87 protein-coding genes, 2 tRNA genes, 2 other RNA genes and 5 pseudogenes are annotated in these 115,343 nt (G+C 37.1%); 57 read left to right on the top strand and 39 right to left on the bottom strand.

The genetic code is table 11. The features are described from left to right. A pseudogene (locus ACFIKD_RS03335) lies at positions 1–426 on the top strand (late control protein); the annotation flags it as partial. 343 nt (positions 427–769) lie between these two features. Here the strand turns inward: ACFIKD_RS03335 and ACFIKD_RS03340 are convergent. Further along, a tRNA-Met gene (locus ACFIKD_RS03340) sits at positions 770–846 on the bottom strand. Positions 847–1,026: 180 nt separating this feature from the next. Here ACFIKD_RS03340 and ACFIKD_RS03345 point away from each other — a divergent pair. Then, the gene (locus ACFIKD_RS03345; RefSeq protein WP_375647258.1) at positions 1,027–1,983 is read left to right on the top strand and encodes a Gfo/Idh/MocA family protein; all 957 of its coding nucleotides are present in this window, start codon (positions 1,027–1,029) and stop codon (positions 1,981–1,983) included. 49 nt (positions 1,984–2,032) lie between these two features. Continuing rightward, entirely contained in the window at positions 2,033–3,151 is a 1,119-nt protein-coding gene (locus ACFIKD_RS03350) for a DegT/DnrJ/EryC1/StrS family aminotransferase (RefSeq protein ID WP_375636130.1), read from the top strand. A 342-nt stretch (positions 3,152–3,493) separates the two neighbouring features. On the opposite strand, the pseudogene ACFIKD_RS03355 reads toward ACFIKD_RS03350, so the two are convergent. Together ACFIKD_RS03355 and ACFIKD_RS03360 are read right to left on the bottom strand one after the other, a co-directional pair. Then, positions 3,494–4,136, bottom strand: a pseudogene (locus ACFIKD_RS03355) (hypothetical protein). Positions 4,137–4,163: 27 nt separating this feature from the next. Continuing rightward, entirely contained in the window at positions 4,164–4,760 is a 597-nt protein-coding gene (locus tag ACFIKD_RS03360) for a DUF1134 domain-containing protein (RefSeq protein ID WP_375636131.1), read from the bottom strand. A gap of 216 nt (positions 4,761–4,976) precedes the next feature. Between ACFIKD_RS03360 and chpT the strand changes: the two genes are divergently transcribed. After that, complete coding sequence (gene chpT / locus ACFIKD_RS03365) at positions 4,977–5,615, top strand: histidine phosphotransferase ChpT (protein ID WP_375636132.1); 639 nt, start codon at positions 4,977–4,979, stop codon at positions 5,613–5,615. 223 nt (positions 5,616–5,838) lie between these two features. Here chpT and ctrA read toward each other — a convergent pair whose 3' ends face one another. Next, on the bottom strand, positions 5,839–6,540 hold the full coding sequence (gene ctrA / locus ACFIKD_RS03370) for a response regulator transcription factor CtrA (RefSeq protein ID WP_375647224.1): 702 nt from the start codon (positions 6,538–6,540) through the stop codon (positions 5,839–5,841). Positions 6,541–7,105: 565 nt separating this feature from the next. Here ctrA and ACFIKD_RS03375 point away from each other — a divergent pair. Continuing rightward, a complete protein-coding gene (locus tag ACFIKD_RS03375) occupies positions 7,106–7,492 on the top strand; it encodes a flagellar export protein FliJ (protein ID WP_375636133.1) in 387 nt (128 codons plus the stop codon). Positions 7,493–7,622: 130 nt separating this feature from the next. Here the strand turns inward: ACFIKD_RS03375 and ACFIKD_RS03380 are convergent, their stop codons facing one another. Beyond that, the gene (locus ACFIKD_RS03380) at positions 7,623–7,898 is read right to left on the bottom strand and encodes a DUF1153 domain-containing protein (protein ID WP_015856675.1); all 276 of its coding nucleotides are present in this window, start codon (positions 7,896–7,898) and stop codon (positions 7,623–7,625) included. Positions 7,899–7,943: 45 nt separating this feature from the next. Here ACFIKD_RS03380 and ACFIKD_RS03385 point away from each other — a divergent pair, with 45 nt between their 5' ends. Next, positions 7,944–8,147: a hypothetical protein gene (locus ACFIKD_RS03385; RefSeq protein WP_375644802.1), complete on the top strand. Its 204-nt coding sequence runs from the start codon at positions 7,944–7,946 to the stop codon at positions 8,145–8,147. A gap of 139 nt (positions 8,148–8,286) precedes the next feature. Then, positions 8,287–9,516 carry a tRNA 2-thiouridine(34) synthase MnmA gene (gene mnmA / locus ACFIKD_RS03390; RefSeq protein ID WP_375644801.1) on the top strand — a complete coding sequence of 410 codons (1,230 nt, stop codon included), beginning with the start codon at positions 8,287–8,289 and terminating at the stop codon, positions 9,514–9,516. A gap of 272 nt (positions 9,517–9,788) precedes the next feature. Here the strand turns inward: mnmA and ACFIKD_RS03395 are convergent, their stop codons facing one another. Next, entirely contained in the window at positions 9,789–10,598 is an 810-nt protein-coding gene (locus ACFIKD_RS03395; protein ID WP_375644800.1) for a TrmH family RNA methyltransferase, read from the bottom strand. Positions 10,599–11,362: 764 nt separating this feature from the next. On the opposite strand from ACFIKD_RS03395, the gene ACFIKD_RS03400 reads away from it, so the two are divergent. Continuing rightward, a complete protein-coding gene (locus ACFIKD_RS03400; protein WP_375636136.1) occupies positions 11,363–12,271 on the top strand; it encodes a cation diffusion facilitator family transporter in 909 nt (302 codons plus the stop codon). Positions 12,272–13,576: 1,305 nt separating this feature from the next. Here the strand turns inward: ACFIKD_RS03400 and ACFIKD_RS03405 are convergent. After that, a complete protein-coding gene (locus ACFIKD_RS03405; RefSeq protein WP_375636137.1) occupies positions 13,577–14,413 on the bottom strand; it encodes a DUF1460 domain-containing protein in 837 nt (278 codons plus the stop codon). A gap of 757 nt (positions 14,414–15,170) precedes the next feature. On the opposite strand from ACFIKD_RS03405, the gene ACFIKD_RS03410 reads away from it, so the two are divergent. Then, the gene (locus tag ACFIKD_RS03410) at positions 15,171–16,391 is read left to right on the top strand and encodes an MFS transporter (protein ID WP_375647225.1); all 1,221 of its coding nucleotides are present in this window, start codon (positions 15,171–15,173) and stop codon (positions 16,389–16,391) included. A 969-nt stretch (positions 16,392–17,360) separates the two neighbouring features. Here the strand turns inward: ACFIKD_RS03410 and carA are convergent. Continuing rightward, on the bottom strand, positions 17,361–18,557 hold the full coding sequence (gene carA, locus ACFIKD_RS03415) for a glutamine-hydrolyzing carbamoyl-phosphate synthase small subunit (protein ID WP_375636139.1): 1,197 nt from the start codon (positions 18,555–18,557) through the stop codon (positions 17,361–17,363). A 258-nt stretch (positions 18,558–18,815) separates the two neighbouring features. Between carA and ACFIKD_RS03420 the strand changes: the two genes are divergently transcribed. Continuing rightward, positions 18,816–19,268 carry a GatB/YqeY domain-containing protein gene (locus ACFIKD_RS03420; protein WP_015856668.1) on the top strand — a complete coding sequence of 151 codons (453 nt, stop codon included), beginning with the start codon at positions 18,816–18,818 and terminating at the stop codon, positions 19,266–19,268. A gap of 678 nt (positions 19,269–19,946) precedes the next feature. Here the strand turns inward: ACFIKD_RS03420 and ubiC are convergent. From ubiC to ACFIKD_RS03440, 4 genes are all read right to left on the bottom strand, one after another. Next, entirely contained in the window at positions 19,947–20,456 is a 510-nt protein-coding gene (gene ubiC, locus ACFIKD_RS03425) for a chorismate lyase (RefSeq protein ID WP_375636140.1), read from the bottom strand. A gap of 1,078 nt (positions 20,457–21,534) precedes the next feature. Further along, positions 21,535–21,786: a GlsB/YeaQ/YmgE family stress response membrane protein gene (locus ACFIKD_RS03430; protein WP_375636141.1), complete on the bottom strand. Its 252-nt coding sequence runs from the start codon at positions 21,784–21,786 to the stop codon at positions 21,535–21,537. 868 nt (positions 21,787–22,654) lie between these two features. Continuing rightward, entirely contained in the window at positions 22,655–24,346 is a 1,692-nt protein-coding gene (locus ACFIKD_RS03435) for a Na/Pi cotransporter family protein (RefSeq protein WP_375636142.1), read from the bottom strand. Between the two features lie 70 nt (positions 24,347–24,416). Beyond that, on the bottom strand, positions 24,417–25,634 hold the full coding sequence (locus ACFIKD_RS03440; protein WP_375636143.1) for a mechanosensitive ion channel family protein: 1,218 nt from the start codon (positions 25,632–25,634) through the stop codon (positions 24,417–24,419). A 135-nt stretch (positions 25,635–25,769) separates the two neighbouring features. On the opposite strand from ACFIKD_RS03440, the gene dnaG reads away from it, so the two are divergent. The 3 genes from dnaG to ACFIKD_RS03455 all read left to right on the top strand — a co-directional run bounded on the left by dnaG (position 25,770) and on the right by ACFIKD_RS03455 (position 31,171). Continuing rightward, the gene (gene dnaG / locus ACFIKD_RS03445) at positions 25,770–27,707 is read left to right on the top strand and encodes a DNA primase (RefSeq protein ID WP_375636144.1); all 1,938 of its coding nucleotides are present in this window, start codon (positions 25,770–25,772) and stop codon (positions 27,705–27,707) included. Positions 27,708–28,097: 390 nt separating this feature from the next. Continuing rightward, positions 28,098–30,113 (top strand): RNA polymerase sigma factor RpoD, encoded by a 2,016-nt coding sequence (rpoD, locus tag ACFIKD_RS03450; protein WP_273788086.1) that lies wholly within the window; start codon positions 28,098–28,100, stop codon positions 30,111–30,113. A gap of 596 nt (positions 30,114–30,709) precedes the next feature. Continuing rightward, positions 30,710–31,171 carry a YcgN family cysteine cluster protein gene (locus ACFIKD_RS03455; protein ID WP_375647226.1) on the top strand — a complete coding sequence of 154 codons (462 nt, stop codon included), beginning with the start codon at positions 30,710–30,712 and terminating at the stop codon, positions 31,169–31,171. Between the two features lie 28 nt (positions 31,172–31,199). Here ACFIKD_RS03455 and ACFIKD_RS03460 read toward each other — a convergent pair whose 3' ends face one another. Further along, entirely contained in the window at positions 31,200–31,943 is a 744-nt protein-coding gene (locus ACFIKD_RS03460) for an SIMPL domain-containing protein (protein ID WP_015856660.1), read from the bottom strand. 172 nt (positions 31,944–32,115) lie between these two features. Between ACFIKD_RS03460 and ACFIKD_RS03465 the strand changes: the two genes are divergently transcribed. Further along, positions 32,116–32,192 (top strand) — tRNA-Ile (locus ACFIKD_RS03465). 1,704 nt (positions 32,193–33,896) lie between these two features. Continuing rightward, on the top strand, positions 33,897–34,079 hold the full coding sequence (locus ACFIKD_RS03470; protein WP_015856659.1) for a hypothetical protein: 183 nt from the start codon (positions 33,897–33,899) through the stop codon (positions 34,077–34,079). On the opposite strand, the gene ACFIKD_RS03475 is transcribed toward ACFIKD_RS03470, so the two are convergent. Beyond that, a complete protein-coding gene (locus tag ACFIKD_RS03475; RefSeq protein ID WP_007347852.1) occupies positions 34,003–34,317 on the bottom strand; it encodes a helix-turn-helix domain-containing protein in 315 nt (104 codons plus the stop codon). The two genes, ACFIKD_RS03470 and ACFIKD_RS03475, sit on opposite strands and share 77 nt — an antisense overlap. Before the next feature lie 758 nt (positions 34,318–35,075). Here ACFIKD_RS03475 and ACFIKD_RS03480 point away from each other — a divergent pair. From ACFIKD_RS03480 to ACFIKD_RS03490, 3 genes are all read left to right on the top strand, one after another. Next, positions 35,076–35,324: a hypothetical protein gene (locus tag ACFIKD_RS03480; RefSeq protein WP_026500332.1), complete on the top strand. Its 249-nt coding sequence runs from the start codon at positions 35,076–35,078 to the stop codon at positions 35,322–35,324. Between the two features lie 307 nt (positions 35,325–35,631). Next, positions 35,632–35,943: a hypothetical protein gene (locus ACFIKD_RS03485; RefSeq protein ID WP_375636146.1), complete on the top strand. Its 312-nt coding sequence runs from the start codon at positions 35,632–35,634 to the stop codon at positions 35,941–35,943. 53 nt (positions 35,944–35,996) lie between these two features. Further along, a complete protein-coding gene (locus tag ACFIKD_RS03490) occupies positions 35,997–36,179 on the top strand; it encodes a hypothetical protein (RefSeq protein ID WP_375647227.1) in 183 nt (60 codons plus the stop codon). Positions 36,180–36,686: 507 nt separating this feature from the next. Here the strand turns inward: ACFIKD_RS03490 and ACFIKD_RS03495 are convergent. Continuing rightward, a complete protein-coding gene (locus tag ACFIKD_RS03495) occupies positions 36,687–36,866 on the bottom strand; it encodes a DUF1508 domain-containing protein (protein WP_015856658.1) in 180 nt (59 codons plus the stop codon). A gap of 392 nt (positions 36,867–37,258) precedes the next feature. After that, entirely contained in the window at positions 37,259–37,798 is a 540-nt protein-coding gene (locus tag ACFIKD_RS03500) for a helix-turn-helix domain-containing protein (protein WP_375644795.1), read from the bottom strand. Between the two features lie 361 nt (positions 37,799–38,159). Between ACFIKD_RS03500 and ACFIKD_RS03505 the strand changes: the two genes are divergently transcribed. Then, the gene (locus tag ACFIKD_RS03505) at positions 38,160–39,212 is read left to right on the top strand and encodes a DUF475 domain-containing protein (protein WP_375636148.1); all 1,053 of its coding nucleotides are present in this window, start codon (positions 38,160–38,162) and stop codon (positions 39,210–39,212) included. 460 nt (positions 39,213–39,672) lie between these two features. On the opposite strand, the gene pncA is transcribed toward ACFIKD_RS03505, so the two are convergent. Both pncA and ACFIKD_RS03515 read right to left on the bottom strand, forming a co-directional pair. Then, complete coding sequence (gene pncA / locus ACFIKD_RS03510) at positions 39,673–40,281, bottom strand: bifunctional nicotinamidase/pyrazinamidase (RefSeq protein ID WP_375636149.1); 609 nt, start codon at positions 40,279–40,281, stop codon at positions 39,673–39,675. Between the two features lie 46 nt (positions 40,282–40,327). Continuing rightward, entirely contained in the window at positions 40,328–40,864 is a 537-nt protein-coding gene (locus ACFIKD_RS03515; protein ID WP_375644793.1) for a hypothetical protein, read from the bottom strand. Positions 40,865–41,026: 162 nt separating this feature from the next. On the opposite strand from ACFIKD_RS03515, the gene ettA reads away from it, so the two are divergent. The 25 genes and pseudogenes from ettA (at position 41,027) to ligA (ending at position 74,283) form a co-directional block, all read left to right on the top strand. Then, positions 41,027–42,676, top strand: coding sequence for an energy-dependent translational throttle protein EttA (gene ettA / locus ACFIKD_RS03520; protein WP_375647228.1), 1,650 nt, complete (start codon positions 41,027–41,029; stop codon positions 42,674–42,676). Positions 42,677–43,347: 671 nt separating this feature from the next. Continuing rightward, a pseudogene (locus tag ACFIKD_RS03525) lies at positions 43,348–44,286 on the top strand (ArsR/SmtB family transcription factor). Between the two features lie 651 nt (positions 44,287–44,937). Further along, on the top strand, positions 44,938–45,198 hold the full coding sequence (locus ACFIKD_RS03530; RefSeq protein ID WP_375640432.1) for a hypothetical protein: 261 nt from the start codon (positions 44,938–44,940) through the stop codon (positions 45,196–45,198). A 1,574-nt stretch (positions 45,199–46,772) separates the two neighbouring features. Further along, on the top strand, positions 46,773–47,150 hold the full coding sequence (locus ACFIKD_RS03535) for a hypothetical protein (protein ID WP_375644792.1): 378 nt from the start codon (positions 46,773–46,775) through the stop codon (positions 47,148–47,150). 1,288 nt (positions 47,151–48,438) lie between these two features. Beyond that, the gene (locus tag ACFIKD_RS03540; protein ID WP_375647230.1) at positions 48,439–48,948 is read left to right on the top strand and encodes a lytic transglycosylase domain-containing protein; all 510 of its coding nucleotides are present in this window, start codon (positions 48,439–48,441) and stop codon (positions 48,946–48,948) included. Between the two features lie 83 nt (positions 48,949–49,031). Beyond that, positions 49,032–49,422, top strand: an RNA gene (gene rnpB / locus ACFIKD_RS03545) — RNase P RNA component class A. Between the two features lie 262 nt (positions 49,423–49,684). Then, entirely contained in the window at positions 49,685–50,683 is a 999-nt protein-coding gene (gene rsmH / locus ACFIKD_RS03550) for a 16S rRNA (cytosine(1402)-N(4))-methyltransferase RsmH (RefSeq protein WP_375644790.1), read from the top strand. Beyond that, positions 50,680–51,084, top strand: coding sequence for a hypothetical protein (locus tag ACFIKD_RS03555; protein WP_015856648.1), 405 nt, complete (start codon positions 50,680–50,682; stop codon positions 51,082–51,084). Before rsmH ends, ACFIKD_RS03555 begins: the two co-directional genes overlap by 4 nt. After that, positions 51,084–52,826: a peptidoglycan D,D-transpeptidase FtsI family protein gene (locus ACFIKD_RS03560; protein WP_375647231.1), complete on the top strand. Its 1,743-nt coding sequence runs from the start codon at positions 51,084–51,086 to the stop codon at positions 52,824–52,826. The genes ACFIKD_RS03555 and ACFIKD_RS03560 overlap by 1 nt, the downstream gene beginning before the upstream one ends. Positions 52,827–52,848: 22 nt before the next feature. Then, positions 52,849–54,300 carry a UDP-N-acetylmuramoyl-L-alanyl-D-glutamate--2,6-diaminopimelate ligase gene (locus ACFIKD_RS03565; RefSeq protein WP_375647232.1) on the top strand — a complete coding sequence of 484 codons (1,452 nt, stop codon included), beginning with the start codon at positions 52,849–52,851 and terminating at the stop codon, positions 54,298–54,300. Then, positions 54,297–55,718: a UDP-N-acetylmuramoyl-tripeptide--D-alanyl-D-alanine ligase gene (gene murF / locus ACFIKD_RS03570; protein ID WP_375647234.1), complete on the top strand. Its 1,422-nt coding sequence runs from the start codon at positions 54,297–54,299 to the stop codon at positions 55,716–55,718. Before ACFIKD_RS03565 ends, murF begins: the two co-directional genes overlap by 4 nt. Before the next feature lie 21 nt (positions 55,719–55,739). Further along, a complete protein-coding gene (gene mraY / locus ACFIKD_RS03575; protein ID WP_015856644.1) occupies positions 55,740–56,810 on the top strand; it encodes a phospho-N-acetylmuramoyl-pentapeptide-transferase in 1,071 nt (356 codons plus the stop codon). A 4-nt stretch (positions 56,811–56,814) separates the two neighbouring features. Further along, positions 56,815–58,209 carry a UDP-N-acetylmuramoyl-L-alanine--D-glutamate ligase gene (gene murD / locus ACFIKD_RS03580; RefSeq protein WP_375647235.1) on the top strand — a complete coding sequence of 465 codons (1,395 nt, stop codon included), beginning with the start codon at positions 56,815–56,817 and terminating at the stop codon, positions 58,207–58,209. 143 nt (positions 58,210–58,352) lie between these two features. Continuing rightward, positions 58,353–59,507: an FtsW/RodA/SpoVE family cell cycle protein gene (locus ACFIKD_RS03585; protein WP_015856642.1), complete on the top strand. Its 1,155-nt coding sequence runs from the start codon at positions 58,353–58,355 to the stop codon at positions 59,505–59,507. Then, positions 59,500–60,636: an undecaprenyldiphospho-muramoylpentapeptide beta-N-acetylglucosaminyltransferase gene (gene murG, locus ACFIKD_RS03590; RefSeq protein ID WP_375647236.1), complete on the top strand. Its 1,137-nt coding sequence runs from the start codon at positions 59,500–59,502 to the stop codon at positions 60,634–60,636. Before ACFIKD_RS03585 ends, murG begins: the two co-directional genes overlap by 8 nt. After that, positions 60,620–62,047, top strand: coding sequence for a UDP-N-acetylmuramate--L-alanine ligase (gene murC / locus ACFIKD_RS03595; protein ID WP_015856640.1), 1,428 nt, complete (start codon positions 60,620–60,622; stop codon positions 62,045–62,047). Before murG ends, murC begins: the two co-directional genes overlap by 17 nt. Next, positions 62,025–63,002, top strand: a complete 978-nt coding sequence (murB, locus tag ACFIKD_RS03600; RefSeq protein ID WP_375647238.1) for a UDP-N-acetylmuramate dehydrogenase — start codon at positions 62,025–62,027, stop codon at positions 63,000–63,002. Before murC ends, murB begins: the two co-directional genes overlap by 23 nt. 238 nt (positions 63,003–63,240) lie before the next feature. Then, positions 63,241–64,161: a D-alanine--D-alanine ligase gene (locus ACFIKD_RS03605; protein ID WP_375644782.1), complete on the top strand. Its 921-nt coding sequence runs from the start codon at positions 63,241–63,243 to the stop codon at positions 64,159–64,161. Beyond that, a complete protein-coding gene (locus ACFIKD_RS03610) occupies positions 64,149–65,060 on the top strand; it encodes a cell division protein FtsQ/DivIB (RefSeq protein ID WP_375644781.1) in 912 nt (303 codons plus the stop codon). The genes ACFIKD_RS03605 and ACFIKD_RS03610 overlap by 13 nt, the downstream gene beginning before the upstream one ends. Next, entirely contained in the window at positions 65,057–66,358 is a 1,302-nt protein-coding gene (gene ftsA / locus ACFIKD_RS03615; RefSeq protein ID WP_375647239.1) for a cell division protein FtsA, read from the top strand. The genes ACFIKD_RS03610 and ftsA overlap by 4 nt, the downstream gene beginning before the upstream one ends. A 63-nt stretch (positions 66,359–66,421) precedes the next feature. Further along, positions 66,422–68,194 carry a cell division protein FtsZ gene (ftsZ, locus tag ACFIKD_RS03620; RefSeq protein ID WP_375647240.1) on the top strand — a complete coding sequence of 591 codons (1,773 nt, stop codon included), beginning with the start codon at positions 66,422–66,424 and terminating at the stop codon, positions 68,192–68,194. Positions 68,195–68,405: 211 nt separating this feature from the next. Further along, entirely contained in the window at positions 68,406–69,290 is an 885-nt protein-coding gene (gene lpxC, locus ACFIKD_RS03625) for a UDP-3-O-acyl-N-acetylglucosamine deacetylase (protein ID WP_375647241.1), read from the top strand. Positions 69,291–69,448: 158 nt separating this feature from the next. Further along, complete coding sequence (locus tag ACFIKD_RS03630) at positions 69,449–70,342, top strand: outer membrane protein assembly factor BamD (RefSeq protein WP_015856633.1); 894 nt, start codon at positions 69,449–69,451, stop codon at positions 70,340–70,342. A gap of 6 nt (positions 70,343–70,348) precedes the next feature. Beyond that, a complete protein-coding gene (recN, locus tag ACFIKD_RS03635; protein WP_375636169.1) occupies positions 70,349–72,010 on the top strand; it encodes a DNA repair protein RecN in 1,662 nt (553 codons plus the stop codon). Between the two features lie 113 nt (positions 72,011–72,123). Beyond that, the gene (gene ligA, locus ACFIKD_RS03640) at positions 72,124–74,283 is read left to right on the top strand and encodes an NAD-dependent DNA ligase LigA (protein WP_375636170.1); all 2,160 of its coding nucleotides are present in this window, start codon (positions 72,124–72,126) and stop codon (positions 74,281–74,283) included. 605 nt (positions 74,284–74,888) lie between these two features. Here ligA and ACFIKD_RS03645 read toward each other — a convergent pair. From ACFIKD_RS03645 to ACFIKD_RS03655, 3 genes are read right to left on the bottom strand one after another with little or no spacing between them, the layout of a single operon-like run. Beyond that, positions 74,889–76,715: an aminopeptidase P family protein gene (locus ACFIKD_RS03645; protein WP_375647242.1), complete on the bottom strand. Its 1,827-nt coding sequence runs from the start codon at positions 76,713–76,715 to the stop codon at positions 74,889–74,891. Positions 76,716–76,737: 22 nt separating this feature from the next. After that, positions 76,738–77,607: a 50S ribosomal protein L11 methyltransferase gene (locus ACFIKD_RS03650; protein WP_375647244.1), complete on the bottom strand. Its 870-nt coding sequence runs from the start codon at positions 77,605–77,607 to the stop codon at positions 76,738–76,740. A 27-nt stretch (positions 77,608–77,634) separates the two neighbouring features. After that, positions 77,635–78,216, bottom strand: coding sequence for an SCO family protein (locus tag ACFIKD_RS03655; protein WP_375647245.1), 582 nt, complete (start codon positions 78,214–78,216; stop codon positions 77,635–77,637). A gap of 136 nt (positions 78,217–78,352) precedes the next feature. On the opposite strand from ACFIKD_RS03655, the gene ACFIKD_RS03660 reads away from it, so the two are divergent. Then, positions 78,353–78,982, top strand: a complete 630-nt coding sequence (locus ACFIKD_RS03660; protein WP_375636173.1) for a DapH/DapD/GlmU-related protein — start codon at positions 78,353–78,355, stop codon at positions 78,980–78,982. Positions 78,983–79,037: 55 nt separating this feature from the next. On the opposite strand, the gene ACFIKD_RS03665 is transcribed toward ACFIKD_RS03660, so the two are convergent. The 5 genes from ACFIKD_RS03665 to ssrA all read right to left on the bottom strand — a co-directional run bounded on the left by ACFIKD_RS03665 (position 79,038) and on the right by ssrA (position 83,034). Continuing rightward, positions 79,038–81,377, bottom strand: a complete 2,340-nt coding sequence (locus ACFIKD_RS03665) for an ATP-dependent helicase (protein ID WP_375647246.1) — start codon at positions 81,375–81,377, stop codon at positions 79,038–79,040. 120 nt (positions 81,378–81,497) lie between these two features. Beyond that, on the bottom strand, positions 81,498–81,749 hold the full coding sequence (locus ACFIKD_RS03670) for a ribbon-helix-helix domain-containing protein (RefSeq protein ID WP_273788067.1): 252 nt from the start codon (positions 81,747–81,749) through the stop codon (positions 81,498–81,500). 10 nt (positions 81,750–81,759) lie between these two features. Next, positions 81,760–81,942 carry a DUF4169 family protein gene (locus tag ACFIKD_RS03675; RefSeq protein WP_375647248.1) on the bottom strand — a complete coding sequence of 61 codons (183 nt, stop codon included), beginning with the start codon at positions 81,940–81,942 and terminating at the stop codon, positions 81,760–81,762. Between the two features lie 8 nt (positions 81,943–81,950). After that, positions 81,951–82,496, bottom strand: a complete 546-nt coding sequence (locus tag ACFIKD_RS03680) for an SspB family protein (protein ID WP_015856623.1) — start codon at positions 82,494–82,496, stop codon at positions 81,951–81,953. A gap of 181 nt (positions 82,497–82,677) precedes the next feature. Next, positions 82,678–83,034, bottom strand: a transfer-messenger RNA (tmRNA) gene (ssrA, locus tag ACFIKD_RS03685). Between the two features lie 98 nt (positions 83,035–83,132). Here ssrA and ACFIKD_RS03690 point away from each other — a divergent pair. Then, positions 83,133–83,438 (top strand): DUF2853 family protein, encoded by a 306-nt coding sequence (locus ACFIKD_RS03690; RefSeq protein ID WP_015856622.1) that lies wholly within the window; start codon positions 83,133–83,135, stop codon positions 83,436–83,438. 74 nt (positions 83,439–83,512) lie between these two features. On the opposite strand, the gene ACFIKD_RS03695 is transcribed toward ACFIKD_RS03690, so the two are convergent. From ACFIKD_RS03695 to ACFIKD_RS03705, 3 genes and pseudogenes are all read right to left on the bottom strand, one after another. Beyond that, on the bottom strand, positions 83,513–84,820 hold the full coding sequence (locus ACFIKD_RS03695) for an MFS family transporter (RefSeq protein WP_375647249.1): 1,308 nt from the start codon (positions 84,818–84,820) through the stop codon (positions 83,513–83,515). A gap of 532 nt (positions 84,821–85,352) precedes the next feature. After that, a pseudogene (locus tag ACFIKD_RS03700) lies at positions 85,353–86,688 on the bottom strand (MFS family transporter). 606 nt (positions 86,689–87,294) lie between these two features. Next, positions 87,295–88,602 carry an MFS family transporter gene (locus ACFIKD_RS03705; protein WP_375636179.1) on the bottom strand — a complete coding sequence of 436 codons (1,308 nt, stop codon included), beginning with the start codon at positions 88,600–88,602 and terminating at the stop codon, positions 87,295–87,297. A gap of 194 nt (positions 88,603–88,796) precedes the next feature. Between ACFIKD_RS03705 and ACFIKD_RS03710 the strand changes: the two genes are divergently transcribed. From ACFIKD_RS03710 to ACFIKD_RS03740, 7 genes are all read left to right on the top strand, one after another. Beyond that, positions 88,797–89,591, top strand: a complete 795-nt coding sequence (locus tag ACFIKD_RS03710) for a thymidylate synthase (protein ID WP_015856618.1) — start codon at positions 88,797–88,799, stop codon at positions 89,589–89,591. Then, a complete protein-coding gene (locus ACFIKD_RS03715) occupies positions 89,588–90,097 on the top strand; it encodes a dihydrofolate reductase (protein WP_375636180.1) in 510 nt (169 codons plus the stop codon). The genes ACFIKD_RS03710 and ACFIKD_RS03715 overlap by 4 nt, the downstream gene beginning before the upstream one ends. Positions 90,098–90,209: 112 nt before the next feature. After that, positions 90,210–91,355 carry an FtsH protease activity modulator HflK gene (hflK, locus tag ACFIKD_RS03720; protein WP_375647250.1) on the top strand — a complete coding sequence of 382 codons (1,146 nt, stop codon included), beginning with the start codon at positions 90,210–90,212 and terminating at the stop codon, positions 91,353–91,355. A gap of 2 nt (positions 91,356–91,357) precedes the next feature. Further along, positions 91,358–92,293, top strand: coding sequence for a protease modulator HflC (gene hflC / locus ACFIKD_RS03725; RefSeq protein WP_375636182.1), 936 nt, complete (start codon positions 91,358–91,360; stop codon positions 92,291–92,293). 133 nt (positions 92,294–92,426) lie between these two features. Further along, on the top strand, positions 92,427–93,953 hold the full coding sequence (locus tag ACFIKD_RS03730; protein ID WP_375636183.1) for a Do family serine endopeptidase: 1,527 nt from the start codon (positions 92,427–92,429) through the stop codon (positions 93,951–93,953). A gap of 937 nt (positions 93,954–94,890) precedes the next feature. Next, positions 94,891–95,763: a tRNA (adenosine(37)-N6)-dimethylallyltransferase MiaA gene (gene miaA / locus ACFIKD_RS03735; protein WP_375636184.1), complete on the top strand. Its 873-nt coding sequence runs from the start codon at positions 94,891–94,893 to the stop codon at positions 95,761–95,763. A gap of 268 nt (positions 95,764–96,031) precedes the next feature. Then, positions 96,032–97,831, top strand: coding sequence for an acetolactate synthase 3 large subunit (locus ACFIKD_RS03740; RefSeq protein WP_375636185.1), 1,800 nt, complete (start codon positions 96,032–96,034; stop codon positions 97,829–97,831). Between the two features lie 628 nt (positions 97,832–98,459). Here the strand turns inward: ACFIKD_RS03740 and ACFIKD_RS03745 are convergent. From ACFIKD_RS03745 to ACFIKD_RS03760, 4 genes are all read right to left on the bottom strand, one after another. Next, complete coding sequence (locus tag ACFIKD_RS03745; RefSeq protein ID WP_375636186.1) at positions 98,460–98,792, bottom strand: hypothetical protein; 333 nt, start codon at positions 98,790–98,792, stop codon at positions 98,460–98,462. Between the two features lies 1 nt (position 98,793). Further along, positions 98,794–99,156, bottom strand: a complete 363-nt coding sequence (locus tag ACFIKD_RS03750) for a hypothetical protein (RefSeq protein WP_375636187.1) — start codon at positions 99,154–99,156, stop codon at positions 98,794–98,796. A 326-nt stretch (positions 99,157–99,482) separates the two neighbouring features. After that, positions 99,483–100,691 (bottom strand): MFS transporter, encoded by a 1,209-nt coding sequence (locus tag ACFIKD_RS03755; protein WP_375636189.1) that lies wholly within the window; start codon positions 100,689–100,691, stop codon positions 99,483–99,485. A 234-nt stretch (positions 100,692–100,925) separates the two neighbouring features. Next, positions 100,926–101,852 carry a D-2-hydroxyacid dehydrogenase family protein gene (locus tag ACFIKD_RS03760; RefSeq protein WP_375636190.1) on the bottom strand — a complete coding sequence of 309 codons (927 nt, stop codon included), beginning with the start codon at positions 101,850–101,852 and terminating at the stop codon, positions 100,926–100,928. A gap of 1,037 nt (positions 101,853–102,889) precedes the next feature. Here ACFIKD_RS03760 and ACFIKD_RS03765 point away from each other — a divergent pair. The 3 genes from ACFIKD_RS03765 to ilvC all read left to right on the top strand — a co-directional run bounded on the left by ACFIKD_RS03765 (position 102,890) and on the right by ilvC (position 107,003). Continuing rightward, positions 102,890–104,011: an ATP-dependent RecD-like DNA helicase gene (locus ACFIKD_RS03765; protein WP_375644771.1), complete on the top strand. Its 1,122-nt coding sequence runs from the start codon at positions 102,890–102,892 to the stop codon at positions 104,009–104,011. Between the two features lie 84 nt (positions 104,012–104,095). Further along, positions 104,096–104,830 (top strand): pyridoxine 5'-phosphate synthase, encoded by a 735-nt coding sequence (locus tag ACFIKD_RS03770; protein ID WP_375636194.1) that lies wholly within the window; start codon positions 104,096–104,098, stop codon positions 104,828–104,830. Between the two features lie 1,153 nt (positions 104,831–105,983). After that, positions 105,984–107,003, top strand: a complete 1,020-nt coding sequence (ilvC, locus tag ACFIKD_RS03775; RefSeq protein ID WP_375636196.1) for a ketol-acid reductoisomerase — start codon at positions 105,984–105,986, stop codon at positions 107,001–107,003. A 114-nt stretch (positions 107,004–107,117) separates the two neighbouring features. Here the strand turns inward: ilvC and ACFIKD_RS03780 are convergent, their stop codons facing one another. The 4 genes from ACFIKD_RS03780 to ACFIKD_RS03795 form a co-directional block, all read right to left on the bottom strand. Then, complete coding sequence (locus tag ACFIKD_RS03780; RefSeq protein ID WP_375636198.1) at positions 107,118–108,509, bottom strand: amino acid permease; 1,392 nt, start codon at positions 108,507–108,509, stop codon at positions 107,118–107,120. A 1,011-nt stretch (positions 108,510–109,520) separates the two neighbouring features. Then, positions 109,521–110,921 carry an amino acid permease gene (locus tag ACFIKD_RS03785; RefSeq protein WP_375636200.1) on the bottom strand — a complete coding sequence of 467 codons (1,401 nt, stop codon included), beginning with the start codon at positions 110,919–110,921 and terminating at the stop codon, positions 109,521–109,523. A gap of 666 nt (positions 110,922–111,587) precedes the next feature. Then, positions 111,588–112,088 (bottom strand): LysE family translocator, encoded by a 501-nt coding sequence (locus ACFIKD_RS03790; protein ID WP_375636202.1) that lies wholly within the window; start codon positions 112,086–112,088, stop codon positions 111,588–111,590. A 149-nt stretch (positions 112,089–112,237) separates the two neighbouring features. Further along, positions 112,238–112,846 carry a fumarylacetoacetate hydrolase family protein gene (locus tag ACFIKD_RS03795; protein ID WP_026500535.1) on the bottom strand — a complete coding sequence of 203 codons (609 nt, stop codon included), beginning with the start codon at positions 112,844–112,846 and terminating at the stop codon, positions 112,238–112,240. A gap of 455 nt (positions 112,847–113,301) precedes the next feature. Here ACFIKD_RS03795 and ACFIKD_RS03800 point away from each other — a divergent pair. Then, positions 113,302–114,427: pseudogene (locus ACFIKD_RS03800) on the top strand (helicase-related protein); the annotation flags it as partial. 87 nt (positions 114,428–114,514) lie between these two features. On the opposite strand, the gene ssb reads toward ACFIKD_RS03800, so the two are convergent. Continuing rightward, positions 114,515–114,967 carry a single-stranded DNA-binding protein gene (gene ssb, locus ACFIKD_RS03805; RefSeq protein ID WP_375636206.1) on the bottom strand — a complete coding sequence of 151 codons (453 nt, stop codon included), beginning with the start codon at positions 114,965–114,967 and terminating at the stop codon, positions 114,515–114,517. 162 nt (positions 114,968–115,129) lie between these two features. Continuing rightward, positions 115,130–115,255 (bottom strand): hypothetical protein, encoded by a 126-nt coding sequence (locus ACFIKD_RS03810; protein WP_375647252.1) that lies wholly within the window; start codon positions 115,253–115,255, stop codon positions 115,130–115,132. Positions 115,256–115,343: the final 88 nt, after the last annotated feature.

Here is a 115,343-nt window from a genome sequence, read left to right on the forward strand (position 1 = left end):
ACCATTGAAGCTTCTTATTTTGATCGCTCAAAAGGGCAGCAATGCCAAGTCAAGCATCAGACAGGGGTTAGCGGTCCTGTGCGGCGTCTTCGCACTTGTTACACCAGCAAGGAAGAGGCTTTGGCTGCTGCTGCTTCCGAGTCGGACAGGTTGTGTCGTGCTGTGGGCAGTGGTTCTTTGACTCTTGCGGGGCGACCAGAAATCATGGCGGATCAACCTCTAGTGTTGCAAGGGTTTCGTATGCAAATCAATGGTCCATGGAAAGCTTCCACTGTCACCCACTGCTATGAGAAACAAAGCGGATACACCACAGAAATTACACTCGAAGCGCCAGACAAGGGAAAAAAACAAGAGAAAAGGAAAACTCTGAGTGACAAAAAATCAAAGGGACAACTTGACCCTTTGATCGGTCGTGATGAGGAATAGGTGCAACTTGCACCAATTGCATGAGTACAGCAATAAGGTAATGTCTACTCAATTCCTTAAACGCTTCTCTTTTTAATAATGTCCTGAATAATGTGCTTAGGATACAGAAAAATCATCAGTCAATTTGATTGATCATCTCAAATTGCGATTTTGAGCAGAAAAGAAAAAGAGGCTTTAAATGATCTTTGAAAGGTCTTTGAAGATCCTTTGAGAACCACTTTAAAACTCTTTGAGAAAAAATAAATTGGTACAAAACCTAGTGGCAAAATATACAAAACCCGCTGGCAAGCTACATACATACATACACCAATGACAAGCTAAAACTACACAACAAAAAAAGTAATGGTAGCGGAGGAGGGATTTGAACCCCCGACACAAGGATTATGATTCCTCTGCTCTAACCTACTGAGCTACTCCGCCAAAATAAGCAATCATACAAAATAAGCAATCATAATTGTAAAGAATTACATCTTTTGCGGATATAAGGGGTAGAATAGTAAGATGTCAAGCATCGTTTTTAAGCTTTTCTCTTGTCATTCTATTTTATCCTCGATATGTAAAAGTGTAATTTTATATGATAAAGTAGGGTAAGGCATGAAAATGGTGCCACGTGTAGCGGTTTTAGGATGCGGTCATTGGGGTGAAAATCATATACGGACACTCCATTCTCTCGGGGCTTTGGCAGCAGTCTCTGATATTGATAATGATCGTGCTGCTAGTTTTGCAACGATGTATGGTGTAGAGCTTGTTACACCAGATGATCTTTTTACGCATCGAGATATTGATGCGCTGGTATTAGCTCTGCCGCCACAATTGCATACGCAAAATGTGCTCCGTGCTGTTAAAAATGGTAAAGATGTTTTGGTGGAAAAACCAATAGCCTTGAATGTTTCTGATGCTAAACGCCAAGTTCAGGAGGCTGAGGCTTATGAGCGAGTTTTTATGGTGGGCCATATTTTACGTTTTCATCCGGCTTTTGAAAAAATGTGTGAATTGGTGAAAAACGGAGAAGTGGGAGATGTGCGATATATTTATTCTCATAGATTAGGCTTTGGAAAATTTCACACACACAGCGATGCTTTATGGGATCTTGCGCCTCATGATCTCTCAATGATTTTGGCGTTGACAGGGTGTGAACCTTCCGAAATTCGCGGTGAGGGGGCTGCTGTCGTTGATCAGATTTCTGATTTTTCTCATATTCATATGACTTTTCCAAATGGTGTGCGTAGTCATCTTTTTACTTCACGCTTGAGTTCTTATCGTGAGAGACGTTTAACTGTTGTTGGAACAAAAGCTATGCTCGTTTTTGATGATATGGAACCGTGGAGCCGTAAATTGGCAATGCACCATTTTGCCGTTTGGAAAGAAAATCAAGAGTGGGCTTTTAGCATGAATGAGCTGAATTATATTGATGTTTGTGAAGATTTGCCGCTTACTTGCGAATTACGGCACTTTCTTCATTGTATTGAAACGCGTCAATCACCTTGTACAAATGGTGATGATGCTATTGCGGTTTTACGGATTTTAACAGCTGCTGGTGTCAATTATGATAGATAAAAGAGATAGGTAGCGCTTTTGCATTCTTGTGATGATCAATGGAGTTAATATGCAATTCATCGACCTTGGGGCGCAGCGTGCGCGTATTGAAGATAAAATTAATTCTGCAATTGCACATGTGGTCGCTAGTGGTAAGTATATTTTGGGACCAGAAGTAACAGAATTTGAAGAGAAATTGGCAGAATATCTTGGCGTTAAACATGTGATTGCATGTGCTAATGGAACAGATGCTTTGAAGATGCCTCTTATGGCTAAAAATATTGGTCCAGGGGATGCTGTGTTTTGTCCTAGTTTTACATTTTCAGCAACGGCTGAAGTGGTTGCTTTAGTGGGGGCTAAGCCTGTTTTTGTTGATGTTTTACCTGATACATTCAATATTGATGTTGAAAAACTTTCTTACGCTATCGAAATGGTAAAAAAAGAGGGACGTTTAAAGCCAAAGGCTATTATTGCTGTTGATTTATTTGGGCTTTCTGCTGACTATGTGCAAATTGCTCAAGTGGCTGCAAAGGAAAATCTTTTTGTAATTGAAGATGCTGCTCAATCTATGGGTGGAAGAAGCGGTAATACTATGTGCGGTGCTTTTGGTGATGTGGCTGCTACAAGTTTTTATCCTGCAAAACCATTAGGATGTTATGGCGATGGAGGCGCTATGATGACCAATGATGATCATTTTGCAGAACTTTTACGCTCTATTTTGTTTCATGGTAAAGGTGAAACGCAATATGACAATGTACGTATTGGCATGAATTCGCGCTTAGATAGCATTCAGGCTGCAATTTTACTAGAAAAGTTTGCGATCTTTGAAGATGAAATGGAAAAGCGTGTAGAAATTGCTCAATGCTATTCCAATGGCTTAAGAGATATTGTTACAGTTCCAGAAATAGGAGAAAATATTCGTTCTGCTTATGCACAATATACGATTAAGGTAAAAGAACGTGATAAATTAAAAGATTTTTTACAAAAAAAATCTATCCCTACAATGATTTATTATAAAACTCCGTTACATCAACAGCCAGCTTATAAACACTTTCCTTATGTAAAAGATTCCCTTTCTGTTTCAGAGTCTTTAGGAGAGTGTGTTTTAAGTTTACCAATGCATCCTTACTTGACACAAACGGATCAGGATATGATTATCCAAAAAATAAGAGATTTTTATCACTCTTGAGAGCGTGTTTTATCCTTAAAATTATCGTAAGAGCTCTATTGGTGACCCATCTTAGAAGGTATTTTTGTTAGAGCGTGTGACCAATGTTTTTGGTATTATTTGCTTTCTAGGACCTATGAAATGTTGTCCTTTAGGGCGGTGATATGATTAGCAAGTGGAATCTGCTAGACAAGAAGATGCTTTTTAACAGAAAGATGCTTTTTAACAGAACGGTATGGGTTAAGAAACTTTGTCGTTTAGCTTAGCAAGAAAGTCACGTTTAATAAAAAGGATTTGGGTTATGAAAGTTACAATGAACCTTTGTTGGTTTTACTCTTCATTCAAGGTGTTTTAAAAGATAACTTATTTAACAGAGCTTTTGGAGAGACAAGTGATTTTTTTGCGAATACGTGATGCGAGGTCATTTTTGTTTTTTGATTTTTGAATCAATGTATTGATGGGTGATGTATTCCCCTCTTGTAGCGCTATTTGAGCTGCCAATGTTGCTGCAAGTTCTTTTGTTTCTTCACGGAGTTCTTCCAGCAATTGGTGGTTAGCAGTCGTGTCAAGCTCATGAGTTTGGATTTTTTGTAAACGTTGCTGATAGTGTGCGATTTTTTCACGCATCATTTTTCTTTCCTTTGAAAGTGTGTATTGTGGCGATATTTTGTTTGATTGCTATCGCTTCTTTGGTGAGAGTGTCTTGTATGGGGAGGCATAGCCGATAAAATTGTTCTGTTATTTGGCTCAGTTGTATTTTTTGTTGGGCGTATTTTTTTTGCAAAAACTCGTACTTTTGTTGGTTTTTTGCTAATTCTACAGCATGTTGTGCACGAAGAAAATCGTGATTTGCTTCTATTTCCGCGAGTGATAATGGCATTTGCGCACAAACATCTTTATACGCAAAATGAACGGCTTTACGCCAAATAAAAGGAGACAAAAGCACCAGTACCCAAGAAGTGAAAGCAACTCCAAGAATAAAAAAAAGAAACGATTGAATAAGCATAATACCCCTTTTCAAATAAGAATACGTTTAAAACGGATTCCATGTCGGTCTAGGTGTTAATTTTAAATATCCTATATTGATACCAAGGCGTGCGCCGATTCCTGTACGTATTGGGATTAACAAGGTATTATGGTATTTGAGGACATGAAAACCAACACCTGCAATTAAATAGGCCGAACCTGAAATACCGCCATAGCGTTTCCATAAATTATTTATGCTATTAAGGTTGTAAACTAAGATCATTAAACGGGAGCCTTGGCCGCCAAAGTCCCATCCTACTGAGGGACCTTGCCAAAAAACTTTATGTTGACCATAGCTTTTGGTAAAAACCTTTCCTTCGCCATAGGTTAATCCAGCAAAAAAGGCACCAGAAGCTTCTTCTCCTAAAATATAGGCATTGGGATAACCGTATTGTGAAAAAATATTTTGAATTGCAACAGCCAGACCACTAGCTGTTTTTCCAAAAAAAAGATGACCAGAATCAATAATTTCTTGGAGTGAATAATGGGGTTCATTTTGCTCTATTGGTTGTAGTTGAGCATCTGCAGTGTTTATGGTGATGAATAAAAGGAGGATTAAAGATATAATATTTTTGTACCAGTATTTGAGCAGAGAGAGAGCCATGGAGTTTTCTCCTTTTATTAGTGATAAACAAAAAGATAATATTAGAATTTTCATTCTATTCAAATAAAAAATAAGATATAAGGTTATTTAAATTCTTGAATTTATTTCTGAAATTTTTTTAGCATGATTGTTAATGTTTCCTACTATGCATCAGATATTAAGAGTTTTTCTTTAAAATAAAGTTTGTTTTTTTGAATCTAGGAGTTTTCAATCATTATGAAGTTAGATATTTCTTTGAAGCCTATGGATCTTGCTGCTTTGCTTTGTAGTCGCATTTGCCATGATTTGATTTCACCTGTGGGGGCTATTCAAAATGCAATGGAGCTTTATGATGAAGGAGGAGCTGAAGAAGATGCTTTACAATTGGTGCGTTTATCCGTTGCGAGTGCTGCTGCACGTCTACAATTTGCGCGATTGGCTTTTGGTTTTGCTGGTGCAAGTGGAGGACAAATAGATACACGGGCTGCAGAGCAGGTTGCTCAACAATATATGAAAGAAGAAAAAGCAACTTTAAAATGGCAAGCTTCTTCTTTATTGTTACCAAAAGATGAAGTTAAACTTTTGCTTAATTTATTATTGATTGCAAACGCAACAGTTTCTCGTGGTGGTGAAATTGTTGTTATGATTTTGCAAGAAGAAAATAAACGTTCTTTTCGATTTGAGGTTTTCGGTAAAACTCTCCGTATACCCCCTCATTTTCTTGCGTTATTTCGTGGAGAAGTTCAAGAAGAGCTTATTGATGCACATGTCATCCAATTTTATTACACAATGTTACTTTCTCAGATGACAGAGATGAAAATAAATATTGATGAAAGTGATCATTGTATTGTTTTAGAAAGTGTAAAAAAGCTTTGAATAAGAGAGAAGCGCTTAAGCCGTGTTGGGAAAAGTGGCTTCGATTGAACTTATGAGCAATAGGGTTATATGTGTAAATTCTGTGTGGTTACTTCTTAAGCTTTAAGCGCTTTCTATATGAGATTCTTGGTGTGCGAGTTTTCTACTTTTAACAGAGAACAGATCTCGGGAAAAAATCTCGGCCCGCTACACTCCGAGATTTTACAAAGTGCATTTTCACTGCTTAAGCGGTTTTTCGTACGTTCTCTTCAACTGGATCACGTAATACATAACCACGTCCCCAAACTGTATCAATGTAATTTACACTAGAAGAGATTGCTTCCAATTTTTTCCGCAATTTACAGATAAAAACATCGATAATCTTTAGTTCTGGTTCATCCATTCCACCATAGAGATGATTGAGAAACATTTCCTTAGTAAGGGTGGTACCTTTACGTAAAGAGAGAAGCTCTAGCATTTGATACTCTTTTCCGGTTAAATGAACGGGGCGCCCTGCAACTTCGACGGTTTTTGCATCAAGGTTAACAGTGAGATCACCGGTAACAATAACCGATTGTGCATGCCCTTTAGAACGACGAACAACTGCATGGATACGTGCAATGAGTTCATCCTTATGAAAAGGCTTCGTCATATAGTCGTCAGCTCCAAAGCCAAAACCACGGACCTTGTCTTCAATGGCATTCATACCAGAAAGGATTAGGACAGGAGTTTTTATTTTTGCCAACCTTAGAGTCCGCAAGACATCATATCCTGACATGTCGGGCAAATTCAGATCAAGCAAAATGATATCATAATCATAGAGTTTTCCTAAATCGATACCTTCTTCACCCAGATCAGTGATATAAACATTAAAGTTAGCTGACTTTAACATTAACTCAATGCTTTGAGTAACTGCTCTATCATCTTCAATTAATAATACGCGCATTTTAGATCCCTCACTTCGCTCCTTCACGAATCATAAGGAGCATTTCTATTTTATAATCAGTTAGCAAAGCCACTGTTATAAAAACAATTCATGAAATCAAACACTTATAACAAAGTGTTTATGTATATTTCAGTAGTACGCGTAACAATCACTACTAAATTCCCCACTATCCATGATAGTGGTTAACAAAATATTTTTATTTTTGAAAGAGGCTACAAAATTATTTTAGAAAAATCGCATATTTTTTAACATAATAAAAAAAGAACGGCTTTTTCTATAAACTTTAACTTAAAAAAATTTGTAAAAGAGCATTATAAATTACTTTTTTACAATTTCAGTGTTTATTTACTGAGCTTTAAACCTCTTCATTTTATAATGGAGGGAAAAGTAAAGAAATAGTTATTGCTCTTTAAAGCAGATTGTATTTTCAGATGCTTTAATGAAAGGCGAAAATTATTATAATTTCAAGTCAATAGACTGTTTTTGTCGGATAGACATATAACTAAAAGATATTTATTGGGTGTGAATGCGAGTTTTGAGTTGGCGCAATCAAGGAGTAGTGAGTATGAAGCCGCGAGAAAATATGGTGCGATTGAGGATGTTTCAAGTGCGTGGAAAACGCCGTGAAATTGCACAGCTTGAGATGATGATCGCAGAATTTGAACGAATGGTGTTAGAGCTGGAAGCACAGATTACTAATGAAGAACGTAAATCTGGAAACAATGATGTTCACCATTTCGCTTATTCTGCTTTTGCGCGTGCAGCGCGGCAAAGACGTGATAATCTGATCAATTCAATTCGTGATTTACAGCTTCAAAAAACAAACGCTGAAATTGCTCTCCATGAAGCTAATACAGAGCTGCAACGTGCACAGCTTTTGGAAGCACGAGAAAAGAAGATTGCTGCGGATGATGAGGATATTTTGATTCAATCTAATTCAATGGTTGGATGATAAAAGCAATTATTGAAAAATCCATTCTTTCAGATTTATCTTTTGGGTATAGTATAAAACAGCCAAATTTTTATCAAATTTGGCTGTTTTATAAGTTTTTTTATGTTATCGAATCGTAATTAATGGCAACTTAATGCCTGTAGTTTTGAATCTTGGTCGTTCGTAATCCCGCTAAACCGTGTTCATCGATCAAACTTTGCCATGAAAGAAATTCTTCTACAGTCAAAGTATAACGTTGGCACGCTTCGTCAAGACTTAACAATCCACCTCTGACAGCCGCAACAACTTCAGCTTTGCGACGAATCACCCAGCGTCGTGTTGTTTGCGGCGGTAGGTCGGCAATTGTAAGCGGACTTCCATCTGGCCCAATAACATATTTCATTTGTGTTTTTATCAAATTGGTCATTCGTATCCTCTACCTTTAGTCAAGGACTTGATTCGTTTATAGAGCATGAAATTTAAAAAAGAGCTAAACACGCTGAAAGAAAAAATTAATAAAGTGATTGAGCACGTAAAAAGAAGTTTAAGTGAAGTGTGTAGAAGAGCTTCTTGTAATATTTTTCAGATTTTAAAAAGAGCAAAAAAGGTTTTCTCCCAAACGATTGCCATTATGCCTTATTTCTATCATTCTTTTTTTGTTTGCAGCAGCCTTTAAGAAAGTAATGCCTATGGTTGTGGAAAAGATAAAAAAACAATATAAAGACAATCAATCGTGTAAAAGTGCTGAAGAGCGTACATCAAAATGTTAACATATGGGTAGCCATTAAACAGAGCATTAAATAGAGAATGAATACATGTTTTTAAACAGTCTTGATTTACCAGGACAACCTGAGGATTCTCGCATTGTTGTTGCAATGTCGGGGGGGGTTGATTCATCGGTTGTTGCAGGTCTTTTGAAAAAGGAAGGGTATAATGTTATTGGCATTACGTTGCAGCTTTATGATCATGGGGCAGCAACGCATCGGGTGGGGGCATGTTGTGCAGGACAAGATATTGAGGATGCTCGCCGCGTTGCAGAAACATTAGGAATACCGCATTATGTTCTTGATTATGAAAAGCGTTTTCGCGAAGCTGTTATTGACCCTTTTGCAGAAAGCTATGCTCATGGAGAGACACCAGTACCATGTATTGCATGTAATCAAACGGTTAAGTTTGCTGATTTATTAGCAACAGCACGTGAATTGGGGGCAGATGCTTTGGCTACGGGACATTATATTCGTTCGCGTTCCCACGGAGCGCATCGAGCACTCTTTCGTCCTCTCGATAATGATCGTGATCAGAGTTATTTTCTCTTTGCAACGACACAAGAACAGATTGATTATTTGCGTTTTCCACTTGGTGATCTTCCAAAAGCCCGCGTTCGTGAAATGGCAGCAGAAATGGGATTTGTGGTTGCCAATAAGCATGATAGTCAGGATATTTGTTTTGTTCCACAAGGAAAATATTCAGATGTTATCGCAAAACTGCGTCCAGAAGCCGCTAATCCTGGCGTTATTGTCCATATTGATGGAAAGATTTTAGGTAAACATTCGGGAATTGTTAATTATACGGTTGGTCAACGTCGTGGTATTGGGGTGTCAACGGGTGAAGCGCTTTATGTAGTTTATCTCGATGTGGAAAATGCACGTGTTATTGTTGGACCGCGTGAAATGTTAGAAACGCATAAGCTTTTTTTACGTGATGTGAATTGGCTTGGTGATGAGTCGTTAGATAAATTTCCTTCTCAAGGTATTGAGGTAGCTGTAAAGGTGCGTTCAACGCGTCCTCCTCACCTTGCGCGCTTACATTATAAAGAAGGTATTTTTTCCGTTGATTTATTGGAATGTGAAAATGGTGTGGCACCAGGGCAAGCTTGCGTTCTTTATGATGGAAATGGTCATGAGGCACGTATTCTTGGGGGAGGATTTGTAACACATTCAGAACGTGCGGCCGATACTGAAATGATGTTAAAGCGCGTTTTATGCAATCTCGAAACAAAAGATTCTGTTTCCTCTGAACTAAAACAACAGCTTCGTAAAACATAGTCAATTGATTTATAACGATAATTTTTAACCTTAAACTTGAATGAGAGACTTCCAGAAGGTTCTCTCATTGAGAGTTTGTTTTATGATTGGATCCATCAAAATTATGTCTTTTGCACGTCATGAGCGGGGTTAGGGTGTGGAAAGCATTGATAAGAAAAATATAAAATGCTTTTTAATCAATGCTTTCAAATGCTAGGGAACAGCAACATTATTGGGACTGATGAATAACATACAACATTGGATATGTTTTACAACTTAAAGTGTTATCATTTTTAGTGGTCAAAGTTGGTAAAATGGGCAAGTGCAATACCTGAGGCTGTGGCAACATTAAGGCTGTCAAAACCGTTAGTCATGGGAATACGTAAGGTTTTTGATTGTTGTAGTATATGGGGCGGTAAGCCATCGCCTTCTGTTCCAAAAATAAGTGCCATTCTTTTAGTTTTGTTGGCTTGCTTGAGAGTGTGTGAAGCAGAAGGGGAGAGTGCATAAAGATGAAATCTTTTATCCTTTAGAGCAGCTATAATGTCATTTATATCAGCGTTTTGCGTATAGGGTACTTTTAAAGCAGCGCCGGCAGAAACTCTTATTGATTTACGATAAAGTGGATCGCATGAGGTTTTGTCGACAATAATGCCATTACTGGCAAAGGCTGCTGCATTACGAAAAATTGATCCCATATTATCGTGATTCGAGATACCACATAAAACAAGAATCAAAGCTTTTTCTGGAAGATGTTGTAGAAAACTTTGTAAGGATGGCAGTGTTTTGCGTTTACCAATACCCAAGACACCACGATGAACATGGAAGCCGGTGATATTATCCATGACTTTTTGTGGAACACAATAAATGGGACATAGAGGCTGTGTTTTTTCTAAAAGCGGTAGAAGTCCAGAGAGACGGTTTGCTACGGTGAGCAGTGAGATGGCAGAAAACTCTTTCGAGTGCAGTAATGCGGACAAGGTTACTTTGCCTTCAGCAATAAATTGATGTTGCCGTCCAACAAGATCTTTTTCACGGATATTATGATAGGCTTTTAGGCGTGGATCATCTGTTTCATTGATTGTTATGATATTCAAATGCATGCGAGATTTTTAGTGCTTTTTTCTTATGATTTCCAGATGTTAGAATTTATTTTATTTAAAAAAAAGAGATAAAAAAACATTATTTTAAAACTTATGGTAGAATTTATGTTGACAATATACAACCATAGGTATAGTATAAAAACACTGGTACGGAATCATATATTTTTCTCGTATCGGGTGCAGTGTCTTGGGTCCCCGCTATTTCCCAAGTTCTGTATGCCCTTAATTTCTAAGGGAAAAGAATCTGGGTCCCCAATGCCCAGATTCTTTTTTTGAGGGTATCACTGTTCTTCTTTTTTATATCTCAATTTTTTAGTAAATCATATTTTAAAATCCAGTTGATCTGTAAGGTTACAGTAGAGCGCTAAGATATTTTTCTAAGGTGCAAAGATGGCTTATAGATGGGTTATAATGCACATCATAAGACTGAAAAATAACGCATGATCATGATACATTTGAGCAAAAACAAGTTTTTTGTTTATGAGATGTGAAATGGCTTTAAGTTATTCAGAAAACGATTAATAATGAAGATGATGTGTTTGATTGCTCTTGGGAAAGCTCTTTGTTTATTATTTTCCTTTCTTCTTCCTTTATTGGTGCTGTTCGTGTAACTGAGCAGTTTTTACGATAATAATGGTGAGCTGGGGCGTTTATTGTATGATGAAGCTTCTGTAATATTGAGGAAATATCGTCGATATGCCAAAAGTATAATGATATGGTTGAAAATATTAATTCCCTATTTCGTGAAGAAAAGGATGAGGCTCATGGATGTAAAAATCAATATACAAAGCTTAACTTTATACTCTATTTTTATTGCGTGTATTGTTTTTGCTTTGAAATATTGGGCATATCACATCACAGGTTCGGTTGCACTTTATTCTGATGCATTGGAATCAATAGTTAATATCCTTGCGTCATCGGCAGCATGGTGGGCTGTTAAAGTGAGTATGAAGCCAGCGGATCAGGATCATCCCTTTGGGCATCATAAAGCGGAATATTTTTCCGCAATTCTTGAAGGGATACTCATTATTATTGCGGCAATTGTTATTTTAAGAGAAGCATGGATAGCTCTTTCTACCGTTCAATTATTGCAGAAGCCTGGAATATGGCTTGTTATTCATCTTATTGCAACTGTCATAAATTGTATGTGGGGAATGGTCCTTATTTGGCAGGGAAAACATCATCGCTCACCGGCTCTTAAAGCTGATGGAGTCCATTTTATAACAGATGTTTTTACTTCGCTTGCAATTTTAATTGGTCTGATTGCTGGTTTTGTAGGAGGATGGGGAGTTTTAGATCCAATTTTAGCGATAATCGTTGCCGTTAATATTCTCTTACAGGGCTGGAAGGTGATTAGAAATGCTATTCAGGGATTAATGGATGTCGGCGTTGAATTGAATGAAAGCATGCGGATTCGGGAGCTGATTTCTGCAAATGCATCTGGTGCGCTTGAGGTTCATGATTTACGGACGCGTGTTGCTGGGAGGGTTACTTTTATAGAGTTTCATTTGGTTGTGCCTGCTGTAATGCAGGTAGGAGAAGCACATAAGATTTGTGATAAAATCGAAGGTGTTCTTCAAAAAGAATTTGATAATGTGCGTATTTCTATTCATGTCGAGCCTGAAGATGAGGCAAAATTGCCTCCCGGTACAACGGTGATACCTTTTATATAAAAAGATTTTTTTCAAATTGCCTGTCATGTTATGGAGATTGTTTTTTTATGATGGGGCGATTCATACCTCTCGAAAATACAATGAATCTCTTTCGTTGATTTAATTTTTGCATCAATCAATTATAAAAGGTTAAACAGAGTATTTAAGCAAGATTTATTCTATTTCGTTAAAACACTGTCATTTAAGGTGTGGTGAGATAAGGCATATAAAATTTGATCTTTTAAGTGTTTTTAGAGTGTGGAGTAAATATTCAAAATAGGGCTTGCCGGTGTATTCTTGTGTAAGTGAATCTCATGAAATGGTTAGCAGCTTAAATTCACTTAAGAGAACGGATTGTTTACAGACTGTCGGGAGTAGATGTTTCGTTTCTTAGGGCGAAGAGGAATGAAGCTTTCGTAATAAGTTTAATGAGATTTAATTATAAACTTTATATAAAAGTTATGAATAGAATTTTAAAGTTTGTGATCATAGATTAATCATCATTATTGTTGCTAATAAATGTGTTGTTTTATCGATAAAATGTGTTTTGTTTTAAGTGTTCTTTATTGCATGAATAATGGGGGACTCATTAAAGAATGAAAAAAACAAAAAATAATGTTCATATCTCTATTCTTTAAAGGATATTATTGTCGTTGCTTTAGAAAATCGCAAAGTTGAACTAAAGAATGATGCTAAAGATAGAAACTGGTTTTTAATTGATGCCTTCATATTTTCATTCCAATCTGACATCAAAAATTTTACAATGACTCGTACAGTATTGGTGCATCCTAATCATAAATATGCTGCTACATCAGGGCTATTTTAATGTATAGACAACAAGAAAAAGCAAAGACTTTATGAGGAAAACAATGCTATAAAGTCAAAAATTTATACGCAATAAATTAGAGAGATAGATCGAATTTTTATAAAATACTTTATGAGACAACAACCAAACATATCTGGCTTTACTTTTACTTATTTTTACAAACGTTCGTCTATGTCTTTTGCGTTATATTCGTAAAGATCAGATTAGCGGTAATCTATAGATAACTCTTGGTTGAGAATATGAAAGGAAAGCGTGATACTATAGTAGAGTTTTGCCTGTCTTTATGGTTCAACCAGTAAAAGTGATTACAAATCCGTGATTTCGTCACAAGTGATTTTATCATACCTATAAACAAAGTTAGATCAAAACGAATTTTTTCTCTAAAAACTGTAAACAAATATATTGTATCCGTATAGCTTGAACGAAGTTAGATGTTTACCTAAATAACTATGGTATATATTTTAAGAATAGAGAAGATATTTCATATCATTATAATGTTATTAAAGAGCTCTTAAAACAATGATTCCTGGTGTTTTTGCAACATAATCCATAAAAGGAGAATCAACGACTTTTTCGTTTGCTTTTCGTGAAGAAGCATTTCTTAATATTGGACCTTTATCTGTCATGATAAAGAAGCCCACATGTGTTACATCCAATCCAGCAAGTTTCGTATAAATACCAATGAAATCACCAGACTGTAAACGACCTATAACCTCCTCATTAATAAAGTTGCTTGGAATATATGTTATCGTGCGTTTCACAACTGGCAACCCAGGTAGATAGCTTTCACCATCAGCTTTTTTGTTGAGATATTTTTCTATTTTTACCGCATGGGGACTTATTTCAGCGGTAATATCAGTGGCGAGTTTATATTCTCTATAAGCCCAGTCTGTAAAAAAATGTTTGCGATTTAAAAAATGAACATTACCGTTAATATAACGCGTTTTTATGACGTTATTTATGAATTCTGGTTGGGATGTTGATTTGCGCAATGCTTCAACATAATCCAGATAAGTGAAGCAATCTAAGCCTCTAAAATCAATAATCAGTTTTTCTGGTGTATTTTCTGAGCCATGTAACATATTTGCTTGGTAAGGTGTCCCTAAAAAAGCTTCAGAAAGAAAGCCAATTAGTGCCCCTTTTTCCTGATAATTTGTTTCTGAACGTTTTTTGAGAAGAGCATTTAATTTATTTAGAGTATAAGGATCTAAGTTTACGTTGGTTGTTTGTTGTGTTTTTATTTTATTTCCTAAAATACTCTCTTGTGAATCAGAATCCTGAACATCACATCCTGTTACCAATATTAAAATGAGAACTAATAGGGATATTTTTCGCATTCTATACACCATTTTTGCATTAACAATTCATGACTAACTGTTTCTAAAAGTGCTATTTTTAAAATGCGTATCATGATTATCATTAGATTTAACGGTAGCATATAATCATTAAGAGCATCAATGAATATAAAGATATAATCATGTTTTTTAAGGTTACACAAATTGCAAGCAATATGAATAGTTTCTAAGATTATAGAATCAAAGAATATTTCTCTATAATATACTTATTTTTTAAATAAAATGATTGTCAAATGAATATTTTTAAAAAATATGATGAGCTTTTTACGTTGTTAAGCTATTCGGGTGATGCTGCTTTAATCTTATAGCACATTCTGAGGGTAAGAAAATTTTTTAAGAGCTTATCTTTTAAAAGGTTTCAATTGCTAGAGGATATCTAACGTATCAAGTGGAATTGAGATTCCTGAAAACGTTGGTATGAGAAGGGGAAATGATGTCTGATAAAATCTATCATAATGTCTCTAAAATTATTGGAAATGCTCTGTGTTTCATGAAATTTTGTTTATGAGTTGGTCGCACAAATATTTTGTTCGTATAATGCAAAAAAATATTTTTTATGCTTTGACAAAGATATACCAATTAAAATGTAATTTTATATTTTTATCTTGACTCTTACTTAAATTTTTACTTTGTTATTATTTTATATGTGACAAGTATATGGTATAGAATACTTTTAAAAGGAAAAGGGAGTAAAAAGATAGCGGGGGAGTAATTGTATGCGTAAAATAGTGTGTATGTTATGCAAGACCAAATGCTTAACCCGAATTTTGTTCAGCGTGGGCTCGTTTTAGTGTTCATCACTTTATTGTTAGATATTCTTGGCATTGCGATTATTTGTCCTGTTTTGCCTGAATATTTTTCTCAATTAACTGGAAAAGATATCAGTACATCTTTTGTAGAAAGAGGAAAATTACTTGCAGCTTATTCAGTGATGCAGTTTTTGTTTGCTCCTTTTATTGGCAATCTTTCTGATCGTTATGGTCGTCGTCCTATTTTGCTTCTCTCTATTATCTGCTTTGCTCTTGATAACCTCATATGTGCTATAGCATGGAGTTATTCTATGTTATTTATCGGGCGTCTTTTGTCAGGGATGAGTGGTGCTAGTTTTGCAACTTGTACAGCTTATCTTGCGGATATATCCGATGATAAAACCCGTACACGCAATTTTGGTCTGTTAGGCGTTGCATCCGCATTGGGGTTTATTTTAGGATCGTTTATTGGTGGTTTTTTAGGTCAGTTTGGTCCGCGTATTCCGTTTTATTTTGCTGCTGGTTTTTCACTCATTAATTTTATTTTTTCTTGGGTTATGCTTCCAGAAACTCTTTCTCTATGGAATAGGCGCTTTTTTGATATTAAGCGGGCAAATCCCTTAGGTGCTTTTTGGCACCTGAAACAATATCCGATGGTTCTTTGGGTGTTATTGGTCTTTTTTCTTTATTGGTTTGCGGAATCTGTATGGTTAAGCATTTGGGCTTTCATTGCAAAAGAACGCTATGATTGGAGTTCTTTTTCTATTGGGCTCTCCTATAGTGTTTTTGGGATAGGCCAATTTATTGTAGTCGCTCTCATTTTGCCTTATTTTTCTAAACGATGGAGTGATTGGCATATTGTTATAGTGGGGCTTCTGTTTGCCTCCGTTGCTATGCTGGGCTATACATTTGCGACGCAGGGGTGGATGGTTTATATGGTTTGTGCGTGTACAATGCTTGAATATCTTGTTCATGCACCTATACGTGCTATTGCTTCAGCGCAGGTACCAACAAATGTACAAGGAGAACTGCAAGGAGCGATGACATCTGTTATTTCGTTAAGTTTAATATTTGGTTCTGTTTTTTATGTGTTTCTTTTTGAATGTTTTACAGATAAAAATGCACAGTTTTATTTTTCTGGTGCTCCTTTTGTTGGAGGCTTTTTTCTTCTTGTCGTTGCGACAGTTATTTTTGTCTTGCGGGTACGTTAATTTGTTGAGGAGAGCTGGTACGTACTATTTTGCTAGAGAATGCACAAGATAAACAAAATGCATCATTTTATAGGTAAAAAGTTTTTTGTGATATTGTTTGTATAGTAGAGTCCGTATTTTTTCTGTTGCTTGCAAATTAATATTCAGTGCTAATGCAGCAGCATATTGAAAACAAAGATTAAAACGTATCTGCGTTAGATGTATTAGTACTGTGCGAACAATTCCAAATTTTATATGGCAAATTGGAAGTAAAATATTGCGTATATTTGTTTGCATCACTTCTAGAATCGAAAAAAACTCATTTTGGAAGAATATAAAGTTGTAAAATTGAAAAACCGTTTCCTGTTTTGCCATCACTTTTTTATTCGGCTTTACAGCTTTCAAAACCATCTATGGTAATATCTTTTTAAAAGTAGAGATTTGTTGCATGGTCTCACACTTTAGTTTTTTATTCTTTAATAGGAATTATGCTTCTCATGCAAAATATAATGCTTAAAATTGTATTGTGAATCCAATACTTATTTGAAGGAATAGCTTTCAATGTGTTTGCGCCAATTTCATGATAGTGCCAATAAAGAATATAAGGTAAAAGTCACTGTCAATGGTATAAGATCTGCCGTACACTACTCACTTTACGTATATAAAAGATGCAGCACCAATCATTCACTTTGCCAGTTTCCAATGTTCCGATAGCTCTGAGCTTTTGGTACGGTTAGGTACTTTACTCTTTTTAAAAATGGTTTTTATTGACACACTTATTTTGCTTAGGGGAAGCCAATGATTTTGATGAATACAATTCTAAGAGGAGAGTCATGAGAAAAATTCAAGCTATTCAGTGCTCTCATTTTAGTTGCAAAATGATAAATAATAACACTTATTCAATAAGTTGTAGGTATAAAAATAATATAGTTGTGTATGGGAAGATGATATAATTTAAAGGAGAGAAGCTAGAAGGTGAGATATTTTATTTTAAGATATTTTTTTATAATTCATAATGAGATCACAGAAATGCTGAAAGAGGTAGTGGCTATCTTGTGGTCCAGGAGAAGCTTCGGGGTGATATTGAACAGAAAAAACTGGTTTTCCAATGATTCGAATACCACAGTTTGAACCATCAAAGAGAGAAATATGTGTTTCTTGAACATGTTGTGGTAAAGAGGCAGAATCTACGGCGAAACCGTGATTCATCGATACAATCTCAACTTTTCCAGTGTTGAGGTCTTTAACTGGGTGGTTGGCACCATGATGTCCTTGGTGCATTTTCATGGTTTTTGCACCAACCGTAAGAGCGAGAAGTTGGTGACCAAGACATATTCCAAAAATTGGTAAATTATGATCAATTAACGTTTTGATCGTTGGAACGGCATATTGAGCCGTAGCTGCGGGGTCCCCTGGTCCATTAGAAAGAAAAACGCCATCAGGGTTCATTGCTAGAATTTCTTTTGCAGTTGTGTGGGCAGGTACAACAGTAATGCGTGCTTTTTGTGTTGCCATAAGGCGAAGAATATTGCGTTTAATACCATAGTCAATTGCAATGATATGAAGATTGTGCACATTATTTGTACCGTATCCTTTATTCCAGCTCCATGGTTTTTCATCCCATTGCATTGATGATTGAGATGTCACGTCTTTCGTAAGGTCAAGATTGACGAGACCGTGCCATTTTTGCGCACGTTTCTTTAATGAAGGAATATCAAAATTTCCATTAGAATCATGTGCAATGACAGCATTTTGCGCACCTTTTTCACGAATAAGAATTGTGAGCGCACGTGTATCAATACCACAAAGTGCAATAATTTTACGCGTTTTAAGCCATTGATGAAGATTTTCATTGGCACGATAATTTGAGGGGTGTGTAATGTCTGCCTTGAAAATAGCGCCAACAGCACCATGACAATTGAGAGGAGTGAGAGCTTCAATATCTTCACTATTTGCCCCTACATTTCCTATATGAGGAAAAGTAAAATTAACGATTTGTTGTGTGTATGACGGGTCTGTGAGGATTTCTTCATAGCCTGTGATGGCGGTGTTAAAACACACTTCAGCTTCAGCAATACCTGTAGCACCTGCTCCTTTACCTTCAATAACGGTTCCATCAGCTAAGACTAAGAGGGCTGTAGGTTTTTTGATACTCCAAGGGCTGCTGGGTGAAGTCGTTTGTATCATAGTATGTATCCACAATTTATTCTCTGAAAGGTATAATGATCAACTTTACACAAAAATCATACCTTTAACAGATGCTGTGTATATTATTCTGGTAATGTTTCGCTTGAAATAGGCAGTATAAGTACATTCCATGAAGAGGTAAAGTCTTGTTTTAGCTTTTCGAAGATCGAGTCCTTAATTATTTTTTTATCCTCCATTGCAAGATGGATAAAGATTGGTTAAAAGGCACTTTTTTCTTGAACAAAATTGGATAAATTTATGTTGCGTAACCAGATTGATGGGGCACTTAGGGCTGCTTTGAAAGCGCAAGATAGTGCGCGTCTTGCTACACTTCGTTTAATGAATGCTGCAGTTAGGGATCGTGATATTCTTTATTATGATCAAGGGAAGTTAGAAGTGGATGATCAGCAGATACAGTCTGTTTTCACTAAAATGCTTCAACAGCGTGAAGAATTGATGCGAGTCTATAAAGAGTCTGGTTGCTTGGAATTGGCAGAGAGAGGACAAGCAGAAATAGAAGTTATTCGTGAGTTTCTTCCCTATCAACTTAAGGAGATGGAAGTAGAACAGGTTCTTTGTGAAGCTTTGGCACAAACAAAAGCTGAAAAATTACGCGATATCGGCAAGGTGATGGCATGGCTTAAGGAACGGTATGCGGGGCAAATGAATTTTTCTAAAGTGTGCAATAGTCTTCGTAAAAAACTGCAATAGATCTTATTAATTCAAGGGGATTGGAAAATATTTTTTATTGTGCGTCGCTTTTGTAAGTCAGTAGGATGTTGATAAATGTCATTTATCTTGTACATACATATTATTATCAAAAAAATATTTTTTGAAATAAACGAACCTTTTTTGGAGCTCATAGAGCAATAAAAACATCTTTTATGTATTAAATTTTTCTGTTCTTCAAAGCTGTTAGATCATTAACAAAACAAAAAAATTATAGAGTTTCTACTTTTTAAAAAAGATCTATTGTCTGCACTGTTAAAAATTTTAAAATAGGATGATTAGCTAATTGATACAGATTTCCAATTTTGGGGAGTGTATTGTTGTCTTTTTTGCTGTTTCAAAGCATTTTTTTGATAAAGAGTTGCCGTATTTTTAGAGTGGTGATTATTCGGCAAGAAATTTAAATGTAGATGATATTTATCAATATGGTGTGTATCTTCTTAATTCAAGCGCTGGTTTTAATGATAAGAAAATCAGAACTTTAAAACGTTTTTTCTATAGAAGACATTTTTAAGCTGAGTTGATGAAATGAAAAGATATTTTTAAAATAAGTCTTTGTTTGTAATGTGTTTTGAGCTGATTTTGAAATTCTTTTCTCTGATTAAATCCCTTATAAGCTATATAAAATCTATAAATTATGCAGAATAAAATGAGTAATCTCTATTTGTGGGGATACAGTGGTGAATCTGTTAAAAATAGTTCAGTTAGCAACAATGGTTTACCCGTTAACCGTAAACGGGAACGGCGTGCCCATAGCACACCTTGTTGACCAATATGAATGTAATCGCGGGTTAATTTGTCATGGTTAAATAAATAATGTCCTAGAGGTACAGTTCCCAAATGCATCAAGGCTTGATTGTGTAGGAGGGTTTCTTGTGGAATTACAGTGCGTCCAAAAAGCCAAGGTTTATTATCTCCCATCAATATGATTTCGCGTAGCCAATAACGCGCACTTTCGGGGAGATGCTCTGCTTCGTCTGTTAATTGATCTCGCGTAATAAAACATTCGCGTTGTGGTTGAACTTGGAGGCAGGTACAATATTTCTTTAATCGAAGCGTCATTGAACCCGATTCCATGAGCCAATCGCGAATATTTTCTGGTATTGGAGGATTTTGATCAGAGAGCCACTTTAGAGGTGGTAAGATGGAATCTTCAAGATCAGACATCATTTTACTCCACATTTAAAGTCTTATTCCATATGTTATGTTGGGCGAACTAAAATAAATAGCTCTATTGTAATACAAGGAGTATAAAAGCAGCAAGATTTTAACAGGAAGATATCAAAGGTCTTTAAAAGAAGATATGCGGAAAATACATATTATAGGATCATTTTCATTAAAAAAGCAAAATAAGTATTATGTTTTATCCAAGATGCTTTCACACAATGCATTACGGAAATTTCTTTATCGCATGAGAGCAATGGGAAAAATGTTTTGTGCTTTAAAATTCGTTTGTAACGCATATAAAAAATCATCTATGTAAGATGATATAAAGAGGAAACTGTAAGAGAAATAAAACTTTATTTTATACTTTGGAAAGTGAAGAGATATTCAAACCTTTTGAATTGAGATGTAAAGAAGATCGTATTCTTTATAATAAATAATTTTATAGTAATACATATATTTTTGAAAACTTTAAAATATATTATATTATTTAAATTGTAATAAATTACTTCATATTACAGAATGTGTAGTCATTTTATAATAAAGTTATATTCATATGTATTTATAGTATATCTACTTTAGATATTCTTTTATTTCACAGATTAGAAAAAAATTCTTTATCATTTTTTGCTTACCTTCTCTCTTTACTTCTTAAGAATGCAAAAGAGCTCCTCGATTTTTTCGGTAAAAAGGGTATTGTTGATGAAGTGTATAGGCGTTAAGTGCTATGCGGTAGAGTCTTTAATCATCGTTAGTGATTTTTGTAACCTTATGGATTGTTATTACAGTAAGATGAGCTAGATTTGCGCGCACTGTACAAAAATAGGTTCGTATTGCGTTAAAATAACGCAACATATCTCTCCTGATATGCGTAAGTTTATATAGGTATGAAATGGGTGCGTTATAAAGGTCTTTACTGCATTTCGTTTTAAAATATGGTGATGGTGTATGCCCAAAATCGCAGCTTAAGCACCTCACCATCATATCAAAACTGGTAACAACGAGTTACTGGGAAATATTTCAAATTTTTCTAGTTGTTTCCCAGTTTTTTATTGAATCCCAAAAGGTATAAAAAATAAATGCTCTAGGATCGAATTTTTTGTACTATCCATATAAGAATACAGGCTCCTATAAAACCTGAAATAAGATAGCCAAGCCAACCAGCAAAATTTACACCTAAAAGACTAAAAAGAAAGCTTGCTAGCGCAGCGCCAATAATCCCTAAGATAATATTTAATAATATTCCTGTTTGGCTTTTCATAATATACTGTGCAGCCCAACCTGCAATCCCGCCGATAATAATAGCAGCAATCCAACCGATGTTTGCATTTTCCATGATACTCTCCTTTGCCTGAATTTAAATTGTAACTAGAGTAAACTTTTTAAAAATCAAGATTTATCCCCTTTTTATCCAGTGAAAAGGATATTTCTGTTAGAAATTTTACTTATTATTTTCCTTTATATTAAAATAATATTTACATTGATATCATAATAATACTTAATAAGTATAAACATATAACACATTTTAATTTATTTATAAATTAATTAATTGAGAAATATGAATAAAAGAAGAAAATATTAGTGAAAATGTTTTAAAAAGTCATAAAGTTTATTTATAAGCTTTTTTAATCTCTCTCTTAAGTTTAAAAAAACAATTGTGATTTGTGATTAAAGCAATAAGTAAAATAGATATTTAAAAGTTTGGAGCTTGCCAATTGATATCAATGATGTTTGAAATGAAATTAAAACTGTTTTGTTGACACGTTATAGAATGGCTGTATAGGTTGAGTCTCTACCAATCTTGATATAAATGTTGCATTTTTGTGGGGTTTTGCATTCCTTATAGAGTATTTCTGTTTTTGCTGCTACTGTGGGGCAATTCCTTTTTACAAGGAGAGTTTAGGTTGGAACCATTATACTCTTGACTTTCTCTTTATGTGTTTAACAGTCTTGGCTTTGAGATGATTAGGCATTTTTACGTCTTTCTTCAAGAGTTCTATTCTACATGCTGCTTTGTTTATAATGTGTAAGCAAATGACTTTGAGTAATTCATCATGAATAGATTTTAAATGAAAGAAATTTACGATGCAGAAAGCTCATTTAAATTGTCAAATAATAAAATATTTTGATTAAATCAGTATCTTGACCATATTCAAAATCGAGTAATCGATGTGATGTATTTCTTATTCAAGTTATTTAAAAGTTTAAGGTTTTTCTGTTTGTTCTTCAGCAGGGTTGCGTAGGCGAGAACTTTGAAGAAGTCCCTGTTCTTCTAAAATGGGGTAGATCATTGAGGTCAAAAGAGAGTTGATTTGTTTGAGGTCGCGGACAGTGTCGAGATGAAGACTGGATGATTCTACATTTTTGAGATCCCCTTCACGCAAACGTTTAAAATGTTTTAAACTCATCTCCTTTTCTAAGTTTCGTAGTTGATCTTTTTTTTGTACCAATAGGTGTGCAGTGTGTGTATCACGTGAGACAAGAACGTTAAATGCTATATGCGCGTTGGCTAGTACAATGGCGTGGAAACGAAGGAGATCATTCCAGCCCTCGCTGCTGAACTGTAAACCTTTTTGTTGTTTCTTTTTAACCAGCATCAGCATATTATGAATAATGATATCGCCTGCTTGGTCTAATTTTATACAGGCGCCTAGAAGTTCTTGCGTTTGAAGAGCTTCTTCGTCAGATAATTTTTGTCCCGCTAATCGTGCAAGATAAAGTTTGATGGCGATATGTTTTTTGTCCAATATGGTGTTGAGTTGGTTGAGTTCACGAATAATATTGGGATCAGGATTTTCATAAAGTCCCATGATTTTTTCTAGCATGATGTCTACAAGATCACAAATATGAATGACTTCACGCATGACATTCGAGAGAGCGAGAGAGGGGCGTTCAAGCACACTGTCATCAAGAGCTGTTTGATCCGATAAATTGAGCGTTTTGTCGGCTTGCGTTTTTTTTGCACTTATATGAACAATTTGAGTGGTTAATTTTAAAACCCATTTTGAAAGCGGTATTCCAGCAAGGAGAATGAAAACATTAAAAATAATGTGGGCGTTGATCACTTGAGTAGGGGCGTTATTGCCAAGCCATGTGATGGGAGGGCGGAAGGAGAGAAATAAGATAAGTACAAGGATTGAACCGGCCCCACGCATGAGTAAATTTCCTAAGGGAACGAGGCGGGTATTAGGAGAGGCGTTGCGCGTTAAAAGTGGTGCTATAAGAGAAGAGCCAAAGTTGACACCAAGAACCATGACAACACAGAGTTGCGTATGGATAAGATCGTAGTTGGCAAAATTGACCAGCAAAATGATTCCTGCAATAGATGAATGTAAGAGGTAGGTTAAGCCAGCAGCCAACAAAAAAGTGGAAACAGGATCGGTTGAAAGATAACGAATGATGCTAGGCAAAATTTCGCTTTCACGTAAAGGTTCTGTCGCTGTACTTATCATCTCTAAAGATAAAATTAACAGACCAATACCGATGACAATACGTCCTATTTGACGCCACTCACGTTTTTCTGTTGTCATGAAGATACAAGTGCCAATTAAAAGACAAAGGGGCACAACAAGTGTGAGATCATAGGTGAGAATTTTAACAACGATTGCTGATCCTAATTCTCCTCCGCGTACAGCCATAAGTCCCGCTACTCCAGAGACAAAACCAGATTCAACGAAAGAACCAACAAGGAGCGTTATTGCTGTAGAGCTTTGTAAAATCATTGCTGTAAAAAGCCCAAAACTTACCGCAAACAATGGTTTTGAAATGACGTGGCACATTTTATATTTAAGTCTGTCACCATAGGCGCGTTCAATTCCTGTGCGCACCATGCGTGTGGCCCAGAGAAGTAAAGAAATAGCGCCGGCAAGATGAAGGAGTACCAATGAACCATTCATGATACTTTATTCTTTCTCTGTTGTTATGAGTATGTTTGCCTCAAAATTGATAAATTAAAGTTTATCGTTTTTATTTCGTTTTTGCTTTTAATACTTGATTAAAATCATAACCGCTTGGATTTTGAAAAACCTTTAGACCAAAACAGGGAAGAATGGAATAAAGGTGATCAAAAATATCACCTTGAATTTGTTCGTAGTCTATCCAAACGGTGGTGTTCGTAAAGCAATAAATTTCCAATGGTAAACCATTTTCTGTAGGAGGTAATTGCCGTGCCATAAAGGTCATATTAGGGTTGATGTTTATATGTTGTTGTAGATAAGCAAAAACATAAGCACGAAAAGTTCCAATGTTGGTTAAACGGCGCGTATTGGCTAAGACATCATGATTTTTATCTAATTGAGCATTCCATTGGTCAATTTCTGCTAATTTTTGCGTGAAATAATTTTCTAATAAATTAAATCGGGAAAGATATTTTTGTTCTTCTTCTGTGAGAAAATGGATACTTGATTGATCAATAAAAAGGGAGCGTTTGATGCGTCTTCCACCCGATTCTTGCATTCCACGCCAATTTTTAAAAGGGTCGGTCACAAGTTTACGGATAGGAACTGAGGTGATGGTGTTGTCGAAATTTTGAACTTTAACAGTATGCAGGGCAATTTCAATAACATCACCATCGGCACCGAGATTAGGGATTTCAATCCAATCACCAACGCGAACCATATCAGTGGATGAAATTTGAATACCGGCAACGAGAGAAAGAAGCGTATCTTGAAAAATTAACATGAGAACCGCGGCCATTGCACCAAGACCGGAGAAAAGAATAAGAGGGGAGCGGTCAATCAATGTAGCGACCATTAAAACTGTCGCAACAGCAAAAAGTGCAATTTTAGCAATTTGAATATAACCTTTTATTGGTTTTAACCGTGCTGTTGGTCGTTGTTCGTAGAGGATGTTAATGACATTCAGACAGGCAGAAATTGTCAGAACAACAAAAAAGATAATGAAGGCGTTAGCAACATTACCGATGATAGTACTGAATGCATTGGGCAATGTTGGTATAAAATTAACACCAACCGAAATAATAAAGGCTGAAATGATATCCGCTATGTATTGAATAGCATTATTAATATCGATCGTTGTATTTTTGGGGAGAAAAGAAGAGAGTTTTTTGGCTCCGTGAATAAGTAATTTTCGTCCTAGAAAGTTGACTAAAAGGGCAAATATAGTAAGAATAATAAGCCAAGAAATAGCCTCTAACCACGGATATTGAACAATAAATTCGATCACTTTTCCACTCTCCATTTCTAAAGTTATATGCAGTTAAGAGTTTAAAATTTTACAACTACTTAAGAGGAAGTATTGGAATTATGCTCTAAAGTCGTTAAATATGCAAAAAAGAATTTTCAAACTCTGTGAGAGATAATGCGTTTCCCGCCCGATTTCCTTAATGAACTGCGTACTAGACTCCCAATTTCAACAGTGATTGGTCAACGGGTGGATTTTGATCCTCGAAAAAGTAAGCCTTCACGGGGAGACTTTTGGTGTTGTTGTCCATTTCATGGTGAAAAAACGCCAAGTTTTCATTGTGATGATCATAAAGGGCGCTATTATTGTTTTGGTTGTGGTGTAAGTGGAGATATTTTTACCTTTTTGTGTGAGCTTGATGGATTGCACTTTTCAGAAAGTGTAGAGCGTTTGGCTGATTTTGCGGGAATGAAACTCCCTATTTTGGATTCACAAAGTCATAAACGTCAACTGGAAAAAGCTGAGCTTTATGATGTAATGAAAATTGCTACAGATTTTTTTCAATATAATTTACGCGATAAAGGAGGTGTGCAAGCACGTCGTTATTTGGATGCACGTGGTGTGACACCAGAGCTCGTAGAGCGTTTCCGCATTGGTTTTGCACCGGTAAGGCGTACAGCTTTGAAAGAAGCTTTGAGTGCACGGGGCATTTCAATAAAGCAAATGGAAGAATGTGGACTTCTCACAGTGCGTGAGGGGAGTGCGGATTCTTATGACCGATTTAGAAATCGCATTATGTTTCCTATCGAAGATTTGCGCGGACGTGTGGTGGCTTTCGGAGGGCGTGCATTAGAGAAAGAGACACGAGCAAAATATCTCAATAGCCCTGAAACAGTGCTGTTTCATAAAGGAAATATACTTTATAACGCGGTAGCAGCTCGCAAAAACAGTCGCTTTGTTGGCGATGAAAAAAATCATTCACTCCTTGTTGTTGAGGGGTATATGGATGTCATTGCATTGACTAAAGCTGGTTTTGAAGGAGTTGTAGCGCCCTTGGGGACAGCATTAACGGAAGCGCAAATTGAGCTTTTATGGCAGATGGGGAAGGAGCCCATTTTGTGTTTTGATGGTGATGATGCTGGTTTAAACGCTGCTTTTCGTGTTGCTGATCGTGTGTTGCCTCTTTTAAAGGCTGGGGTTTGTGTACGCTTTGTTTTGTTGCCACAAGGAAAAGATCCTGATGAAATTGTTTGTGCTGGTGGAGCACAACTTTTTTCTTCTTTTTTGCAAAAAGCAATTCCTTTGAGTGAGCTTTTATGGTGGCGAGCTACCTATGGAAAGCATTTTGAAACTCCAGAGACACGAGCAGCGCTAGAAAAACAACTAAAACAACAAATTTTTACGATTAAGGATGAAGATGTCCGTCGTTATTATTTGCAAGATGTAAAAAAACGCCTTTTTGATTTTTTTCGTCCCTCTTTTTCGAAAAAAAAGGGAGAAGGGCGATATGATCAATCTTCATCAAATAGGATCTTTAAAGATCAATCCTTTTCTCTGTTAGCAAATTCTGAAATAGTACGAAATTCTTCGCAATCTATTCCTTTGCGAGAAGCAGTGATTTTACTCACTTTAGCTTACTATCCTGAGTTGTGGTATGAAAATTTTGAAATTCTTTCTGAGTTAGAATTAAAAAATACTCAATTGATGTGCTTTCATCAAGCTATGTTGGAAATTCTTGGGAATCAACAGCTTCATGATGAGGAGACGATGGTTGCGCTCTTAGAAAAAAGAGGGCAAAAGGCTCTGTTAGAGCGTATGAAACATCTTGTGCAAAATATTGGTATGCGTATTATCTTTGGTAGAGCTTCTATAGAGGATGCACGTGCGATATTAAAACAAGCTGTCTACTTGCATCTTCAAGAACACCACCTACATAAGAGATTACAGGATATTAAAGAGCAACTTGTAGAAAATCCTAGGAGTGAGGTTTTTGATCTGCTTCGTGAGGTAAAAAATGAGCTGGAGCAGATGCAGGCAACAGAAGCGTTAATTGAAGGGTTTGGAAGTTGGTTGGATGAAAAAATAGACGGGAATACACAAGATACGATAAAATGATTCGCTTTTTTAATGCGAATCAGTCACTTAAATTTTAGACGAGGAAGTTTATGGGAGTGACATTTTCATAAAGATGGCAATTAAATTTTAGGAAAAGCGGGTAAATTTTAGGAAAAGCGGGAAATTGGTTCTTACGATAGGGTACAGAGATTATCTCAGAAGGGCTGAGAGGTGTCGGGGAAACTTCTGGAGTTTTCCCGCGTTTTTGTCTGGATGTCAAGTTCGTCTGGATGTTAAGGCGTATACAAAATGTATTCTTTCCAATAGTAATCTCTTAAAAGGAAGTATATATGAGAAATTATTGGTAGATTTTAGTGAGAGCAAAAAAAACTGGTCACATGGAAACTATGGTTACATGGAAACTGTGAAGTGGTCGAGTGGAGTTATGGTATGGCAACAAAGGTTAAACAGAAAGATAATGCAGAAGTAACAAGCCAAGCGAGTTTGGATGGTCCTCTTCTTGATTTTTCTGATGATGCCATCAAGAAAATGATTAAGCTTGCCAAAAAAAATGGTTATGTAACAATGGATGAACTCAATGCTGTTCTTCCTTCTGATGAGGTTACATCCGAACAAATTGAAGATATCTTGGCGATGTTCTCTGAGATGGGGGTTAATGTTGTGGATGATGAGGATGAAGTTGAGTCTGAAAATTATGAAGAAGAAGTTACAGTAGAGGGTGGTGATTTAGTAGAAGCCTCTAGCCACGCAATTGCAACGACAACGAATAAACGCGAAGTAACAGATCGTACGGATGATCCGGTGCGTATGTATTTGCGTGAAATGGGAGCTGTTGAGCTTCTTTCACGGGAAGGTGAAATTGCCATTGCTAAGCGTATTGAAGCAGGGCGTGAGACAATGATTGCGGGACTTTGTGAGAGTCCTTTAACTTTTCAGGCTCTTATTATATGGCGTGACGAGTTAAAAGAACAGCGTATTCTTCTTCGTGAAATTATTGATCTTGAAACGACTTATGCTGGTCCAGAAGCAAAGCAGGCTCCTGTTATTGAGCGAAGTGAAGTGAATAAGACAGAAGAAGAAAAAATGTCTTCTGGTATACGTAATATGGGGGAGAGCGCAGGAGAGAGAAACATTGAAGACGACGATGAAGAAGACGATGACGATGTTAACTTATCGCTTGCTGCAATGGAAAATGAACTTTGTCCTCAAGTTATGGAAACATTGGATTTTATTGCTCAAACCTATGTGAAATTACGAAAATTACAAGATCAGCATGTTGAAAGCAGTTTGGCAGAGCGTAAAGAGGGGGCCCTTACATCTTCTCAGAAGAAAAAATATATTCAATTAAAGGGTGAGTTGATTCAAGCAGTAAAATCTCTTTCTTTAAACCAAAATCGTATCGAAGCTTTGGTTGAACAGCTTTATGACATCAATAAGAGATTGATTCATAATGAAGGTAAGCTGAAACGGATTGCCAACAGCTATGGCATTGGCCACGAGGATTTTTTAAAAGAATACCAAGGGCGTGAATTGGACGCAGATTGGATGAATTATATTGCTGCTTTGCCTACACCTGGTTGGAAAGAATTTTCGATGCGTGAAGCAAAAGAAATCCAAAAACTGCGAAGTGAGATACAAAATCTTGCGCAAGAAACGGCTATTTCGATTGGTGAATTTCGTCGGATTGTTATGCAGGTGCAGAAAGGTGAACGCGAATCAACAATTGCGAAAAAAGAGATGGTAGAATCTAATTTGCGTCTTGTCATTTCAATTGCAAAAAAATATACTAATCGTGGTTTGCAGTTTCTTGATCTTATTCAAGAGGGTAATATCGGTTTGATGAAGGCTGTGGATAAGTTTGAATATCGGCGCGGCTACAAGTTTTCAACTTATGCAACATGGTGGATTCGTCAGGCTATTACACGTTCAATTGCTGATCAGGCGCGTACTATTCGTATCCCTGTTCATATGATTGAAACAATTAATAAAATCGTTCGTACATCGCGTCAGATTCTCCATGAAATTGGACGAGAACCAACACCAGAAGAATTATCTAGCAAGCTTTCTATGCCGTTGGAAAAAGTACGAAAAGTTCTTAAAATTGCAAAAGAACCCATTTCACTCGAAACGCCTGTTGGTGATGAAGATGATTCCCATTTAGGTGATTTTATTGAGGATAGGAATGCGTTATTACCAATTGATGCAGCTATCCAAGCTAATCTGCGAGATACGACAACACGCGTTCTTGCTTCATTAACACCGCGGGAAGAACGTGTTTTGCGGATGCGTTTTGGAATAGGGATGAATACAGATCACACGTTGGAAGAAGTAGGACAACAATTTTCAGTTACAAGAGAGCGTATTCGTCAGATTGAAGCAAAGGCACTTCGTAAATTAAAACATCCTAGCCGTTCACGAAAATTGCGCAGTTTTCTCGATTCTTAAATAAAGAAATTCTTGTGCGTTTTAATAAATCCTTCTTTCTTCTTAATGAAGGGGGAGGTGTGTCACATTGTACTTGGATGCTTTTTTTGAGAAAAATATGGGAAGAATTTGAATAATCTAGAAAGTTTACGATGTTTAATGTTTTTTTTTAGCTTTTGAATTTTGTATTTCTCTTTCTGAAAATAACAGATGTAGGGTAAATACTGGTGTGGTAGTCATTTGAAAAAATGAACGAAAAACATTATCTTGCGTGTAGCGGCTCGTTTCTTAAGAAATAGGATCTATTAAGAATAAACTTATATTGCAACATACGGACTTTTTGATGAGAAATGTGTATTCGTTGCGGAATTTTTTTATCATTTTAGGTGACGCATTTTATTCTTCGTCAGTTTATAAAGGAATGTTTCAATAGATTATGTTCATTTATATGCGCTATTTTTTGAATATTCTCTTTTTATTCAGATAGATTTTAAGAAAACGGTTTAAAGCATACATTGAGTTGAATCTTTTTAAGAGACAGAAATAGATGAAATTATAGAAATTAAACGTTTCATTTTTTATAGATCGTCTTAATTAAAAAAGGTGTGTCTGAGTTTATGAGTGGAGAGCTTCCCTTTTGGAAAGTAAAAAAATTAGAAGAGATTTCCATTTCTGAGTGGGAGAGCCTTTGTGATGGCTGTGGTCGTTGTTGTCTCCATAAAGTTGAGGACGATGATACGGGTGACCTTTATGCAACCAGTATTGCTTGTCGTCTTTTGGATGGGAAAACTTGTAGGTGTCGAGATTATGCTCATCGTAAATCAATTGTACCAGATTGTATATCGCTAGACATTACGACAGTTAAAACAGCGCGTTGGCTTCCAGAAAGTTGTGCTTATAGATTAATTTATGAGGGAAAAGATCTTCATTGGTGGCATCCATTGGTATCAGGAGATTGCCAGACGGTACATACAGCGCATATTTCTGCACGCGGACAGATAGAGGTTTACGAAGACGAATTATTATCTGAGGAAGATTATCTTCATCACATTACTGGTCTTCTATGTAAAGGCCAGTAATATGATTTTTTATACAACAGTTGGCGACTTAATCGATCGCAAAGACGACAGTGACGCTCACATTATAAGTTAATTCACCACCTGCAAAATTTGTATTTTCGTAGCTTGCATCTGCTGCTCTACTCATGAGACGTGGTGTTGGGTGGTAGTAATCATCCCTTTCATTGATTTCAATAATTTTTCCTAATTTTAAATCGGCTGCTTGCGCTATCGTTTGCGCTTTTTCAATGGCTTCAGTAATGGCTTTTTTACGTGCTTCTTGATAAAACGGCTTTGTATCTGCGTTGGTAAAAGTAATGCCGTTAACTGAATTAACACCTAGAGTCATCGCTTGATCAAAGATTTTACCAGCATTATTAAGATCACGAATGCGCACGGTTAAAGAATTTGAAACATGATAGAGTTTTTCATTATTCTTTTTTTCGTGGTGTTTATCAGAAGTCGACTGATAAATGGATAAACCTGATGTTTGCAAATCATTTGCTTGGATGCCATCGTTTTTAAAAGCTTTTATAATATCATTGATGGATTGATTATTGGAAGCTAATGCCTTTTGGGCAGTTTTGTCATAGGTGACAACGGCTAGATTAATAATTGCCATATCCGGTGCAGCTTGACTTTCTCCGATTGCAGTCACTGTAATAGTTGCATTTTTCATTTTATTTTCTTCAGCATAAGCACGTACAGTCAACGATGTGGCTAAGAGTGTAAATGCTAATATAACTGCTTTAACCAGAGAACCCTTCAGTGGTTGAATTTTCTTTTCTATCATATCTATACCTTTATATTTGTCAGTTAACTATTCTCTCATTTTTAAGAGTTCTTGTAAAGAAATTAGGGCACTGAAAAAAAAACCAATAGAAAAGAGAAAAAGATGGGTTATAATCTTCGTCAGCTCTTGTATCATAGGGCATTTTAGTTTAGAGAGAAACAACCTATATATGGGGCCTGTAGCTCAATTGGTTAGAGCCAGCGGCTCATAACCGCTTGGTTGGGGGTTCGAGTCCCTCCGGGCCCACCAATAGGGAAATGGCCAATAGAAAAATGGGTAGCTTATATAAAAATTTTGGGATTCTACCTTTTTCGTTTTTTATTTATTTTTCTGTTTGTTCTAAAATCCTTTGTCATTGTTTGTTGCTGTTTTTTTCTATCAGTCGCTTTAATATAAAGTGATAGTATGTTTTTTAGTCTCATTAAAGAAGTGCTCTCATTTGAAACATTGTAGCATTTGGATTAACTGATATGTGGCGCTATTTACTTTCTTAATTCATATACTGTTTTGTATTTTTTCTGTATGATGTTCTTCATAAAATAGAAGACTAAAAGCTTCATTGGATAAGTTTATTTATGCTTGTTCTATAAATAAACAGATCCCAATAAAACCAATTTTAAAGATTGTATCTGTTTAGAACAAATGGCTCAAAAAACATTTAGTGTAAATTTGCTTTTTTCTGAGTGATGTTAATGTCTTTTAGACGTTCGAATAGCATTATCGTGATGAAAGGTTGTATATAAGAGGATGTAATCCATAGGTGCTCATATGTATCATGGGGTCAACGATAATAACATTTGTTGATATTTTCTTTTTCCCAAGAGAGGAGTTCTATTTGATTTTTGAGAAATATTGTTCATAGTGACGTTGGCGTGTTCTCTGAAAAGAATCTCATCAATTGTTCTTTGAAAAGTCAATTGAGTGGTTTTTTCTATCGCTTTGCATCATCCAGATTTTATTGTAATAAGCATTTTATTTATTCTGTAAAAAATGTTTTCTATGATATTGGAAAATTCGTTAAAATGCCATTTTCTGTTTTTGTGTATTTTTCGCTTAATGCTCAAATTATAGAGTTTTCATGTAAGCCAAATTATTATTGAAGAGCAGAAGTCTTTTTTGATTTTACTCTCATAGGGGATTGGCAATATTTAGGTCAACCTAGCACTTTTGGGTATTGCTAACATTTTTCTCGTATTGATTGTGTAGAGAGTTTTATCTTTGTTGTGAGTTTTCTCTCTTATGAAAAATTATTGGCAGAGAGGGTAATTTTTTTTGGAAAAGTATACTTTTCTTCAAAATCATACTTTGAAAATATAATTCTTCATTTACATAAGGGAATTTCTCTCTTGTTGTAAATCTGCAATACAATTTACGTACAAGGATTATGCGTGGTGATTCGTTTTATTTTTTAATAGTATCATTTTTGCTTATGATAGAGACTTATATTAGTATTTACAAGGTGCGTTTAGAGGGGAGGTTACCTATAAACGTGTTACAGAGTTTTAGGTAGTGTGGCTCTGTTTATAAGAATTTATTCCTATAACATTGTTATATTCTTGCTTTGCAATATTGTTAAAAAAACATAGACGGTGCTATGTAGAATAAAATTGTGATATATTTTTTTTCAAAAAAGCTTTTTCGTGTTCTCTTATATAGAGTTCAGGAGTGTCTTCAGGGATATTTTCACATTAGTTTGTTACTGGTCCGAATCACAAGATATGCGTAACATTATTCGCATTTTTGATAGATTATACCAATTTTCATAAGAAGATCTGGATCGTGTGATGCTTTCTGTTTCACCATGGTACATGACTAATAGAACTTCATCTGATTTTGTAAAATAAGTTTGTACACAATTGCTTCCATACTGCCTATTGCAAATATTTTTTTCTAAGGTATGAGATATATTTAAACGCTTTAGCGTTATATAGTTTGACTACATGGAGTATGACTATGAAGAATGATAAAAAATTTGAAACAACTTTATCTGATATTATTGTAAAATGGGAGTCTTTATCGACGTCTCAAAAGCAAGCGATATTGGATAGAGTAGAAAATTCTACAGATTCTGCTCATTCAACAGAACATTTAAGGCTTCAATCTTCTTTTTATCTCCAGACGAAATCAAAGTTATGAGTTTTAAGTCTTCATCGGAGATGTTGAAACCAGTTATTACATATATGGCACTAGCATTTCCCAGTGTGTTCAAAATAGCCATGAGTTTATCTACTGAAGGCCTCTTTCCTCCATTTATCATTTGTTGGACGTAATTTTGTCCACAGCCTGCAGCTCTGCTTATTTCAATCATTGTTCGTCCGTCACTTTTAATCAATTCAACTAAGCGTTGGAACCAATCTTTTTCAGTCTTTGTCATTTTTAGACCTTTACATATTTACGCTATAGCGTTAATATTGCGTTGCGAATCCAGAATATATGATACAAGGAGCGTGAAAATATCCATGTGTAGCTCTTCGCTAATGAAGCATATAGAGTTGTTTTTAACTAATAACAAAATGTCCCCATACACTTTCAGATTCGAATCAATAAAAAATGGTTGCTTAGTTCCACGGTTGTGAAAAAATAAACGTGTATACCAGAAATGGCGATACACACTCGTATGTTTATGAGATTTCACTGTGATAGTATACGTAGCAGCATTATAAATCAAGATATACCCCAACATCAGAATTTGTAAAAAAATTCTGTGTTGAGACGGTGTGTGAGTATAACGAAGCTTTAGAGCCTTAAGAGATAGGATAATGGCTGTAGAAAAAATGTAAATTCATAGGCAAAGAATACTGATTTCTCCTTTATTGTAATAAATTAGATCACTATCAGATGGTATATCGTATATATGCGTTAAAAAATTTGGAAAATATCAAAAAAGTGATCTTGGATATTTTATTAAACAGGAAGGTAATCTGAGTCACATAGGTGGTTGTTTGGTAGGGTGTATACATTCGATCAATGCCCTTACGGGGATGAGTGTGCTTTAAGGCAGCTGCAGTTTATAATGAAGTCTGTATTTACAATGATATTGTTATTTATAACAATGCATTAACATATGGTTGTGTAGTCGTTCGTAAGAGTTTGCATGTTTATGAAAGATAAGAACTTTATAGTTATTCGAATATGAGTGGAGATGCATATGTTTACGCTAATGCGGTCTTTTTTGATCAAGTTTTGAATGCTCAATGTATTGAATTTTATGGTGATACTCGTGATTATAGAAAGGCTCGAGTTTATAGTGATGCTTTAATTTATGGTGATGTAAAGATTTTTGGGAAGGCAAAATTTTACAGAAATGCTGTGCTTTGTGACACTGATGATTTTTGTAATAATGAAAAACTTTCATATATAGCCGCATTCCCCATGGCGTAAAAAGGAAGATAGGAACGATTTGGGCAAGGCTTGTACGATTGCGTTGCGTCGTTAGTTTTATTTGACGTTCTTTATTTTTGTTTTTTGTGTCAATAAATGTGTCGCAAATAATTGGTGTAAGCGTGTAGATTTAGCTGCTTTCAGAGATTTTTTTGCGTCATTTATCAATGACTTTAATGGAGAAAATAAGAATGCCGAGAGTGATTGTTCACACTTGGAACATGCGGTTTATTGCATTCTTTTTTTGATTGAGGATGAAACAAATTGGTCAAGATGATCACTTGAGCGACAATTAAGGGAGATCCAAATGAGTGTAAACGAAATTTTATTGGGAGCAATGGTTGTTGTTTTGTTGTGCAGCGGGGTTATATTTCGGTTTTCTTTATATTATCGCAGTCAAGTGAAAGTTTTAAAAGATGAATCTAGAAGAATAAAGCATGAGTTTTTAAGAGATTCTATGAAGATGACTGAAGAACGAGATAGAGCTATTAGAGAGCAAAGTATGGTGATTAAAAGACGAGACCAAGCAATTGAAAAACTGAAAAAACAAATTAAACAATATGAAAAAAATGAAAAGAAATATCAAAAAATGCTTAAATCTGAAGATGATAAAGAGTGATATGTATTCATATTTTGCATTAAAGGGCTTGGAAACGTGTTAGGAAGATTGGAATGACGAGAGAGATAAACCTTAATGAAGCCAATTATGGTGCTGATGGAGAGATTGTATTGAAAGAGAATATTCAAGTTTACTCTGATTTTATGAAAACATTTAAGTTTATAAGACAGAGCGTCTTTGATTATAAAATAAGAAGTTATGGTGATAAACCAGTTTATAGGTATGCTGGTTATTAAAAAGCGCGTCTATACAATCCAGTATGCTGGAAACAATTTTGCACGTTCCTTTTAGATATAAGGTATAAATGCTACGATAGTTTCAGCTAATATGTCTAAAAAATTGCATGATAATAGAAAGAAAGAGATATTTGCTTTTTATGAAGATGAAATGGGTAAGTCAGTTATGATTATCAAATGCAGAAGAGGAATATGAGCATAAAAGATATTAATATCTTGTAAAGTAATTATATTCTCATTGATAAATTATCTTTTCTTTATGTGTGTTTATTTTTTATGAAAAATACAAGACTTAAGAGACTTTCTTTTTGATAAATGCTATAGAGACTTAAGTATGATTGAAAACAAACATAATAAACTGCAAGAATGTGATTGTTATTTGTGAGTATCAGAAATAATACAAAAACCTCCTCCCGCTGAGGGAAAAACGATCACTTTTTATTTGTCACAAAAGCAACTCACCATACCATTACACAAAATAAACGTTTGTTTTAATGGTAAAGAACGTCAGGACTGTAGTTCTCTAATAAGAGCCTTATGTGTAATTTCTTTGATTTGTTCAATATTGACTAGGATATCTTGTTTTGTTGGATAACCTTTACTAGAAAAAGCAATTTTTTGTGCATCTCCTGAGATTAAACGCCAGTACCATTGATTGTGAACTCCTTGAAACACCTCAAAATACATGCTTCCCACCTCATAAAATAGCTGATAATTTTCAGGATAAATATTTAACTAATCCGTCTGTGAACACTAATGTATGTCTCTATAGGAAGTCGTCAATATATTCCCCTTAAATTTTCTGACCTTAAAAAATAATTTCTATGAGAGCTATTATTCTTTTAACAAGAAAAAAATTCTTGTCAATAAGATATGAATGAGAATTTTATACTATAAAATTATTTTTTTTAATTTAAAGACACTATACTTTCATTTAAAATGCGAATATTTTTATTGTCAGTACAGAAATAAATTTTATAAATTATACAAAATTTCACCAGCATGGATAAAGTAAAAAATACTCTTCTCCATACTGGTAGAGTTTTATCATTTCTTGCTTTTTCTTTTGAAACAGACGTTTATTGATTGGCTATAACCTCTTTTTGGGATACGCTTCGAATGAGTAAATCAATGAATAAGCTAAGAGTATAAGAATTGGCCATTTTAGCTTTCATATCGATCAGAGAGGTTGTAGTCTTGGGGTTAAGTCCATTTGATAAACCTTGTCTTGACAAATATTGCTGCAATTTTTCATAAGAACTGTCGATTTTTTCTTGATTCGGTTTTTCATCACGATCACTATTGGCAAGTGTTTCTTCCAGTCCTTCGATTTTTTTAATAAAATAATTCCAGTCAAAATCACCTTTTGTATATTCGGTGTCAAACATTTTTCCTTGTCCAGTTAAAAGCCAATTAATATTGACGCCATATAACGTGCGGTATGTTTGTAAGACACTAAGATTGGGTTCTCTCTCTCCACGCTCATAAAAAGCAATGGAATTTTTTGTCATGCTAAAATTTTTAGCTAAGGTTTCACGTGATGGATCGCCTAAAGCAAGACGTACATAACGTAAACGTTTTCCAAATATGGTTTTTGATTCAGTTTCAGGACGTGCCACGAATTATCTCCCTCAGTAAATCATCATGGTATAAATCATTAAATAATAAAAGCACACTATGTATTAATATTCTATGATATAATGTCAATATTTATAGCTTTAATTTCTTTTTATTTTTTTATTTTCGTGGATAGAAAGAAATCTTTCGCTTGTTGTATTGACAATTGATATTCATTTCAAAACAAAATTCTCTGTTTGCTACATTTGTCTCTTGCTTTTTTTGAGAGAATTTTCATGTAACTTTACCATATATATTCTATACACTTCTGCATCAATAGATGCAACTTTAAAGAGATGCAAACTTTGAATTTGGACTGGGTGTGTTTTAGATGAATGAGAAAATAAACTTTGAGGAATGATCATGGCCCTATTACGCTATTTTGGGTTTGCTTTTTTTTTCACGATTATTGGTGTCTTTTTAGGAGGGGTTATTGGTTGGTTTGAAACGGAAAGTATTATTGGTTTTCTTAAATATTTTTTTATTTGCTTTGTTTTAGGAGTTTTGGAAATTTCTTTATCTTTTGATAATTCTATTATCAATGCTCGTGTTCTTAGTAGAATGGATCCGTTGTGGCGTCGTCGTTTTCTTATATGGGGCATTTTGATAGCTGTATTTGGGATGCGAATTGTTTTTCCATTATTGGTGGTTGTCGTTGCTGTTGGGATTAATCCAATTGCGGCAGTCAAATTAGCGATATGGGAACCACACCGATATGCGGAAGTTTTAACCGATGCACATATGGGGATTGCTGCTTTTGGAGGCACTTTCCTTATGATGGTTGGCTTAAAATATTTTTTTGATTCTGAAAAAGAGGTACATTGGCTTAATGTTATAGAGAGACCTGCTCAAAAGTTTGGGGCGCTTGTTGGGATTGATATTGCAATTGTTTTGATTTTGATCTTATTTGTTTCAGGTCAGATTGACACAGAAGATAAAATAACTTTTTTATTGGCAGCCCTTTATGGACTTTTGACCTTTATCGGTGTTGAAGTTGTCGGTCATCTCTTGGATACCCCTCAAAAGACTTTAACAACAGTAACTCACGGGGGAGTAGGGGCGTTTCTTTATTTAGAAGTTCTTGATGCTAGTTTTTCTTTCGATGGTGTGGTTGGTGCTTTTGCCTTTTCACACAACCTTTTTATTATTGCGATAGGTCTTGGTATCGGTGCATTTTACGTTCGTTCTATGACAATTATGTTGGTTGAATCAGGAACATTATTGCATTATCGTTATTTGGAACATGGTGCTTTTTATGCAATTTTAGTTCTTGCAGTGATTATGTATCTGCAGACGATTATATCGGTTCCTGAAGTCTTAACAGGACTTGTGGGAGTCTGTATTATTGGAATGGCATTATATTCTTCGATTCGTTTTAAGCATCGTCAGGTGGATAAACATGTTGTGTCTAAGTAATGGAGATTTCTTATTTTCTTACGCTTTTGTTTATCGCATATCTTTGAATAGAAAGAGGTCTTTTATGCAAAATAAAATACTATTCTATTTTATTGCTTATTTGCGTTTTTGTTTTAAAGTTGAGTCCATTGCATGATACTACTCATGAAGGGAATAGTGTACAATCTCTAAGGTGCTTTTTGACCTAAATTTAAGACAGAAAGCTGATGCTATACTTTTTACTAGCTTTCAATATTATGACAAGCTCTTGCATCTAATGGTTCATAAGAAGTGTTTTTACTGTTTTTTTGAATGATTTTTATTCATACATTGATTCTCTTTGTAACGTGTAGGAGAATGGTTTTGAAACAGGTTTGAAATGAGAGAATTTACGATATTCTAGACTCTCACTTAAATATATAAAAAATAATTTATCCTTTATAAATCAGTATATTATAGTAGTAGATTAGAGAAGAATATTTTAAGAGACCATTAAAAGCTCTATACCAGCTTCGTTCATAGTTTTAAGCATAGTGTTTAGTGATCCATTTACATCAATACCAGCACAGGCATTTAATGAAACACTGACTTTAAAACCGCATTGTATAGCGTGAAGAGCAGAAAATCCGACACAAAAATCAGTTGCTAAGCCACACATAATGAGCTTGGTAAAACCATGTTCTTTGAGATAAACTTGTAAACCTGTTGGTGTTTTTTGATCATTTTCAAGAAAAGCAGAATAGCTATCCATTTTTTGATTATAGCCTTTTCTAAGGATAAGTTGTGCCTTTTCCACTCTAAGAGATGGATGAAATTCTGCTCCTTGTGTTCCTCGTATGCAATGATCAGGCCAGAGTATTTGAGGACCATAGTCAAGAATGATGGTATCATAGGGCTTTTTTTCAGGATAGCAGGAAGCAAAGCTGCAATGGTTTTTTGGGTGCCAGTCTTGGGTTAAGATAACGTGGTCAAAATGATTTATGAGATTATTGATGGCGGGTAAAATAGCATCACCTTGTGGTACGGCAAGTGCTCCACCTAGTAAGAAGTCATTTTGAACATCAATGACGATTAAGGCTTTTTTTTCCATAAATATATTCCTATATGAGATGATCTTTTATCGTATTTTTAAAAAGCTATATTTCGTCTTGAAGTTTTGAAATGATTTGCTGAATATTGATATTATTTTTATAATTATCAAGCCAAAAGAGGGGGATGGATAAGTTTTTACAATTGGTTTTATAGTTTTTTACGAATTGTAACCACGTACCAATGGGAAGTGCACTGTAGTCATTTGTTGCTACGTGTTGATGCAAAGCTTTCATGATCATTGGGCTTGGGACGTCAGATCCCATAAGGCGGCGATCATTTTGTAAACGTAATTTAAGCCATATCAAGGCAAGGGGGGAAGACCATTGTTTTCCGTAGCAAAAAATCGATGAAAAAAGGGAAGGATTTTTTACTGCGTAATATAAAGCCCATAAAGCGAAAAAAGAAGGTGCATAGAGAATTGCTTTTCTTTTTGGTACTATATTACATTGATAAGTTGGTTTAATACGATAAAAATACAATGTTATATCTGGTATGGAAAAGAGAGGCAATGTTTGATAACAGGTTTCAGGTACAGCTAAAAAGATTTGCTTTTTGCTTTTTTTGGGGATGTTTTTTTGCATTCAGGACCATACTGGGGCTTGTGAGATTAGAAAAAATATACCAATATAAAGCGAAAAGCTTTTGATACGATGTAAGTGCTATTTACTGTACAGTTTCAAAAAGCAAAAGCAGTTTTTTTCAAAATCCTAATCTTTAATATCGCACAATATAAAGAGAAATTTATGGCACGTCAATTTATCTATCATATGGCTGGGCTTAATAAGTCTTACGGCAATAAAAAAGTTCTAGAAAATATTCATTTGTCTTTTTATCCAGATGCGAAGATCGGTATTTTAGGGCCGAATGGTGCAGGGAAGTCAACTATTTTACGTATTATGGCTGGGCTAGATAAGGAATATACGGGAGAAGCATGGATTTCTGAAGGAGCACGCTGTGGCTATCTACCACAAGAACCTTTGCTTGATGCGAGCAAAGATGTGCGTGGCAATGTGATGGAAGGTGTTGCAGATAAACAAGAAATTCTTGAGCGTTATAACGAATTGATGATGAATTATAGCGAGGAAACGGCTGATGAAAGTGCACGGCTTCAGGACATTATTGATAGTCAGAATCTTTGGGATTTAGAAAGTCAAGTGGAAATGGCTATGGTTGCTCTTGGTTGTCCGCCAGCCGATGGGGATGTAACAAAACTTTCGGGTGGTGAGAAGCGGCGTGTTGCACTTTGTAAATTGCTTTTGTCAAAACCTGATTTGTTACTTTTGGATGAACCGACAAACCATTTAGATGCTGAAACGACGGCTTGGCTTGAAAGGCATCTACGTGAATATCCTGGGGCTGTGCTTTTGATAACCCATGATCGTTATTTTCTCGACAATGTAACGGGTTGGATTTTAGAGTTAGATCGCGGGAGAGGTATTCCTTATGAGGGGAACTATTCTGCTTATTTGGGGGCTAAAGCCAAGCGTTTGGCTCAAGAAGGACGTGAAGAGGCAGCGCGTCAACGTGCTTTATCACGTGAGCAAGAATGGATCGCTTCTAGTCCAAAAGGGCGACAAGCAAAGTCAAAAGCTCGGATTAAGGCTTATGATGAGTTGGTTCAAGCAGCACGTGAGCGTCGTCCTGGAGAGGCGCAAATTATTATCCCTATTGGAGAAAGATTAGGACAGGTTGTTATTGAAGTTGATAATCTCTCTAAAGCTTATGGTGAGCGTGTATTGATTGATTCTCTTTCTTTTAAACTTCCTGCTGGTGGTATTGTCGGCGTTATTGGGGCCAATGGTATGGGAAAGTCGACTTTGTTTAAAATGTTGACGGGACAGGAACAGCCCGATTCAGGTCAAATACGTATCGGTGAAACAGTTCACATGAGTTATGTGGATCAGAGTCGCGATTCCTTGGTGGGGAATAAAGCTGTTTGGGAGGAAATTTCTGGTGGAAATGACATTATTAAATTAGGCAAATATGAGATGAATAGTCGCGCTTATTGCGGGGCTTTTAATTTCAAGGGGGCAGATCAACAGCAGAAGGTGGCAAATTTATCAGGAGGGCAGCGCAATCGCGTACATTTGGCGAAACTTCTAAAAGAGGGGGGGAATGTGCTTCTTCTTGATGAACCGACAAATGATCTTGATACTGAAACATTGGGTGCATTGGAAGATGCATTGGAAAATTTCGCTGGTTGTGCAGTTATCATATCGCATGACCGTATGTTTCTTGATCGATTGGCAACACATATTTTAGCCTTTGAAGGTGATGGTCATGTAGAATGGTTTGAAGGTAATTTTGCTGAATATGAGGCTGATAAAGTTCGTCGTCTTGGGGCGGAATCTCTTAATCCTAAGCATGCAAATTATAAACCTCTTACACGCTAGAGTTTTTTATCTTATCTCAACGTTTTTGAAAAAATGGTGTATTTTATTGCATTTGTTATTTCATAAATAAAGTGTGTATGTACTCTGTGGAAGTTTTTATTCATTGAAAATAGTAAGAGATACTTTATGAAATTACGACCTAGATAGGGTTATTCTACTCATGATATATAACCGACTATTGCTTGTAAAATTGCAATGAAAAGGAGGGGATGAAGAGTATAGCACTATTTCTACAAATGCTCTGGTCATTGAGCATTATCATTTTTACTTAATAAAAATGCAAGCTGGCACCATCATGTTATTTATTTTCTCTCAATAGTGTGCAGTTCTTGTTTTGAGATGACCATAAAAGGTATTTTTATCCATATGTCTCCTCTGTTTATGAGCTGTAAGAGAATAATTTGGATTGATTTATCATGAATAGGTTTGAAATGAGAAAAATTTACGGTACTCCGATGTTTTATTCAAGTTGAAAATGATGAATTGTTATTATAAATCAATGCATTATCATTATAACGAGAAGCAGGGGGATAATCTGTTCGTTTTTTACAGTAGCCTATTTTTTTCATAGTATAATAAAATAGAGAGAACAAAATAGATGAGAATATGCGTTTTATGCTTGACTTTTTTTTCTGTAAACAAATGTTTATAGGAATGTTTAAGGGATAATTATGAAAAAAAGTGCAAGTTTAGATGCAATGATTGTGCTGCTAAAAGCGGTCGCAGAAATAAACCATTTACGTGTTCTTACGCTCTTGCGTCATGAAGATTTAACAATTTCTGATTTTATTTTTATTCTTGATCAGTCGCAAGCGTGTATATCACGATATTTACGTTTGTTGTAAGAAGCACGATTGATTGAGCGTTATCAGAAGGGAGATAGCCTTTATTTTAAGCTTTGTCATGATTTTTTGGGTAAAGACATTGTGATGGGTGTTCTTTCGGCTTTGCCAAAGCATGATATGTTGTTAGCGCATGATTTAGAACGTTTGAAGGATGTTAAAAAGCAGCGTCAAAAAACGAGGAAGAAGCATTTTTTACAAAATACGTTGCAATGGGATGTATTACGGTCATCCTATATGGCAGATCATGGTGTGGAAAACGCTTTACTTGAAATCATTGGCGATAAGCCATTTCAAACGATGCTGAATATTGGAATAGGTGGAGACTCTGTCTTAAAATTGTTTTCTAATCTTTATACGCATGCGGTTGAAGTTGTGCTTGATAGCAATGTTTTTCACTTGTCTGTTGGAGATACAACTTTTGATTTAGTTATTCTTCATTGGGTTTTACATTTTCTTGAAAATCCTGAAATGTTTCTTCATGAGATATCAAGTGTTTTGCGTCCTCATGGACGTTTATTGATTGTGGATTTTGGTTATCATGAAATTGAGTCTTCATATTCTGATCAAGCACATATACGTTTTGGATTTTCGGCTTTACAAATAGAACAATGGCTTAAAAATACGGGACTTGTTCTAGAACAAACGGTTTGTCTTACTCCTATACAAAATGAAAACAGTGAGAAGGGTATGGTTACGCTTTGGCTTGCTCGTGATCCGCGTTTATTAGTTGACGATATCAAAGATAAACAAGTCGATTTTGCATAAATCGCATTTGTTGACCTGCTTTATTCTCTGATTTTTCTTAAGGAATAGCGTAGAGATAAACCTTTATTCAATCATTGATAATCTATTGTTTTTTACATGTGTATTATGTTTTTATATGAGAGTATTGGTGTTTTACAGGGGCTTGGTGGCTGTGTACAGTGTAATGAAAGCACCTTCTATAGAGATAAGCCTATGAGGATCGTTATTTAAGGTGTCTTGATATCATATTTGTTTTATTAGCCAATATATTGATTTTTTAGACTTCAATGAGAGGCTCGAATATAGGAATATTTTTTCATTTCAAATTTCCTGTTTCAGAATCCAAAAGAGTCTGTTTGTTTGTTACAAGAGAAGATATTTATCTAAATAATACCGTTTGTAAAAGGAAATACATATTTCTAAATATGAGAGCGGCGGCGATATGATGTAACAGCGCACAATACAATATAGTGATGGCTCATACCTTCATAAATGTCAAAAATGGTGGTACCCAATAGATCTTACGATGTCTCTTTAAAACAGGTGCTTAGATAAGAAGTACCTTGGAATTTTTAGTGAGGGGTGCAAAAAGATGCTCTAAAAAGACGAAGGGGTAAAAGGGTAAGACAATGCATGATTTTCATTATTTAAAACACAGCGTTATGAGCGTGTTTGAAAGTCGTAAAGGCAAATGAAAGGGATGGTAAAGATGGCAATAGGTTTTTATCTTTGGGCTTTTATGTTTCGTTCAAAATAAATGATGGCTTTTTTAAGATTACTCAAACAGACGTAAATATTTTTACTCTAATTGGGCATATAAAAGCTGGGACTGTTTACATGGTTCTCATTTGCTCTAGTCTTTATCTCAAGCATATTGCCATGTTAGGAGCAGGTGTTGATTTACAAGTAATAGCAAACGTAAAAGCTTGGTAGATGACGCCATAAAATTACTCATAAATTAGTAATGGATTGGAGTGATATTCTGAATTTTAAAAACATTTTGTACAACAATGGTTATAATAGCGTATCTGACTTTACGTTTATTTCTTCTTACAAGCTTCATATATGGCGTTCGTCTATGTGTTTTTTATTATATTCATAAAAATAAGATTGACGATAATCTATGGATAGTCCGTGGCTGAAAGTAGAAAAGAAAAGCGTGATATTACACTAAAGTTTCGTATCTCTTTATCATGAGAAGTATGAAGGTTATTAAAAAGGTTATTAAATAAGTCCATTTTTCTTGCCAAAAGTGATTTTTTCTTTTTATGCTTACTGCTCATTTTATGACGCAGCCCGTTAGTATAGCGTAAAATTGATAGGGCATCATCGTTTTATGTTTTTTATCCATATGCTTTTTCTTGTTTGTGATGTGCCATAGTATGGCTATTCATTGATTCAATAGACGAAGATTTAAAATAAGGGAATCTTACGTTCTTGAGATCTCTCATGTAAGTTGTAAAATGATGAGTTATGATTGTAAATCAATGCATTATTTATGGTAGAAGAACAGACTATAACAATTTTTGAGCATAGAAACTACTGTGTGTATTATTTTACGGGATCATTTAAATGATAGAGATTAAGAGAAACTGTCTGCATTGATCTCGGTTTGTTATGTTAAAATGCGTTAGAGCCTGTTGGTTATTGTAAAATAGTTTATCGTTATTTGGAATGATTATAGGACGTGATTCGAAACAAATACCTTCAGAGTTCTCATTTTTTCATAAAATTAAGCTGTTTAAATTCTTCATTGATTGTTACATGAGAGATGCGACGATATTTTAATGATCATTTACAGAATTTTTTATGAAGATGGATAAGATTTTAAAAATCTACATTTTTATTTTTGTGGTGATTGCTGTTGGAAAAGTGATTCTACTTTTACATGGTTTGATTTTTATAGGGTGGATACGTAGAAATTACGTTTTTTTAATTATGATCATCAGAGTTATGAAAGAAACTATTTAAAAGTTATAATGATCGTAGATTCTAATTGATGCTTCTTGAAATAAAATTGCTTCAAATTGGGTCATTTTAAACTTTTTTTGCCTAAATTTAAACATTTTTAAACAATTTATAACTCTTTTATGTTTTTTTGCGTAGAAGATGATAAGAATTTCTTGTTGTTTAAAGAATTTTATTCCATAGCAAGAATATTGCATCGGCTATCTTAGTGGTTGATGTGAGAGGACGATCGGGGAACCTCCTCCCCCCCCCCGCGTGGATCCCCTAGATTGTCTGGCCTGACTGAGGATTTCCTCAGTCAGGCTTTTTGTAATTGTTTTTGGGGGTGTTGTAGCGTGTTATTAGGGGGAAGTGTAAGATCTGTTATTGTTTCGCCTATACTACCTAAAACATAGAGGGGCGGTTCTTATTGGGCGGATAGTGTTAGCGTATTCATTTTCAATAATTTGATTTTTCTTTATTGAGACATTGTTGAATGTTATAAGGGGAATCATAAAAGGAATCTATGTTTGTGTTCTGTGATCTTTAGGTAAGAGATAATGGAATCTTTTTCGCATCGTATTGTTTTTATTTTATTTATGTTTTTTATTTTTGGCGCTGTCTTTTTTGCTTCTCGAAGCGGTGCTGTTTATCAGTTTTTTTCCGGCCGCTCTTCTTTTTCTTCTCAGAAGCTTGATGTAACAGAGGAGGAGTTGTTAGAGAGATTGTCTGTATCTTTTCCAGATATTATCAAGCATCTTTCTAAGATGAGTCCTCAACAGCAAGAGTTGTTTATTGCGCAGCTGCGTCGTGATGTCATTGCGCTTGCTTTTAAAAGTGGTCAGAGTCGTGAGCAGGCTCACAAATCTGGTGAAACTGTTGCTATGGCTCTTTCAAAAGCGATTTCTCGTCCTTCCATTGCTAATGCTTATTTTTAGCTGTTTTTTTAATCGCGCTTTTGGGTTTTATTTTGAGGAGAAAGAGCTTTTTGTGAATTTTTGAAAAGTGCGAGGAGATAATCAATTTGTAAGATAGTTAGCAAAATTTATCTTACTCAAAAGGTAAGCAATCGAAGTATAGGGATAATGGTGCAATCATTACAGGAGTGATAGAAAGTCTATCAAGGGTGTTGGTCAAGTTAATTGCATTATCAATCGCTACAATGACAAAAGCAGTATTGACTATAATAAAACACGTTAATCGCATTTTATATGCCAGTTGTTTTTTATTTGATATGGGCAAATAAAAAAATTTTAAAGGATTTAGGCTTCCTTTGTTCTACGGATTTTAGGATATTTATTCACTTGTATGATTTCTGAAAATGGGGTGCAAGGCTGATAAGATGATAGTCTGTGGCAAAGAAAAAAATATTTGAATGAAGATGAGAAGTCTATTTTTATTTAAAAAGGCTTTGGGGGTATTGAGTTTTCTAACATTTTCAAAAAACAGACAAAAGTAATTGTTAAGCTTTGTTGTAGGGACAAAGACGGATATAACTTTTTTAGCATATTGTTTTATAATGAGAATTTGTCATTTTCATATTGAGTGAGAATCTTAGGAATTGTAAAATTCTCTCGTTTTAAATTTATTCATGGTGAAAAAATCAAAATCAGCTTCTTGTGCACTACAAGTGAGAGGCTTGTGTGAATAGAGGCTCTTAAAAAAAAGAAGTAAAAAGCTTATTTGAGGAATCTTGAGAGCTAAAAGCCTGTTGCAATATTTTGAATTGGTAAAGAGTATGATGGTTTTAGTATATTTATGAATTTTTTATTGCGCAATGATGGGGGTAGGGATTTGTTTTGTGATTTGTTGAGGTTTTATCGGACATAAAGAGTGCTGTGGGTGTTTATTAACCAGAGAGAAGCGTTGATAACGGTTTATATTTTTTGTGAAATTTTTTTGATATTGAGGATCTTCGGTAAAAAGATGCTATTTTTTTAATATAAAAATTGAGTGATACAATAGTGATAGCAGAAATTTGTAGGTTATATCATTTTATTTAATACGCTATAAGATTAATTATATTCTCTTTATTTTTTTTATTTTATGATATAGAGAAATCTATAATTTGTGCATAAAGAGATTTTCTTTTGTTGCAGAATTTTATCTTGAAATTGTCTTACTCTTTCCTTTTTCAAGCCGTTCTTTTGCTTTCTTTTTTTGTACAATACATTTGCAAATTATTTGCAGCTAGAATTTGAGAATGTTTGAGTGAAGAGAAAGAAAATGCAATTTTTGAAAATCTTGTTAAGTACAGCGTGTGCTGTATTTTTTGTATTTGATATAAGTTGGACTCATAGTGTCTTGAATGTTGCGGAATCAGGAGAAGCTTCAGTAATTGTTGCTTCTAAGATTCCTGATCGTCCTTATGAGTTTCTTATTCAGAAACTTGCGAATAAATATAATGTTCCCGTTAATTTAGCACATGCTGTTGTAAAAGTTGAAAGTAATTATAAGGCAGGTATAAAGGGGGCTGCTGGCGAAATAGGTTTGATGCAAATTAAACCCTCTACGGCACGAGGGTTGGGCTTTAGTGGTTCTGTACAGGATTTGTACGATCCTGCGACCAACCTTGAATATGGTATGCGTTATTTGGCACGGGCGTATAAACTCAGTGGTGGAAGTACGTGTGGTACAATCCTTAAATATAACGCAGGTCATGCTGCAAAAAAAATGAATTCCATTTCGGCGAAATATTGCGCAAAAGTGAAAACTTATCTGGCTTCATTAAAATAAAAACATCTTTTTAGACAGGTTTGTTGTAAAATATTTTAAGATGCTATTTTCACGGAGCTGAAAATGTTTTATAAATTAATGCGTCAGTCGGCTGGGCAGCCGCGCTTGTCTAATGCTAAAATGCGGCAGGTGAGGAAAGTCCGGGCTCCATGGAAAGACGGTGCCGGGTAACACCCGGCGGGGGTGACCCTAGGGAAAGTGCCACAGAAAGTAAACCGCCTATTTTTATAGGTAAGGGTGAAAGGGTGGAGTAAGAGCCCACCGCGCATTCAGTAATGAATGTGGCAAGGTAAACCCCACCGGGAGCAAGACCAAATAGAAATGACGTGCAAAATTTAATTTGCAGCCGATTTCCGGGCGAGTCATTCGGGTAGGTTGCACGAGGCGGATGGTAACATCCGTCCCAGATGAATGGTTGCCATGTAAAGTGTAAGCTTTACTCTACAGAACCCGGCTTATAGGCCGACTGATATTTCATGATGATACGCGATATTTTATAAGATCGATTATATGATCTTTTATGGAGTCTATGTGTTTGAAATGGACACTTGAGAAAAGAGTATTTTAAAAAATTATAACATTTCTTTAAGTATAATGCGTTAGGATCTGTCTTGGGATAACTTTAGTTTTTTCGTTCATTGTGATTAATATGAAAGTTGAAGGCTAGGTTACTCTAAAATCAGTTGCTATGAGAGAGCTGTTGATTTGAGACAGCATAACTTCAAGACGGATTATTTTGATAAAGCAGGATCAAAGAGCTGAACGCCATATTCCAGTGTTGTTGCAGCCAGTTTTGGCTGGGCTTATGCCATTGGTTGGAGCAAAAGTGATTGATGGCACCTTTGGTGCTGGTGGTTACACGTGCGCTTTGTTAAAGGCAGGGGCGGAGGTGATCGCTCTTGATCGTGATCCTCATGCTATTAGTGCGGGACAATCGCTTGTTGAAGAATTTTTTCCACGACTTCGTTTGGTGCAAATGGAATTTTCACAGTTGGATCGCGTTGTTGAAGAGAAGGTAGACGCTGTTATTTTGGATATTGGTGTCTCTTCAATGCAGCTTGATGAAGCTGAAAGGGGATTTTCTTTTCAAAAAGATGGTCCATTAGATATGCGAATGGCTCAGACTGGTTTTACTGCTGGCGATGTTGTAAATCACTTAAAAGCAAGGGATTTGGCACGTATCTTTAAGATATTAGGAGAAGAGCGTTATGCGGGGCGAATTGCACGGATGATTGAAAAGCGTCGTGTTGTTCAGCCTTTTTTGCGTACAGGTGATTTGGCGTATGCTATCGAAGCGTTGATAGGACGTAAGCCGGGAGATCGCATTCATCCTGCAACACGTGTATTTCAGGCTCTTCGCATTTATGTTAATGATGAAATTGGTGAACTTGCACGTGGCTTATTTGCTGCTGAACGCATTTTGAAACCGGGTGGTCGTTTGGGTGTTGTCAGTTTTCATTCTCTTGAAGATCGTATGGTCAAAAGATTTTTTTCTTTTCGTTCTGGAGAGTGTATGAGATCACGCTATCTTCCTGAAATAAAAACGGCTCCAGCAACATTTTTCCCTTTGTTTAAAGGGGGGATAACTGCAAGTGAAGAGGAGTTACAGCAAAATCCTCGTTCACGTTCTGCGCGGTTGCGTATTGGTGTACGAACTGAAGCAGAGGCTCTTGCAGCAGATATGAAATCATTTGGTTTAGCAGAGATTGCCAGTTTTGAAGGCGGCAAGAAATGACAGTTTTTCGTACATTTGATATGATCTTAGTGATGATTATGATTTGTATGGCAGGTCTTACTTATAAAGTAAAATATGATGTTCAAAAACGAATGAACGAAGTTCGTCATCTTGAGCATGAAATTGCTGCAGCAAAAAATACGGTAAGTTTGCTTCGTGCTGAGTGGGCTGTGATGATAAGGCCTTCACGCATGCAAAAACTTGCAAAACGTTATCAAAAAGAACTTGAGTTAGAGGTTATACAGCCGCGTCAAATCGTGGCGTTTAAAGATATTCCGGTACGGATACATGATCAAATTGAAGAAGTGATTAAACAAAATATCTTGGAAGATAATCAGGATATTTTGACAAATAATCGGGCTTCTCAGATAAATGGTGTTGTCCAAAAAGGCGCGCAGTAATGAAATCGACTTTTTTATTCTCACAGAAGAAAAAGCGCTTAAAGAATTCGTTGAATAATCATAATGTTTCTGTTCGTCGTCCCTATTCTAGTCGTCCACGTTTGCTTTTTTCGTTGTTCTGCTTTTTAATTTTATATGGCATCATGGGGGCTTGCCTTATTTCTTATGGGTTGGAAGGTGGACAGATTGAAGAAGCAAAGGGGCCAGGAGTTCTTCAATTGATGGCACGGCCTGATATTGTTGATCGTAATGGTCGTTTATTGGCAACAGATATTAAAACGTATTCACTTTTTGCTGAGCCACGACGTATTATTGATGTGGATGAAACAATTGAATTGCTCTCAACAGTTTTGCCTGATCTTAATTGGCAGGAAACCTATAAGCGTTTAAAAAGAAAATCTGGTTTTTCTTGGATACAACGTGGGTTAACACCAATGCAGAAGACGCAAATTATGGCTCTTGGTATACCAGGAATTGGTTTTCGGACTGAAATTCGTCGTTTTTATCCTGATGGACCTGTAACTTCCCATATTCTCGGTATGGTGAATGTTGATAATCAGGGCATTGCAGGTATGGAAAAATATATTGATGATGCGGGGTTGAGTGCTTTGCGTGCCGCTGGTCTTGCCATGGAAGAATCATTAAAACAAGTTCAGCTTTCGATTGATGTGCGTGTTCAGGCAATTGTTCATGATGAACTTATTCAGGCTATGAAACGTTATAGGGCAATTGCTGCAGGAGCTGTTATTTTAAATATACATACAGGGGAAGTTTTGGCTTTGGCATCACTACCAGATTTTGATCCTGGAAATCCTATTGAAGCTTTAAAAAGTGATCGTCTCAATAGGATAACGGCAGGAGCTTTTGAAATGGGATCAATCATTAAAAGTTTTACGACCGCCATGGCTCTTGATTCCGATATTTTTCATTTAAACAGTATTATTGATGCTTCAAAGCCAATAAAAGCAAGTAGTGGGTATACTATTCATGATTTTCACGGAAAAAATCGTCCCTTAACGTTATGGGAGGTTTTTATTTATTCCTCCAATATTGGTTCTGCTAAAGAGGCATTGGCGATAGGGATTGATAAACATCGTGGTTTTTTGCAAAAACTTGGGTTACTGGATCGTCTCACAACAGAGTTGCCTGAAGTTGCCCATCCTATTGTGCCACATCATTGGAAGGATATCCATTCTATGACGATTTCTTTTGGGCATGGTATGGCAACAACACCCTTGCAAACAGCTGTCGGGGCTGCTGCTTTAATGAATGGTGGTCGGTTAATTGCTCCGACATTTTTAAAACGTACAAAAGGACAAACTTTGCACCATGCAAAACGGGTTTTGCAGGCTAAAACAAGTCAAAATATGCGTTACCTTTATAAATTAAATAGTGATATTGGTTCTGGACGTAATGCAAAAGTGGAAGGTTATCGGGTTGGTGGTAAGACAGGAACAGCTGAAAAAGTTGAAAATGGAAAATATTCTAAAACAAAAAATTTCAATAGTTTTCTTGCTGCTTTTCCTATTGATGATCCTGTTTACGTTGTTTTAACAATTATTGATGAACCAAAGCCTGCAGAAGGACAGCGTTCAGCAACAGCGGGGATGAATGCTGGACCAATGCTTGCTAATATTGTTCGTCGCACAGCTAGTTTTCTTGGTGTAAAACCCGATTTTAAAAAAGAATATGAGCCTCTTTTAACTAAAAAGAGCAATTCAAGTTTCGTTAAACAACGGTAAAATGAATAAAAGGTGTATCGTTATGTTGTTTGGAACAGTTTTTACAGAATGTCTTGAAGATCAGAATCTTTCTTCAATGGAAATAACAGGAATCAGTGCAGATTCTCGACAAGTCTTGCCAGGCTATGTTTTTGTCGTTGTTCAAGGAAAAAAAAGTGATGGAAGACACTATATAGATGATGCGATAAAGCGTGGCGCACGAGCAATTGTTACAGATTGTTATGCTGTTCTTGAGGATTTACCTGTTCCCATTTTACGTGTTTCTAATGTTCGTCATAGTTTAGCGTTGGCAGCTGCACGTTTTTACGGTTCTCAGCCTGAAACGGTCGTTGCTGTGACTGGTACAAGTGGTAAAACATCTGTTGTCTCTTTTATTCGGCAAATTTGGACTCATGTTGGATTTTGTGCTGCGAGTATAGGAACGGTTGGTGTTGTTTCTCCTAAACGGAATGTTTATGGTTCTCTCACAACACCTGATCCGGTTGCCTTGCACCGTCTTCTTTGTGAAATTTCTCATGAAGGTGTGACTCATGCAGCTCTTGAAGCTTCTTCACATGGGCTTGATCAAGGACGACTTGATGGAGTTCGTTTAACGGCTGGTGCCTTTACCAATTTAGGGCGAGATCACATGGATTATCACACGGGGGTAGAGGATTATTTGCGAGCTAAAATGAGGTTGTTTGATACACTTTTGCCTGTATCTGCTCCTGCTTTGATTTTTGCTGATGATGTCTATTCACAAAAGGTTATTGATGTTGTTACACAAGCGCGCCGCCGTGTCTTGACAATTGGCCGTAAGGGGAAATTTATCACGATTAATCGTGTTGAACATCAACGCTCAAAACAGTGTATTGAGTGTCGTGTGGAAAATAATATTTATACATTTGATTTGCCTTTGGCTGGAGATTTTCAGGTAGCCAATGCGCTTATGGCAGCGGGGTTAGCAATTGCAACGGGTGTTTCACCTCGTAAGGTTTTTTCTGCGCTTGAAACTTTGCAGGGGGCACCTGGGCGGTTAGAATTTGTCGGAAAGACAGAAAATAATGCGCCTGTTTATATTGATTATGCCCATAAACCAGAAGCTTTGGAGCAGGTTTTGCTTTCTGTTCGTCCCTTTACACAAGGGCGTTTGATCGTTGTTTTTGGTTGTGGAGGAGATCGTGATCAAGGAAAAAGACCTTTGATGGGAAAAATTGCGGCGGATAAAGCGGATATTGTTATTGTAACGGATGATAATCCTCGCACAGAAATGCCAGAAAAAATACGCAAGGATATTTTACAGGCAGTGCCAACAGCAATAGAGATAGCAGATCGTGATGAGGCTATTTCTTACGCGGTGGAGCTTTTGAAAGCTGGTGATACATTAATCATTGCTGGAAAAGGTCATGAGGATGGCCAAATTATAGGGCAGACAACTTATCCTTTTTCAGATCGTCTGAAAGCGATAGAAGCTCTAGAGAACCGAAAGAAATGACAGCTTTATGGGATAAGAAAGCACTTGTTGCTGCAATTAATGGTGTTGTAATGGGAAGCATGCCAGAAACTTTTTCTGGGGTTTCCATTGATAGCCGTACTCTTGCGGAAGGTGATATTTTTTTCTGCATTAAGGGGCATCATCTTGATGGTCATGATTTTGCTGCGCAAGCTTATGAACGAGGTGCAGGCGTTCTTATCGTTGCGGAACACCGTTTGAGGGATATGAAAAAAATATCTGCTCCACTTATTGTTGTTCCTGATGTTTTGCAAGCCCTAGAAAAACTTGCACAAGCTGCACGCAAACGTTCAAGAGCTAAGATTATTGCGATAACAGGATCGGTGGGAAAAACAACGACAAAAGAAGCTTTGAAACAAGCACTTGCAACGACTGGGAACGTTCATGCGAATCTTGCTTCTTTAAACAATTGCTGGGGGGTTCCACTCACTTTAGCGCGGATGCCTATAGAGAGTGATTATGGTATCTTTGAAATTGGCATGAATCATAGAGATGAAATTCGCCCTCTGGTCAAACTGGTTTGTCCGCATGTTGCTCTCATTACGCATATTTGTGCAGGACATATGGGTTTTTTCAAAAATCTTGAAGAAATAGCAAAGGCAAAAGCTGAAATTTTTGAAGGATTAGATGAGAAAGGCATTGCCATTTTAAATGCGGATAGTGATTTTTTTTCTTATCTCGTTCAAAAAGCAAAGAAATGCGGTGTAAAGAATATCTTAAGCTTTGGTGAGAGCAAAAATGCTGATTATCAAGCGCGAGATATACGTCTTCTAACTGATCGTTCTTCTATGATTGTACGTATTAGGGAGCGGGATAGGGAGGTTCAAATTGGTGCTCCCGGACGCCATATTGTGCAAAATAGTTTAGGGGTTATTGCTGCTTGTGATGCTATGGGAGTTGAGTTAGAGCCTGTTCTTCTTTCTTTTCGCCATTTTTCTTCTCAAAAGGGGCGAGGTGTTCGTTATCGACTGTCTTTATCAAATGGGGGTGAATTTTATCTCATTGATGAAAGCTATAATGCAAATCCTGCTTCTATGCGTGCTGCGCTTGAGCTTCTTGCTACAGGACCAGTCGGGGAAGAGGGGCGGCGAATTGCTATTTTAGGAGATATGCTAGAGTTAGGGGAGTATAGTGAAAAGCTTCATCGTGATTTAATAAAGCCAATACGTCTTTCCGGTGCTAATCCGGTTTTTCTATTTGGTGAGGCGATGAAATCTTTAGTTAGTGATTTGTCTGCTGGTGTTAAGGTTCATTATGCTGAAAATATTGAGAAAATTTTATCTCTCCTTTTAGCAGAAATTTCTTCTGGGGATCTGCTTATGGTTAAATCATCCAATAGCCTTTGTTCATCAAATATTGTGACTGCATTGCTTGACCGCTATAAAGCGGTTTCTTCATAATTTTAAGAGGTTTTTTGTACCATGATGCTGTTTTTTTCTTCGTTTAGTGATTGGCTTCCAGGTGTGAATGTATTTCGTTATATTACTTTTCGCACGATAGCGGCTATGCTTACTTCGGGGCTCATCGTCTTTTTGTTTGGACCTAGCATCATTGCTTCTCTTAAATTGCGGCAGGGTAAGGGGCAACCGATTCGTGCGGATGGTCCTCAAACACATTTTAAAAAGGCTGGAACACCTACAATGGGTGGATTGATGATTTTAACCGGCATTGTGGTATCGGCATTTTTGTGGTGTAATTTATCGAATATTTATTTTTGGGTATCGCTATTGGTTATGCTTTCTTTTGGGGCAATTGGATTTTATGACGATTATCTTAAGGTCACAAAACAAACAGACAAAGGATTTTCTGGGAAAGCACGGTTAAGTTTGGAGTTTTGTGTTGCCGCAATTGCTGCTTTTGTCATCCTACAAATTGGCTCATCTGGATTCGCTTTGCCTTTTTTGAAAGATTATCTTATCAATTTGGGCTGGTTTTTTATTCCTTTTTCTGCTTTTGTTATTGTCGCGACGGGTAATGCGGTTAATTTGACGGATGGACTTGATGGCCTTGCTATTGTTCCTGTGATGGTTGCAGCCTTATCTTTTGCTCTGATTGCTTATCTTTCTGGTAATATGAATTTTGCTGATTATCTCCAAATCCATTATGTATCGGGAGCAGGTGAATTGGCTGTTTTACTGGGAGCTGTTGTTGGGGCAGGGCTTGGTTTTTTATGGTTTAATGCACCACCTGCAGCTATTTTTATGGGAGATACTGGTTCGTTGGCTCTTGGAGGATTATTGGGGACTGTTGCAGTCGCTACGAAGCACGAAATTGTTTTGGCTCTTATTGGTGGGCTTTTTGTTGTGGAAGCTTTTTCGGTCGTTATTCAGGTTGGTTATTTCAAATTAACAAGAAAACGAGTGTTTCTTATGGCACCGATACATCATCATTTTGAGAAAAAAGGCTGGACTGAAAGCCAAGTCGTGATACGCTTTTGGATTATTTCAATTGTTCTTGCTCTTATTGGTCTTTCAACACTTAAATTGCGGTGAGATTTTGATTTCTGTTGCGTGTTATAAAGGACAAAAAGTTGCTTTATTTGGATTAGGAAAGTCTGGACTAGCAACGGCACAAGCATTGATGCGTGGCGGTGCAGAAGTGGTGGCGTGGGATGATAGTCCTTCAAGCGTGCAGATGGCTTTCCGGCACAATATTCCAACGCGAGATCTCCGTTATGAAGATTGGTCAGAATTTGTTGCATTGATTGTAGCTCCTGGAGTTCCTTTAAATTATCCTCAACCCCATTGGGTTGTTGAAAAAGCACGAAAAAAAAATATAGAAATTATCGGTGATATTGAATTATTTGTTCGTGCGCGCCAGCATTTTTTACAGCATTATGGTTTTTGTGACCAAGATGTTCCTTTCATTGCGATTACGGGGACGAATGGAAAGTCAACCACAACGGCTTTACTTGCGCATTTGTTGGAAAAAATGGGTTATGATGTGCAGGTGGGGGGGAATATCGGAAAGGCAATATTGACGCTTAAGCCATTTGTTAAAAAACGTATCTATGTGATTGAATGTTCATCATTTCAAATTGATCTTACTCCCTCTCTTCAGCCGACCATTGGACTTTTATTGAATTTAACACCTGATCATATTGATCGACATGGGAGTTTTGCCTGTTATGTGCAAACCAAAAGGCATCTGATTGCTCAGGCTTCACAGGCTTTTATTTCAGTTGATGATGCAGCTTGTAGGGTTTTATATCAACAGTTGCTTCATGAAGGGAAGAAAATTGGGGCAATTTCCAAGGATCATTTTGTTGAAAATGGTTTTTATGCAGATGGGACTAAGCTCTTTGCTGTTTATCAAGGACAGCGTCATATGCTTGCAGATCTGACGTCTATGACTGCTTTGCGCGGACGTCATAATGCGCAAAATGCCCTTATGGCATTAGCAACGTTGCAGGCTTTAAAAATAACCGATCCTTCTATGAACAAGCATTTAGCAAGTTATAAAGGGCTGGATCATCGTATGCAGCAGGTGCGTAAAATGGGGGCGGTTTTGTTTATCAATGACAGCAAGGCGACTAATGCAGATGCAACAGCTCCTGCGCTTTCCACCTTTAATGATATTTTTTGGATTGTTGGGGGACAGGCAAAAAAGGGAGGAATAGAGTCTCTTAGAAAATTTTTTCCTAAAATTCGTAAAGCCTATTTGATTGGGAGCGCGGCGGAAGAATTTGCTCGCACTATTGGATCTGCTTTTCCCTTTTCTATGAGCTTAACTTTGAAAAATGCGGTGCGTGAAGCAGCTGTTGATGCAATGGGTTGTAAGGAAAAAGAGGTGACGGTTCTTTTGTCACCTGCTTGTGCAAGTTATGACCAATTTAAAAATTATGAAATGCGAGGCGAAGAATTTGTCTCTTTTGTGATGCAGTTACAATAAAAAAATCATCAGTTATAAAAAAATATTTTGCGTTAAGACTCCAGAATCTTTTTTTGTGTAATTTAGTTTTTAAAGTGTTTGTTAAATAGGCTGGGGAACCATATCACTTTAAGATAATTTATAAAATGGATAAGGTGGATACCATGGTTACGCGTGCAGATAGAGATCCAATTGCTAATTGGTGGTGGACGATTGATCGCTCTATCTTTGCAGCTTGTTTAATTTTAATGGGAATTGGCATTATGCTGTCTTTTGCTGCCAGCCCTATTATTGCAAAAAAAATCGGAATTGCTGATAGTTTTTATTTTGTTCGGTGGCATATCATTTTTAGCATTTCAGCATTTTTTACGATGGTTACCATTTCCTTTTTTTCGCTTTCTAATATTCGTCGTTTATGTGCTCTTTTGCTCATTGTAACGCTTGCTCTTATGGTTGCAACCTTATTTTGGGGTCCAGAATTAAAGGGAGCACGGAGGTGGATTCTACTATTTGGTTTTTCTGTACAGGCTTCAGAGTTTATGAAGCCAGCTTTTGTGGTTATGTCTGCTTGGCTTTTTTCAGAACAGATACGCAGGAGGGGAATTCTGGGTTATACGTTAGCGATTCTACTTTATGCCATTTGTTGTGTGCTTCTGGTTTTGCAGCCTGATATTGGACAAACAGTTTTAATAAGTGCAACATGGGGGGGGCTGTTTTTTATTGCTGGTGTACCTCTTACCATTATTTTTCTCTTTCTCATTTTAGGCGTTGTAGGAATTATTTTAGCTTATCTTTTTCTGCATCATGTACGCGAGCGTATCAATGGTTTTTTGACAGGTGAAGGGGATACGTTTCAAGTGGATGTAGGACGTGAGGCTATTTTGAATGGTGGTTGGTTTGGGCAAGGTCCTGGGGAGGGAACAGTAAAACGTATCATTCCTGATAGCCATACAGATTTTGTATTTTCCGTTGCTGCTGAAGAGTATGGTATTATTCTTTGTTTATTAATTATGATGCTTTTTGGCTTTATCGTTATGCGTTCATTGTATATAGCCATGAATACACGTGATTCCTTTATACGTCTTGGTATTACTGGCATAGCAATGATGATTGGCTTTCAATCAGCTATTAATATGGCCGTTAATCTTCACTTAATTCCTCCAAAAGGCATGACATTGCCTTTTATTTCTTATGGTGGTTCTTCGATGGTGGCGATTGCGTTTTCAATGGGCATTTTGCTCAGTTTAACACGTCGTTGGCCAGAAGCACGCCTTTCAGCTTTTTCTTCCTCTTCTGTCTTGGATACTCCTTATGAATGATAAAAAAGTTATTGTTTTGGTGGCTGGTGGTACAGGTGGACATCTTTTTCCTGCTGAAGCCCTTTCTGTTGAATTAAGGCAGCGTGGATATGATGTTCATTTAATAACAGATGAAAGAGCACGACCTTTTGTTCGCTGCTTTGATGAAGAGCATATTCATATCGTTTCATCGGCAACATTTACACGACGCCATCCTTTTGCTCTGATAAAGACGTTTTGGTCTTTGCTAAGGGGTATGGGGCAATCGTTGGCGTTGTTTTATAAATTACGTCCTGTTCTTGTTGGAGGATTTGGAGGGTATCCGAGCTTTCCTCCTCTTTTTATTGCGGCCTTAACGAGGCGTGTAACATTTATTCATGAACAAAATGCTGTTATGGGGCGTGCCAATCGGGTGTTGGCAATTTTTGTGCGTGCAATCGCTGGTGGTTTGTTGTCGCCAAATGGCGCTTATGCTCATAAAATACTTTTGACGGGGAATCCTGTTCGTGAGGCTGTGTTGGAGGCGGCCAAAATTCCTTATCATCCCTCAACTGGTGAAGAGCCATTTCATTTTTTGATTTTTGGAGGTAGCCAAGGGGCTTCTGCTTTTTCACATATTGTTCCAGAAGCTATTGCTTTATTCGATGATAAGAACCGTAAACGTTTACGAATTGTGCAGCAAGTTCGAGGTGAAGCAGAAGGGTTGATCAAAATCTATCGTGATATGGGTGTACAAGCAGAGGTAGCTCCTTTTTTTGATGATATGGCTGAACGTATGGCACATGCCCATTTTATTTTGTCGCGCGCTGGGGCTTCATCTGTTTGTGAGATAGCGGTGATTGGTAGACCTGCTTTGCTTGTTCCCTATCCCTATGCTTTAGATCATGATCAGGCTGCCAATGCAGCTCTGCTTGCTCGTGTAGGTGGTGCGCAAATTGTATCAGAAAAAGATTTAAATGCACAAAAGCTTTCTTCTCTTTTAATGCACGCTTGTTGTGCGCCCCATTTATTAGAAAAACAAGCGCTTGCTGCAAAAAAAGTTGGGAAACCTCATGCAACCAGTTGCCTTGCTGATATGGCTGAATCCTTAATTGCAGGGCGATTGTTGTCAGATATAAAAGAGGAGCTTTTTAATGAAAATGCCACTTGATATAGGCGTTATCCATTTTATCGGAATTGGGGGGATCGGTATGAGTGGAATTGCGGAGGTTTTTTATAATCTTGGCTATAAAGTTCAAGGGTCAGATCAAGTTGAGAGTGCAAATGTTGAACGTTTGCGGAGAAAAGGAATTAACGTTCATATAGGTCATTGTGCTGAAAATTTAGGGAATGCAGAGGTTGTTGTTTTTTCTACTGCCGTTAAAAAAACAAATCCTGAGTATATTGCTGCAAAGGAAAGACATTTACCGCTTGTCAGACGTGCAGAAATGCTAGCGGAGCTGATGCGGTTTCGGCGTGCAATTGCGGTGGGTGGTACACATGGTAAAACAACGACCACATCAATGGTCGCAGCTCTCCTTGATGCTGGTCATTTTGATCCAGTGGTGATTAATGGCGGTATTATTAATGCTTATGGTACGAATTCTCGTACAGGAGATGGCGATTGGATGATTGTTGAAGCTGATGAAAGTGATGGTACATTTTTAAAGCTGCCTGCTGATATTGCTGTTATTACTAATATTGACGCTGAGCATTTAGATCATTATGGAAGTTTTGATGCTGTGCGTGAGGCTTTTCGGCAATTCGTAGAAAATGTTCCTTTTTATGGTTTTGCTGTTTTGTGCCTTGATCATCCAGAGGTTCAGTCATTGGCGGGCCGTATTGATGATCGTTGGGTGATCACTTATGGTGCAAATCCACAAGCGGATGTTCGTTTTCTTAATCTTTCGATGGATGGTCAAAAAACGCATTTTGATGTTCTTGTTCGCTCACGCAAAACAGGAAGAAAAATTGAGTTGAAAAATTTGCTTTTGCCCATGGCAGGACAGCATAATGTTGCTAATGCAACGGCGGCGATTGCTATTGCGCATGAACTAGGCATTTCAAATGAAGCTATAAAAAGGGGCTTAGCAGAATTTGGCGGAGTAAAACGGCGTTTTACGCGAACAGGAAGTTGGCGGGGTATTGAAATATTTGATGATTATGGACATCATCCTGTTGAAATAAAGGCTGTTTTGCGTGCAGCACGTGAGAGTGCAAAAGGGCGTGTTATTGCGATTGCACAACCCCATCGGTATTCACGTTTGTATCATTTATTTGATGATTTTTCTGCTTGTTTTAATGATGCAGATACAGTGTTGATTACGCCCGTTTATGCGGCTGGTGAAGAGCCTATTGTAGGATTTGGTTCTCAAGAATTGGTAGAGCATATTAAAATGGCGGGTCATCGTGATGTGCGCTTGATACATAGTCTGGAAGATGTTGTGTCTTTTGTCTCAAAATTTGCTCAGGCAGAGGATTATGTTGTTTTTCTTGGTGCTGGCAATATCACACAATGGGCTTGTGCGTTGCCTCATCAATTAGCGGTATTGGATGGTCATGGTAAATTTTCAGCACATTGATGGTGAGGCGCTATTGGCGCAATTGCAACCGCTGTTGGGTGGCGTGAGAGGCAAACTTACACCTAATGTTGAAATGCGTAAGGTAACGTGGTTTCGCACGGGTGGGTTGGCAGAGCTTTTTTATCAGCCTGTTGATGAACAAGATTTGGCTTTCTTTCTTCAAAATTTGCCTGAATTTGTTCCTGTAACAATTGTCGGTATCGGTTCTAATCTTCTGGTGCGTGATGGGGGCGTTCCTGGTGTTGTGATTCGTCTTTCGCCAAAAAACTTTGGGCAAGTGCAGCAAGTTTCTCCAAAAGGCTTTTTAGTTGGTGCTGGTACGGCGGATAAACATTTAGCTGTTGCCGCTTTAAAGGCAGGAATTGCAGGTTTTCATTTTTATCATGGTATTCCTGGTGCTCTTGGAGGAGCTCTCAAAATGAACGCGGGTGCGAATGGTATTGAAACCGCAGCGCGTGTTGTTGAGGTCTATGCGCTGGATCGTAAAGGGCAACGTCATATCTTGAGTTTGAAAGATATGCATTATTCCTATCGCCATTGTGATATTCCTAAAGATTTTATTTTTACAGCTGCTTTATTGGAAGGAAAACTTGGTAATAAAGATGATATTCGTGCTGCTATGGATGAAGTTTCCCTCCACAGAGAAACAGTACAACCCATTCGTGAAAAGACAGGAGGATCAACGTTCAAAAATCCTGAGAATGGATCTGCGTGGCGCGTGATTGATGAAGCAGGGTGTCGTGGTTTACGGATTGGTGGCGCTCAAATGAGTGAAATGCACTGTAACTTTATGATTAATACAGGGCAAGCAACAGGATATGATCTTGAAGCATTGGGAGAAACAGTGCGTGCGCGTGTTTTTGCAAATTCAGCCCACCTTTTACAGTGGGAAATAGAGCGTATCGGTCAATTTGAGCGTGGTCGAAGTGTTTCTCCTTTTGATCCATTTCATTGATTTATTGTTCACTAAAAAAGTGCAAATAAAAAATTGAGTCATTTCAAAGAGATAATAAAAAATTTCTATTAAGAATCAATAAATTAACAAAGAATCTCTTGCATCAGGCTTTTGAGTCTGATTCATTATGCAAAATGCTAGGTTATTGATTCGCAAGGATAAACCTTGTTTTTTCTGTATGTGGTGCTGATGTATTTTATATAGACTACATATAGTATGCGAAAGAGGGTGATTTATTATGAGAGATAAACATATAGCTGTGTTAATGGGAGGTTTTTCTTCTGAACGGTCTGTAAGTTTATCTTCAGGGGCGGCTTGTGCTGATGTTCTAGAGCTGCAGGGGTATCGCGTGAGCCGCGTGGATGTTGACGCTCATATTGCTTCTGTTCTTGAACAGTTGCAGCCTGATATTGCCTTCAATGCATTGCATGGTCCATTTGGTGAAGATGGCCGGATCCAGGGGATTCTTGAATATTTAAAAATTCCTTACACCCATTCTGGTGTGATGGCATCCGCTTTGGCAATGGATAAGGGACGTGCAAAAATTATCGTTGCAAATGTTGGGGTTTGTGTTGCTCCTTCTCGTATCATGAGCCGCTTTGCTTTGGGACAAACGCATCCCATGGAGCCTCCTTATGTAATTAAACCTGTGTGTGAAGGATCAAGTTTTGGTGTTGTCATTGTCCAGGAAAATGAAGCAGCACCGCCGCATAATATTGGGGGAGCTGAGTGGGGGTATGCCGATGAGGTGATGATTGAAAAATATATTCCTGGTCGTGAATTGACTTGTGCTGTTTTGGGGAATGAAGTGCTGGATGTGTGTGAAATTCTTCCCAATAAACACTTTCCATTCTACGATTATGACTCGAAATATAAAACGGGTGGTTCTCTTCACATTTGTCCTGCACAACTTTCACTAAATATTTACCAAAGTGTGCAAAGAATGTCTTTAGCAGCCCATCAGGCGATAGGGTGTCGAGGTGTTAGCCGTTCTGATTTTCGTTTTGATGAGAAAACGGGAGAATTGGTTTGGCTTGAAATTAATACGCAACCCGGTATGACATCGACGTCTCTTCTTCCTGATATTGCAAAAGCGAGCGGCCGTACTTACGGCGATATTGTTCAATGGATGGTGGAGGACGCATCATGTATGCGTTGAATGTTAATAAAACAAATGTTCCGATGGAGGTGCTTTCAGTGCCGGCTTTGCCACGTCTTTATCGTCGTTTCCTCCGGTTTATGTTTGAGTTTGTTTTTGTCAATATTCATATTCCACGCCATTTCGGTTCTTTTGCGGTGGTATGGTTTTTCTTTGTTACGGCTTTTTATGGACTTTCATCAAGTGGTCAGATGGCTGTGATCGTAAACACGATCATATTAGATAGTAGTTTTGTGGTCACTCATGTCGATATAAGCGGCAATAAGCGCTTGACAAAGCAGGATATTTTTAAAATTTTAAAACTTGATGTTGCACCTTCTATATTCACTTTTGATGTTGAAAGAGCACGTTCTCTTTTGGAAAAACAGGCTTGGGTGCAATCGGCTAATGTTCAGAAAATTTATCCTAATAGAATGCGCATTTCCATCGTGGAGCGTGAACCCTATGCTATTTGGCAACATGATAGCATAGTGGATATTGTTGATAATACAGGTCGTGTCATTGTGCCCTTTAAAGGGGAAATTGTTCGGGATTTACCTCTTGTGGTTGGGCAGGGTGCGCAAAATGCTGCTAAAGTGTTTATTCAAGCGCTGTCGGTCTATCCGGAAGTATATGATCGTATTCGTGCTTTCGTGCGGGTAGGTGATCGACGTTGGGATCTTGTTTTGGATAATGGAATGCGCGTTATGTTGCCTGAAAATGGTGCCCTTGAAAAGCTTTCTTCTCTTGTTTCGTCCGGTATAATGCAAGATCTTTTATCTCGCGATATTCGCAGTGTTGATTTACGTCTTGCTGATAGAATTACTGTTTCTTTATCAGATGAAACGTTGGAGCGTTATCATGCTACTGTGGAAGAAGAAGAACGTATTTTAAAGACACGAAAGGCAGGAAACCCATGATGTTGCTTAGATCACATCATCTGGGAGGGCGTAAAACACGTTTTTTAACGGTTCTTGATGTCGGTTCAAGTAAGATTGTTTGTCTTATTGCTTGTTTGCGTCCTTTAAAGCATGCGCACTATTTACATGGTCGTACACATTCTACGGAAATTCTAGGCTTTGGAGTGCAGCGTTCACGCGGTATTAAATCCGGTGTTGTCATGGATATGTTTGCAGCAGAACAATCAATAAGATTGGCTGTTGATGCGGCAGAAAAAATGGCTGGTTTGGTGGTGGATTCAGTGATTGTGAATTTTTCCTCAAGTCGATTACAAAGTACTTTGATTAATGGAAAAGTTCATTTGAATGGTCGTGAAGTCACCAAGCGTGATATGCGTATGGCCTTTTCAGATGTTTCGCGTAAAGCTTTTGATGCTGAACGTCATGTTATGCACTCAGTTCCAGTTTCTTATGTATTGGATGGAGATAAAGGAATTTCTGATCCTGTCGGAATGGCAGGGGAAACATTTGGTGTTGACGTGCATGTGGTAACAGCTGAAACAGCTTCTTTGCGTAATTTAGAAACTTGTGTTAATCGTGCACATTTGAGTGTTGAAGCAATGGTTGCTACTCCCTTTGCAAGTGGTCTTTCTGTCTTGATGAATGATGAGGCGCATTTAGGGGCTGCATGTATTGATTTTGGTGGTGGAACAACAACATTTTCAGTGTTTTTTGAGGGAAAATTTATTCATGCGGATGCTCTTGCTGTTGGGGGTCATCATGTCACTCTTGATGTTGCGCGCGGATTTTCTATGTCTCTAACAGAGGCGGAACGTTTAAAAGTTGTTTATGGTTCAGCACTTTTAACAAGTACCGATGAGCGGCAAATGATTAATGTAGCAGAAATTGGGAGTGAACAGCGTGAAACTCAATATCCTCGCGCGGTTCTTGGGCGTATCATTCGTGCGCGTGTTGAAGAAATTTTAGAAATGGTCCGTGATTGTTTAAATCGTTCTGGTTTTGGTCACATCATTGGTAAACGTGTTATTTTGACTGGGGGAGCAAGCCAGTTAACAGGATTGCCAGAAATGGCACGTACTATATTAGGAAGAAATGTTCGTATCGGGCGGCCTTTAGGTATTTCGAGGCTTCCTTCTCTTGCAAAAGGGGCGGCGTTTACATCTGCTGTTGGGTTGTTAATTTATCCGCAATTGGTGGGTTTTGAAGAAAAAACAATGCAGGCGGCAGGAAATCATTTATCGATGGGCACGCGTGGGTATTTTCAGCGTGTTGGTCAGTGGTTGCGTGAGAGTTTTTAGTTAAGTCTAGTTGGATAAATTTCATCGCTTTGGCTTGCGGTGTCTTATGAGAAGGAAAAGAAAATGACGATTAATCTGCATCGGCCAGATATCGCGGAATTGAAGCCACGCATTACCGTTTTTGGTGTTGGAGGTGGTGGCGGGAATGCCGTGAATAATATGATAAATGCTGGTCTTCAGGGAGTTGACTTTGTTGTTGCAAATACGGATGCACAGGCTTTGGCTATGTCAAAGGCTGAACGTGTTATCCAACTTGGGGCAGCTGTGACAGAAGGTTTGGGTGCTGGTGCTTTACCGGAAGTTGGACAAGCGGCGGCAGAGGAATGTATTGATGAAATTATCGATCATCTTGCAGACTCTCATATGGTTTTCATTACTGCTGGTATGGGGGGAGGAACTGGAACAGGGGCTGCTCCCGTTGTTGCTCGCGCAGCGCGTGAAAAAGGTATTTTGACTGTTGGTGTTGTGACAAAGCCGTTTCAGTTTGAAGGCGCACGTCGTATGAAAACGGCAGAGGCTGGTATTGAAGAATTACAAAAGTCTGTCGATACATTGATTGTTATTCCCAATCAAAATCTTTTCCGTATTGCAAATGATAAGACAACGTTTGCTGATGCTTTTGCTATGGCTGATCAAGTGCTTTATTCTGGTGTTGCTTCCATTACGGATTTGATGATTAAAGAGGGTTTGATTAACCTTGATTTTGCTGATGTTCGCTCTGTTATGCACGAAATGGGTCGAGCCATGATGGGAACGGGTGAGGCATCTGGTGATGGACGTGCTTTGGCTGCGGCTGAAGCTGCTATTGCAAACCCATTGTTGGATGATACCTCTATGCGTGGGGCGCGTGGTTTACTGATTTCTATTACGGGTGGTCGTGATATGACTCTTTTTGAGGTTGATGAAGCTGCTAATCGTATTCGTGAAGAAGTGGATGCTGATGCGAATGTGATCTTTGGCGCTATTGATGATGAGTCATTGGAAGGCGTTATTCGTGTTTCTGTGGTTGCCACCGGTATTGATCGTGAAGTTAGTGATGTGGTTCAGTCCTCTCATCCTCAGCTTCAAAGGCCTGTTTCTTCAATGCGCAAGAGCGATCCTGGAACGCCACACAGTTCTTTTCATGTTCAGTCATCGCCATTGCGTTCTGAGTCAATGGTAGAAGTGATCGAATCACTTGAAATAGAGAAGGGTAAATCAACCGGAGAACAGTTCCGTCCCAAAAGTCAAATTTTTGCACATCCTACAGAAGCAATGACGACACGAAGTGCGACGAATGCTGTTACGTATGGTTCAAATGCTGTTCAGGAACAGAGATCAAATGTGCCCCGTATGCAAGTAAGTCGTGGTTCTCAACAGGCTATGACTGCTCCCGTGAATATGGAGGCAACAGCGCATGTTCTTGATGAGATGACAGGGGTTGTGAAGCAAAAAGAAAAGCCAGTGCAACCAAAACAAATGCAACAAATGCAAGCGCGCGCTCCAATGCGTATGCCTGAGTTAAAGGATTTTCCTCCTGTTGCTCATGGACAAAGTCAAAGGACATCTGTGACTGATCAAGGTCCTCGTAATCTTTGGCAGCGTTTGAAACAGAGCTTGACGCATCGTGAAGAAGCAGAGCCAGAAGCGAGGCTGGAGCCTGCTGTTAGATCGTCTCAGCAGCAAGAGTCTCATGTTTACAATAAAAATTCTCAGGCGCTTTCTCAAGATGCTTCTGTTTATGTTCCACGTCGTTCTGGTGAGCTGCACCCTCAGGTACCACAAGATCAGCGTACTTTTATAAGTGAAGAAGATCAGTTGGAAATACCAGCATTTTTACGTCGTCAAGCAAATTAATTGATGAAAAATGAGGCAAAGTAAGCAATTTTATTACCTCTTTTATGATCAGTCAAAAATTATACAGTAAAATATATTGCTGTTTTTTGGATAAAATACTTTTTTTAAAAAAACCGCTTATACTAAGCGGTTTTTTTATTATTTACTATGAATATTTTTTATGATTTTATAAATTTTGTTAAAAGATGTAAAAGCAATTCAATAAAATAATATGATGAACTTGGTGCCAAAATATCAGTCTACTCTTAAAAAAGCAGTAACATTTAAGGGGATTGGCGTTCACAGTGGCTGTTTGTCAGTGGTGAAGGTTTGTCCAGCGGATGTTGGGTGTGGTATTATTTTTAAGCGTTGTGGATTAGACGGAACAGAGAAAATATTTCAAGCCCATGCATCGCAAACAGGAGCAACTGAATTATCAACGGTACTTGGAGATGGAGATGTAAGGGTTGAAACAATTGAACATTTGATGGCAGCAATTGCTGCTTATAATTTGGATAATCTTGTTATTGAAATGTCACATAATGAGATTCCTATTTTGGATGGTTCAGCGTGGCTATATTGCCAAGCTTTTGAAGATGTTGGCATTGTACAGCAAAATGCGTTACGTTCTTATTTCATTATAAAAAAGCCGTTGCGGGTTGAAGGGGCTCATGGTGTTGCAGAGCTTTTGCCATTCGATGGACGTCGTTTTGATATAACGATCTCTTTTCCTTCTTCTGCTATTGGTAAGCAACATTTCAGTTTTGATCTTACCACACGAGGGTTTAGAGATGATTTGTCACGTGCGCGCACTTTTGGTTTTCTCAAAGACGTGGAAAAATTAAGGCTTTCTGGAAAGGCGAGAGGCGCTTCTTTGGAAAATTCTCTTGTTATCGACCTTAATGATAAAATTTTAAATCCCGATGGTCCTTATTGGGAGAATGAATGTGTTCGGCACAAGATGCTTGATGCGATTGGTGATACTGCTTTGCTTGGGGCGCCTTTTATTGGATTATTTCGTTCTTATTGTAGTGGACATAGAATTAATGCGCAATTGGTGAAGGCTGTTTTGGCAGACGAATCACATTACGAAAAAAGCTTTTTAGAGAAAGAGTAAAAAAATTGACAAGATTTTTTTATCGTTTATTTGATTTTTAAGGGGATGATTGACCTAAACTGCTAAATTGGTTATGTGGATTTTAAAGTGATATGGTATAAGACCTTTGATAACTTGTTTTTGCTACAAGGTGATATTCTGTGGAGGCCGGAAAAACTATGAAAAAATCTCATGTGTGCATTGGAAATATGACATATAGAAAATTTAACATTGTACGCAAGATATTGGGGGTGGTGCTTTTGGGAAGCACCTGTATGTTGGCGGGATGCCTCTTTAAAGAGAAAAATACCCTTGATCCATCTGCTTATGTTTTGAAAATAGAGCCACCAGATGTTTTATATAATCAGGCGCTTGCTAGCCTTGAGAGTGGGAAGCTTGGGGATGCATCGAAGAAGTTTTTGAAGATTGAAAAGCAGTATGCTTATACAGACTGGGGGCGTAAATCTTTGGTCATGGGTGCTTTTACTAATTACCGACTCGGAAAGTATGATGATTCAATTAGTATGGCTCAACGCTATATTACTCTTTATCCAGGGTCGACTGACTCGGCTTATGCGTACTATATTATTGGTCTTTCTTCTTTCCGTCGGATTCCTGATGTTACGCGTGATCAACGTGATACGAAACGTGCTATTGCTGCTATGCAGCTCCTTATAGAGCGTTATCCTAATTCTGAATATGTCAAGGATGCTAAGGATAAAATACGTTTTGGGCGCGAACAGCTGGCTGGCAAAGAAATGCAGATTGGTCGTTATTATGAAGAGGGGCGGCGCTATCTTGCGGCAAGTAGACGGTTTCGTACCGTGGTTGAAGAGTATTCCGATACAAATCAAATTGAAGAAGCGCTTTTCCGCTTGACGGAAGTTAATCTTGCTCTTGGCTTAACGGCGGAAGCGCAGACGGCAGCAGCTATTTTAGGACGTAACTATCCCAAAAGTGAGTGGTATAAATTTTCTTATAATCTCTTGCAGAAGAATAAAATATCGCCACGCGAGCATAAATCTTCTTGGATCTCAAATGCTTTAGGTGGTGATAAGAAGAGGGTACGTTGATTCTCTATGCTGGTACAGCTTTCGATTCATAATATTGTTTTGATCGAAACGCTCGATATTCATTTTACGGCGGGGTTGACGGTTTTAACTGGAGAAACAGGTGCGGGGAAGTCTATTCTCCTTGATGCTTTATCACTTGCTCTAGGGGGGCGGGGTGATGCTTCGCTTGTGCGTCATGGTGCTGAGCGCGGGCAGGTCACAGCTGTTTTTGATGTGTCTGTTTCACATCCTGCACGTCAACTTATTCGTGAGAATGGTCTTGATGATGAGGGTGATATTATTTTACGACGTGTGCAATCAAGTGATGGACGCAGCCGTGTTTTTATCAATGATCAGGTGTCTAGTGTTGCATTGATGCGGAGTGTTGGCCGTTTGCTGGTTGAAATCCATGGACAACATGATGATCGTGCGCTTGTTGATGTTGCTACACATCGCCAATTATTAGATGCCTTTGGTGGTCTTGAGGATGAAGTGGAAAATTTGCGTCAGTGTTATTACACATGGCGTGAATTTGAGGAGCGTTTGCAACGGCAGCGTCTTAAAGTAGAGAGTGCTGTACGTGAGGTTGATTATCTTCGTGCGTGTGTAGAAGAGCTTGAAAAGCTTGATTTTAAAGTTGGTGAAGAGGATACTCTTTCTCTTCGTCGTGCCGATATGCTTAAATTAGAAAAAATAGCGACGGATATTAAAGAAGCGGATGATCTTTTAACGGGTCAAAAATCACCAATCCCAGTGCTTTCCAATTTGGTGAGGCGTTTGGAGCGGAAAATTCCTGAAGCACAAGAGCTTATTGCACCAGTGGTGAAATCTATTGATGAGGCATTGCATGCACTTGCAACAGCGCAAGAAGGTATTGAGACGGCAATACGAGCATTAGATTTTGAACCTGATGAATTGGAACGGATAGAAGAGCGTCTTTTTTCTCTTCGGGGTTTTGCTCGTAAATATCAAGTTTCTGCGGATGAATTGGTTCAGTTACACGATAAGATGGATGCTGAATTAGCTGATTTTGAAGAGGCTCAGACTATATTGACACGTTTTGAAGATGAAGCAAAACAAGCACAAAAAAATTACGATACGTTAGCACAAGCGTTGTCAATAAAACGTCAAGAGATTGCAAAGCACTTGTCTGAAAGCGTGATGACTGAGTTACCGGCATTGAAATTAGAGAGGGCTGAATTTATTGTTGAAATGCAAAGTGATATCGAAAAGCGGAGTGCAGAGGGATGTGATCGTATTGAATATTGGGTGCGAACAAATCCTGGAACACGTGCTGGACCAATGCTTAGTGTGGCTTCTGGCGGTGAATTGTCTCGTTTTTTGTTGGCATTAAAAGTTGTTTTATCTGATCGAGGATCAGCACCGACGCTGATCTTTGATGAAATTGATACAGGCGTTGGGGGTGCTGTTGCAGCTGCTATTGGGCAACGGTTGCAACGCTTATCAGAACATGTTCAGGTTTTCGCTATTACGCATGCTCCACAGGTTGCATCGAAAGCGCATGGTCATTTTCTTATTTCAAAAATTGAGAGTCATGATAAAGGACGCTTTGTTACTGCTATTCATAAAATGGAAGAGCATGAGCGTGCAGAAGAAATTGCTCGTATGTTGGCAGGAGAACAGATTACTGAAGAAGCGCGTGCAGCGGCTCAAAAGCTTCTAGCATGAAGGTAATTAGTCAGCGATAAAAATACTGGAAAGCTTGTATTTATTGAGATTCACTTTATGAGGAGGCGCGGAGATCATCCTTGTGGCAGTGCTCGTAATTTGGAATAGATTTTATGAACAAAGATGCAGATAAAAATCTCACAGCTGTTGAAGCAGAAAGTGAATTAGAGTGGTTGGCAAAAGAGATTGCACGTCATGATGTGCTTTATAATCGTGATGATCAGCCTGAAATTTCCGATGCAGAATATGATGCTTTGCGCCGCCGTAATGCAGAAATTGAAGCTCTTTTTCCAGAGCTTATTCGTGTTGATTCTCCTTCACATAAAATTGGGGCACCAATTTCTGAAAAGTTTGAAAAATCTGTTCATGCACAGCCAATGCTTTCACTGGATAATGCGTTTAGCTCTGAAGATGTTACTGAATTTGTTGAGCGTATTCGTCGTTTTTTACGGCTTCCAGAAACACAGGTGTTGGAAATAACAGCGGAGCCAAAAATTGATGGTTTATCTTTGTCTTTACGCTATGAAAAGGGGCGGCTTGTGGGGGCGGCAACGCGTGGGGATGGAACTGTCGGTGAAAATGTGACGGCAAATGCCCGAACCATTGCTGATATTCCACAAGTTTTGCAAGGTGATTTTCCTGATATAATTGAGGTGCGTGGTGAAGTTTATATGGGGCGGGAGGATTTCCAAGCACTTAATATCAGCCAACAAGAGAAGGGCAAGTTAACCTTTGCCAATCCTCGAAATGCGGCAGCTGGTTCACTCCGTCAGCTTGATTCACGGATAACCGCTAGCAGAAAGCTTCAATTTTTTGCTTATGCTTGTGGTGAGGTGAGTGAAATATTGGCAGAAAGTCAAATGGAGATGATGAAAAAGCTAAAAGAATATGGCTTTGTTATCAATCCATTAACAAAAGCCTTTAAGACGTTAGAAGAAATTATTTCTTATTATCACGATATCGAAGAATGCCGTCATTCTTTAAGCTATGATATTGATGGGATTGTTTATAAGGTTAATGATTTGATGCTCCAAAAGCGCTTGGGGTTTGTTTCTCGTTCGCCGCGTTGGGCAATCGCGCATAAATTTCCAGCAGAAAAAGCGATAGCGCTTTTGAAAGATATTGACATTCAAGTTGGTCGCACGGGAGCTTTGACACCTGTTGCACGTCTTACACCTATTACTGTTGGTGGAGTCGTGGTGACCAATGCTAGTTTGCATAATGAGGATTATATTAAGGGAATTGGTCATAAAGGAGAGCCTATTCGTGAAGGACGTGACATCCGTGTAGGCGATAGCGTGATTGTACAACGTGCTGGTGATGTGATCCCTCAAGTTATTGATGTTATTATTGAAAAACGCCCGAAAGATGCTTCTGTCTTTATTTTTCCTCATTTGTGTCCAGCTTGTGGGAGTCATGCTGTTCGTGAAGTGGGAGAAGCCGTGCGTCGCTGTACAGGGGGGCTTATTTGTCCTGCACAGGCGATTGAGCGTATTCGTCATTTTGTTGCGCGTAATGCTTTTGATATTGAGGGCTTGGGTAAAAAACAGGTAGAGTTTTTTTTCTATGCTCAAGATGAAGCGCTTTGTATTCATACACCAGCCGATATTTTTACTTTAGAACGTCGCCAAGAAAAATCTTTGATACGTTTAGAAAATATAGAAGGTTTTGGTACTGTTTCAGTTCGCAAATTGTATGATGCCATTAATGCACGTCGCGAAATTCCTTTAAGCCGTTTTTTGTTTGCATTGGGGATTCGTCATGTTGGAGAGGTGAATGCACGCCGCCTTGCGCGTACTTATAAAAATTATACAGCTTTTGAAACTGCGGCTATGGGAGCACTTATGCCATGTGATAAGGCAAATGAAAAAGGCAATGAAGCTTGGATGGAGCTTACCAATATCGAAGGAATTGGACCACAGGTAGGGAGCGCAATTGTTGATTTTTATCAAGAAGCGCATAATCGTGAGGTTTTGTCTGTTTTACTTGAAGAAGTAACTCCTCTTGATGAAGAGCCTATCACGACAGCTTCTTCCCCAATAGCGGAGAAGACAATTGTTTTTACAGGAACTTTGGCGCATATGTCACGCGATGAAGCAAAAGCATTGGCAGAGCGATTAGGGGCCAAAACATCTGGTTCACTTTCTAAAAAAACAGATCTTCTTGTTGCAGGACCTGGAGCGGGCTCCAAATTGGCTAAAGCTGAAGAATTAGGTGTTGAGGTTATCGATGAAGAGACTTGGCTACAGTTGATTGAGGAACATGATGTTTAGAGGGCGTTTTCTAGAAGATGCGTATGCTGTTTGTATGGTTATCTCTCTTACATTTTGGGGGGCTGGAATCAAAAAGGGGATAATAGGGGTTGTTTTTTTTTGCAAAAATAGAGCGCCATATATTTTGATATTTATTAAGTGATTAAAAAACGTTGAATTTAAATATTAAACTTAAACTCTTATGATTAAGAATATACAAGGTTATTATTAGTAAAAGATATACGGTATCACTGTGAATCAAGGTAAAAATTGTAACTAAATATGCAGAATTTTTGAATTTAAACAGTGTAATGAGCTGGTTATAATAGGCGTTTTAGAAATGAGACGCGGAGGATTACAAAATATAATGAAAATTTCTATACAGCAGAATAAGGCTATAACTCATGTGAAGATGGTAGAGGATAGTTGATAAGCATTATCTGTTATAAGTATATCCCGTTCTGTTTCAGTTTGGGAAGAGCTTTTATCCTATCGGTAAAAAAACTTGAAGTATTTTATAGAAGCATTTTTTGTGATTGCTGATGGTAAATATGCATTTCCCTCTTTAAAAGAGAAGGGTGTGGTGTTTTTATAAGAAGCGTTAGAAGATATTTGTGTTGCCTCATTTAAAGGGGTAGTGTTGCCTCTTTTGCCCATTTTTTATCTTCTTCATTTAAGTAAGGTGCATTCATCTGATAAACGCGCGCATGGTAATCATTGAGCCATTGCCGTTCTTCTTGTGTCAAAAGCTCTGGGAGAATGAGTTTTCGATCAATAGGGCAAAGTGTAAGCGTCTCAAACGAAAGCATTTCTATATCCCCGCCATCAATTTTTTGTGCTGGCTTTACAATTATCAAATTTTCAAGACGGATACCAAAAGCACCTTCGCGATAATATCCTGGTTCGTTTGAAAGAATCATACCGGAGATGAGTTCTTGGCATCCTTTGCGGGAAATATTTTGTGGTCCTTCATGAACAGAAAGATAAGACCCGACACCATGACCGGTGCCATGAGCATAATCAAAACCAGCCTTCCACAATGCAATGCGCGCTAGAATATCAATGTCTTGTCCGCGGGTTCCTTTTGGAAAGTAAGCAGTTGAAAGAGCAATCATACCTTTGAGGACAAGCGTGAAACAGCGTTTTTCTTCTTCTCCAATATTCCCAATTGCTACTGTACGTGTGATATCTGTCGTTCCATCACGATATTGTCCGCCTGAATCAACAAGATAAAGTTCACCCGCATTGAGTTGTTTATTTGTTTGTGTTGTTACACGATAATGAATAATGGCGCCATTTTCTCCTGCTGCTGAAATTGTATCAAAAGAAAGATCTTTAAGTTCTTCTCCCATTTCTTTTGCTGTATTTATGCGAAATTCTTCTAATTTTTGCGCAGCAGAAATTTCACTTATTGACCCTGGTGTTTGTTTATCTAACCAAGAAAAAAAACGGGTTAGGGCAACACCATCGCGTAGATGCGCTTTGCGTGCGCCATTGAGTTCTGTGTCATTTTTAATGGCACGTGGTAGAGCGGCAGGATCGGTAAGTGTGATGAAAGAGCTATTTTTTTCTTCAATAACAGTTCGTAATTTTTCGCATGTTAGCTGTGGATCTAAGGCAAACACTGTCCCTTTTTGAACATACTCTTTGACCTTTGGAATAAGCAGTTCTGGTTCATATAATTTTGCATAACGTTCCAGATATTGTTTCTGTTCTACACCAAGTTTTTTGCTGTTAATGAATAAGACAGGTGTTTCTTGGATGGGAATGAGAGCAAAACAAAGGGAAAAAGGTGTGTTGGAAACATCATTGCCACGTATATTGAATGTCCATGCAATGGAGGAGGGGTCTGTAAAAATAAAAGCATTTGCATGAGTTTTCTGTATATCTTTGTAAATCAAAGCGAGTTTTTCATCCGTATTGCACCCAGCATATTTGAGAGGGTGAATTGATAGGGCAGCTTGTGGCAATGATGGCTGATCATGCCAAAGCAGATCAATGGGATTGGAGTGAATTGCTACAAGTTTTCCACCTGCTTTCATTTCTAATGCGTTTCTCAATGCATCGGTGGCAGTGATGGTGTGGAGCCATGGATCAAAGCCAATAGAAAGTTTTTGAGCATTTTTTTCAAGCCATTGTGAGGGAGGGCAAGTTATGAGATCTTCATAATCAAAAATATTAGGATCAGTTTGTTGGCGAACTTGGAGCTTATATCGTCCGTCTGTAAATATGATGGCTTTGTTTTTTAAAATCAGTGCAATCCCAGCTGATCCAGTAAAGCCGGTTAGCCAGCTAAGGCGTTGAGCATGGGGAGGGACATACTCTCCTTGATGTTCATCGCACCGCGGAACAAGAAAACCATCGAGACCAAGGCGGTCAAACTCTTTACGCAGAGAGGCAATGCGTTCTAGAGCATGGGCTGGATTTGTTGTCGCCTCAAAAGATTGATACATAATGACGTCCTTTTCTTTTACTTTATTTCAGATGTATCGTAACCCATCCTTGACGGTGGTATGTTTCAATGTGTTTCAGCCCTTGTTTTACATAAGCCTTTAAAACATCTGCATGTTGTTCTTCAAGAACTCCAGAGAGTATCAGTGATCCACCTTTTTGGAGTGCCTTTACCATTTCTTGTGCAAGTGCGATAAGAGGATTGGCAAGGATATTGGCAACAATAAGATCAAAGGGAGCACGTGAAGCAATTTCATCATGGGCAAAATCTGTTGCTGTGACAGCTGTGATATATTTTTTTACGCCATTGAGCTGGATATTGTGTTGTGTAACTTGAATAGCGATTGGATCAATATCAGATGCAAGTATAGCAATAGGTTTGAGCATTGCGATGCCGATGGCGAGTACCCCACTGCCGGTACCAAGATCAAGTGCATTTTGGGGATTTTCATGTTCCATCACTTTGGCAATCATTTCTAAACAACCAGCTGTTGTTCCATGATGTCCGGTGCCAAAAGCTTGATTTGCTTCAATTTCAATAGGAAGAACATTGGCTGGAATGGCGTTTCGGTTGTGACTTCCATGAAGAAAAAAAGGACCGACTTGCACAGGTTTTAGTCCTTCTAGGCTTTTTTGTACCCAATCAATGTTGGGTAAAATTTCACTGTTAATTTTATTAGGATCTATAGAAAGGATTTGGGCAAAACGTTTCGAAATATGCTCGTAGTTTTCTTGGTCTACATAGAGTGAAAGTTCATATACAGCATTTTGTTCATCTATCTCTGTAAGAGCAAGAGGATAACCTTCTTCGTCAAAGGCTGTGTCTATAAGGGTATAGAACCGTTCTGCTTCATTTTTAGAAGCAGTATAATAGAGGCGAATTTGTTGCGACATGCTGTTCTTTCTTTTGATCGGCTTTTTTTAGTTTAAGATGAGTTTTTTTAACCGTTCAATGGCGATTTCATCTTTTAATTCGCTATCGCTTTCTTTCGTGTCATAACGGATAACGCCAGCTAATTTTCCACCTTTTTTGAGTAAAAAAATTGCTGCTGTATGGTTATATGTATAGTTTCCATCTGTTCCAGGGACTTTTTCAGCAACGATGTTAAAGGAATTGACCATTTTATGAACTTTATCAGGATCTCCACTGATACCCATGATTTTATTGTTAAAATTACTGAGATATTCATGGAGCACTTCTGGTGTATCACGTTCAGGGTCAACAGTAACAAACCATATGCCTAATTTATCGGCATTGGGTCCAAGGGCTGTAAGCCATCGATCAAGATTCATCAATGTCGTAGGGCAGATTTCAGGACACATAGTGAAACCGAAAAAAACTATTGAAGTCTTGCTTCGAATATCAGCCTCAGTGATATTTTTTCCATTAGAATCAGTGAGTGTAAAATTATCACCTAAAGGCTTATTTGTCAGCGCATCATAAATAAAAATACCTGCAAGAAATATGATTGTCAGCCCCAAGATGCGTATTACATTTTTCATAGTTTGACTCTCTTAGATAGATCAAGAAATTGTAACATCGGCAGGTTTGTTTTGCAATCTCTGTTTCATGGTTGATTTTATTGGCTTGATTGGTATGTCTTTCCATATCTATTGATGAAACATTGGTGAGGGATGCATGAATATTGAGAACGATCTTCGATTTCATGAAAGTGAGCCTCGTATCCATACGACAGCACGGCTGCATGGTTGTAAATTAGGGCGCTATGTGGAAATTAATGAGCGGGTGATTTTACGGGATGTAACCGTTGGAGATTTTTCTTATTTAGAACGTAATAGTGAGGCTATTTATAGCGATATTGGGCGTTTTTGTTCTATTGCATCTCATGTACGGATGAATGCGTTGGAGCATCCTATGGAGCGCGTTTCAACGCATAAAATAACCTATCGTCCAAACGAATATTTTCGTTATATGGCTCTTGATCGTTCTTTTCGCGAAAGGCGTTGTGCAAAACGTGTTATTATTGGGCATGATGTGTGGATTGGATATGGCGCGGTTATTATGCCTGGGGTGACAGTTGGACATGGAGCAATTATTGGTGCTAACGCTGTTATAACGAAAGATGTTATGCCTTATGCGGTTGTCGCTGGTGTTCCTGCTAAACGGTTGCGGATGCGTTTTCCCAATCATGTCATAGAATGCCTTTTGGAGATGGCTTGGTGGGATTGGTCGCTTGATAAAATTTACGATGCATTGCCTGATATGCAAAATTTACCCATTGAAGTTTTTGTTCGCAAATGGAAATGATAATCAGAATAAACAAAATGGTCTCTTGCAAAAACTGATCGTGGTTTGCTTTTAGTTAAGCTTTGTTGACAAAATTATCCAGTACACGCTTTTCTCCGGCTTTTTCAAACATTATTGTCAATTTATGATCGTCTATTGCTGTAATATGACCATAACCAAATTTTATGTGAAAAATCCGATCATTGATGGAAAAATCTGATGATGCATGAGAGATTGATTGAGCGATAATTTTCCCTTCAATCGTCTTGTTTTTTTGTGCATGCTTTTGTCTTGCTGTTGCATAGCCAGTATAACAGGAATCGTGATTTTGAAAGGAAGATTTTCCATAACCACCATAAGATGTTTCCATTGCTATGGCTTCTATATGTTCTGCTGGTAATTCATCTAGAAAGCGGGAGGGAAGAGTAGATTGCCAAAGTCCATGAATTCTACGATTAGATACAAACCATATATGCAGGTGTTTTTTTGCTCTTGTGAGTCCAACATAAGCAAGACGCCGTTCTTCTTCTAATCCTGAACGTCCACCTTCATCTAATGAGCGCTGATGGGGAAAAAGTCCTTCTTCCCAGCCAGGAAGAAAAACTGTTTCAAATTCAAGTCCTTTGGCTGAATGAAGTGTCATGATGTTGACTGCATCGGTATTTTCATTGTTTTCAGCATCCATAACGAGTGCAACATGTTCCAAAAAACTTTGAAGATTTTCAAATTGTTCCATGGAACGGATCATTTCTTTAAGATTTTCTAGTCGTGTAGGAGCCTCTGGTGAGCGATCTTCTAACCACATGGTTGTATAACCAGAATCATCAAGGATAATCTCGGCAAGTTCTTTATGAGGAGTATCTTGAAGCATATTTTGCCAGCGGCGGAAGTTTTCAATAAGGCTTCGTAACGCACTGCGTGCCTTAGGCTTTAACTCATCTGTTTCAATGATGTCAGCGGCTGCAGAAAAGAGAGGAACAGCACGTGCTCGCGCACTCTCATAAAGAATGCGCAGGGTTGCATCGCCTATGCCGCGTTTCGGTGTATTAATAACACGCTCAAAAGCTAAATCATCAGCAGGTTGGACAACAACGCGTAAATAAGCCATAGCATCACGTATTTCCATTCGTTCATAAAAACGAGGACCACCAATGACGCGGTAGTTAAGACCAAGCGTTACAAAGCGATCTTCAAATTCACGCATTTGGAATGATGCACGCACCAATATAGCCATATGATTTAATGCATGACCTGTTTGGTGTGCTTGTTCAATTTCTTCTCCGATGGCACGGGCCTCTTCTTGCGAATCCCATGCTGAATGAATTTTTACTTTTTCTTCCTCACTCTTTATTTGTGCAGAAAAAAGGACTTTGCCCAGTCTTTCTTCATTATGAGCAATGAGATGGGAGGCGGTTTTAAGAATATGGGATGTTGAGCGATAATTACGTTCTAGACGAATAATTTTGGCAGAAGGAAAATCTTTTTCAAAACGTAATATATTCTCGACTTTTGCACCACGCCATCCATAAATGGATTGATCATCATCGCCAACACAACAAAGATTAACATGTTGACCTTGGGGATGTTGTGCCAAAAGGCGAAGCCAAAGATATTGTGCTGTATTTGTATCTTGGTATTCATCGACAAGAATATAGCGAAATTGAGAATGGTATTCGCGAAGAATATCTGGATTATGTTGGAAGATAGAGATAGAATGAAGAAGAAGATCGCCAAAATCACAAGCATTAAGATCTTTTAATCGATTTTGATAACTGTGATAAAGTTCGCGTCCCATGCCGTTGCCAAAGGAATGAGCATCACTTTTTGAGATATGTTCTGGTGAAAGTCCTTGATTTTTCCAAGAATCAATCATCATGGCAAGGTTTCGTGCGGGCCAACGCTTATCGTCTAGTCCCTCAGCTTGAATAAGCTGTTTTAAAAGTCGAAGAACATCATCGCTATCGAGAATTGTAAAGTTTCTTTTTAAACCAACAAGCTCTGCGTGACGGCGTAAAATTTTAGCACCAGTGGAGTGAAAAGTTCCAAGCCAAGGCATACCTTCAACAACTCCTCCAATAAGTTCACCAATACGTATTTTCATTTCACGTGCTGCTTTGTTGGTGAAAGTAACAGCAAGTATTTGCTGAGGAGAGGCAAGCCCAGAGCGTAAAATATGAGAAATACGGGTTGTTAAAACGCGCGTTTTTCCTGTACCAGCACCTGCAAGAACTAAAAGAGGTCCCTCAGTATTCATAACAGCTTGTTGCTGTTCTGGATTGAGTTGTTTTAAATAGTCTGTGTTATATGATTTTTGTTCTTTTAGAGTATGGGAGGAAAAACCAGAGCTCTTTTTATCATGGTCTGGAGGGGAATCTTCTTCAAAGAAAGGTATGTTGTGATCAGAAAAATTACTCATTATATCTCTTTTGTAGTCTTTTTTTCATTGAAGTTCTAGATTAAAAAAACTTCTCTAAAAAAAGTCACAACAGCTTCAGTTGAATAAACAAAAAGAGAACGTAAAAAATAAGCATAAACATTAAAGGCGTTGGGTGAGAACGCTTTGAAGGGCATAAACGCGTAAAGAAGCCGAAAGATTGACTTGTTGTGGTCTTTTGCTATCAATATCAGTGATAATAAAGGCTAAAGATTGTCCTTTTTTGCGGGCTATATCTTTTAGAATATCTAAAAATGGCGGTTCTAAAGAGACGCTTGTTGCGTGCCCATCAACGCGAACAGATATTTTTCGTGGAATGACTTTTGACCAATCGATAGAATTATTTTCGTGCATTTTTCCACCTTTATTCGTCGTTTCGTAAACGATTTTGATCAAGAAATTTTTGCGTTTTTAAAGATTTTTGTTGCTCAAAAATTTTTTCAGTTTTTGTTCGTCCAAAACGATAACGATTTTGCTCAGCACGAAGAGATTTTTCTGTACGTTTTTTTTGTTTTCGAAATTGGCGAAGATTAATCAATTCAGTCATGAGAAAATTTATTTTTTCCGAAAAGAATCTAAAGAGACAACATCAGCACTTTGTTTTGTATCGCTATTTGAAGATTCTTTATTTGTACTGAAATTTTGTTCTTTTGTAAGCGTATTTTCTTTTTTTTGTGTGTTTGATAAGGTAATGGGCGTAGTTGAGGTATTTTCTGAATTTTCACTTTCTCCAGAGGTAAGATTTGAGGGCAGATCAAATGCTGCTTCAAATGCTGCTACAGGATCATAAAAGACCTGAATAGAAGTAAAAGGAATCACGAGCTTTTCGGTTATTTCCCTGAAGGAGAGGGTTACTTCGAAAGCTGTTTCTGAAACACTGAGATCTCTAAACTGATGTTGTAAGACGATTGTCATTTGCTCAGGATAGCGATTTTTTAGCCGAGGAGAAATTTTAACACCTGGGGCATTCGTCAAAAAAGTTATAAAAAAATGATGATTTCCCGGAAGACCTGCTTTGCTAACTTCCGATAAAACTTTACGGATAACTCCACGAAGCGCATCCTGAACGAGAATATCGTAACGGATTTGATCTTTAACCATCGAAGTTTATTCCTTTTATTTCACGTAGCAGAATGGAGCGTATTGATATTGTGTGATAGAATATATTTTAAAATTAGCAGTATTTTGTCTACGATGCACCTCAATAAATCGAATAAAAACGAAACTCTATGGTAAATAATGTCTGATAATGTCTGAAAGATCAATCAATAACATTTAAAAAAATGAAGGCTTCTGTTGCCAGGTGCCTCCGAACCCCGCTTAAACCTGCGACGGTTTAAGACTTAAATTGAAACATTCGCACTGCATTAAGCAGCGAGACGTGCTTCCGCATAGTTGTCATTTGCAACTACTCATTTAGTCCGATAACGGTGGTACTATGCCGAGTAAAAGAGCAATCTTTACGCCCTTGTCGATCCTATTTCGCCCCCACCAAAATATAACTTTGGTCTCTTATATTTTGGTGGAGGCGCCGGGTACCGCCCCCGGGTCCAATGAGTTTATTTCATTGTCCATTTATTACCATAGCTGGTAAACCAGCTCCTTAAATATAGATGAAGAACAGTCTTAGGAAAAGGGGGGGGTTGTTAATATTTTTAATCCTCTAATTATTTATGGAGCTATATGATGCGGCTGTAAAGTATAGGCCGCTCATTTTTGGAGAGGAGATGATGCAAAATGACCAATAATCTAGCAGATATTAAACTATATGATTCAAACCCCGATGAAGCAGCAGTAGAACGGCTTAGCCGTCGTTTAGCTTTGGTGATGAAAAAGCAGGATGCAGCGCTTGTTGCTACATCGGATCCAAAAGAGTTAGAACGCGTTGAAAAATGGGTTCAAGATGTATTAGGCGCGGATGAGCAGAGGGCTAAAATGGCTGTGTCAAAAGTTGCAGAAATGATGTCTGGAGATCGCAGAAAAAGTCGTATGACTTTCTATTATTTGGTAGCTAAACAATTAAACGCACTTGATAAAATTTAAACAATTTTAAAATTCAATTTTGCTCAATAAAAAAGCCCAAAATTCTTTGGGCTTTTTTGTTTAGCATCGAAGGTTTAATCGGTTTCGTTTTCTTGAAGATATCCTCCTTTGCTCATATCCGGTATAAAGAGGGTGGCAATGAATGCAATGATCATTACGCCGATTACGTAAAAATAAAACAGTGATTCATGTCCTATATTTTTTAATCCAAGTGCTACGTATTCGGCAGAACCACCAAATAATGCATTGCCAATAGCATGAGAGAGACCAACTCCCAGTGCTCGTACTGAAGAGGGAAACATTGCTGATTTTACGACACCAGAGATGGATGTATACATGCTCATAATACAGAGTATTCCAATAATGGCTGATAGCGCAATCCATGGATTATGTGCGTGACCGATTATAAGAAGTCCAGGAATTGTAAAGAGAGTAGAGAGTGCACTCCAAAGGATAAGTAAAGTTCTTGTCCCAATTTTATCAGCTAGGATACCAAATATGGGTTGGAGTAATATGAAAATAAAGAGTGCCGCGGTCATTACAGTTGTAGCGGTATGTTTATCAAAACCGGTAGTTGTGATCAGATATTTCTGCATATAAGTCGTACAAGTGTAAAATGTGAGAGATCCTCCAGAGGCGAAGAGAACAATCACAAAAAATGCTTTTGTGTGTTTGCTTAGAAGCTCTTTAAGACTCCCAGTGTGTTTTTGAGAGCGGCTTTCTTTGGTGGTTGTTTCATGAAGTGAACGACGTAGATAAAGTACGACGAATGCTCCCAATCCACCAATAGCAAATGGAAAACGCCAGCCCCATGTTCTTAATTGGTCTTCCGTTAGATAAAGTGCCAGAATAAATATAATAAAACTGGCTAAAAGTTGACCAGTAATAAGCGTACCAGATTGGAAAGAAGCGAAGAGACCGCGGTGTTTTTTAAGGGAAACTTCGCTTATATAAGTTGCAGCTGTACCATATTCACCACCTGCTGAAAGTCCCTGCATCATACGGATTAGGAGAAGAAGAATTGCTGCAGTTCTCCCTAAAGTTTCATAAGTGGGAAGTATGGCAATGAGAAAAGAGCCCCCACACATCATAAGAATAGATATGAGCATCGAGTTTTTTCGTCCATAACGATCAGCAATAAAGCCAAAAAGCCAACTTCCAATTGGGCGCATAAGAAAACCAATAAAGAAGATTCCTGCAGTTTTAAAAAATTGGGTAACAACATCGCCATCTGAAGGGAAAAATTGTGGTGCAAAGTAAATAGAAGCAAATGAGTAAACGTAAAAATCATACCACTCTACTAGATTTCCTGATGCGCTAGATATGATAGCGAAGATACGTTTTCTTGTATCATGTTGTACTAAAGTTGTTTCATTTTTCATGAAGTGCTCCCCTTTTAGATCTGTAGTTTATATTTTTTTATTTAAAGTTTTTTACGATTTTTATCGCCAAAACTCAGTTAGTATAATAATAATTTCTTATGAAAGCTATATGAGAGGGCTTATTTTGGTTATAGGATTATGCCTTTTGAGCGTTTTCTTTTTGTAGGCGGATAAAGATCATCACATCGAATCTAAAAGGGGAGCGTGTTGAAAAGTAGGTTTAAGCTGGATGAAATGTTGGTAAAAAAGTGCTTAAATGGCTGTTTTAAAAGTTGCTGATAGGATGTTTGGAGAGTGCAGAAAAGTTGTATAATTTTTTATTATTTAGATACTAACCATTTGATAAATATCTAAACAATACAGATTCTTATACATGTATTCTTCACCTTATAGAGGAGTACAGCATTTTTTCCTGTAGGGTGAGCTATAAGAAGTGAATGGATTTTATATTATTTGCTTCTTTTATTGAATATTTATACATCCATTATAAAAAAGCCCAATTGCTTGGGCTTTTTTATTTTGTATAGAAAATTTAATAGATATCATTGTCTTTAAGATATCCTCCTTTGTCTATATCTGGCATCAAGAGAATTGAGATGAGTGCAATGATCATCATACCAACTATGTAAAAAAAGAAAACAGATTCGTATCCCATATTTTTTAATCCAAGCGCTACATATTCAGCAGAACCGCCAAATAGTGCATTCCCAATGGCAAAAGCAAATCCAACACCAATTGCGCGGATTGAGGCTGGGAACAATTCTGCTTTTATGATACCAGCAATGGACGTATAAAAACTCATAACACAGAGTATTCCAATGATGATTAAGAGTGCTGCCCATGCATTATGGGCATTCCCAATCATTTTAAGTACAGGAATGGTGCAGATAATGGATAAGGTACTCCAACTAATGAGTGAAGCTCTTGCTCCAATTTTATCGGCTATGAAACCAAAAAGGGGTTGGAGTAGCACAAAAATAAAGAGGGCGGCAGTCATTATCGTTGTTGCGGTTTGTTTATCAAAACCCGTGGTTGTGATCAGATATTTTTGCATATAAGTGGTGTATGTATAAAATGTGAGTGATCCACCAGCTGTAAAGCCAACAACCAAAAAGAAAGCTTTTTTATGATTGCGAAAAAGTTCTCTAAGACTACCAGCATGTTGTTCAGAGCGGCTTTTGTGGGTTGTTGTTTCATGGAGCAAACTACGCAGATAAATTGCAACAATTGCTCCAAAGCCACCAATGACAAAAGGAATACGCCAGCCCCATGCTTTTAACTGATCTTCAGTAAGGTAAAGGGATAAAATAAATATTATAAAACTTGCGAGAAGTTGACCTGTGATCGTTGTTGCATATTGAAAAGAAGCAAAGAGACCACGACGATTTTTTGGTGCAACTTCGCTCATATAAGTTGCTGCTGTACCATATTCACCGCCAACGGAAAGTCCTTGAAACATGCGGACTAAAAGGAGGAGAAATGCTGCTGTTATTCCCAAGGTTTTATAAGTGGGAAGTATGGCAATGAGAAAAGAGCCCCCACACATCATAAAAACAGAAATAAGCATTGAGCGTTTACGTCCATAACGATCCGCAACGAATCCAAAGAGCCATGCTCCAATTGGACGCATAAGAAAGCCAATAAAAAAGATTCCTGCAGTTTTTAAAAGTTGTGTAACGATATCTTCATCTTCAGGAAAAAGTAACGATATCTTCATCTTCAGGAAAAAATTGTGATGAAAAATAAACCGATGCAAAGGAGTAAGCATAAAAGTCGTACCATTCTACCAGATTTCCTGATGCACTGGATATGATAGCAAAAATACGTTTCCTTGTATCATGTGGATCTAAAGTTGTTTGATTATTCATGAAGTATTCCCCTTTTAGATTTATAACTTTTCTTCTCTTTAAAGTTGTTTACAGTTTACGCCATAAAAATTCAATCATATTGCGATGTTTCTTAAAAAAAGGGGGGTGGAAGTGGCTTATTTCCATGATGTTTGCAGTTTTATTTTTGTCATAGAACAAAAACGGTACTCATATTTTTATAGGAAGGTATGTTTTGATTTTTATTGTATCTTTAACGGTGTCATTGATCATCCAGATCAGAAAGGGGTGTTGAGAGAGGATTGATTGGTGATAATAGATGCGGTTTAATTTCTATTATTAGACAAATAAGGAAACGATATTTTGCTTATTTTTGATAAAGAAAAGAGGATCTTAATTAAAACAGATCTGATGTTTTTAAAGCTAAGTATACTGGATTTATTGGGATCATGAAAAATATACGGTTATGATGTGGGATAATTTATTCATCATGGTTCATATCAAAGAAGAGGACATTGCTCCTTTATGATACGAGAGATGTTTATGCTATGAAAGGCGTGTCTATAATAAGTTGTAAATATTGATTTTACAGTATTATCATAATCAAGAAGCCCGAAAAATCGGGATTCTTGATTTAGTTTAGAAAATTTAATGGATACTATCACCTTGAAGATAACCCTCTTTCCGGGCATCGGGCATTAAGAGAACAGAAATGAATGCAATAATCATCATGCCAGTTATATAAAAATAGAAGACAGATTCATATCCAAGATCTTTTAATCCAAGCGCGACATATTCAGCAGAACCGCCAAACAGTGCGTTGGCAATAGCATAAGAGAGCCCAACTCCTATTGCTCGTACTGAAGCGGGAAACATTTCTGATTTTACAATGCCAGAGATGGACGTGTAAAAGCTCATAATGCAGAGCATTCCAATAATGACTGATAAAGCAATCCATGTATTATCAGTACTACCAATCACATTAAGTCCAGGAATGGTAAAGATAATGGATAAGACACTCCAAATAAGGAGTGAAGTTCTTGTTCCAATTTTATCAGCCATAAAACCAAATGCAGGTTGAAGTAACATGAAAACAAAGAGTGCAGCAGTCATCACAGTTGTGGCTGTATGTTTATCAAAGCCGGTGGTTGTAATCAGATATTTCTGCATGTAAGTCGTATAGGTGTAGAATGTGAGCGATCCTCCAGCGGTAAAGCCGATAACTAGAAAAAAAGCTTTTCGGTGGTTGCTTAGAAGTCCTCTAATACTACCAGCTTGTGCACTAGAACGACTTTCTTTGGTCGTTGTCTCATGGAGCGTGCGGCGTAGATAAATCGCAACAATTGCTCCTAGTCCACCAATGGCAAATGGAATACGCCAACCCCATGCTTTTAGCTGATCTTCAGTGAGATAAAGCGCTAAAATGAATATAACAAGACTGGCTAGAAGCTGACCACCAATCAGTGTGGTGTATTGGAAAGAGCTAAAAAATCCTCGGCGATTTTTGAGGGCGATTTCGCTCATATAAGTTGCTGTTGTACCATATTCACCACCGACAGAAAGCCCCTGAAGCATTCTGAGTAAAAGTAAAAGAATTCCTGCTGCTACTCCAATGGTTTCATAGGTAGGAAGTAGGGCGATTAAGAACGAACCACCACACATCATAAAAACAGAGATAAGCATTGAGCGTTTGCGTCCGTAACGATCGGCAATGAAGCCAAAAAGCCATCCGCCGATTGGGCGCATAAGAAAACCAATAGCAAAGACACCAGCAGCCATTAAAAGTTGCGTAACGACATTGCCTTCTGAGGGAAAAAATTGTGATGCAAAGTAAATGGATGTAAAGGAATAAACATAAAAGTCATACCATTCTACTAGATTACCTGATGCACTGGACACGATAGCCCAGATACGTTTTCTTGTATCATGTGGTGCTAAAGTTGGTTCATTCTCCATAAATTTATCCCTTTTATGATCATACCTAACTTGTTTCTTTTAAAATTTATTTACGATTTGATTCATCAAAATGCAATCGTATAATAATGATTTCCTATAAAAGATGTTTGGGAGGAGGATTTTTTTGAATTGTATTTTTATAAATTTTGAAGTTTATATTTTCTGTAACGTTAAGAATCAACCATAATATTTATATGAAAATCTATCTTGATCTTTTATCGCATGTTTTAAATAACGGCATTGATCGTACAGATCGAACCGGTGTGGGGACACGATCAATTTTTGGGTATCAAATGCGGTTTGATTTGCAGGCTGGCTTTCCTCTGTTAACAACGAAGAAATTGCATTTGCGCTCGATCATTTATGAGCTTTTGTGGTTTTTGAGAGGTGATACAAATATTGCATGGTTGAAGGAACATGGTGTGTCAATTTGGGATGAGTGGGCTGATGAGAAAGGGAACCTTGGTCCTATTTATGGTTATCAGTGGCGCTCTTGGCCTGCTCCCGATGGACGGCATATTGATCAAATCAGTCATCTTTTGACGATGATTAAAGAAACGCCTGATTCTCGTCGCTTAATTGTATCTGCTTGGAACCCCGCACTGATAGAGGAGATGGCTTTGCCTCCTTGTCATTGTTTTTTTCAATTTTATGTTGCTGATGGGAAGCTATCCTGTCAGCTTTATCAGCGTTCAGCAGATATTTTCTTAGGTGTTCCGTTTAATATTGCTTCGTATGCGTTGTTGACGATGATGATTGCCCAAGTAAGTGGACTTAAAGCAGGAGACTTTATTCATACTCTGGGTGACGCTCATCTTTATTCTAACCATTTTGAACAGGCAAGATACCAGTTGTCTCGTATACCAAATGCTTTGCCGTTGATGCTTATAAATTCAGCGGTAACAGATCTTTTTTCTTTTAAATTTGAGGATTTTGAATTGCTTAATTATGAAGCGCAGCCACATATTAAGGCACCGGTAGCAGTATGACTTTTCCAGTTTGTTTAATTGCAGCTGTTGCAGAAAATGGTGTTATAGGTCGTGAAGGTGCGATGCCTTGGCATTTATCCACGGATTTGCAACGCTTTAAAGCTTTGACTTTTGGTAACCCCATTATTATGGGGCGAAAAACATGGGATTCTCTTGGGCGTCCTTTACTAGGGCGTACAAATATTGTTATTACCCGTAATTGTGTATTCACGGCTGAAGGCGCTGTTATTGCTCATTCTTTGTCGCAAGCCTGTTCGATTGCAAAAAGTGTGGCTTCTCAAAATGGTGCAGATGCAGTTTTTATTATTGGGGGTGGTGAAATTTTTCAACAAGGGTTGCATATGGCTGATAAAATATTCCTTACAGAAGTTTTAGCTTCTATAGAAGGTGATAGTTTTTTTCCTGTTTTTGATAAAGAAAAATGGACTATTGTAGAAACACAAGATATTCCAAAAGGAGAAAAAGATAGTCATCCGACACGTTTTGTGGTTTATGAACGAAAATAATCATAAGTGAAAAGAACCTGTCAGTTGTATTGTAATGAGATAAGATAATCCCTATAAGATCCAATTGAATGGTTGGTATTTGAATGAATGGTAGTCAGTTAAAGAGGTGATAATGCCCTGGACAAATCAAAATGGTGGTGGCCCGTGGAGTGGCGATAAAAACAAGAACAGTGGTGACAAAAAAACATCGACTAAGAATCTTTTTGGTTCTGGTGGCAATAATGGGGGCGGAAATGGTCCCAATTTTGATGATATTTTGCGTAAAGGGAAGGATCAGTTTAAACAATTTAGTAGAGGGGGAATTGTTGTTTTGTTCCTTCTGCTTGCTGTGTGTTTTTTGCTCTATCAATCACTTTATATCGTCCAACAAAATGAGCAAGCAGTGGAATTGCGTTTTGGTGTGCCTAAGGCGGGAATTATCGGGGATGGATTGCATTTTCACTTTTGGCCAATTGAGACCTATATGAAAGTGCCTTTAACTGAAAAAACAATTGCAATTGGTGGACAGACTGGACAGAGACAACAAAGTGAAGGTTTGATGCTGTCTAGTGATCAAAATATTGTTAATGTCAATTTTTCTGTTTACTATCGCATTTCACATCCAGGACAATTTTTATTCAATGTGAATGATCAAGAAGGGACAGTTCGTCAGGTTGCTGAAAGTGCAATGCGCGAGGTTATTGGTTCGCGGCCGGTTGATGATGTTTTACGTGACAAGAAAGAAGAAGTTGCTAATGACGTTAGAAAGATTATCCAGTTGACTGTAGATAAATATCAACTCGGTGTCGAAATAAGTCGTGTATCGATTAGTGAAGCTGCTCCTCCGACAAAGGTTGCTGCTGCGTTTAATTCTGTTCAGCAGGCAGAGCAGGAACGTGGAAGAATGATTGAAGAGGGGAATCGTGTGCGTTTTAAGAAGATTGGTTTAGCAAATGGTGAAGCTTCACGCACACGGGAAATCGCAAAAGGTGAAAAAGCACAAATGGTTGAAGAGGCACGCGGGCGTGCTGAACGTTTTCAGGCTATAGCCCGTGAGGCGGCAATATCACCAGAGGCTGCGCGTTATCGTCTTTATATGGAAACGATGGGGCGTATTTTCTCTTCACCAAATAAATTGGTTCTTGATCAAATTAATTCTCCAGCGGTGCCTTATCTTCCTTTGAACGAATTGCTGGGTAACAATTTATCAGAAAAAGCAAAAGCGAAATCAGCACGTTCGACATCGCTCTTGGATGCTCATATTTCTGGAGGACGCTAATAATGCAGCAGTCTCGTTTTTTGTTTATTTTTAGTACCATAATGTTTCTTTTGATCATTTTGTGGATGTCACTTTTTATTGTCTATCCTCGTCAACAAGTGGCAATTAAGCGTTTTGGTCAAATCGTTAAGGTCGAGTCTAATCCTGGAATTTATTCGAAAATGCCCTTTGTGGATAAGATGATTGTGGTGGATAATCGCTTGTTGCGTTATGATGTTCCTACGCAATCGGTACAAGTTCGTGGGGGTGCTTATTACGAAGTGGATGCGTTCTTTATTTATCGTATTACGGATCCTAAATTGTTTTTACAGCGTATTGCTTCAGGGCGTCCGCAAATTGCGGCACGTGAAAATCTTGCACCACGGTTTATTGACGCTTTGCGTGCTGTTTATGGTAAGCGAGAATTTAAAGCTGCCTTATCGGATGAACGAGGCGCAATGATGGCTGAGGTGCAACGGCAATTTTCTATAGATGCAGGTTCGCTGGGTATTACGATTGTTGATGTGCGTATTCGAAAAACCGATTTAACGGATGCTGTTTCAGAAGATGTTTATCGACAAATGGCTGCTGAACGGGAGGCTGTTGCGGAAAATATCCGGGCTCGTGGTCAACAAGAACGAGATCGTATTGTGGCAGAAGCAAATCGTGAATATGAGGAAATTGTGGCAGCCGCAAAGCGTGATGCTGAAATTACTCGCGGTGAAGGACAAGCCGAAAGTATTCGCATTTTATTAAATGCGCGGGAAGCTAATCCATCTTTTTACGATTTTTGGTTAGCGATGGAACAGTATAAGAATTTAGAAAGAGTTTCGATGGTCATTTCACCAAATGAGGATTTCTTTTTTTATTTTCAAAATCCCCTGCAAGTAAAGAAAAAGCTTTCATCAACAATGAGTCCTAGTTTGAGCAAAACTGATTCAAAGTCTGGTGGAGAATAGATGTATACTATTTCATATGAGAAGTATGCTCTATAGCTGCTTTTTTATGATGCATGTAAGAGAGTGTTAAGCCATACTGATTTTGCATAATAAGTTGAGTAAGGCTCTTTGCAGCTTTGGTTAAAGGCATGTCATGGATAGAAGTATCGTGAGTAGAAATACGTTTTTGAAGTCTTTTATCACAAGAGTTGTTTTGTGTGTGATTTTGTTTTTATCAGGATCAGTGAATTTGTCTTGGGGCGCAGAGACAAACAAGACATTGCTTTCTGTTCCTGATTTAGCTTCTGAGCTTTTGGAGACGGTTGTGAATATTTCTACGGCACAGACTGTTGAAGGAACCGAACAGGATGAAAATACTTCGGTACCCGTTATTCCCAAAGATTCATTGCTGGAGGAATATTTTAATGATTTTTTTACACCCAAAGATGGTCAAAAAAATAGTCAATTTCAAAAGGTGCGTTCTTTGGGGTCTGGTTTTGTGATTGATGCGCAAAAAGGGATTATTGTTACAAATTATCATGTTATTGTTGATGCTGATGATATTGAAGTTAATTTTACAGATGGTACAAAACTCAAGGCGAAGCTTCTTGGCAAGGATAGCAAAACTGATTTGGCACTACTTCAAGTGGATGCGGGACGTAAAAAATTAAAAGCTGTGCGTTTTGGTGACTCAGAAAAAGCACGTATTGGTGACTGGGTTATGGCTATTGGTAATCCTTATGGTTTTGGTGGAAGTGTAACGGTTGGTATTATTTCTGCACGTAACCGTGATCTTAATGCTGGTCCCTATGATAATTTTATTCAAACAGATGCAGCAATTAATCGGGGCAATTCTGGTGGTCCGTTATTTGATAGAAATGGTGAAGTCATTGGCATTAATACAGCAATTGTTTCACCTTCTGGAGGATCTATCGGTATTGGGTTTGCTATTCCATCAGATATGGCCCTTTCTGTTATTAGTCAATTGCGTGATTTTGGAGAAATAAGGCGTGGTTGGTTAGCTATTCGTATTCAGCCGGTGACTGAGGATATTGCAAAAAGTTTAAAATTGGACAATGCGGTAGGAGCATTGGTGGCTGGTAAAATAGAACAGACGGAAGAAAATAATGTAGATAATAGCCAGTTACAAACTGGAGATGTTATTCTTTTCTTTGGCAATGCAAAAATTAAGCATGCACGTGATTTGCCGCGTTTAGTGGCGGAAAGTCCGGAAGGAAAAGTGGTAGATGTTACCGTTTTACGGGATGGACAAGAAAAAACAGTAAAAGTTAAGCTTGGACGTTTGATTGAAACAGATGCAAATGAAGATATAGAAGAAGAAGTTGATGATAAAAAAGATAATGATCTGTCGAAAAGCGTGACAATGCAATTTATGGGAATGACGCTATCTGAATTGACAGAGGATTTGCGTCATCGTTATTCAATTTCAGATAAACTTCGAGGACTAGTGGTAACATCTGTTGCACAAAATAGCGCAGCGGATAAAAAGCGTATTCGCGTTGGTGAAGTCATTATTGATATCAATCAGAGTGCTATCACAACAATCGATGAAGCTAAAAAACGGATTCATAAATTACGTGAAGCCGGACGCAAAAATGCTCTATTCATCGTAGCGCGTCCAGATGGAGAGTTACGGTTCGTAACGCTTCTAATGGATTGATACCCCAATAGATTGAGGCTTAAAAATTAATTTTTTGTTTTTTATCAGCCTTGGTATATGGGCTATTTTGTAGCTCAGCCATGTGATGTTCAATATTTTTCAAGCTCATTTCACGACAAAGAGCATGGATTGTATAACATAAAATCCGTTGGGCAGTTCTATTTTTGCATTAAATAAAAGTATAAGTTGGTACCATAATAGATTTGCTAGTTCCCAATATTGCAACAGCCTAGGCTTTGAAATGCTGCATAAGAGATCACTGTCTTGTGTTTAAGTCAATTTTTATCTCTGCTTTTGATGCACAAGTGAATGGTATTGATATGGCACTTTATGAGAAGGATAAAAATGAGAAAATCTTATGATATTGGGAGCTCTTATTCAGATTGCAAAACGCTCAACTATTATAAATAAAGGGTGCAATTATTATTATAAATAATGTTTTATCTAGTGAGACTTTTAGCACTTTGTGATTGTACTTTGTGTGCTATAGAGAACGTTTTTTTCACTTCAGTTTGAAAAAAGTTATCCTAGAGAAAAATTATATTAGACTAAATTAGTTATATATATTTATACCTTTCTTGGTGATGGATGAAAAAATAGTTATAAAAAAGAGAGCGTGAAGAAGACAATTTCTGAATCTCTTATTATAAACCGGAGTAGCATGTTGTTTTTATAGGAAAAAAATAAAGCTGTCTGATTGTATAGGTTAAGCTCAGTATTATTTTCATAAATGATGACAAAGAATATGTTTATTTTTAATGGACTAACGGACAAAATGATTATGGATGTAGTTTATTATTGAATTATGATAGCAAAAATGCTTGGAAATTTCTTTGGTGTTGTTATTAAGTCCATTTTTTCTTTTTTTATAAGTTTCATAGGGGCTTTGGGGGGCTGTGTGTTGCAATAAGTTATTGATTGGGAGAAATTGCTATTCATGACACAGAGAACAGTTACATTAATAGCGGGGCCTACTGCAAGTGGTAAGTCAGCGCTTGCTTTACAAATGGCTCAAGAAAAAAATGCTCTCATTGTTAATACTGATTCAATGCAGGTTTATGATGTTTTAAATATTTTAACAGCACGGCCTACGGAGGCTGATATTGCGATTGTTCCACACTATCTCTATGGCTATGTGAGTCCTACTTTGAATTATTCAGTAGGGCAATGGTTGTGTGATGTCGAGAAGCTATTGGCAACTTTTTCTTTAAGATCGGTTATTTTTGTTGGTGGAACAGGGCTTTATTTTCGTGCTCTTTTAGAAGGGCTTTCGGAAATACCTCATATTCCAGATGCTGTACGGCAGAAATGGCGACTTCGGCTTGATAAAGAGGGAGCTGAAAGCCTTTACCGCCAATTGTTGCAAGTTGATGCTGTTCTTGCTGAGAAAATTTCTTCGCAAGATGGTCAACGTATTGTTCGTGCTTTAGAAGTTTATGAGGCAACTGGTAAGAAGCTCAGTTGGTGGCAGAAGAAAAAAACGCTTCCTCTGATTTCGTCAGATTGTGCAGAAAAAATTCTTCTTATGCCACCACGTCCTCTGCTTTATGAACGTATTCATAAACGTTTGGATTCTATGATTGAAAGAGGAGCTTTAGAAGAGGCGATGATCATGAAGAATCTTAAGCTTTTCCCTTCATTACCAGCAATGAAGGCTATTGGTATACCTGAATTTATAGCTTATTTGGATGGATATAGAAGCTTTGAGAATGCTCTTGAAGCGGTGAAAATACAAACGAGGAGATATGCAAAAAGACAAATGACATGGTTTCGTAATCAATTTGATGAAGAATGGATGCTTACTTTTTGATAAAAGAGCTAGAGCTTTGTAAAGAAACTTTCGAAAGATAAAAGATAATTCGTGAAAAAGAATTTTTTAGAAAATAGAATTTTTTATTGACGAATGGTATCAATGGAATTAGAAATCTTTCTACAAGGAAATTTTTATATATTTTATACGTTGGAATAATGGGGGTGATCATACAGTGTGTGTTGTGTAATGGGCTCCTTTGGGGTCTTTTTTTATGGGCTCCGTTAGGGGCTTTTTTATTGTCCTATCAAGTAGGTGAGTGGGAAAAATGAGAAATGATCCAAGAAAGCAAGAGAGTGCAGATGGAAAAATAATGTCGGGGGCTGAAATAGTGGTTCAGGCTCTTATAGATCAAGGGGTTAAACATATTTTTGGTTACCCTGGTGGGGCTGTTCTGCCTATTTTTGATGTTCTCTATCACCAAGATACACTCCAGCATATTTTGGTGCGCCATGAACAAGCTGCAGGGCATGCTGCTGAAGGTTATGCACGCAGTACTGGAAAGGTAGGTGTTATGCTTGTGACTTCTGGTCCAGGCGCAACGAATGCTGTTACACCTTTGCAAGATGCTCTTATGGATTCTATACCTCTTGTTTGTTTTTCTGGTCAGGTAGCGACAACGATCATTGGAACAAATGGCTTTCAAGAAGCTGATACGGTTGGAATTACAAAGCCCTGTACGAAGCGTAATTGGCTGGTTAAAAACGTCAATGATCTTGCGGCTATTATTCATGAAGCTTTTTCTCTTGCTCAATCAGGTCGTCCTGGACCGGTTTTGATTGATATTCCTAAGGATGTTCAATTTGCTTCAGGAATTTATAGAGCGCCTCAAGTGCCGACATTTATGCATTCTTATTCAAAATCGAAAGGGAATGCGCAGGCTATTGAAGAGGCTGTTTCTCTCTTAGTAGAAGCAAAGCGTCCTGTTATTTATTCTGGTGGTGGTGTTATTTCATCGGGGATGGAAGCTGTAAAGCTTTTGCGCGATTTAGTTCAACTGGGTGATTTTCCGATTACATCAACACTCATGGGGCTTGGTGCTTATCCCGCTTCTGGCAAAAATTGGCTTGGAATGCTTGGGATGCATGGAACCTATGAAGCTAATATGGCCATGCATGATTGTGATGTCATGTTGGCTGTTGGAGCACGATTTGATGATCGTATCACAGGGCGATTGGATGCATTTGCACCTCATGCGCGTATTATTCATATTGATATTGATCCTTCTTCTATTAATAAGATCGTAAAAGCAGAAGTTCCACTTATTGGTGATGTGGCTTGTGTTTTAGGAGATATGACGCAACTCTTAAAGATACAGCAACCAGCGTTTAACAGTGAAGTCCGTGAGGCGTGGTGGACGCAAATTAATCGCTGGAGATCACGCAATTCATTGGCATATATGGAAAAAGAAGATGTTATCATGCCACAATATGCTCTTGAACGGCTTTATGCACTAACCAAAGATGCTCGTGCTTATATCACAACGGATGTCGGACAGCATCAGATGTGGGCAGCACAGTATTATCATTTTGATGAACCAAAACATTGGATGACTTCTGGTGGTCTTGGAACGATGGGGTATGGTCTTCCGGCAGCTATCGGTGTTCAAATAGCCCATCCTGATGCGCTTGTTGTGTGTATTTCTGGTGATGCCTCCATTCAGATGAATATTCAAGAACTTGCAACAGCTATTCAGCATGGCACACCTGTAAAAATTTTCATTTTAAATAATCAGTATATGGGGATGGTTCGCCAGTGGCAGCAATTGCTGCATGGTAATCGTCTTTCTCATTCTTATACGGAATCTATGCCTGACTTTGTGAAATTGGCACAAGCTTATGGAGCCGTGGGAATTCATTGTTCAAAACCCGATGAACTTGATGATAAAATTCAGCAGATGATTGACAGTGATAAGCCTGTTCTTTTTGATTGTCGTGTTTATCATTTAGAAAATTGTTTTCCTATGATCCCATCAGGATGTGCCCATAATGAGATGTTATTACCCGATGAGGCAAGCGAGGAAGCTGTTGCAAATGCTGTTTCTTCCGAGGGAAAGATTCTTGTATAAAATTAATATGTTAACAAAATAGTGAAAGATGGTGATGATGAAGTCTTTGAATTCTTTGAAGTCTTCATCTCTGTCTCTTCTTTGTGGAGAGTTCCTATTATCCTTAGAGCTCATTTTATGATTTTCATTCTTTGTTTAAAGACATGGGGTGTATTATTATTTGTACGCGATGTTTGTTTTTTTAATTCATATGTTCACATTAATAGCTATTTCGTTGCATTTTTTAGATAATACATTGAATTATCTGTTATAAATTAATTATGTTGTCTCATATATGAAAGATTCCATCGTGCAAGAAAAAAAGCCACCGTGCTTGAAGGGTGCGACCATGCAAACCGTCATGCCTATGAAAACAATAGAAAAGTTTGTCACTATGTTTTGGTTTCGCATTATGAAATTGCTCCAAATCGCTCTTTCAAGGGATTGATAGGAAAATCCCCCTAGCGGCTTGAAAGGAAGGGCAAAAATAACGAAGATCAAATGCAGCCATAGAAAATCAATTAGCCACCATAGCTTATAATCAGGTAGTAATCTCACCTGATTATGCGGGGGAGATCTATATATATGAGATGTGTAGTCAATATATATAAACCGGAATAATACTCAACATCGTATCATTATCAGGACATTAACATTGAAAATTAAATATTCTTTCTTTTATTTGTTCTACATATTTATGATTCCATAAATCTACAGACACAAACACTCTTTGAATCCACCGCATTGGATTTTCATAACTATCAAATGATCCAAAAAATTTATCTCTAGAGTGTAGAGCCATTTTGTTATCAATGTATAATAATCTTCTTGGTTGTACATCAATTCCAAAAGATACAGCCTTCATAGCTTCATAAAAATGATTTAAAGCTTCCTTAGCTTTTTTTGACTGTGGCTCTAACATGCCCGGATAAAAAACAGCGCTGATATCTGGGAATTCACCGTCCCCTTGAACTAGGGGCACTTTACTTGTAGAGGTTACCCCATTTTTCTCCTCTATAAGGAATATTAATTATATATAAATTATCGCTTAAGCTGCTCAAATCCTTCTCAATTAAAAGTTTTAAAGCTAGACGTGCACCAGATATTCTCGTTAACGGGCCATCAACATCATTGCGAACACCAGATAAAAATATCCCTTTAGGAGATAAATTTAAACCCTTTATAAATTTTAGTGCAGCATTTTCTATATGAAAATCTAACTCAACTTCAGATCCTAATCCTGTATAATCTTTTTTATTATCTTCTAAAGGAACTAGGTTATTTACTATATATTCGCCTTCAAACTTAATTGAATAAGGCTCTCCGATCAATAAAGAAAACATCATAATTAAATTTTTGCTAATATAGCCACTTTTACAAGACGCATCTAAATTATAAGGATTAGGTGACGTATTAATTGGTCTATCAATTGGAAGGTTTTCAAAGATTAAATGGTCTCGGGGTAATAGACACCTTTTGATTCATAAGAATTGTCAATATTCTATGTGATAGCAGCGAAAATGCTATTTTTTAGTTCAACCGAATATTCAATACACCCGTATGGATCATAAATAACGTGGTCTAAAGTCTACCAAAGTTTATCTCTTTCGACATTGCTTAATTCAAAAGCATTTTCATTTATCATTATAATTTCTTCCCCAATTATATTTCCCTATTTTTTTATTAAGAAAAGTGAAAAAACAATAATTAAAATTAAAATCAGCCATGTTAGCAAATAAGTGTCTGTAAAATCTTGGATTAATCCAAATAATGGTGGAGCAGTAATAATTGCGATTTGATTTACAGACATTGCTAAACCCAGAGAAAAGCCAACGCTTTCTTTCGGCGAAGAGTCTACAATATAAGCAACCCAAGGGCCATACCATCCTATTCCAAAAAAACCTAACCAAGCAGATAAAATAGTTAAATAAATTATGGATCCACTCATGCCTAAAATTAATATTAAAAATCCAAAAATTACTGCAATCATGCAAAACAAGACAGGAAAAAATCGTCCTTTTCTACAATGATCACTCCACGCTGCTAAAATAATTCTTCCTAAGGCACCAGAAGCCTGTAAAACAAAAAACAAATAAGCACTTTTATCTAGAGACAGGTGATAGATTCTATAAAAATAGATCGTTATAAAAATGGTTAAAACATATTGAACGATCACAAGTGAAACGCCTGAAAAAATAATATTCTTCATATGCGGTGCAGCCAACATCGCAAGACGAGATCTTATATTTGCATAGAACGAAACTCTTGCCTTGCTTTTTGGAACGATAGCTACAACTTTTGCTGGTGAGTGATAAAAAATAATAAATATACATCCACCTAAAAAAGAAACTATGGCACCGACCAAAAACGCACCTTGTATGCCATAAACAAGCGCACTAGCAGGAAGAACTATCCCAGCTAATGCCCCACCTAATGGTAGTCCCGCCTGCCTTATTCCCATTGCAAATCCGCGCTGCGATTGTGGAAACCATGAAGAAACAGATTTAGCGCCACCGGGTTGAGCAGAACTATAAAATCCCCCTACAATGAGCAAACAAACCAAAAGGGAAATATAGTTATCTGCGATTGCTCCCAACAAAAGAGCGACAGAAACGCCGACCGCGCCAACTCCAACAATATAGCGCTCGTTAAATTTGTCTAGTAATTCACCAGCTACAAGTAACCCAATAATAGGTAGGAACTGTGCTGCTGAAGACAGCAAACCTATCTGAGAGTCACTGAGCGAGAAATTTTTCTTAAAAAATTCAGCTAAAGGACCAATCCCTTGAACAAAGAAGCAGGCTGATGCTTGAGCGATAGTGGCAACAAGCAATACAATCCATCTATAATAATTTTTTTCTATAAATTTATTATTGCTCACTATACTCTCCCTCCAATTAAAGTGTATTCCAATAAAGTGGACTTTTTTCTAATAATGATTGCAACAATAAATCAGGTATTTTATGCTGATTACATAAAAATCTGTCAATACGATTGGTATTAATATGAAAGCTAAGGAATATGCTTAATTTAAGGAAATAAGCTATTATGTGTCGTGCAAATTTGATAGGCTAGCGATATAAGATAAATTTTACAAACATTGGTTCAGCTGGCATTAAACGCTCTTCATAAAAGATGCTATATTTTGGCAAGCTTTTTCAATATAATTCTCAAAGCTTTCTTCAGTCACATAGCCCAGATGCGGCGTGCAAAGAACTCTATCTGATTGCAATAATTTGCTCTCATATACCGGCTCGCTGTCATAAACATCCAGTGCAAAGTAAGTTGAATTTTCCAAACTTAGTATTTTTTCTATCGCCCCTTTTTCAACCAAAGCTGAACGCGCTGTGTTGACAAAAATAGCATGAGGTTTCATGCTCAATAGATCATCTAATTGAATGATTTCTCTGGTTTTATCGCTTAAGCGTAAATGTACGGATATAATGTCAGGACGTGTAAAAAATTCATCTTTTGAATGCGTAAAATGATAACCTAAATTTTTTGCTTCTTGCGTTGAACGCTCGCTCCCATAAACCAAAATGGACATGCCAAAAGCTTGAGCATATTGAGCAACCATTTTACCAATACGCCCAAACCCGAATATTCCAAGAGTAGCCCCTTTCATTTGGTTGCCAAATGTTGTTTGCCATCGTCCTTTTTTCATATCAGACACAGATTTACAGAGTTTTCTACGCGCAGACATAATTAAGAGCCACGCAAATTCAGCAGCAGAAGTTGGATCTCCACCACCGTCTAATATTTCAATTCCTAAGTCTCTACAAGCTTCTATATCAATATGTGAACCTATAGGGCCTGTTTGGCAGATTAATTTTAAATTTGGCAGTTTCAGGAGAAGATTTCTATCAACTATAGTCCGCTCTCTGATTAAGATAAGAATATCTATCTCTTTGAGCTTATCTTCTAAATCACATTCTTTAGCTAAATTATTTATAACCAGCACTTCATGCGATTTCATTAATTTTGTAATAGACTGTAATGTTAGGGTGGCTTTTTGATAGTCATCTGGAATTAATATTTTCAATTTAAATCTCCCGTTTCATTCATCAATATTTGAACTCATTATTTCATTTCTAAAACAACCAAAAAGCAATCTCACCGCTGATATTTTGACATAACGCCAAGCCTATTAACAAATTATACCCCTTGATTTCATTATTATTTCTAGCAATAAGAATAGCATTAATCATTTATTTTTTATAAACTTTAAAACATTGCGACAAAAAGAAAAAGTTTGACTCAGTAGATGGAGAATTGCGCTTTTCTCATATTCTAGAGGACGGATCTGAAGTGCTACGCTGGACTGAAACCCATGTCCCAATTTTCTTATAATAGACTACCAAGAAGGCCATACTTACGAACCAGATTTTATTGTCGAAACAGAAAAAGCTACATATTTGTGCGAGATAAAGCGCGCTTCATATAAGCGTGATGTCTCTCTTTATTCGTTGAGATATAACTTATTTGTAGCATGAAGAGTAAATTTATTAAAATCATGATAAGAGGGAGATAGGAACTTTATAGGTGTATCATCATAGGATTAAGTAGTTTTGTTGAGAGCTATTTCTGCCAAAAGGTTTTTGATATATGTAATTATTATTTCGTAATAGTGGATGTACTTTATTTTTATGTGCAAGAAAGCTGAGTGATTGTGTAAAATAGTATTCATAAAATTACATTATTCTTATCCTGTTAAGGACATTTTTTCTAGAGAGGGTTTTGCAATTGCAATGCTCTTTTTTTCATTCTAAATTTTGGTTAGAAAGAGCGTATATAGGTATTATTTTAAATTTAAGATATGTATATTCCATTGTTGCTGTTACTGTTGTAGAAAATGATATTTTATTTGATAAGTATAAGGTGTTACCAAGAAGATCGATGTATAGATAAAATTTAGATTTTTACTATATCTTGAAAAAGCAATGGGTAAATAATTGATAATTGTGCTACGAAAGTTGTTAGATGGGCGTGTGTCAGCAATTCTTAATAAAAAAGTTTTTCTTGATAGTCGTTTTTTTTCAAAATACTGCTCTTTTTATGCAAATCTTATGTTGGTAAGCTATGCAGTTTTCACGGGAACAGGATAATGCATTGAAGGCTGTTGCTGCGTGGTTGAAGGAAGGGCGTTCTCCACTTTTTCGCCTTTTTGGCTATGCGGGGACGGGTAAGACAACGCTTGCGCGCTATTTTGCAGAAACAGTTGATGGTTCTGTCCAGTTTGCTGCTTTTACAGGGAAGGCGGCACAGGTTTTACGCTCTAAAGGTGCAAGCAATGCTTGTACAATTCATTCGTTGATTTATTGTCCGCGTGGGGAAGAAGAAGTTTCCGATGAAATTACGGGAAAGAAGTCTATTGCTCCAACATTTACTTTAAATCGAAGGAGTGCAGCTGCACAAGCTAAGCTCATTATTGTCGATGAATGTTCGATGGTAGATGAAAAATTGGCGCGTGATTTAATGAGCTTTCGGACGCCAATTCTTGTTCTGGGTGATCCAGGTCAATTGCCTCCTATATCAGGTGGAGGATTTTTTTCCAATGGAGAACCAGATTTTCTTCTCTCAGAAATTCATCGGCAAGCGCGGGATAATCCGATTATTCGTTTAGCTATGGATGTGCGTGAAGGACGCGATATTGCTTATGGTGACTATGGAGAAGCGCGCGTTGTTACACGTAAAGAGGTCAATCAACAATTGGTTTTGGATGCTGATCAGGTATTGGTAGGGGTTAATCGTACGCGCTACCTTTATAATCAGCGTTTGCGTGTGTTAAAAGGATTTACAGCAGATTATCCGCAAGCAGGAGATAAGCTGGTGTGTTTGCGAAATGATCCTACTAAAGGTTTGTTGAATGGCTCTTTATGGAAGGTGATGACTTCACAGAAGGAAACAGTTAAACCAAGTATTAATCTTCTTGTGAAACCAGAAGAAAGTGAGCGTGGGGTAGCAAAGATTAAACTGTTAAAAGCAGCGTTTGAAAACCCTGATCAAGAAATTTCATGGCAATTAAAAAAGCGATATGATGATTTTGATTATGGGTATGCATTAACGGTTCATAAAGCGCAAGGTTCTCAATGGAATAACGTCGTTTTGTTTGATGAAAGTTTTGCATTTCGTGATATGTATGCGCGCTGGCTTTATACGGGAATTACGCGCGCAGCAGAACGTTTAATGATTGTTCGATAGAAAAAATATGTATATCATCTAAGTTTCAGATGGAAAATGCCTTTTTTCTATCTTGTTACACATTATAGAAAAATGGAAATGGGCATGGCGGTAAAACTTTCGGTTAATCTTAATGCTGTTGCTGTTTTGCGTAATCGACGTAATCTTCCGTGGCCAAGTATCACGAATATGGGGCATATAGCGCTTGCTGCTGGAGCGGCAGGTTTGACGGTTCATCCACGCCCCGATGAAAGGCATATTCGTTTTGCGGATTTGCCAGATATATATTGTTTAATCAAGAATACTTTTCCTACAGCTGAGTTTAATATTGAAGGTTATCCAAGTGATCAATTTTTGGATATCGCTGAAAAGTATGCTGATCAGATTACCCTTGTTCCTGATGATCCAGATCAGTCAACATCTGATCATGGTTGGAATTTTGCTCATGATGCAGAATTTTTAACACCTATTATTCAGCATTTGAAAAAAAGAAAGATTCGTGTATCACTTTTTGCTAATCCTACTATCGATGGTCTTGATACTGCTAAAGCAATAGGGGCTGATCGTGTGGAGTTTTACACGGGACCTTATGGTGGTGCATTTCAGGATAAGATAAAACAGGATCAAGAGCTCAATAAACTTGTTTTAGCAGCAAGAAGAGCAAAAGAGTTGCAGTTAGGTATGAACGCAGGGCATGATCTGACGCTTATGAATCTTCCTGCTCTTGTCAAAAACATTCCTTGGCTTGATGAAGTTTCTATTGGTCATGGGCTCATTGCCGATGCATTAGAGTATGGAATGCATGATACTGTTCAGCGTTTTATCCGGTTATTATCGTAATCTTTTTCTCTCTATAAAATTGAAAGAGAAATTTTTATAAAGCTTTGCCAATTTATCTTTAAAAAATAATATATGTTTAGATAAATAGCACTATTAGCGTGCATTATAAATATTCTATTGTTGCTCTGTTTATTGGTTGCTTTCTATCTTTTGTTTTGAGTGTATGCGGTGTTTTTTATTTGTACTATCTATTAGGGAGAAGAAATAGGGTTTGGAAAGTGTTTTCCTTATAAAGAAGTGCGTAGGATTTTAATGGATCAATACACAAATTTTCTTGATGTTTGAGCTCATTTTACGGGTTATCTGTAAATAGTATAACGTAAAATCTTCATGAATGATATGAGTCTATTGCTATCATCATTTTATTGGCTAATTCAATGTTGTGGCAGTTTTGGGCATATAAGGGTTTTGATGATTTCATCATGAATAGATTTAAAATCAGAAAATGCTTTTTATGAATAGGCTTAATGCAATAAGAGCTGTCAAATAGAATGATGATATCGACTTGTAGCTTTATGAAGTAAAGAGAGTGGTGTGTAATAAATCTTAGGCGATTATAGGGGATTCTTGAAAAGGGCTCGAGCACATTAAAAGTTTTTTTATAAGGCGCCATAAATGAATAACATAATGGCAGTATGGGGGTGTTCTTTTTCGCGTGAGAAGCGCGGATATTAAAGAACGTAAAAAGTAAAAACGTCCTCTCTATTATTCTAAAGATATTGTTGTATATGCTTTTGAAGATTGTATTAAAACAACACTTGTTATTTTGTAATTTTTCTTGCTATCCGTATTGATTTGGTTCATGTTAACAATTGTATATTGTATCTTAATTTTTAGAATATAGGGTTTTGTTGCACGATAGAAGAGTAAAATATTAGCAAATATATTTTCTTTAGAAATCTTGTTTTGTGTAATTATTGTTTTTGTGGAATAGCAGTTGAAGTTGATTTGGGGATCCGTATATGTTTTGGGAATGTTTGGGGACTACAGTTTTTTTATGCAATATGTAAACTTTAAAAATTATTCAATTGCTATGTTCTTATAAGCGGTGTTTTTTGTCTTTATAAGTGTGTGATGCACTGAAGATAATGTTTCTTATTTAATAAAAATAATCTGAAATCCAGTTTAAATAGAAAAAGAAGGAAGTTTTTTTATGCGTGTTTATTATGATCGTGATGCGGATGTTAATCTTATTAAAGGGAAAAAAGTAGCCATTGTTGGTTATGGTTCTCAAGGGCGTGCGCACGCTTTAAATTTGAAAGATTCCGGTGTTAAAAATGTGCAAATAGCTTTACGTTCAGGGTCGGAAACAGTTAAGAAGGCTATGGCCGATGGTTTTGAAGTGGTGAGTGTTGCGGAAGCTGCAAAATGGGCAGATCTCATCATGATGGCAACACCAGATGAATTGCAAGCTGATATTTATAAAGAGCATATTCATGATCATTTACGTGATGGGGCGGTGATTGCTTTTGCGCATGGTTTGAGCATTCATTTCGGCTTAATTGAACCTAAAAAAACAGTTGATGTTGTGATGATTGCTCCTAAAGGTCCAGGTCATACAGTGCGCAATGAATACCAACGTGGTCGTGGTGTTCCTTGCTTAATAGCGGTGGCACAAGATGCTTCAGGACATGCTCATAATGTAGCATTGTCTTATGCATGTGGTCTTGGTGGTGGACGTGCTGGGGTAATTGAAACAACATTTAAAGAAGAGTGCGAAACTGATCTTTTTGGTGAACAAGCGGTTCTCTGTGGAGGTCTTGTTGAACTGATTCGAGCAGGTTATGAAACATTAACACAAGCAGGTTATGCACCGGAAATGGCTTATTTCGAGTGTTTACATGAAGTTAAACTGATTGTTGATCTCATGTATGAAGGGGGCATTGCAAATATGAATTATTCGATTTCCAATACGGCTGAATGGGGCGAATATATGTCTGGTCCACGCGTGATTACTGATGAAACAAAAGCAGAAATGAAGCGTATTTTGAAGGATATTCAGACGGGTAAATTTACGTCAAATTGGATTCAAGAGTATAAAGCTGGTGCAGCTCATTTTAAAGGCATGCGGCGTTTAAATGATAATCATCCTATTGAAGAAGTTGGTAAAAAACTTCGTTCTATGATGCCTTGGATAAAGTCTAATGCTTTGGTTGATAAAGAGCGTAATTGAAGCTTCTAAAGAGATATTTTGTTAATAGCTTTTATAATTTTATAGATAAATATCAAAAAAGGGTAACTTTAGTTACCCTTTTTTATATGTTTTTTGCAACATAAGCTTTATTTTTTAATTTTTTGCATAATTCTTTCTTCCAAAAAGAAAGTATACAATTCCTAAAAATATGAACCACGCTGGAGTGTATTTTAAAGCTATGGCAGTATCAGCTTCTAATGATAATAAATAAATAATGAATGCAAAGAAAACAAGAAGCGCCCAACACATAATAACACCTCCTGGCATTTTATAAGGAGAGACAGTATGCTGGAGAGGACGATTACGACGATAGACGATATAGCTGATCAAAATGATAGACCATACAAATATAAACAAAATTGCGGCAATCGTCGTAACAATTGTAAAAGCAGCTATGAGGGTTTGAGATAACGATACAATTGCATAACCAAATAAGATGCATAAACATGAAAAGAATAATGCGTTGGCTGGAACGTGGTTACGAGAAAGTTTTCCTAGAAATTTAGGAGCACCTTTTTGTGTTGCTAGCCCATATATCATACGGCTGGTAGAAAAAATTCCACTATTTGCTGAAGATGCGGCAGCTGTGAGGACAACAAAGTTCATCAAACCAGCAGCAGTTGGAATACCAATAAGTGCATACATTGTTACAAATGGGCTTTTTTCTGGACTGATTTGATTCCACGGTGTCACAGACATAATCACAAGAAGAGAGAATATATAAAAGAATACAATGCGGATTGGTATTGAATTAACAGCCTGTGGTAAAGCTTTTTGAGGCTCTTGTACTTCAGCAGCAGCTGTTCCAGCGAGTTCAATGCCAACAAAAGCAAAAATAACAATTTGGAATCCAGCAAAAAAGCCTGTAATTCCTCGCGGAAAAATATTTCCACCATTCCATATATGGCTAAGAGAAGCAACCGTGCCGTTTGGAGAGACAAAACCGGTAAAGATCATATAAAATCCTACAACAATTAAGACTAGAATTGCTACGATTTTGATAAAACCAAACCAAAACTCAAGTTCGCCAAATAGTTTTACGGCGACGAGGTTAAGAATTAAAAAGGACATAAGACCAATTATAACAGGAATCCACGAATTGAGTTCAGGCCACCAAAAGTGTGTATAAGTGACAATAGCAATAATTTCAGCAGTTCCGGTGACAATCCAACATAACCAATATGTCCAGCCGATAAAGAATCCGGCACACGGACCTAGAAGATCGGTTGAGAAGTCAATAAAAGATCGATATTGTGTATTAGAAAGCAATAACTCTCCCATAGCACGCATGACAAAGTATAGAGCACAACCAATAATTGCATAAACGAGTAGAATTGAGGGTCCTGCTACACTGATTGTTTTTCCTGATCCCATGAAGAGACCTGTTCCAATAGCACCACCGAGGGCTATAAGTTGTATGTGTCGATTATGTAGTCCACGTTGCAATTTCTTCTTAGGTTTTTTTTCTAAATTTTGTTTGTTCATTTTTGGGAAGTTCCCCTTAGTTATTTTTAAATAAAAATTATCCTAAAAAAGGTAATGCCTTCTATCGGAACACGCTATGGTTAAGGAGTAAAGGAATTTTTTTCTATGACTATATGTCAATAAAGAAAAAACATTATAAATTAATGGAATAATTATTTTATACATAAGAACTAAAATATAAATTATATTATATTTTTTATGTTTTATACATAAATTATAAACATTATATATTATTTATTATTTATAATAAATAATATTATTTATTATAAATAATAATTTATTATTTATATATATTTTATTTGCAATTATTTTGTAATAAATCATTATATTAAATAGCTTTCATTTAAAATTATTTATTAATAAATATTTTCCTTTACAGAAAAATATAAATAAAATTATAAATTTATTAAATTTAAATATTTGTATATAAATATAATAATATTCAAATTGTTAAAATATTATTTAAATATTAAAAATATATTTTAAATTTAAATTTAAATATTTATATTTAAAATTTATTATAAATAGAAAAATATTTTCATAGAATCTTTTTTTATTGTAGATAGCTATTAAGATATATTCTGTTTAGAGCTGTATTTTTAATTTTGCTAAAAAATTGAATATAACTTTTTGGGGGTGGTTTTAGATAAAAGCTCATGTTTTATTAATAAACAATATCAGTGAAGTTTATAGAGAATTCTTCACAGAATAGCGCGTTTCTTATCCTATAATGCAGTAAAATACTGTTGTTTAGAGTAGTGATATAAAGCATATAAATTTTTACATATTAAGTATTTTTAGAATGTGTGGTGAGTATTCAGGGTAGGGCTAGCCCATAGAGCCTTATGTAGGTGAATCATATAAGTGGTCAGCAGGCATCTCTCTTAACAAAGTCGGATTGTTTACAAACCAAGACTTGCGAGGAATCCTCGTCTTTTGAGGTATGAGGAGGAGGTTAAGTAGAAAAAGGGTAACTTTAGTTACCCCTTTTTGAGATGTTTTGTATAGATTTTATTTGTTCTTTGGAGAGATTTTTTTTCTTATAAATATAAAATACATTATACCTAAGAAAATAAACCAAAAGATACTGTATTTTAAAGCTGTTAGGGTATCATGTTCTAATGTCAATAAATAGAGCATGAAAGCAAAAAAGACTAACACGATCCCGCACATAATGACACCTCCCGGCATTTTGTAGACGGATTCAGCATGTAGATGAGGGTGATTGCGACGATACACAATATAGCTAATCAAAATGACGGACCATACGAATAAAAATGCAATCGCTGAAATGCTCGTCACAATTGTAAAAGCACTTATGATGCTTGGAGATGATGATGCGATTGTGTATCCTACTAAAATACATAGGCAGGAAAAGAACAGAGCATTGGCTGGAACATGGTATTTGGAAAGCTTCCCTAAAATTGGAGGAGCACCTTTTTGTGTTGCAAGCCCGTATATCATGCGGCTAGTCGAAAAAATACCACTATTTGCTGAAGAGGCAGCCGAGGTGAGAACAACAAAATTGACCAAACCAGCAGCTATTGGAATGCCTGCAAGCCAAAACATGGAGACAAAGGGACTTTTTTCTGGAACAATTTGATTCCAAGGAGTAACGGACATAATCACAGTGAGAGAAAGGATGTAAAAGAGTACAATACGCACCGGTATTGCATTAATTGCTTTAGGGAGAACTTTTTTAGGTTCTTTAACTTCAGCTGCCGTTGTTCCAGCAATTTCTATACCAACAAAAGAAAAAATGGCAATTTGAAATCCAGCAAAAAAACCTGTAATTCCTCGCGGGAAGATATTTCCATCGTTCCATACATGGTTAAGAGAGGCAACAGTACCATTTGGAGAGGTAAAGCCTGTGGCGATCATATAAAATCCAACAATAACTAATGCCAAAATTGCTACAACTTTGATAAGACCAAACCAGAATTCAAGTTCACCGAACAATTTTACGGCAAGGAGGTTAAGGATTAAAAAGAAACCAATGCAAGCAAAAACAACAATCCATGGATTAAGTGTTGGCCACCAGAAATGCATATAGTTAATGATAGCAATAATATCTGCAGCTCCAGTTACAACCCAGCTTAACCAATAGTTCCAGCCCACAAAGAAAGCGATTCCTGGTCCTAGCATATCGGTTGAAAAATCAATAAGGGACCGGTATTGTGAATTAGAAAGCAATAATTCTCCCATAGCACGCATTACAAAATATAGGGCACATCCAATAATAGCATAAACGAGTATGATGGAAGGGCCTGCTACACTAATTGTTTTTCCTGATCCCATGAAGAGACCTGTTCCAATAGCTCCACCGAGGGCTATAAGTTGTACGTGACGGTTATCTAGGCCACGTTGTAGTTTCATATGAGGACCATCTTTTAAATTTTGTTTACAGTTCATTTTTTGGGGGTTCCCTTTAATTATTTTGAGATTAAATTACACTAAAAAATGCATCATTCTGTATCGAAGCATGATATAAATGAGGTGTAAAGGAAAAAAACGTTTTTTATGATTTTGTGTGGATAAAGACAAGAATATGGTTTTAGGAATATGGTTTTGAAAAAAGAGGATGTTTTCCTCTTAAATAACGTAACAGATATTTGAATAGGGAGTTTTTTAATTGTTATTATTCATAATGGTGAGAGTTTTAATTTTGGCTCAAATAGCGCTCAAGAGTTCTCATCTTAGTTTAAGAAACAGTTTTTAATGATAGAAAATTAAAATGATTTTTAAAATCACTTTTTGTTTGTATGATGCTATCATAAATCAAAAAGTTACTTTTGTTTCATAAACGAAAAGAGGAATATCATAGCTTATTTCTTCTAAAGTAATTAATAAGGATTTTGTTTAGATATTGATAACATTTTATAAAACGTTGCGAGAAATTCACATCGTTTACACAAAAATCCTTGAGACTATGATAAAGAAATGCAGCGTAATTCAGTTATACAAAGAAAAAACTGGGGATTGTATAAGCTCTGTTAGAGGTTGAGCTATTCATCGTGAGAGACAGAATCAGAAAAAGATTGCTTTATTAGCTTTGCAATTTGTTATCAAAAGATAAAACTATCCAAAGAAAATGAAAAAAGAAAACAGAGATAAAACTGTTCCTGTCGCTATATTAATCGCACCTTTTATTCGCTGCTTTTTTAAAGCGGAGCTGGCAAATGATATAAAAATGGTCATCAAGGTAAACCATGCAAAGATGTTGAAGGAATGTATGGTTACAAGTTCAAAGCCTTTTTTAATGCCACCACCAGAAGATAAAAATTTCGGGAAGGCCGCTATATAGAATATTGATACTTTGGGGTTTAGTATTTGTGTCAGAAAGCCGTCTCTGTAGCTGGTTAAAAGCTTTGTTTCACTCGTAGCATGCTTTTCATTCGTTGAACTTCTTTCTTTTGAATTTAAGTTGTGTATTCCAGATTTAATTGATTTAAAGCCCATGTATAATAAATAGCTGCCATCCATGAGTTTTACTAAAAAAAACAGCGTTTTGTTGTTGAGAATGAGCGCTGATACACCTAGTATGGAAAATGCCCCCCATGCACATATGTTGCTGTACACAATCCTAAAACGTTTACAAATGCGTTCTTTCTTCCTAATCTCGTTGCATTATCGATGATAAGGGCCATATTCGGCCCCAGTAAGATGACTAAAATTAAGTGAGATGACTAAAAAAAATAAAACAATGAAAAAGGTCAGTATTTGATGATTCATTTTACTTTTAGCTCTGAAATTAATTGATTTTCGAGATACAATTCTATTCTGTCAAACTGAGAAAGTTTTCCGACACCCTGTGGAGTGCCTGTGTATATGAGATCACCACGTCTTAGCTGAATGTAGTGACTTAAAAATGAGATTATCTTCTCAAAGCTAAAGATCATATTTTTCGTATTGCCAACTTGTCTTGTTTCGCCATTCAACTTCATTGCAAAGGTTATTGGGTTGTTTATTTTTTCCTTGTTTATGAAGTCAGAGACGTATGCAGCGCCTTTAAATCCTTTCGATAAAAGCCAAGGAAGCCTTTTTCCTTTCAGTTTTGTTTGCAAATCCCGCGCTGTGAGATCAAGACCTATTGCTACGGCATCATAGCATTTTTCTGCTTCTTCCTCCGTGACCATGAAAGCGTCCTTTGAGATTTTGAGCACAATTTCAGTTTCAAAATGGATTTCTTTGGAAAAATCAGGGAGATAAATTTCATTGCCTAAGATGAGTGAACTGTTTGGCTTGCTAAAGATAACAGGTTCCTCTTCAACAGTATTGCCTAGTTCATGAACATGTTCAACATAATTGAGTCCAACACAGTAAATGTCATTTATCATAGGAGCCCTCCAAATTTTTAATTTTTTCTTTGTATAGGCAAGAGAGAACTTTGCAAACAACATTTTTTCTTATCTCGTGTTGTGCGTTTTCTGAACAAGAGGCATTGTGTGGGTTGATAACTAACCACGATGACAGCCCTTAGCATTGTCTCTCTTTTGAAGAGTGCCCAATCTTACAGTTTTTGAGAGATAAGAAACACTGCTTTCATTTTGGTTGCTAATCGCGTGAAATTCCTTTAATACTTTAAAGGTGTTTTTGGTTGTCTAGGCAGCGATCAGTAGGGTCTGAAAGCCCTAAAGTTTGATCATAAAAATGAGCCCACTCTGTGGGTGTATCGGAATTCTGGGAGATTTTTCTATGTCCAAGTGCGATGAGCACTAAAAGCAAAAAAGCTGATTCAAACTCAGTACTTTCAGGCTTCCGGAATACGAATGCGAGGGCGCTTACATCTGCACAAGTCCCCTTGCTTTCCTTTGCGGTATGTTCTGATACATGAATTGGCAAGCGTCGTAAAACACAAGATGATGCTGTCGAACTCGATGTTTCAGATCTCGCTCTACCAGCTACCAACTGATGCTCAAAAACTTTGAGAAAAAGCAAATAAAGCCTTAGCACATGCAATGACCGTGGTGTTTGCTACTTACCAATCAATCCAAGTGATTGCGGATGAGCAAAAGGAATGTGATTTATCCGAATTTGATCTGATCATTTGTGATGAAGTACACCGTACGACTGGGGTTGTGTTGGGAACAGACAAACGTGAATCTGAATTTATCAAGGTTCACGATAACAGCATCATTCGGGGTAAAAAACGTCTGTACATGACAGCAATCCCCAAGGTCTTTACGGATAATGCCAAAAAGCAAGCCAATGAGATCAATGCCGTTCTGGCTTCTATGGATGATGAAGAACTCTATGGAAAAGAGCTTTATATCTATACATTCTCTCAAAAGCCGTTAAGAATGAACTTTTATCTCCTTATAAGATTATTATTTTGGGTGTTGATGAAGAGGAAGTAAGTCAATCCATTCAACATCTGATAACAGATGAGAATTATGGACTTATTCTTGACGATAAAACCAAGATCATAGGCTGTTATCAAGCCCTTGCTAAAATAGATCTGAAGGTTGACTTGAGTGATAACCCAAATCTCATGCGTCGGGCTTTGGCTTTTTGTAAAGATATCAATAGGTCTAAACGTATCCGTGATACATTCAATTCTAAAGAAATACAGAAAGAATTATATGATCTTCATAAGGCCCATAAAGAGACTCCGCCTTTTGACTGTAAATTTGCTCATATTGATGGAACACAAAGTGCCAAAGAACGTAATAAAGCCCTTGATTGGCTTAAGGAAGATGCGGGGGAGAATGTTTGTCCGTGTTTGCTCACCAATGTAAGATATCTCTCTGAAGGAGTAGATGTCCCTGTTTTTGATGCGGGTTATGTTTTTACATCCCCATAAAAGTCATGTAGATGTCATACAGGCGGTGGGGCGTATCATGCGTCGTGCAAGGAGAAAAAAGAGAGGCTATATCATTTTACCCGTTGGGGTACTTGCCAGTGTTTTTGCTCGTGAGATGCGTCCGTTTGGTTCTCTGATACATCCTTTAATTCGAGGGCGTCCGCGTTTTGTACGGTTTTTTCTCTTTGACATATTTTATCAGTCAGAATGGGATAGCATCATTAAGAGATGCACTATGATCAGCAGCACCTGAAACGATAGCATAATTTGGGGTAGTAATGGATGAAGGAGTAGGGGATGCCGATTGATCTTTCTTTGCATCAAGTAAATATAATTCGCCTTTAAATTGTGGCAAGATAATCTCTGTTGAGTAACGTCCATACCCATTTTTATCTTGCCATTTGCGTGTCTGTAATTTGCCTTCTACGTAAACCTTTGAACCTTTGTTTAGATATTGAAGTGCAATTTTTGCCAAATGTGGATTAAAAATCACAACTGAATACCATTCTGTTTTCTCTACTTTTTGATTGGTCTTTTTATCTACATAGCTCTCAGAAGTCGCTATACTAAAATTGACTATTTCTGTACCAGAATTCATTGTTTTGCTTTTGGGATTAGCACCTAAATAGCCAATTAACATCACTTTATTTAGCATGTTGTCACTTACTTTTTTAATAATTTTTTCAATTATTTCAAAATGATATTATTATTTTTTAACATATAAAATTATGTTTTTTATCTTTTGATAAACATAAAGCCACATCACGCAAATGACATGGCTTTCTTTTTGCTGTTTAAAAGCATAGTGTCACAAATGCTAGCATTGACCACAAACCTGAGCATTATCAGAAATATAGGCATCATTATAAATCCATGCATTACCACCAACCCAGCAATTCCCTTCGTGACTTAAATTGCCCTCATGCTCTATAAAACCACCCAAGTCATCCGCTTTTACATTACCAAAGTCTCTTAATGCACGTATGCGATAAATAGTTCGAACTCAATCACTTAAAAGATCTTTCACTGTT

The organism is Bartonella sp. CR84HXZ (assembly GCF_042194535.1).
Classification (GTDB): Bacteria; Pseudomonadota; Alphaproteobacteria; order Rhizobiales; family Rhizobiaceae; genus Bartonella; species Bartonella grahamii.

Coding starts and splice junctions, on each gene's coding strand:
- ACFIKD_RS03660 (WP_375636173.1), top strand. CDS start 78,353: ATGAATATTGAGAACGATCTTCGATTTCATGAAAGTGAGCCTCGTATC.
- ACFIKD_RS03375 (WP_375636133.1), top strand. CDS start 7,106: ATGAAGCCGCGAGAAAATATGGTGCGATTGAGGATGTTTCAAGTGCGT.
- ACFIKD_RS03630 (WP_015856633.1), top strand. CDS start 69,449: ATGAAAAAATCTCATGTGTGCATTGGAAATATGACATATAGAAAATTT.
- ACFIKD_RS03655 (WP_375647245.1), bottom strand. CDS start 78,216: ATGAAAAATGTAATACGCATCTTGGGGCTGACAATCATATTTCTTGCA.
- ACFIKD_RS03650 (WP_375647244.1), bottom strand. CDS start 77,607: ATGTCGCAACAAATTCGCCTCTATTATACTGCTTCTAAAAATGAAGCA.
- ACFIKD_RS03360 (WP_375636131.1), bottom strand. CDS start 4,760: ATGGCTCTCTCTCTGCTCAAATACTGGTACAAAAATATTATATCTTTA.
- ftsA (WP_375647239.1), top strand. CDS start 65,057: ATGATGTTGCTTAGATCACATCATCTGGGAGGGCGTAAAACACGTTTT.
- rpoD (WP_273788086.1), top strand. CDS start 28,098: ATGGCAACAAAGGTTAAACAGAAAGATAATGCAGAAGTAACAAGCCAA.
- ACFIKD_RS03395 (WP_375644800.1), bottom strand. CDS start 10,598: ATGCATTTGAATATCATAACAATCAATGAAACAGATGATCCACGCCTA.
- ACFIKD_RS03585 (WP_015856642.1), top strand. CDS start 58,353: ATGGTTACGCGTGCAGATAGAGATCCAATTGCTAATTGGTGGTGGACG.
- recN (WP_375636169.1), top strand. CDS start 70,349: ATGCTGGTACAGCTTTCGATTCATAATATTGTTTTGATCGAAACGCTC.
- ACFIKD_RS03610 (WP_375644781.1), top strand. CDS start 64,149: ATGTATGCGTTGAATGTTAATAAAACAAATGTTCCGATGGAGGTGCTT.
- ACFIKD_RS03410 (WP_375647225.1), top strand. CDS start 15,171: ATGCAAGACCAAATGCTTAACCCGAATTTTGTTCAGCGTGGGCTCGTT.
- carA (WP_375636139.1), bottom strand. CDS start 18,557: ATGATACAAACGACTTCACCCAGCAGCCCTTGGAGTATCAAAAAACCT.
- ACFIKD_RS03770 (WP_375636194.1), top strand. CDS start 104,096: ATGGCGGTAAAACTTTCGGTTAATCTTAATGCTGTTGCTGTTTTGCGT.
- ACFIKD_RS03460 (WP_015856660.1), bottom strand. CDS start 31,943: ATGATAGAAAAGAAAATTCAACCACTGAAGGGTTCTCTGGTTAAAGCA.
- ACFIKD_RS03750 (WP_375636187.1), bottom strand. CDS start 99,156: ATGATGTTTTCTTTATTGATCGGAGAGCCTTATTCAATTAAGTTTGAA.
- ACFIKD_RS03470 (WP_015856659.1), top strand. CDS start 33,897: ATGAAGAATGATAAAAAATTTGAAACAACTTTATCTGATATTATTGTA.
- ACFIKD_RS03645 (WP_375647242.1), bottom strand. CDS start 76,715: ATGTATCAATCTTTTGAGGCGACAACAAATCCAGCCCATGCTCTAGAA.
- ACFIKD_RS03560 (WP_375647231.1), top strand. CDS start 51,084: ATGAAATCGACTTTTTTATTCTCACAGAAGAAAAAGCGCTTAAAGAAT.
- hflK (WP_375647250.1), top strand. CDS start 90,210: ATGCCCTGGACAAATCAAAATGGTGGTGGCCCGTGGAGTGGCGATAAA.
- miaA (WP_375636184.1), top strand. CDS start 94,891: ATGACACAGAGAACAGTTACATTAATAGCGGGGCCTACTGCAAGTGGT.
- ACFIKD_RS03705 (WP_375636179.1), bottom strand. CDS start 88,602: ATGGAGAATGAACCAACTTTAGCACCACATGATACAAGAAAACGTATC.
- ACFIKD_RS03555 (WP_015856648.1), top strand. CDS start 50,680: ATGACAGTTTTTCGTACATTTGATATGATCTTAGTGATGATTATGATT.
- ACFIKD_RS03730 (WP_375636183.1), top strand. CDS start 92,427: ATGGATAGAAGTATCGTGAGTAGAAATACGTTTTTGAAGTCTTTTATC.
- murC (WP_015856640.1), top strand. CDS start 60,620: ATGAAAATGCCACTTGATATAGGCGTTATCCATTTTATCGGAATTGGG.
- ACFIKD_RS03400 (WP_375636136.1), top strand. CDS start 11,363: ATGGATGTAAAAATCAATATACAAAGCTTAACTTTATACTCTATTTTT.
- ACFIKD_RS03480 (WP_026500332.1), top strand. CDS start 35,076: ATGAGTGGAGATGCATATGTTTACGCTAATGCGGTCTTTTTTGATCAA.
- ACFIKD_RS03435 (WP_375636142.1), bottom strand. CDS start 24,346: ATGAATGGTTCATTGGTACTCCTTCATCTTGCCGGCGCTATTTCTTTA.
- ACFIKD_RS03710 (WP_015856618.1), top strand. CDS start 88,797: ATGAAAATCTATCTTGATCTTTTATCGCATGTTTTAAATAACGGCATT.
- ACFIKD_RS03345 (WP_375647258.1), top strand. CDS start 1,027: ATGGTGCCACGTGTAGCGGTTTTAGGATGCGGTCATTGGGGTGAAAAT.
- lpxC (WP_375647241.1), top strand. CDS start 68,406: ATGATGAACTTGGTGCCAAAATATCAGTCTACTCTTAAAAAAGCAGTA.
- ACFIKD_RS03765 (WP_375644771.1), top strand. CDS start 102,890: ATGCAGTTTTCACGGGAACAGGATAATGCATTGAAGGCTGTTGCTGCG.
- ACFIKD_RS03665 (WP_375647246.1), bottom strand. CDS start 81,377: ATGAGTAATTTTTCTGATCACAACATACCTTTCTTTGAAGAAGATTCC.
- murB (WP_375647238.1), top strand. CDS start 62,025: ATGGTAAATTTTCAGCACATTGATGGTGAGGCGCTATTGGCGCAATTG.
- murF (WP_375647234.1), top strand. CDS start 54,297: ATGACAGCTTTATGGGATAAGAAAGCACTTGTTGCTGCAATTAATGGT.
- chpT (WP_375636132.1), top strand. CDS start 4,977: ATGAAGTTAGATATTTCTTTGAAGCCTATGGATCTTGCTGCTTTGCTT.
- ACFIKD_RS03605 (WP_375644782.1), top strand. CDS start 63,241: ATGAGAGATAAACATATAGCTGTGTTAATGGGAGGTTTTTCTTCTGAA.
- ssb (WP_375636206.1), bottom strand. CDS start 114,967: ATGCTAAATAAAGTGATGTTAATTGGCTATTTAGGTGCTAATCCCAAA.
- ACFIKD_RS03740 (WP_375636185.1), top strand. CDS start 96,032: ATGAGAAATGATCCAAGAAAGCAAGAGAGTGCAGATGGAAAAATAATG.
- pncA (WP_375636149.1), bottom strand. CDS start 40,281: ATGGAAAAAAAAGCCTTAATCGTCATTGATGTTCAAAATGACTTCTTA.
- ACFIKD_RS03380 (WP_015856675.1), bottom strand. CDS start 7,898: ATGACCAATTTGATAAAAACACAAATGAAATATGTTATTGGGCCAGAT.
- ACFIKD_RS03715 (WP_375636180.1), top strand. CDS start 89,588: ATGACTTTTCCAGTTTGTTTAATTGCAGCTGTTGCAGAAAATGGTGTT.
- ACFIKD_RS03535 (WP_375644792.1), top strand. CDS start 46,773: ATGGAATCTTTTTCGCATCGTATTGTTTTTATTTTATTTATGTTTTTT.
- ACFIKD_RS03540 (WP_375647230.1), top strand. CDS start 48,439: ATGCAATTTTTGAAAATCTTGTTAAGTACAGCGTGTGCTGTATTTTTT.
- ftsZ (WP_375647240.1), top strand. CDS start 66,422: ATGACGATTAATCTGCATCGGCCAGATATCGCGGAATTGAAGCCACGC.
- ACFIKD_RS03505 (WP_375636148.1), top strand. CDS start 38,160: ATGGCCCTATTACGCTATTTTGGGTTTGCTTTTTTTTTCACGATTATT.
- ligA (WP_375636170.1), top strand. CDS start 72,124: ATGAACAAAGATGCAGATAAAAATCTCACAGCTGTTGAAGCAGAAAGT.
- ACFIKD_RS03430 (WP_375636141.1), bottom strand. CDS start 21,786: ATGGAAAATGCAAACATCGGTTGGATTGCTGCTATTATTATCGGCGGG.
- ACFIKD_RS03385 (WP_375644802.1), top strand. CDS start 7,944: ATGAAATTTAAAAAAGAGCTAAACACGCTGAAAGAAAAAATTAATAAA.
- ACFIKD_RS03485 (WP_375636146.1), top strand. CDS start 35,632: ATGAGTGTAAACGAAATTTTATTGGGAGCAATGGTTGTTGTTTTGTTG.
- ACFIKD_RS03690 (WP_015856622.1), top strand. CDS start 83,133: ATGACCAATAATCTAGCAGATATTAAACTATATGATTCAAACCCCGAT.
- ACFIKD_RS03420 (WP_015856668.1), top strand. CDS start 18,816: ATGTTGCGTAACCAGATTGATGGGGCACTTAGGGCTGCTTTGAAAGCG.
- ACFIKD_RS03455 (WP_375647226.1), top strand. CDS start 30,710: ATGAGTGGAGAGCTTCCCTTTTGGAAAGTAAAAAAATTAGAAGAGATT.
- ctrA (WP_375647224.1), bottom strand. CDS start 6,540: ATGCGCGTATTATTAATTGAAGATGATAGAGCAGTTACTCAAAGCATT.
- ACFIKD_RS03565 (WP_375647232.1), top strand. CDS start 52,849: ATGTTGTTTGGAACAGTTTTTACAGAATGTCTTGAAGATCAGAATCTT.
- ACFIKD_RS03785 (WP_375636200.1), bottom strand. CDS start 110,921: ATGAACTGTAAACAAAATTTAAAAGATGGTCCTCATATGAAACTACAA.
- ACFIKD_RS03515 (WP_375644793.1), bottom strand. CDS start 40,864: ATGCAAAAAAACATCCCCAAAAAAAGCAAAAAGCAAATCTTTTTAGCT.
- murG (WP_375647236.1), top strand. CDS start 59,500: ATGAATGATAAAAAAGTTATTGTTTTGGTGGCTGGTGGTACAGGTGGA.
- hflC (WP_375636182.1), top strand. CDS start 91,358: ATGCAGCAGTCTCGTTTTTTGTTTATTTTTAGTACCATAATGTTTCTT.
- ilvC (WP_375636196.1), top strand. CDS start 105,984: ATGCGTGTTTATTATGATCGTGATGCGGATGTTAATCTTATTAAAGGG.
- ACFIKD_RS03670 (WP_273788067.1), bottom strand. CDS start 81,749: ATGCACGAAAATAATTCTATCGATTGGTCAAAAGTCATTCCACGAAAA.
- ACFIKD_RS03795 (WP_026500535.1), bottom strand. CDS start 112,846: ATGATAAATGACATTTACTGTGTTGGACTCAATTATGTTGAACATGTT.
- mnmA (WP_375644801.1), top strand. CDS start 8,287: ATGTTTTTAAACAGTCTTGATTTACCAGGACAACCTGAGGATTCTCGC.
- ettA (WP_375647228.1), top strand. CDS start 41,027: ATGGCACGTCAATTTATCTATCATATGGCTGGGCTTAATAAGTCTTAC.
- ACFIKD_RS03405 (WP_375636137.1), bottom strand. CDS start 14,413: ATGCGAAAAATATCCCTATTAGTTCTCATTTTAATATTGGTAACAGGA.
- ACFIKD_RS03490 (WP_375647227.1), top strand. CDS start 35,997: ATGACGAGAGAGATAAACCTTAATGAAGCCAATTATGGTGCTGATGGA.
- ACFIKD_RS03695 (WP_375647249.1), bottom strand. CDS start 84,820: ATGAAAAATGAAACAACTTTAGTACAACATGATACAAGAAAACGTATC.
- ACFIKD_RS03495 (WP_015856658.1), bottom strand. CDS start 36,866: ATGTATTTTGAGGTGTTTCAAGGAGTTCACAATCAATGGTACTGGCGT.
- ACFIKD_RS03475 (WP_007347852.1), bottom strand. CDS start 34,317: ATGACAAAGACTGAAAAAGATTGGTTCCAACGCTTAGTTGAATTGATT.
- ubiC (WP_375636140.1), bottom strand. CDS start 20,456: ATGATGTCTGATCTTGAAGATTCCATCTTACCACCTCTAAAGTGGCTC.
- ACFIKD_RS03680 (WP_015856623.1), bottom strand. CDS start 82,496: ATGGTTAAAGATCAAATCCGTTACGATATTCTCGTTCAGGATGCGCTT.
- ACFIKD_RS03350 (WP_375636130.1), top strand. CDS start 2,033: ATGCAATTCATCGACCTTGGGGCGCAGCGTGCGCGTATTGAAGATAAA.
- mraY (WP_015856644.1), top strand. CDS start 55,740: ATGATGCTGTTTTTTTCTTCGTTTAGTGATTGGCTTCCAGGTGTGAAT.
- ACFIKD_RS03675 (WP_375647248.1), bottom strand. CDS start 81,942: ATGACTGAATTGATTAATCTTCGCCAATTTCGAAAACAAAAAAAACGT.
- ACFIKD_RS03780 (WP_375636198.1), bottom strand. CDS start 108,509: ATGAACAAACAAAATTTAGAAAAAAAACCTAAGAAGAAATTGCAACGT.
- dnaG (WP_375636144.1), top strand. CDS start 25,770: ATGCGTTTCCCGCCCGATTTCCTTAATGAACTGCGTACTAGACTCCCA.